This is a genomic window from Bradyrhizobium sp. USDA 376 (genome assembly GCF_054063675.1).
The window spans coordinates 403,701-519,043 of sequence record NZ_JBSSGN010000001.1 but is presented as its reverse complement, the minus strand read 5'-3'; the positions used below and the strand labels follow the sequence as shown (position 1 = coordinate 519,043).

General features: G+C 59.7%; 84 protein-coding genes, 1 tRNA gene and 25 pseudogenes (2 of these 110 cut by a window edge). 74 read left to right on the top strand and 36 right to left on the bottom strand.

Annotated features, from left to right (window positions below; genetic code table 11):
* Both ACVJ19_RS02265 and ACVJ19_RS02260 read left to right on the top strand, forming a co-directional pair.
* Window positions 1–606 carry the 3' portion of a metallophosphoesterase gene (locus tag ACVJ19_RS02265; RefSeq protein WP_453947832.1) on the top strand. The gene continues 315 nt to the left of window position 1, outside the view, so the window shows 606 of its 921 coding nt (coding positions 316–921); its start codon lies beyond the left edge, outside the window; its stop codon occupies window positions 604–606.
* Between the two features lie 202 nt (window positions 607–808).
* Window positions 809–898: pseudogene (locus ACVJ19_RS02260) on the top strand (acyl-CoA thioester hydrolase); the annotation flags it as partial.
* On the opposite strand, the gene ACVJ19_RS02255 reads toward ACVJ19_RS02260, so the two are convergent.
* From ACVJ19_RS02255 to ACVJ19_RS02225, 7 genes are all read right to left on the bottom strand, one after another.
* A complete protein-coding gene (locus ACVJ19_RS02255) occupies window positions 871–2,574 on the bottom strand; it encodes a recombinase family protein (protein WP_340672037.1) in 1,704 nt (567 codons plus the stop codon). The pseudogene ACVJ19_RS02260 and the gene ACVJ19_RS02255 sit on opposite strands and share 28 nt — an antisense overlap.
* A gap of 1,429 nt (window positions 2,575–4,003) precedes the next feature.
* Window positions 4,004–4,318 carry a hypothetical protein gene (locus ACVJ19_RS02250; RefSeq protein WP_014498135.1) on the bottom strand — a complete coding sequence of 105 codons (315 nt, stop codon included), beginning with the start codon at window positions 4,316–4,318 and terminating at the stop codon, window positions 4,004–4,006.
* Between the two features lie 13 nt (window positions 4,319–4,331).
* Window positions 4,332–4,745 (bottom strand): hypothetical protein, encoded by a 414-nt coding sequence (locus ACVJ19_RS02245; protein ID WP_014498134.1) that lies wholly within the window; start codon window positions 4,743–4,745, stop codon window positions 4,332–4,334.
* Window positions 4,746–5,170: 425 nt separating this feature from the next.
* A complete protein-coding gene (locus ACVJ19_RS02240; protein WP_453947831.1) occupies window positions 5,171–6,280 on the bottom strand; it encodes an IS630 family transposase in 1,110 nt (369 codons plus the stop codon).
* Between the two features lie 103 nt (window positions 6,281–6,383).
* The gene (locus ACVJ19_RS02235) at window positions 6,384–7,733 is read right to left on the bottom strand and encodes an IS701-like element ISBj6 family transposase (RefSeq protein ID WP_038951335.1); all 1,350 of its coding nucleotides are present in this window, start codon (window positions 7,731–7,733) and stop codon (window positions 6,384–6,386) included.
* A 74-nt stretch (window positions 7,734–7,807) separates the two neighbouring features.
* Window positions 7,808–8,568 (bottom strand): IS5-like element ISBj2 family transposase gene (locus ACVJ19_RS02230; RefSeq protein ID WP_110115815.1). Its coding sequence is split into 2 segments (ribosomal slippage): window positions 7,808–8,229 and window positions 8,229–8,568, totalling 762 coding nucleotides; the frame shifts between segments, so codons are not numbered across the junction.
* 415 nt (window positions 8,569–8,983) lie between these two features.
* Window positions 8,984–9,187, bottom strand: coding sequence for a DUF6894 family protein (locus tag ACVJ19_RS02225; RefSeq protein ID WP_014498131.1), 204 nt, complete (start codon window positions 9,185–9,187; stop codon window positions 8,984–8,986).
* Window positions 9,188–9,662: 475 nt separating this feature from the next.
* Between ACVJ19_RS02225 and ACVJ19_RS02220 the strand changes: the two genes are divergently transcribed.
* The 3 genes from ACVJ19_RS02220 (at window position 9,663) to ACVJ19_RS02210 (ending at window position 10,929) form a co-directional block, all read left to right on the top strand.
* Window positions 9,663–9,896 carry a hypothetical protein gene (locus tag ACVJ19_RS02220; RefSeq protein WP_011084363.1) on the top strand — a complete coding sequence of 78 codons (234 nt, stop codon included), beginning with the start codon at window positions 9,663–9,665 and terminating at the stop codon, window positions 9,894–9,896.
* Between the two features lie 246 nt (window positions 9,897–10,142).
* Window positions 10,143–10,268: a hypothetical protein gene (locus ACVJ19_RS02215; protein WP_018646717.1), complete on the top strand. Its 126-nt coding sequence runs from the start codon at window positions 10,143–10,145 to the stop codon at window positions 10,266–10,268.
* A gap of 64 nt (window positions 10,269–10,332) precedes the next feature.
* Window positions 10,333–10,929 carry a hypothetical protein gene (locus ACVJ19_RS02210; RefSeq protein ID WP_028170498.1) on the top strand — a complete coding sequence of 199 codons (597 nt, stop codon included), beginning with the start codon at window positions 10,333–10,335 and terminating at the stop codon, window positions 10,927–10,929.
* 617 nt (window positions 10,930–11,546) lie between these two features.
* On the opposite strand, the gene ACVJ19_RS02205 is transcribed toward ACVJ19_RS02210, so the two are convergent.
* Entirely contained in the window at window positions 11,547–11,726 is a 180-nt protein-coding gene (locus tag ACVJ19_RS02205) for a hypothetical protein (protein ID WP_074077659.1), read from the bottom strand.
* Between the two features lie 1,844 nt (window positions 11,727–13,570).
* On the opposite strand from ACVJ19_RS02205, the gene ACVJ19_RS02200 reads away from it, so the two are divergent.
* Both ACVJ19_RS02200 and ACVJ19_RS02195 read left to right on the top strand, forming a co-directional pair.
* Window positions 13,571–13,732, top strand: coding sequence for a Flp family type IVb pilin (locus tag ACVJ19_RS02200; RefSeq protein WP_011084366.1), 162 nt, complete (start codon window positions 13,571–13,573; stop codon window positions 13,730–13,732).
* 135 nt (window positions 13,733–13,867) lie between these two features.
* Window positions 13,868–14,197 carry a hypothetical protein gene (locus tag ACVJ19_RS02195; RefSeq protein ID WP_453947830.1) on the top strand — a complete coding sequence of 110 codons (330 nt, stop codon included), beginning with the start codon at window positions 13,868–13,870 and terminating at the stop codon, window positions 14,195–14,197.
* 86 nt (window positions 14,198–14,283) lie between these two features.
* Here the strand turns inward: ACVJ19_RS02195 and ACVJ19_RS02190 are convergent, their stop codons facing one another.
* From ACVJ19_RS02190 to ACVJ19_RS02180, 3 genes are all read right to left on the bottom strand, one after another.
* Window positions 14,284–14,520, bottom strand: coding sequence for a hypothetical protein (locus ACVJ19_RS02190; protein ID WP_453947829.1), 237 nt, complete (start codon window positions 14,518–14,520; stop codon window positions 14,284–14,286).
* A gap of 1,949 nt (window positions 14,521–16,469) precedes the next feature.
* Window positions 16,470–16,790, bottom strand: a complete 321-nt coding sequence (locus ACVJ19_RS02185; protein ID WP_342291661.1) for a hypothetical protein — start codon at window positions 16,788–16,790, stop codon at window positions 16,470–16,472.
* 903 nt (window positions 16,791–17,693) lie between these two features.
* A complete protein-coding gene (locus ACVJ19_RS02180) occupies window positions 17,694–17,849 on the bottom strand; it encodes a hypothetical protein (protein WP_340672019.1) in 156 nt (51 codons plus the stop codon).
* A gap of 188 nt (window positions 17,850–18,037) precedes the next feature.
* Here ACVJ19_RS02180 and ACVJ19_RS02175 point away from each other — a divergent pair, with 188 nt between their 5' ends.
* The 22 genes and pseudogenes from ACVJ19_RS02175 to ACVJ19_RS02070 all read left to right on the top strand — a co-directional run bounded on the left by ACVJ19_RS02175 (window position 18,038) and on the right by ACVJ19_RS02070 (window position 43,489).
* On the top strand, window positions 18,038–18,328 hold the full coding sequence (locus ACVJ19_RS02175) for a hypothetical protein (protein WP_340672018.1): 291 nt from the start codon (window positions 18,038–18,040) through the stop codon (window positions 18,326–18,328).
* A gap of 297 nt (window positions 18,329–18,625) precedes the next feature.
* Window positions 18,626–18,844 carry a hypothetical protein gene (locus ACVJ19_RS02170; protein ID WP_340672017.1) on the top strand — a complete coding sequence of 73 codons (219 nt, stop codon included), beginning with the start codon at window positions 18,626–18,628 and terminating at the stop codon, window positions 18,842–18,844.
* Between the two features lie 851 nt (window positions 18,845–19,695).
* Complete coding sequence (locus ACVJ19_RS02165; RefSeq protein ID WP_453947828.1) at window positions 19,696–21,030, top strand: NtaA/DmoA family FMN-dependent monooxygenase; 1,335 nt, start codon at window positions 19,696–19,698, stop codon at window positions 21,028–21,030.
* A gap of 32 nt (window positions 21,031–21,062) precedes the next feature.
* Window positions 21,063–22,751 (top strand): ABC transporter substrate-binding protein, encoded by a 1,689-nt coding sequence (locus ACVJ19_RS02160; RefSeq protein ID WP_453947827.1) that lies wholly within the window; start codon window positions 21,063–21,065, stop codon window positions 22,749–22,751.
* Window positions 22,748–23,710, top strand: coding sequence for an ABC transporter permease (locus ACVJ19_RS02155; RefSeq protein WP_340672014.1), 963 nt, complete (start codon window positions 22,748–22,750; stop codon window positions 23,708–23,710). The genes ACVJ19_RS02160 and ACVJ19_RS02155 overlap by 4 nt, the downstream gene beginning before the upstream one ends.
* Window positions 23,707–24,588: an ABC transporter permease gene (locus tag ACVJ19_RS02150; protein WP_340672013.1), complete on the top strand. Its 882-nt coding sequence runs from the start codon at window positions 23,707–23,709 to the stop codon at window positions 24,586–24,588. Before ACVJ19_RS02155 ends, ACVJ19_RS02150 begins: the two co-directional genes overlap by 4 nt.
* The gene (locus tag ACVJ19_RS02145) at window positions 24,585–26,312 is read left to right on the top strand and encodes a dipeptide ABC transporter ATP-binding protein (RefSeq protein ID WP_453947826.1); all 1,728 of its coding nucleotides are present in this window, start codon (window positions 24,585–24,587) and stop codon (window positions 26,310–26,312) included. Before ACVJ19_RS02150 ends, ACVJ19_RS02145 begins: the two co-directional genes overlap by 4 nt.
* Before the next feature lie 288 nt (window positions 26,313–26,600).
* On the top strand, window positions 26,601–26,783 hold the full coding sequence (locus tag ACVJ19_RS02140; RefSeq protein ID WP_014498065.1) for a hypothetical protein: 183 nt from the start codon (window positions 26,601–26,603) through the stop codon (window positions 26,781–26,783).
* 140 nt (window positions 26,784–26,923) lie between these two features.
* Window positions 26,924–27,169, top strand: a pseudogene (locus tag ACVJ19_RS02135) (IS110 family transposase); the annotation flags it as partial.
* Window positions 27,170–27,668: 499 nt separating this feature from the next.
* A complete protein-coding gene (ltrA, locus tag ACVJ19_RS02130; protein ID WP_453947825.1) occupies window positions 27,669–28,982 on the top strand; it encodes a group II intron reverse transcriptase/maturase in 1,314 nt (437 codons plus the stop codon).
* On the top strand, window positions 28,979–29,887 hold the full coding sequence (locus ACVJ19_RS02125; RefSeq protein ID WP_453947824.1) for an IS110 family RNA-guided transposase: 909 nt from the start codon (window positions 28,979–28,981) through the stop codon (window positions 29,885–29,887). The genes ltrA and ACVJ19_RS02125 overlap by 4 nt, the downstream gene beginning before the upstream one ends.
* Before the next feature lie 971 nt (window positions 29,888–30,858).
* A pseudogene (locus ACVJ19_RS02120) lies at window positions 30,859–31,008 on the top strand (TrbI/VirB10 family protein); the annotation flags it as partial.
* Window positions 31,009–31,830: 822 nt separating this feature from the next.
* A complete protein-coding gene (locus ACVJ19_RS02115) occupies window positions 31,831–33,327 on the top strand; it encodes a PAS-domain containing protein (protein WP_453947823.1) in 1,497 nt (498 codons plus the stop codon).
* A complete protein-coding gene (locus ACVJ19_RS02110) occupies window positions 33,324–33,515 on the top strand; it encodes a hypothetical protein (RefSeq protein ID WP_223153756.1) in 192 nt (63 codons plus the stop codon). Before ACVJ19_RS02115 ends, ACVJ19_RS02110 begins: the two co-directional genes overlap by 4 nt.
* 1,071 nt (window positions 33,516–34,586) lie before the next feature.
* Window positions 34,587–35,549, top strand: a complete 963-nt coding sequence (locus ACVJ19_RS02105; protein WP_014498063.1) for an ArdC family protein — start codon at window positions 34,587–34,589, stop codon at window positions 35,547–35,549.
* A 105-nt stretch (window positions 35,550–35,654) separates the two neighbouring features.
* Window positions 35,655–37,768: pseudogene (locus tag ACVJ19_RS02100) on the top strand (ParB/RepB/Spo0J family partition protein).
* A gap of 184 nt (window positions 37,769–37,952) precedes the next feature.
* Window positions 37,953–39,230 (top strand): annotated as a pseudogene (locus ACVJ19_RS02095) (SAM-dependent methyltransferase); the annotation flags it as partial.
* On the top strand, window positions 39,185–40,240 hold the full coding sequence (trbL, locus tag ACVJ19_RS02090; protein ID WP_085974107.1) for a P-type conjugative transfer protein TrbL: 1,056 nt from the start codon (window positions 39,185–39,187) through the stop codon (window positions 40,238–40,240). The pseudogene ACVJ19_RS02095 and the gene trbL, both read left to right, overlap by 46 nt.
* A 93-nt stretch (window positions 40,241–40,333) precedes the next feature.
* Window positions 40,334–41,017, top strand: a complete 684-nt coding sequence (gene trbF / locus ACVJ19_RS02085; protein ID WP_028144224.1) for a conjugal transfer protein TrbF — start codon at window positions 40,334–40,336, stop codon at window positions 41,015–41,017.
* Window positions 41,014–42,048: a P-type conjugative transfer protein TrbG gene (trbG, locus tag ACVJ19_RS02080; protein WP_028144223.1), complete on the top strand. Its 1,035-nt coding sequence runs from the start codon at window positions 41,014–41,016 to the stop codon at window positions 42,046–42,048. The genes trbF and trbG overlap by 4 nt, the downstream gene beginning before the upstream one ends.
* Window positions 42,045–43,247 (top strand): TrbI/VirB10 family protein, encoded by a 1,203-nt coding sequence (locus ACVJ19_RS02075; RefSeq protein WP_011084435.1) that lies wholly within the window; start codon window positions 42,045–42,047, stop codon window positions 43,245–43,247. Before trbG ends, ACVJ19_RS02075 begins: the two co-directional genes overlap by 4 nt.
* A 5-nt stretch (window positions 43,248–43,252) precedes the next feature.
* Window positions 43,253–43,489 carry a DUF2274 domain-containing protein gene (locus ACVJ19_RS02070; RefSeq protein ID WP_011084436.1) on the top strand — a complete coding sequence of 79 codons (237 nt, stop codon included), beginning with the start codon at window positions 43,253–43,255 and terminating at the stop codon, window positions 43,487–43,489.
* 112 nt (window positions 43,490–43,601) lie between these two features.
* Here the strand turns inward: ACVJ19_RS02070 and ACVJ19_RS02065 are convergent, their stop codons facing one another.
* Entirely contained in the window at window positions 43,602–43,796 is a 195-nt protein-coding gene (locus ACVJ19_RS02065; RefSeq protein ID WP_162131539.1) for a hypothetical protein, read from the bottom strand.
* A gap of 4,242 nt (window positions 43,797–48,038) precedes the next feature.
* On the opposite strand from ACVJ19_RS02065, the pseudogene panB reads away from it, so the two are divergent.
* The 3 genes and pseudogenes from panB to ACVJ19_RS02050 all read left to right on the top strand — a co-directional run bounded on the left by panB (window position 48,039) and on the right by ACVJ19_RS02050 (window position 53,371).
* A pseudogene (gene panB / locus ACVJ19_RS02060) lies at window positions 48,039–48,925 on the top strand (3-methyl-2-oxobutanoate hydroxymethyltransferase).
* Window positions 48,879–49,744: pseudogene (gene panC, locus ACVJ19_RS02055) on the top strand (pantoate--beta-alanine ligase). Before panB ends, panC begins: the two co-directional pseudogenes overlap by 47 nt.
* A gap of 510 nt (window positions 49,745–50,254) precedes the next feature.
* Window positions 50,255–53,371 (top strand): efflux RND transporter permease subunit, encoded by a 3,117-nt coding sequence (locus ACVJ19_RS02050; RefSeq protein WP_453947822.1) that lies wholly within the window; start codon window positions 50,255–50,257, stop codon window positions 53,369–53,371.
* A gap of 274 nt (window positions 53,372–53,645) precedes the next feature.
* Here ACVJ19_RS02050 and fcl read toward each other — a convergent pair whose 3' ends face one another.
* On the bottom strand, window positions 53,646–54,653 hold the full coding sequence (gene fcl, locus ACVJ19_RS02045; RefSeq protein ID WP_011084445.1) for a GDP-L-fucose synthase: 1,008 nt from the start codon (window positions 54,651–54,653) through the stop codon (window positions 53,646–53,648).
* Window positions 54,625–55,710 carry a GDP-mannose 4,6-dehydratase gene (gmd, locus tag ACVJ19_RS02040; protein WP_014498053.1) on the bottom strand — a complete coding sequence of 362 codons (1,086 nt, stop codon included), beginning with the start codon at window positions 55,708–55,710 and terminating at the stop codon, window positions 54,625–54,627. Before gmd ends, fcl begins: the two co-directional genes overlap by 29 nt.
* Window positions 55,711–57,042: 1,332 nt before the next feature.
* Between gmd and glmS the strand changes: the two genes are divergently transcribed.
* Complete coding sequence (gene glmS, locus ACVJ19_RS02035) at window positions 57,043–58,869, top strand: glutamine--fructose-6-phosphate transaminase (isomerizing) (RefSeq protein WP_453947820.1); 1,827 nt, start codon at window positions 57,043–57,045, stop codon at window positions 58,867–58,869.
* A gap of 320 nt (window positions 58,870–59,189) precedes the next feature.
* Here glmS and ACVJ19_RS02030 read toward each other — a convergent pair whose 3' ends face one another.
* Entirely contained in the window at window positions 59,190–59,423 is a 234-nt protein-coding gene (locus ACVJ19_RS02030; protein WP_038967990.1) for a cold-shock protein, read from the bottom strand.
* A gap of 839 nt (window positions 59,424–60,262) precedes the next feature.
* Window positions 60,263–60,619, bottom strand: a complete 357-nt coding sequence (locus ACVJ19_RS02025) for a hypothetical protein (RefSeq protein WP_014498051.1) — start codon at window positions 60,617–60,619, stop codon at window positions 60,263–60,265.
* 340 nt (window positions 60,620–60,959) lie between these two features.
* Here ACVJ19_RS02025 and ACVJ19_RS02020 point away from each other — a divergent pair, with 340 nt between their 5' ends.
* The 4 genes and pseudogenes from ACVJ19_RS02020 (at window position 60,960) to ACVJ19_RS02005 (ending at window position 63,655) form a co-directional block, all read left to right on the top strand.
* A complete protein-coding gene (locus ACVJ19_RS02020) occupies window positions 60,960–61,406 on the top strand; it encodes a tyrosine-type recombinase/integrase (RefSeq protein WP_018647864.1) in 447 nt (148 codons plus the stop codon).
* Between the two features lie 787 nt (window positions 61,407–62,193).
* On the top strand, window positions 62,194–62,493 hold the full coding sequence (locus ACVJ19_RS02015; RefSeq protein WP_014498049.1) for a type II toxin-antitoxin system RelE/ParE family toxin: 300 nt from the start codon (window positions 62,194–62,196) through the stop codon (window positions 62,491–62,493).
* 51 nt (window positions 62,494–62,544) lie between these two features.
* Window positions 62,545–62,850: pseudogene (locus tag ACVJ19_RS02010) on the top strand (HigA family addiction module antitoxin).
* 592 nt (window positions 62,851–63,442) lie between these two features.
* Window positions 63,443–63,655, top strand: a complete 213-nt coding sequence (locus ACVJ19_RS02005; protein WP_014498047.1) for a hypothetical protein — start codon at window positions 63,443–63,445, stop codon at window positions 63,653–63,655.
* A gap of 954 nt (window positions 63,656–64,609) precedes the next feature.
* Here ACVJ19_RS02005 and ACVJ19_RS02000 read toward each other — a convergent pair.
* Window positions 64,610–64,807 (bottom strand): annotated as a pseudogene (locus ACVJ19_RS02000) (transposase); the annotation flags it as partial.
* Between the two features lie 505 nt (window positions 64,808–65,312).
* On the opposite strand from ACVJ19_RS02000, the gene ACVJ19_RS01995 reads away from it, so the two are divergent.
* Both ACVJ19_RS01995 and tnpC read left to right on the top strand, forming a co-directional pair.
* A complete protein-coding gene (locus ACVJ19_RS01995; RefSeq protein ID WP_026312792.1) occupies window positions 65,313–65,801 on the top strand; it encodes a hypothetical protein in 489 nt (162 codons plus the stop codon).
* An 85-nt stretch (window positions 65,802–65,886) separates the two neighbouring features.
* A pseudogene (gene tnpC / locus ACVJ19_RS01990) lies at window positions 65,887–66,449 on the top strand (IS66 family transposase); the annotation flags it as partial.
* A 93-nt stretch (window positions 66,450–66,542) separates the two neighbouring features.
* Here tnpC and istB (ACVJ19_RS01985) read toward each other — a convergent pair.
* From istB (ACVJ19_RS01985) to ACVJ19_RS01975, 3 genes and pseudogenes are all read right to left on the bottom strand, one after another.
* Window positions 66,543–67,237: pseudogene (gene istB / locus ACVJ19_RS01985) on the bottom strand (IS21-like element ISFK1 family helper ATPase IstB).
* Between the two features lie 8 nt (window positions 67,238–67,245).
* A pseudogene (istA, locus tag ACVJ19_RS01980) lies at window positions 67,246–68,622 on the bottom strand (IS21-like element ISFK1 family transposase); the annotation flags it as partial.
* 128 nt (window positions 68,623–68,750) lie between these two features.
* The gene (locus ACVJ19_RS01975) at window positions 68,751–69,539 is read right to left on the bottom strand and encodes a hypothetical protein (protein WP_231166594.1); all 789 of its coding nucleotides are present in this window, start codon (window positions 69,537–69,539) and stop codon (window positions 68,751–68,753) included.
* A 322-nt stretch (window positions 69,540–69,861) separates the two neighbouring features.
* On the opposite strand from ACVJ19_RS01975, the gene ACVJ19_RS01970 reads away from it, so the two are divergent.
* The gene (locus ACVJ19_RS01970; RefSeq protein WP_014498043.1) at window positions 69,862–70,638 is read left to right on the top strand and encodes an EAL domain-containing protein; all 777 of its coding nucleotides are present in this window, start codon (window positions 69,862–69,864) and stop codon (window positions 70,636–70,638) included.
* A gap of 336 nt (window positions 70,639–70,974) precedes the next feature.
* On the opposite strand, the gene ACVJ19_RS01965 is transcribed toward ACVJ19_RS01970, so the two are convergent.
* Window positions 70,975–71,166: a hypothetical protein gene (locus tag ACVJ19_RS01965; RefSeq protein ID WP_014498042.1), complete on the bottom strand. Its 192-nt coding sequence runs from the start codon at window positions 71,164–71,166 to the stop codon at window positions 70,975–70,977.
* 501 nt (window positions 71,167–71,667) lie between these two features.
* Between ACVJ19_RS01965 and ACVJ19_RS01960 the strand changes: the two are divergent.
* A pseudogene (locus ACVJ19_RS01960) lies at window positions 71,668–72,358 on the top strand (IS5 family transposase).
* A 49-nt stretch (window positions 72,359–72,407) separates the two neighbouring features.
* Here ACVJ19_RS01960 and ACVJ19_RS01955 read toward each other — a convergent pair.
* Window positions 72,408–73,757, bottom strand: coding sequence for an IS701-like element ISBj6 family transposase (locus tag ACVJ19_RS01955; RefSeq protein WP_038951335.1), 1,350 nt, complete (start codon window positions 73,755–73,757; stop codon window positions 72,408–72,410).
* A gap of 899 nt (window positions 73,758–74,656) precedes the next feature.
* Between ACVJ19_RS01955 and ACVJ19_RS01950 the strand changes: the two genes are divergently transcribed.
* Window positions 74,657–76,195 (top strand): DUF1521 domain-containing protein, encoded by a 1,539-nt coding sequence (locus ACVJ19_RS01950; RefSeq protein WP_011084464.1) that lies wholly within the window; start codon window positions 74,657–74,659, stop codon window positions 76,193–76,195.
* Window positions 76,196–76,909: 714 nt separating this feature from the next.
* Here ACVJ19_RS01950 and ACVJ19_RS01945 read toward each other — a convergent pair.
* Both ACVJ19_RS01945 and ACVJ19_RS01940 read right to left on the bottom strand, forming a co-directional pair.
* Window positions 76,910–77,113 carry a hypothetical protein gene (locus ACVJ19_RS01945; RefSeq protein WP_011084467.1) on the bottom strand — a complete coding sequence of 68 codons (204 nt, stop codon included), beginning with the start codon at window positions 77,111–77,113 and terminating at the stop codon, window positions 76,910–76,912.
* A 628-nt stretch (window positions 77,114–77,741) separates the two neighbouring features.
* Window positions 77,742–77,984 (bottom strand): annotated as a pseudogene (locus tag ACVJ19_RS01940) (hypothetical protein); the annotation flags it as partial.
* A 398-nt stretch (window positions 77,985–78,382) separates the two neighbouring features.
* Here ACVJ19_RS01940 and ACVJ19_RS01935 point away from each other — a divergent pair.
* From ACVJ19_RS01935 to ACVJ19_RS01915, 5 genes and pseudogenes are all read left to right on the top strand, one after another.
* Window positions 78,383–79,190, top strand: a pseudogene (locus tag ACVJ19_RS01935) (IS6 family transposase).
* A gap of 288 nt (window positions 79,191–79,478) precedes the next feature.
* Window positions 79,479–80,285 carry a glycoside hydrolase family 12 protein gene (locus ACVJ19_RS01930; protein WP_011084471.1) on the top strand — a complete coding sequence of 269 codons (807 nt, stop codon included), beginning with the start codon at window positions 79,479–79,481 and terminating at the stop codon, window positions 80,283–80,285.
* A gap of 81 nt (window positions 80,286–80,366) precedes the next feature.
* Window positions 80,367–80,545, top strand: a pseudogene (locus tag ACVJ19_RS01925) (IS21 family transposase); the annotation flags it as partial.
* A gap of 63 nt (window positions 80,546–80,608) precedes the next feature.
* A complete protein-coding gene (locus ACVJ19_RS01920) occupies window positions 80,609–81,604 on the top strand; it encodes an IS110 family RNA-guided transposase (protein WP_011084472.1) in 996 nt (331 codons plus the stop codon).
* Window positions 81,605–81,989: 385 nt separating this feature from the next.
* A complete protein-coding gene (locus ACVJ19_RS01915; protein ID WP_035668701.1) occupies window positions 81,990–82,190 on the top strand; it encodes a hypothetical protein in 201 nt (66 codons plus the stop codon).
* A 59-nt stretch (window positions 82,191–82,249) separates the two neighbouring features.
* Here the strand turns inward: ACVJ19_RS01915 and ACVJ19_RS01910 are convergent, their stop codons facing one another.
* Window positions 82,250–82,384, bottom strand: a complete 135-nt coding sequence (locus ACVJ19_RS01910) for a hypothetical protein (protein WP_257784499.1) — start codon at window positions 82,382–82,384, stop codon at window positions 82,250–82,252.
* Window positions 82,385–82,709: 325 nt separating this feature from the next.
* Between ACVJ19_RS01910 and ACVJ19_RS01905 the strand changes: the two genes are divergently transcribed.
* A complete protein-coding gene (locus ACVJ19_RS01905; protein ID WP_236842180.1) occupies window positions 82,710–83,777 on the top strand; it encodes a hypothetical protein in 1,068 nt (355 codons plus the stop codon).
* Here ACVJ19_RS01905 and ACVJ19_RS01900 read toward each other — a convergent pair.
* A complete protein-coding gene (locus ACVJ19_RS01900) occupies window positions 83,774–84,481 on the bottom strand; it encodes a hypothetical protein (protein WP_244442029.1) in 708 nt (235 codons plus the stop codon). The two genes, ACVJ19_RS01905 and ACVJ19_RS01900, sit on opposite strands and share 4 nt — an antisense overlap.
* Before the next feature lie 38 nt (window positions 84,482–84,519).
* Window positions 84,520–84,966: a hypothetical protein gene (locus tag ACVJ19_RS01895; protein WP_018648886.1), complete on the bottom strand. Its 447-nt coding sequence runs from the start codon at window positions 84,964–84,966 to the stop codon at window positions 84,520–84,522.
* 103 nt (window positions 84,967–85,069) lie between these two features.
* Between ACVJ19_RS01895 and ACVJ19_RS01890 the strand changes: the two are divergent.
* From ACVJ19_RS01890 to ACVJ19_RS01865, 6 genes and pseudogenes are all read left to right on the top strand, one after another.
* Window positions 85,070–85,677 (top strand): annotated as a pseudogene (locus ACVJ19_RS01890) (IS5-like element ISBj2 family transposase); the annotation flags it as partial.
* Between the two features lie 426 nt (window positions 85,678–86,103).
* A complete protein-coding gene (locus ACVJ19_RS01885) occupies window positions 86,104–86,931 on the top strand; it encodes a Wadjet anti-phage system protein JetA family protein (protein ID WP_011084477.1) in 828 nt (275 codons plus the stop codon).
* Window positions 86,855–87,520, top strand: a complete 666-nt coding sequence (locus tag ACVJ19_RS01880) for a Wadjet anti-phage system protein JetA family protein (RefSeq protein ID WP_038968076.1) — start codon at window positions 86,855–86,857, stop codon at window positions 87,518–87,520. Before ACVJ19_RS01885 ends, ACVJ19_RS01880 begins: the two co-directional genes overlap by 77 nt.
* Window positions 87,510–88,097, top strand: a complete 588-nt coding sequence (locus ACVJ19_RS01875) for a DUF4194 domain-containing protein (protein WP_453947818.1) — start codon at window positions 87,510–87,512, stop codon at window positions 88,095–88,097. The genes ACVJ19_RS01880 and ACVJ19_RS01875 overlap by 11 nt, the downstream gene beginning before the upstream one ends.
* A gap of 50 nt (window positions 88,098–88,147) precedes the next feature.
* Window positions 88,148–91,648, top strand: a complete 3,501-nt coding sequence (locus ACVJ19_RS01870; RefSeq protein WP_018647893.1) for an SbcC/MukB-like Walker B domain-containing protein — start codon at window positions 88,148–88,150, stop codon at window positions 91,646–91,648.
* Window positions 91,645–92,850 (top strand): Wadjet anti-phage system protein JetD domain-containing protein, encoded by a 1,206-nt coding sequence (locus ACVJ19_RS01865; protein ID WP_011084481.1) that lies wholly within the window; start codon window positions 91,645–91,647, stop codon window positions 92,848–92,850. Before ACVJ19_RS01870 ends, ACVJ19_RS01865 begins: the two co-directional genes overlap by 4 nt.
* Here the strand turns inward: ACVJ19_RS01865 and ACVJ19_RS01860 are convergent.
* Both ACVJ19_RS01860 and ACVJ19_RS01855 read right to left on the bottom strand, forming a co-directional pair.
* Complete coding sequence (locus ACVJ19_RS01860; protein ID WP_011084482.1) at window positions 92,837–93,712, bottom strand: ImmA/IrrE family metallo-endopeptidase; 876 nt, start codon at window positions 93,710–93,712, stop codon at window positions 92,837–92,839. The genes ACVJ19_RS01865 and ACVJ19_RS01860 overlap by 14 nt on opposite strands.
* 2 nt (window positions 93,713–93,714) lie before the next feature.
* Window positions 93,715–94,041: a helix-turn-helix domain-containing protein gene (locus ACVJ19_RS01855; RefSeq protein WP_011084483.1), complete on the bottom strand. Its 327-nt coding sequence runs from the start codon at window positions 94,039–94,041 to the stop codon at window positions 93,715–93,717.
* Between the two features lie 144 nt (window positions 94,042–94,185).
* Here ACVJ19_RS01855 and ACVJ19_RS01850 point away from each other — a divergent pair, with 144 nt between their 5' ends.
* The 4 genes from ACVJ19_RS01850 to ACVJ19_RS01835 all read left to right on the top strand — a co-directional run bounded on the left by ACVJ19_RS01850 (window position 94,186) and on the right by ACVJ19_RS01835 (window position 98,739).
* Complete coding sequence (locus tag ACVJ19_RS01850; protein WP_340671997.1) at window positions 94,186–95,322, top strand: adenylate/guanylate cyclase domain-containing protein; 1,137 nt, start codon at window positions 94,186–94,188, stop codon at window positions 95,320–95,322.
* A complete protein-coding gene (locus ACVJ19_RS01845) occupies window positions 95,309–96,790 on the top strand; it encodes an adenylate/guanylate cyclase domain-containing protein (protein ID WP_453947816.1) in 1,482 nt (493 codons plus the stop codon). The genes ACVJ19_RS01850 and ACVJ19_RS01845 overlap by 14 nt, the downstream gene beginning before the upstream one ends.
* 87 nt (window positions 96,791–96,877) lie before the next feature.
* Window positions 96,878–97,564, top strand: coding sequence for an E2 domain-containing protein (locus ACVJ19_RS01840; protein ID WP_223153752.1), 687 nt, complete (start codon window positions 96,878–96,880; stop codon window positions 97,562–97,564).
* The gene (locus ACVJ19_RS01835) at window positions 97,561–98,739 is read left to right on the top strand and encodes a DUF1488 family protein (protein WP_011084487.1); all 1,179 of its coding nucleotides are present in this window, start codon (window positions 97,561–97,563) and stop codon (window positions 98,737–98,739) included. The genes ACVJ19_RS01840 and ACVJ19_RS01835 overlap by 4 nt, the downstream gene beginning before the upstream one ends.
* 283 nt (window positions 98,740–99,022) lie before the next feature.
* On the opposite strand, the gene ACVJ19_RS01830 is transcribed toward ACVJ19_RS01835, so the two are convergent.
* A tRNA-Ile gene (locus ACVJ19_RS01830) sits at window positions 99,023–99,098 on the bottom strand.
* 524 nt (window positions 99,099–99,622) lie between these two features.
* Between ACVJ19_RS01830 and ACVJ19_RS01825 the strand changes: the two genes are divergently transcribed.
* Window positions 99,623–99,784, top strand: a complete 162-nt coding sequence (locus tag ACVJ19_RS01825) for a hypothetical protein (RefSeq protein WP_162131541.1) — start codon at window positions 99,623–99,625, stop codon at window positions 99,782–99,784.
* Between the two features lie 115 nt (window positions 99,785–99,899).
* Here the strand turns inward: ACVJ19_RS01825 and ACVJ19_RS01820 are convergent.
* Window positions 99,900–100,659: pseudogene (locus tag ACVJ19_RS01820) on the bottom strand (IS6 family transposase).
* Between the two features lie 243 nt (window positions 100,660–100,902).
* On the opposite strand from ACVJ19_RS01820, the gene ACVJ19_RS01815 reads away from it, so the two are divergent.
* Window positions 100,903–102,765 carry an NEL-type E3 ubiquitin ligase domain-containing protein gene (locus ACVJ19_RS01815; RefSeq protein ID WP_011084490.1) on the top strand — a complete coding sequence of 621 codons (1,863 nt, stop codon included), beginning with the start codon at window positions 100,903–100,905 and terminating at the stop codon, window positions 102,763–102,765.
* A gap of 149 nt (window positions 102,766–102,914) precedes the next feature.
* Window positions 102,915–103,127 (top strand): annotated as a pseudogene (locus ACVJ19_RS01810) (IS110 family transposase); the annotation flags it as partial.
* 2 nt (window positions 103,128–103,129) lie between these two features.
* Here the strand turns inward: ACVJ19_RS01810 and ACVJ19_RS01805 are convergent.
* Window positions 103,130–103,397: pseudogene (locus tag ACVJ19_RS01805) on the bottom strand (transposase); the annotation flags it as partial.
* A 26-nt stretch (window positions 103,398–103,423) separates the two neighbouring features.
* Here ACVJ19_RS01805 and ACVJ19_RS01800 point away from each other — a divergent pair.
* The 5 genes and pseudogenes from ACVJ19_RS01800 (at window position 103,424) to ACVJ19_RS01780 (ending at window position 106,287) form a co-directional block, all read left to right on the top strand.
* Window positions 103,424–103,939 (top strand): ABC transporter permease subunit, encoded by a 516-nt coding sequence (locus tag ACVJ19_RS01800; protein WP_028176066.1) that lies wholly within the window; start codon window positions 103,424–103,426, stop codon window positions 103,937–103,939.
* The gene (locus ACVJ19_RS01795) at window positions 103,936–104,598 is read left to right on the top strand and encodes an amino acid ABC transporter permease (RefSeq protein WP_011084494.1); all 663 of its coding nucleotides are present in this window, start codon (window positions 103,936–103,938) and stop codon (window positions 104,596–104,598) included. Before ACVJ19_RS01800 ends, ACVJ19_RS01795 begins: the two co-directional genes overlap by 4 nt.
* Before the next feature lie 165 nt (window positions 104,599–104,763).
* A protein-coding gene (locus ACVJ19_RS01790) for an IS5-like element ISBj2 family transposase (protein WP_110115815.1) occupies window positions 104,764–105,524 on the top strand; the annotation gives its coding sequence in 2 pieces (ribosomal slippage) (window positions 104,764–105,103 and window positions 105,103–105,524; 762 coding nt in all).
* A gap of 74 nt (window positions 105,525–105,598) precedes the next feature.
* Window positions 105,599–106,000: pseudogene (locus ACVJ19_RS01785) on the top strand (TrbI/VirB10 family protein); the annotation flags it as partial.
* Window positions 105,997–106,287, top strand: coding sequence for a DUF2274 domain-containing protein (locus tag ACVJ19_RS01780; protein WP_011084496.1), 291 nt, complete (start codon window positions 105,997–105,999; stop codon window positions 106,285–106,287). The pseudogene ACVJ19_RS01785 and the gene ACVJ19_RS01780, both read left to right, overlap by 4 nt.
* Here the strand turns inward: ACVJ19_RS01780 and ACVJ19_RS01775 are convergent.
* The gene (locus tag ACVJ19_RS01775) at window positions 106,284–106,598 is read right to left on the bottom strand and encodes a hypothetical protein (protein ID WP_011084497.1); all 315 of its coding nucleotides are present in this window, start codon (window positions 106,596–106,598) and stop codon (window positions 106,284–106,286) included. The genes ACVJ19_RS01780 and ACVJ19_RS01775 overlap by 4 nt on opposite strands.
* A 7-nt stretch (window positions 106,599–106,605) precedes the next feature.
* Window positions 106,606–107,359, bottom strand: a pseudogene (locus ACVJ19_RS01770) (IS6 family transposase).
* A gap of 174 nt (window positions 107,360–107,533) precedes the next feature.
* Between ACVJ19_RS01770 and ACVJ19_RS01765 the strand changes: the two are divergent.
* The 4 genes from ACVJ19_RS01765 (at window position 107,534) to ACVJ19_RS01750 (ending at window position 109,820) form a co-directional block, all read left to right on the top strand.
* Complete coding sequence (locus ACVJ19_RS01765) at window positions 107,534–107,722, top strand: hypothetical protein (RefSeq protein WP_014498007.1); 189 nt, start codon at window positions 107,534–107,536, stop codon at window positions 107,720–107,722.
* 325 nt (window positions 107,723–108,047) lie between these two features.
* Window positions 108,048–109,427, top strand: a complete 1,380-nt coding sequence (locus ACVJ19_RS01760) for an aspartate aminotransferase family protein (protein WP_035668747.1) — start codon at window positions 108,048–108,050, stop codon at window positions 109,425–109,427.
* A 55-nt stretch (window positions 109,428–109,482) separates the two neighbouring features.
* Window positions 109,483–109,713: a dTDP-4-dehydrorhamnose 3,5-epimerase family protein gene (locus ACVJ19_RS01755; protein ID WP_244651854.1), complete on the top strand. Its 231-nt coding sequence runs from the start codon at window positions 109,483–109,485 to the stop codon at window positions 109,711–109,713.
* On the top strand, window positions 109,623–109,820 hold the full coding sequence (locus ACVJ19_RS01750; RefSeq protein ID WP_018648901.1) for a dTDP-4-dehydrorhamnose 3,5-epimerase family protein: 198 nt from the start codon (window positions 109,623–109,625) through the stop codon (window positions 109,818–109,820). The genes ACVJ19_RS01755 and ACVJ19_RS01750 overlap by 91 nt, the downstream gene beginning before the upstream one ends.
* Window positions 109,821–110,151: 331 nt before the next feature.
* Here the strand turns inward: ACVJ19_RS01750 and ACVJ19_RS01745 are convergent, their stop codons facing one another.
* Both ACVJ19_RS01745 and ACVJ19_RS01740 read right to left on the bottom strand, forming a co-directional pair.
* Window positions 110,152–110,655 carry a type II toxin-antitoxin system YhaV family toxin gene (locus tag ACVJ19_RS01745; protein ID WP_011084500.1) on the bottom strand — a complete coding sequence of 168 codons (504 nt, stop codon included), beginning with the start codon at window positions 110,653–110,655 and terminating at the stop codon, window positions 110,152–110,154.
* The gene (locus tag ACVJ19_RS01740) at window positions 110,652–110,993 is read right to left on the bottom strand and encodes a type II toxin-antitoxin system PrlF family antitoxin (protein WP_014498004.1); all 342 of its coding nucleotides are present in this window, start codon (window positions 110,991–110,993) and stop codon (window positions 110,652–110,654) included. Before ACVJ19_RS01740 ends, ACVJ19_RS01745 begins: the two co-directional genes overlap by 4 nt.
* Before the next feature lie 300 nt (window positions 110,994–111,293).
* Between ACVJ19_RS01740 and ACVJ19_RS01735 the strand changes: the two are divergent.
* The 4 genes and pseudogenes from ACVJ19_RS01735 to ACVJ19_RS01720 all read left to right on the top strand — a co-directional run.
* A pseudogene (locus ACVJ19_RS01735) lies at window positions 111,294–111,706 on the top strand (transposase); the annotation flags it as partial.
* Between the two features lie 98 nt (window positions 111,707–111,804).
* Window positions 111,805–113,181 (top strand): annotated as a pseudogene (gene istA / locus ACVJ19_RS01730) (IS21-like element ISFK1 family transposase); the annotation flags it as partial.
* Between the two features lie 8 nt (window positions 113,182–113,189).
* Window positions 113,190–113,894 carry an IS21-like element ISFK1 family helper ATPase IstB gene (gene istB / locus ACVJ19_RS01725; RefSeq protein WP_038952402.1) on the top strand — a complete coding sequence of 235 codons (705 nt, stop codon included), beginning with the start codon at window positions 113,190–113,192 and terminating at the stop codon, window positions 113,892–113,894.
* Between the two features lie 201 nt (window positions 113,895–114,095).
* A pseudogene (locus ACVJ19_RS01720) lies at window positions 114,096–115,343 on the top strand (Ulp1 family isopeptidase); it runs 3,887 nt beyond the window's last position.

Below are 115,343 nucleotides of genomic sequence, written 5' to 3'. Positions count from 1 at the left end.
TCGAGCGAATGGGCGAGGGTGCTCGCCGGCCTGAAAGCGCCGCTCGGCGTTCACGCCGTCATGGGTAATCACGACTATTGGGTCGACAGGGCCGTGCAGCAGGCCGGGCAAGGACCGACGGTCGCGCACCGCGCGCTGGAGGCGGCCGGCATTCCCGTCTACGAGAACGACGCCGTGCGCCTCAGCAAGGACGGCCGCTCCTTCTGGCTCGCCGGGCTCGGCGATCAGCTCGCCTTCCTGCCGGCGCGGCGCTTCCGCAGCACGGGGCGCTTCGGCGCCGACGATCTCACGGCAACGCTCGCCAAGGTCACCGACGATGCGCCCGTCATCCTGCTCGCACACGAGCCCAACATCGCACCGCGCGTGCCCGCACGCGTCGCGCTGCAACTGTCCGGCCACACCCATGGCGGCCAGGTCCGCCTGCTCGGCTGGTCGCCGGCCGTTCCGAAGCAGCAGGGGCTGCGGCTCGCCTATGGTCACGTCAGGCTGAAATGCGACGTCATCATCTCCGGCGGGCTCGGCTGCAGCATCATGCCGGTCCGCGTCGGGGTGCCGCCGGAGATCGTCGAGGTGACGCTGGGGCGGGCCGCGCCGGTGGTGTCTTAGTATTGTTGTCTGTGATTGTGCGGCGGCGACCGAAGCGCTAGCATCGCACGATGGAGCGAACCTCCGAAAACATTGAGCAACTGCGCGCGCTTAGATCTGCCATTGATGAAGGAATGGCCGATGTAGCGGCGGATCGTGTTGTGCCCTGGAATCTGGAAGAGTTTCTCGATGAAGCTCGCAGACAGAGAAGCTCTAAGCCAAAATGACTGCCCATCTCGACGGCGAGATCCGCGACGGCCGCCACCACATGCAGGTCCGCGTCTACTACGAGGACACGGATTTCTCTGACTTGACGTTATCATAGTAGACGAACGCACTGATCTCTCTCGTCTTGCGTCGATTTTCGGGGAAAAGATTCATGCTAGAAAGGGAAGCGCTGTTCAGGTACGGAGTATATTCGTAGGGCATCCGCTTGCGAACCGGATGCACTACGATGCTGTCGATCAAGTTGCGAAAGGCGACGCGGGTTTCGATAGCCTTCGGATTAATCTTCAGCGCGGTGACCAGTCTCTTGGCCTCCGAATGATATCGGTCACCGAACTTTGGATGGTCGAACGGGATCACGTTTTCGCTGCCACTACCCAGCAGCCGCAAGCGCTCCTTAACGGTTTCCCGCTCCACATCGCACTCATCGATCCGCTTGAGCAACTCATCCGGCTTGCGACGGCTGTTTGCGATGGCATATGACAAGCGTTCGATCTCAGTGGTCAACGTACGGAGTCTACGCTCTAAATTTGCGTGTTCGCTGTTCTTTTTCCGATCGTTCTTACGCTCCTCCTTCCAAGCACGCATCGCCTCTTCAATCGCTTTGGGCGAAAGCAATTTTAATTCCATTTTGCTTGAGACATCCTCAAGTAGCACGTCCATGTCAAAGCTCCGGGTGTGCTCACACGTGCCTCGTTGATGCGCATTGGCGCATGCGGCGCGCGGAGCGCCATTCCTGGAGGATTGAGCGATTCGCATATTCCCGTTGCAGACACCACACCGGAGGACCCCAGCAAGTGGGTGCTCATTATTGCGCGGGATCACAGGACGGCGCCGCGGCTTGCCCGTCGGTCCGAACATATGGATGGCGCGGCCGCTGCGAACCTTCTGCGCCCTCTCCCAAAGCACTTGCGGAACAATCCGCAGCTCGGGCTTCTTGACAATGATGTGCCGGTCGTCCGGATTGCGGCGTTTCTGTTTCTTCTGCGTTTCCGGGTTCAGAATTGTTGATCGAACGTTCCAATGTATTTCGCCGATATACAGCTCGTTGCCGATAATGCCGCGACCGTGGCGACCGCCAGTTATGCACTGATGATTCCAGGTCGTGCGACCAGCCTTGTTCTTGTGACGGGTGGCGCCAGGCGAGGGCAAGCCTTGGCGCGTGAGATCGGCCGCAATATCTCGGGTTGAACGCCCCGATACATATTCGGTGAAGATGCGGACCACGATTTTCGCTTCGTTCTCATCGATCACGCGCTCACCGGGCGCGCCCGGCCTTGGCCGGTAACCGTAAGCGTATGAGCCAGGAATTCTTCCACTAGCGACAGCATTATCATGGCCACGCCGAACCTTGTCGGCGAGCTGCGGCTTATAAATCGTGTTGTAGAGACTTGCGATGCTGATGTCGGTGGCAGTCGCGTAAACGCCTTTCTGATCCATCAGCTCAACGCCATTGAACTCGAAAACTTGCTTGAGACGCTGGATGGTTGCGGGATCGCGCGACAGGCGATCGAAATGCTCAACGATCACAACATCAAAATCATGGTTTCGCACGCCATTGAGCAATTGCTGATAGCCATCCCTCGCATTTTCGGTTAGGCCAGACTTCGCGGCATCAGCAAATGCACCGATGACATCTAGGTCGTTGCGTGCCGCGATCTTCCGGCAGAGCAATAGCTGACCGTCAATCGAGGTCGCCTTTTGCATGTCGCTCGAATAGCGGGCGTATAACACGGCCCTCTTTTTTATTGGCCTCGTCATCATGCCCTTCCTCCTTTCGGCTGCTCCAAACCGTCGTTTTCGTCTCGCGCAATCTGCCGTCCGATGGCGCGCGCCAGCTCAAGCCAAACTTCCTCATTGTCAGGATTATCCCAACCCTGAGGGTGGGAAGGATCAAGCGGTCGGATGATCGCCTTCTGCCTCCGAGGCGATCGGATTCGAGTACGCATATGGACCGACCGGCAAACGTTAACGTAAATTGTCGCCCAGCGCGATAGCTGGGCTGTGATCACTTGCGGTGCCTGCTTCTGTTATTCGGAGCGTCGATCGCGCCGGCAGAGACCCCTCGCTGATTTCACAATTTTCGTCGGCGTGGTGTTCAGGTTCAGATCGTCCTTCAACCACATCTTTCGTCAGCCTTGGCCGTGCGCCGACAGAAATCACAGAAGGTCCACACTTGACGTTTGCCTCTGGAGTGCTCACGGAAGTCTCGATCTGAGTAATTGTGGGTCCAATCATGTTGACCGCTGCAGCGGTCAATGAAAATGAGAGTTTTCTGGTGTCGCGGTGCTCCACATCGGGCGTTAGCGCATTCCTGCGATAGCGGTCGTAGGCGAGAGAATTCTTGCCAAACAAGGCGGAGTAAAAAAACTTGCGCCTGACGGCGACGAAAGTCCGTGCCCGTGTCCATATTTAGCGGTGCAGTTATCCGCTCCGTCTGATGCCAGCGGTTGCCGCAGACGAGACGGCTTCATTGATCAGTGAAATCCGGCGGTCGGCCGACAAATCGTGGCGCACGACGCTAGATGCGGTTGTCCTGATCTGAGTATACGCACGGAGGAATTGCTGAGACGCCGCCTGTTTTAGCCACTACCTTCGTCGCTTGGGGAGATATGGAAGACCACAAGGGAGGCCTTCTTCGGCCGGTGCCGCAAAATGCGGTGGAGTCTGAAAAGACAATCTTTTTGCAGGAGCCCATCCAATCGCGAAAATTTTCCACGAACCGGCCTCGCAAGCGCTGATCTTCACCGTGGAAACGCGTCTGATGGGCCGATGCGGCGGCTTGTTGCTCCCGGTGGATTGCGTTGCTTCAATCCTTGTCGTCTCCGAGGAAGCGCAGGTCAGCAGATAATCGTTCGCCGCCTTCTGATCGTCGCCCGAACCAAGGAGCCGATTGGCCGCCGGCAGGGCACTCACAGCGGTGAGCGAGTAAGCAGTACCTGCTCTCCATTGTCCCCCCGCCCTCTATACAAGCCTTATTGCCGGCCTGGTCGGCGTGTTCTACTGGGGTCTTCCCGGACTCTGACACCATTGATTGGTGTGCTGTTCGCGGAAGTGGTGCGAGTCACTGTCTTCGTCGCCTCCGCAATCACGGGCGTCCTGACGCTGCGAGTTGAACCGACTAACGGGTAGTGTCTCAGTTCGAAATTTAGCGAGACTTTGTCGGGGGCGCGGATGAAAAAGAGGAACTTTCTCAGTGACCGTCAATCTCGCGCATGAGCAGGTAGCGCCGCAGCACTGCCGCCGCCTCCTGCTCTGAGACTCCGCTCGTTTGCTTGCTGGGCTGGCCGTCGATGATCGGCGAGTAGGCTGCCGCCTGCCGTATGACCGCGTGAAGGTGCCGCATCTCGTCATCGGTCATGCGCCGGTTGAAGTAGAAGCAAAGCGTCTTCTCGCTTTCGGCATCGCGGCCAGCGGCGGGGCAGCGCAGCGGCTCCTGTTTCGCGCCGCTGACAAGCCGCAGCGCGGGCCCGGGGTGCGGTGTTCCGGTCTTGGGGGTGTCGGACACGGGACGATCTCTCTCAACGTGTGGGTGAGGCTACGGGCGGAGTTTTGGGCAGGCGGCAGGCGCGCTTCTCCGCATCCACGGCGATCGCCGAGAGCGTTTCGTTCTGATCAATGAGAAGAGAGATCGCCTTCGTCGCCCAGTCCTCGTAGGTCAGGGTGCCGGTTTCCCACAAGAAGACAAGCGCGCGGGCGACCGCGTTATGGCGGGATAGTTCCTGCAGCTTGCAGAAAAGCTCGGCGTTCATTTGTACGGGCATGATCTTCTCTTCGTCAGTGTCGGGGTTTTCAGTCGACACTAGTCCAAGCAATGCCGGCTCGAGTCTGTCGGCGCGATCTTTCGTGATCTCACGTTCGGCACGCAACACGCGCTCACCGAGTTCGCCGAGGGCTTTTCGCTGCCTAGCGAGCTGCTTCTGCAGATACGCCATGCTGATCTATGCTCGCTCTGTTTTGTCATCGCGGGCGATCCTGCGTCAGTCGTCGGTGTGTGAGCCGAGTATGCGGAGCCGGAGCATCCCCTTCGTTTCTGCCATCGTTTCGGGGCATTTAACACCACAACCGGTTCCATAATCGGCGCCGATGGGCCACCTTTTGCCGTCTTTCTGCATGATCGGCGGAGGGTTAATAAACCCGGGTGGCGCTCACCCCTCATCTGGCGGTCCTTGCAGTTTTTCCAGTTGCGCCGGGTCCCAACGAAATCCCTTCAGGCGATAGGGCGGCGCGCGCGGGATTTCGGAGGCACAATGGTGGACCCAGTAGCTGCAACTCTCTGGTGCTTTTCGTGGTCTGTTTCAAAAACCGCTTGCATCTCGCGGGGCGTCCACAGATGGGTTCAGGGCCTAGTCACGTGAATCTAAAGTTCGCCACATAAAGTCTGCTGGGCTTTGTGGCAGAAGCGTTTGACGGAAGCCAAAATCTGGTCTGCGGACTTGGTCCATTTGAAGGGCTTCGGGTTTTGGTTGTGCAGGTCGATGAAGGTGCGGATGTCGGCCTCGAGCTGCCTGACGGAGGTGTGAACACCTCGCTGGATCTGCTTTCTGGTGAGTTCAGCGAACCAGCGCTCGACCTGATTGATCCATGAGGCGGAAGTCGGCGTGAAGTGGACATGATAGTGCGGCCGTCGGGCGAGCCACGCTTTGATCTGGGGGGTCTTGTGGGTGGCGTAGTTGTCCATGACGATATGGACATCGAGCCCCTCAGGGATTTGAGCGTCGATCTCTTTGAGGAACTTCAAGAACTCGACCGCCCGATGGCGCTTGTAGCATTTGCCAATGACAAACCCGGAAGCGATATCGAGCGCGGCAAAAAGTGTGGTCGTACCATGCCGCACGTAGCTGTGCGTGCGACGTTCCGGCACGCCAGGCATCATCGGCAAGACCGGTTGCTCGCGATCGAGTGCCTGAATCTGGCTCTTCTCATCGATGCTGAGGACAACGGCTCGGTTCGGTGGGGACAGGTAAAGCCCGACAATATCGCGCACTTTGTCGACGAACAGCGGATCGCTCGACAGCTTGAATGTCTGGCTGCGGTGCGGCTGCAAGCCGAACGCCGTCCACATTCGGCGGATCGTGGTGTGAGAAAAGCCAGTTTCCGCAGCCATCGAGCGGATCGACCAGTGCGTCGCGTCGGGCGGCGTTGTACGCAACGTCCGCTCGATTACCTCAGCAACCTGATCGTCGTTGATGGTGCGAGGGCGGCCAGGGCGGGCTTCGTCAAGCAGGCCATCACAGCGATCCTTCAAAAATCGGCGGCGCCACTTGCCAACGGTGTGTTCATGGAGGCCAAGTTCGGCAGCCACAGACTTGCTTGGCAAGCCATCTGCACACCGCAGGATCGCGCGGCACCGCTCAGATAGCGACCGGGCCACACGATGACGACGAACCTGCCTCTCCAAGTACGCCCGCTCCTGCGGACTCAGCACCAACGGCGCGATCGGCCGGCCTTTCCCACCTGCATTCGCCACAAGCGCTCTCCTCTCTCGAGATTCGAGCTATCAACTAATGTGACGAACTTGCGTTCCGGATGACTAGCACTACTTTGGCAGAATGTGTTTTGGCCGCTGTTTTTCAAGGATTTGCTTTCGGCAATATGGGCATTGCTGAGGCGGCGGCCGAAGGATGAGATCGACGATGGCATGGCGTACGGCGGGCATGGTTGGTTGAGGCGGAGGCCCGTTGATTCTTTTTTTTCCGCCCCGCGTATGCGAGGCGACGATGTTGCAGGAAGGCGTAGGCAATCATTGTCATAAGGGCGTGGCGATGAAGACCTTGCCATGATCGCCCTTCGAAGTGATCAAGTCCAAGCTCCTCCTTCAACTGTTGATGCGCCTGCTCACAAATCCACCGTGCCTTGATGGTGGCGGCCAGCGTGCGCAGATCCGTCGTCGCCGGAAGATTGGCGAGATAGTATTTGCTCTCCCCGGAGGCACGTTGCTCGCCAATGAGCCAGACTTCGTCGCCTGGGAGATGCTGCTGACCTTTATCCCATATCCGCTGCGGAGGGCCGTCGGCGGTGCGGACACGGAGGGCAGCAAATCGGGCTTTGAGCCGACCTTTCGTCCCGCTACGCCAACTCACGGTTTTCCATTTGGCGCTGGCCAGCATTTGTTCTGCCGCAATCGATAAGATATCGGGCACGTGGTGCTTTCGTGGTTTGCCACGGACTTTGGTGATCGGCCAAATGAGCTTCACATCGACGGGATACACTTTCTGGTGCCGAGGGATACCGACCGCCCAGGCCAGCCCGCGCTCTGTTAGCCCTTGTCGAAACGGTGCGCTGAGGCCGTATCCTGCATCCGCCAGCACACATCCAAAGCGCATGTTGGCTGCCATCGCGCGGTCAATCTCGGCCAAAGCGATCTCCGGCTTGGACCGTGGCGTTCGGTGTTCGATTGGCACGCGAGCGCGCTTCAAACGGGGCATGTCGCTTGTCCAGCTGTCAGGCAGAAAGAGACGTAACGCGACCATCACTGGCACTTCGCCGCGCGCAAGCGTTAAAGACACCAGCGTTTGGCAATTTGCAGTTTTACCGAGAGCCGATGCGTATTGCGCCGCAACACCGACCGATCGCTCACCCTTCTTCGGCAGTGAGGTGTCATCAATAACCAGCACCGCATCCCTGCCGCCGACGAGTCGGTCCGCCTGGTTGAGCAGCTCTGTCTCCAGCGGCGTCGCGTCCCAGACACCGTCGGCAATGAAATGGTGCAACTGGTCGTAGTTGCTCGTGACAAGGCGTTCCGCCATCGGCTGAACGCTCTTGCGATCGCCAGGACCGATCAATCCCGCAACATACAGAGGACACATCCGCTGCCGGGTCTTATGACCCAGCCGGTCCAAGAACGGCATCAGCCAGCGTTCGAGTTCGTCTTCCCATCCCGGCATGGTCAGCCCTCCAAGAGCCGACCACCCATGAATCATTGAAAAATTGATTCGGGAATCCTATAAAACGCGGCAAAATCAACAATCTGCCAAAGTAGTGCTAGGGTCCAGACTCAATTGAGCCAATATGCGACGAGAGCGGCGAGATGAACAGCGGCCAAAAAATTACGGGCGAGCTTGTCATATCGCGTGGCGATGCGCCGGAAGTCCTTGAGCCTGCAAAAGCAGCGTTCGATGACATTTCGTCCTTTGTAGGCGCGTTTGTTGAAGCGATGGATGACGACACGGTTAGATTTATTGGGGATTACGGGCTTGGCGCCACGACGAATGATTGCGCCGCGAAGCTTGTCGCCATCATACCCTTTGTCGGCGAGGAGCACGCTCATGGGTGGCGCGAGCGCCAGGACATCGGGAGCCGCAGCGATATCGGCATCCTGGCCTGGAGTCAGATGCAGGACGACCGGCCGGCAGAGCGGATCGCTCAGCGCATGGATTTTTGTCGTGCGGCCTCCGCGCGAGCGGCCGATTGCTTGATTGTGCTCCCCCCTTTTCCGCCGGAGGCACACCGGTGAGCTTTAATCGAGGTCGAGTCGAGCGACAGTACGACGCCGTCTTCGCCAGGCTTGGCCAGCGCTTCGAAGATTGCGCACCATCGTCCTCGCTTGGCCCAGCGATTGAAGCGATTGTAGATCGTCGTGTAAGGGCCGTATTCACGTGGACAATCACGCCATCGTGCACCCGATTGCAGCATGTGAATGATGCCGCTGACGATGCGTCGGTCGTCGTCCCGATCCGGCCCCGTCAGTCCCCTCGGCAGATGCGGTTCGATACGCGCCCATTGCCTGTCGTTCAGCCAAAACAAACCAGCGCGCATTCTCTCGCCCCCGAATCAACACGTAGGCAAGAGAATCACGTGGCGCTATTTAGGTACAGACCCTAGTTCTACTTGGTGGGAAACAGGCTCTCCACGATTCGAAAGTCAGAAAGTTATTCGTCACGCAATCGCGCGAGACATCGGCACGACCACGCCGTCCGCAGCGCGCTTGCCATCGGAGAACGCGGCCCAATCAGCCATCATCGTGCGCCGCTTCGACCGCGCCGATATAGGTCTTGATGGACATGGTGCAATCGGGGTTCTTCGAAATCGTGCCTGACGGTGGCGTTGCAGGCAAGTCTAACTAGGGAAAACGAGCCCTCCCTCAATCGGCTCGGTGGTCCCACAACTCGGGGCGGCTGCCCCGGCAGATGATACGTCAGTAGTGGCCGAGACGTCTGATTTGGAAGCGCTGTCACACGCCTACGTAATAGGCCTCACCTCGGTCCCTGCGTGTAACGACCACGCAGGTTGTACCCCGCAGCAGAGGTTGAGCACTCGCCAGATCTTTTGCTAAGCGTTCTGCCGCACGGAAGGCCTGCAGCTCGTCTTCGAATGCTAACCCGCCGGGGTCGTCGACATTCTGCTTGCCTGCCAGATTAAAGTAGAAACGGGCCATTCGTTCGCTCGCTTCGTTGCCCCACGGGAATAATGATAGTATTGGGCAATTAAGCAGAAGTTCTCTGATGTAGGGCCTCATGATGCCGAAATTCTGCGAATGATTGGCGAAATGCGAAGCGCTTTCGTGCGTGGGCTTTGGAACGGATTGAGCCCGCACGAATTGCTGCCGACGCCGAGAACGCCTCGTTCTATGGTCCAGAGATGCAGTGCTATTTGTTCTGCTCGGCTGCGCTGGCCGAAACCGCTGCAAAGCGGATGCTGCGTCCTATCGGCTGGCGAAGGCTGTCTGCCAAATCATCACCACGTTTCATGGCACAGAGCGAGATACGTTATCGATCGGATTCCACGGGGCGCGACAACACGGCCGGACCCAAGCTGATTGAGCAGAAAGACGGCGGATCACAACCATCAAACGCTGCTAAGCGTCATGGTTGCAATGCTAAAGTGCCTCGCCGACCGGCTGGGGGAACAACGTGGTTAAGGCAATTCGCAACACCGTCATGGCACTTACTTTTGTCGGCGTCGCCGGCAGCAACATGTTTTGGAATTTCATGAATGATTATATCGCCTGCGGCCTTGCGCTGGCGGCTTCAGTCACCGCCGGCTTTTGCGTTGAGCGCGTCTTCATCGAGCGGTCCCGTCGCGAGATGATCCGCCTCCACGGCGCGGACTGGCATTCGGCGGAGGACCGACAGCCCGGCGCATGAACGCCACTCCGCGCACGCTCGTCATCTTCATCATTGGATTCTTCGCATTCGATCCGAGGGGCCTGCCCTGATGACAAAGCCGTCCCAACCATTCCGGATCGCTCGCATCGAGCGGCTAGTGGAGCTGCTTGAGGCAGACTACAGAATGGCAGTTGATCCGAATACCAGTGAGAGCAACACGAAATCGGGGGCGTCCGATCCGGAGGTGCTTGATTGCCAAGTGCTACCCGGTCCTGATCCAGGAGGATGCGAGCAGGCGCCTTCGTTGCGAGCGAACCCTACGGCATGGAGGTCTCGACCAAGGCGGTCGGCACGCCCGAGGAAGCGATAACGATCTGGAACGGCGACCGCCACAAGCTGACCCCGACGTAATCGAGCTACGCACTGACCAAGGGGCCGCGCTTGGCTAGAGCTGGTTTGTGCAGCAGCGCCAGGAGTGGATTCGGAAACCTTGCGCGTGTTCGGCTTCATCAACCGCGAGCACAAAGTCAAAATCTCGACGCCGCAGGGCTCGAGCGACGTGCAGTTGTTTCAGCGGCGGCGTTCGGGCGTGATATATTTCAGCGCTTCCGCCAAGCGCTACCAGCCGGTGATCGAGATTGCCTCCGGCATCGAGCCGGTGCAGCTGAGAAGGAGAGGCGACCGTCAAGGCGCCGCGTTCGTCGAGACAGTTGGCCGTCAGGTCGATGTGGACGGACTGCAAGTGATCCTTGGTCTTGGGCATGAGGAGCAGGCGGTATTGTTCAAAGGTGATAAGCGCTTCCTCCTTGGGCCACGTGACCTGGTTATCCACGCCGATCTGGAGAGGTGGGAGCCGTTGCGGGACGCAGAGTGTTTCCGGCAACACTCCTGCTCGGCTTCCTCGGGGGCGTACTCTGAGGCGTCGCCGTCAAGCAGCGCGAAAAAGCGCGCGGGCAGCTCACATTTCCCGAGCCAGCCGGCGAAAGTACTCTTGAGTAAACGACATTTCGCCCAATGCCGGCCCGCCCATCCGGTTGCGGTCAGGATCGAAATCCACTTCGCGCCCCATTGAGAGGAGCGAGACAGCTTCCCTTGGTACAAAATAGGCGCGCCGCTTTTCTCCGTTGCGCTGGTAGACTAGGCCTGCACCAATGGGCCTCACAACTCGCCGGCGCGGCGACGGCACTGCTTGCTGGCGTTGCCGTCGCAAATGCGAGCCACTGCTCTCGCAAGAATGTGCTCGGCACGTCGCGCGTGATCGCTGTCGATGCGAAGGAATATCCACGCGTCGGGCGAAGAGCGTTTCCCAGACGTTGCGCTTGGCCGACCGTGAAGTTGTGCTCACTTTCGAGACGGGCCCAGGCCGCCGAACACACAGAGGGTGCTCGTCGCCGGTTGGATGCACGCCGGCGTTCATTCGGCCCATATGCTTCTGCGATGGATCTTCGCAATCGTCTCCACCACCAGCATCCCAACCTCCCCGCGGCGCCTCAAGGCCGCGCGATACGCCAAGCTCGATGCCGGTCTGAACCCTCAAAGTTCCGGCTGTAAAATAGGAGCCTCGCCCCTATGGAGATAGGGGCGAGGCTGCTCCCTGCCCCCGGCGGGAGCCGCGCTGCAAAGAACAGCGCGCTACGGCGCAACGTTCGTTTCCCTCCGGGGCTGGTCGTTCGGTGGGCCGACAGAGACTCAGGCGCGTTCCGATTTTCGGTCCTCGGCGGCTCTTACGACGTTGCGCAACGCAATTTCAGAAAGGCGAATAACCAGCTGTTTGAGACGAGCAATCTGTTGCTTGCAGTGCTCCAGCTCGAGCTGTTCGTCCGTCATCACCGATACTTCATGGCGATTTCCGTTGTCGTCATGATTCATATCGAACCTTTTCCGAGCAAGTGAGTACGAACGAAGAGTTTCCCTGTGCTCGCCAACCATTAATAGCCAAATCAGGGCGGTGGCGACAAACACAGCACGGGACGTACGAACGATCCCGTTACTCGCCCGAGCGTGTTGCTTCGGCCACAGATTTGAACGTTATGTACAAAATATCGTCCGCTCGGCTATGACTCTCGTGCTTTACGCAGCGGTCGCATCGCATTCTCCCCCATTAGAAGCTCGGAATCCCGCCCTTGGCCCTTTTCAGGATATTGAATGAGACCTATTGCAAAATGCCTCGACACCGGAAATCTACTTTAACGCTGTACTGCGCCGAATTCGCATGCGGGATGCTAAGGCCTCTATCGCTTTGGTGCTTCCATCTCGGAGGGGGCGGACACTTCCAAGCCCGGCGCAGCAGAACCTTGAAAACGTATTGATCAAATCTAGAACCTTATTGGGCGTCAGTTGCGATCGCAAACGCGACCGTCATTAACGAGAGGTGTGTGGGGTGTGCATCGAGATTGTTTGTTCCTGAATAGTGGCGAAGCTCCGCTTGACGATTATTCTCGAGCTTTCGAGCGAGCAGTACCTAATTATTCTAACACTGTGAGCGCGCTCGCCGAGCTGCGCTCGATTGAAACCCGGAGGCGCCATTCAACCCAGCCCAGCGCTTAAGTATTCATTACATTGGCCTCGGATTCTTGCGCTTGCAGCTAGCTTGATCAGTGGGTCGGCATAGTTTGCTGATCGGGAGGCTTGTTTGACATTCGGCAGTTGGCGCGAGTGGCAGCGGGGCAAACGGTCGACTGTCAGGCAACATCGGCAACCGTTCAGACGGGCGCCTTCCTGCCGATAACAGAGACGCAACTGCGCAGCAGGCCGAAACCACAAAAATGGTCGATCGCTTAGCCCTTCTCGCGACGGTACTGATCACTCCATCAAAGCTGGTCTCGATCTGTAAAGACGGAGTGGCAGATTGGGGAAGCACTTGTCGGATCGATGTAGCCAAGCTGAGAAACGTTGTCGCGATTGCGGAAGCTGGCGATAAGAGAAGTTCACTTCCTCGATGAAGTCGACGCTTCGGCGACCAACATGTGCCATCATAAAGCGGATCGCCGGCCGGTTTGACCACCTGCAATCTGCTACGGGCCTGTTCGGCTGCCTATTGCAATTATCGCCTGATCCGGTCGTCCGGCCATGAATGCACGGTGGCGGCGTCTCTGATCCTAAGGAAGCCTAGCGATCTGGTGAAGACGAACCGCCGGGACGCTGTTTCTCGCCCGAGTGCTACTCGCCGGCGAGGAAGCGTCCGGTCCCTGCACGTCGCGCAGCTCTGACAAGATTTCCCCAGCTTTCCACGGCAGCAGTTCAACGAGGACGGTTGATCGAGTGTTCCGTCAACCATGCGGGGGTGACGGGTCATGCAGGTAGGCGGAGCCCAAACTCCCTAGCGTGCAGGTTTATGGCCACTGCCGAACTATCCCGAACCGTTCTCCAGGAGATATTGTGAGAGCACACGATGATCCCGATACTCTGCGGGAAATCCTTAGAAGGCCAGCAGGGGGCCTATCCTCGACCGGGCATCCGACCGCGCGGCCGTGTTCGGCGCGATACTCCTCGGGCGAGATGTCGATCGCCAACGCCGAGATCGCCACCTGCACCCGCCTGAGACTAGTAACTGGACGACGAGAGGTTCACCGCGACTTTGCAAAGTGTGCGCGTATTTGTACGTTCCGTACAAAGTTTTGGCGCCACACCAAACGGATTCTCGAATGAGATTCTGCCGGCTTTAACAAATTGCCGGTAAATCCCGAGCGTTAGATCTTAGAAGGGCACGCACCGTGAAAACGCTAGTACACTTTTTACGCGATGAGTCCGGGGCTACTGCCATAGAATATGGGCTGATAGCGGCGGGTATTTCGCTTGCAATCATCGCGGTCGTGAATGGGCTAGGCACTAAACTCAATACGAAATTCGCTTCGATCAGCAGCTCTCTGAAATAATCAAAAGCCGCCTCCCTTGGCGACCTCTTTTCTCCACCGCATGTGCAAGAACAGCTCTAGTCAGAGGCGAGCTAGTTCTCTGAATTCGGCGGAACTTGAGAATTGGTGCGGCGAGGGGGTGAACGGATCGTCTCGATGCTGCTGCTCGGAAATTCTTGTTTTATCGGAACGCATTCGGCACCGAGCAAGAACGTAGGATTGGTTGTTTCGTTGGTTGACGAAAGACGAGGCGCGAACGGGCGGGCCAAGCCCTCCTTGAAAATACTGGTGGGCCCGGCAGAAGTCCCACCCTTCAACGAAATCAATCATTTAATTTTGTCTCGGCGCCACAACGGACCGCAGATGGACCAAAGGTTTTTAACGGAGTGTCTAGCCATGTCGCGCCTGTGCGCTGGCGCGGCCCGCCCGGTGGCCGGGCCCTGCGCCCTTGGCGCGCTGTGCGGCCTTCCTGCGGCCTTGGCCTGACGCCTTGCGCCGCCGCTCCCGCTGCCCATCCGCGTTTCAGCGGCCGTCGCCCGCGCATTGTGAGGGGGCGCAGGATGACTTCTGCCTCACGATTGATGCGGCGCGCACGCCTGATGGCGTCTCGCCGAAGCGTCGGCGGAACGAGCGATTGAAATGAGAACATCACCAAAGCCGACTGCAAACGCGATATCGATGATGGCCAAATGCAGATGGTGCGGGTCAGTCAACATCGCGAAGGCACGCTCAAGCCGACACCCTGCAAGGTGCTCGGTGAAGGACTTTCCCGTCCCTTCGAGCAATTTTTGCGCGTATCGCCGCGACATACCGAGCGCTCCAGCAACATTGTCCAGATCGAAGTTGGGATCGCCGAAGCGTTGCGCGACCTCCGCCAGGATCGCCTGCTGCTTGGCTGCCGGGCAGCCGGCACGGTCACGAATTTGACGCTGGCGCCACGCGGCCCAAATACTCGCAGCAGCCTTCCCCGGTCAACCAAACAAGCGGCGCCGACATCATAGACATGTTCCTGGCCAGCATTTGCAAATTGGACCGGGCCAGCTTCGACGATGTTCAGTCCGAATTGGTCACGGCTATCCTTGAGGTGGCGTTTGTGACGGATAAACTCCACCGGCGTGGTGACAATGCTACAAACGCCAACCGGGCCGAGCGGCAAGTAGGTGACATTGATACGTGGTCGGCCACCGCTGTGATCTATCACGTCCAAGGCGAGGTTCAGCCGCGCAAACTCTTCACGGAACGTGGAGAACCGTGTGCGCTCCGGCAGCATCTCAGTCGACCATCGCACAAGGGGAAATGACGTTGGCATGCCGGCCTTCCGTTTCGGTGCCCAACCACACAAGAACGACTGAGCCGCCCGAAAGAAATCTGTAAATTCCTCGAATGACGCTAAGACGTCTCAATAGACTATATCGGACCGCGCTTGGGTGCGGGTGTGAGGTGGATTACAGGGTAGGACTTCAAGAAAATGACGAGGAATTTCCCGTCAGGCTTTCGATGCTGACACGGTTCGCATCGAGATTGCAATGATGCGCGAAATGCCGGAAGGGCACGAAGAATTTGCGTGTGCAATTTTCAGGATGCGCATGTGTAATCCACGGCCGATACGACTGTCGTCACTCCTCAAAAGGTGGAGAGAACACCGCGCCTAAAGGCCGCCAACCGAGACAGCTTTACTCACTCTTAAATTCTGTGATCTTTCGATCCTCAAACCATAGCTCTACGTCGTAGCCGTCAGCCAAGCATCTGGCGCGCTTCTTGGCTTCGGTTTCGTCCTCGCACATTAGAACGATGCGAAGCGCGATATGCCCGTCGAGGTCCATGATATGTGCGCGGTACTCTTGCATCTGCTCCCTACGCGCTCGGTCGGCCTGAGACGACCTTATTGCTCAGGGGGTTGCAGACCCGGCGACGTCAGCCATTTGTCTAGATTAGAAGCGGTTTCAAGCTGGCGCAGTTTGCGTTCTAGAAGATCACGTTGCGGTCCCGGCTGCGTGTTTTCCAGCTCCGCTATGATGCGGGCTCGTTCCGCATTCAGGTTGTTGTTAATGTGGGATTGCGGGTGTCGTCCCATGGCACTCTCCTTTCCCTGCGTGAATTGGGAGGGAGCGCAACCGGCGTTCTCGTCACCGATCCAAAGCACGGTGATAGAACCAATGTGCACCCGGAACCGGAGCGACGCCAGAACAAAAGTTGACCCAGCAAACGTCTACGGGGGGTCAAAACGCGACTTGCGTTCTGGGTCGGCTCTCGGGCCGGACCGAACGGCCTTCCCTGCCGTTTGATGCCCCCGGCCGGTACGCTTCCTTCTCGTAGGGGGCACCGCCGGTCGATGGGGGGATCGGCTTCGCCCGCCGCCCTCAGGATGACGGCAAGGTCGGCATCCGCAAACATCAAACGAGCCGGATCGAACGGCGGGGCGAGCGGCGGATTTTTTAGCCGCCGCCGAAGCCAAGCCCACAGCTCCATGGGATAACCTGATTTGAGAATATGGGGACGCGGTACGCACTAAATTTTTGTACCGGGTGTGTGAACTGGTTCACATTGGCCCACCCTCATCAAGCACAGGGTGACGCTGGAGGACGAAGCTATGTCCAGCATCCCTGAGTGGCTCACGGTCGACCTGGTGATCATCGGCTTTTCGATTGCGATCATCGGGACCGTAGTCTGGATTGTTCCCTGACGTAGCTCAGTTTCGCAGCCTGGCATCCTTGGGCGCAGCGAGCTGAACACGGGCGGAAGCGATTGCCTGCGGGTTCTAGCCGCCATCGGCCCCGTCCCTGTCCGGCCCGGCGGCAGCTTCGCCGCCCGGTGCATTGCCCGCCGTCCTCAGAAGGTGGGCAATATCGGCATCCGAAATCGTGGAGCGAGCCGGATCAATCGCGACCAGCGGCGGCTCTCGGAGCCGACGCCAGAGCCAAGCGCGCAGCTCCAGCTTGTCGAGCCGTACCGCCGCCGCAACGAACGCCTCGAAGAACCGCTGGCGCTGCGCTGCGTCGAGCCGCGCCCAGCCTTCCAACGTTGCCTCAGCCAGATCAGTGCGCCGCATCTCCGTAAACCTCAAAATCGAATTCAGCATACGAAACCCGAAAAATGGAAACTGTAAATATGCTGAAGTGGCGCGGTCGCGCGGTCCCCGCGTTTAGCCCTGGCCCCCGAGGGACCCGAAAAGCGAATAGGATGGCGCGTGGTGCGCGTCAGAGCGCTGCGCGCTGCGCGCTTCGCATCAGGCCCGCTGCACTTAACCTCTCCCTGCCTTTCCTGAGCGCGACGGCGACGACGATGGTCTCGCCCGCGACCTTGGCCATTGCGCTGATGTGATCGTCAAGCGTGATCGAGACATCAGTCTTTGCTCATCTAAATCGAATCGCCCGCTGTGCAGGTAAGGGTTGGGCTTCCGCCTGGTTGGACGTCCACATTCGAGTAAGCTCGCGTCCTCAGTTGCATTGGGACGCCAGGCAACAGCGAACCGGACACAATGCCTTATCGGCGTCACGTTCAATCGGGCATCCTTTCGCACCGCCCCGGCCTCAATCGCCGACGGCGCAACCGTCGGCACCGGTCGAAACTCCCTTGACTTCGTGCCATTGGCGGTCCCGGCGGATGATCTTGGTTAGGCGCCCGTTCGCTCGTTCAAAATGCTGCTGATCGTGCGACGAGCCGCGACCTCTTCGCTCTACGCCGCAGCCCGGGACCCTGTTCGTTGAGATCAAAATTTAGATCAAAAATCCCATTCACGTCCAAGCGCGCGGCGACGATCAACTCTAAGGGCCGCGAGTAATAGCGACCGTGCCATTGTCCACGCCGATATCTCCGCGGAGACAGGGAACGGCCGGATTTGTGATTTCGTATTCTGGCCTTTCCGCCTTGCAGCGGCCGCGCCCGGGTCGAGCTTGAGGGGAGGGCGGTAACCTCCTGGAGAGCGGGAGGAAACGAATTGGATATGCAAGCAACACACCGACTTTGCTTTGTTGGGTTTTCCTCAGCGTCGTTTTTTATTGTTGGCGTTGGCATCGTCCTGCCGGCGTGGATTGGCTTCCACGCCGGCGGATCCAGTCTGGTTGGCCTTGTGCTGCTGACCTCGAGCGTCGCTGGATTGTTTCTGGCGCCCCTCAGCGGGTACATCGTCGACCGACATAGTTGGCTCACAGTCAGCGCGACGGGGCAAGCAATCAGGGCCTGCGGCCTTTTTGTGTTGGCCCTCGTGCAGCTCCTCCCGAGGACCTCTCGCGACCACTCCTTCGGCCATTCTCGGCGCGTTCGGTTAGCGCTGCTGGCCGGCGCGATGAGTGGTTGCTCCAGTCAATCGTTCCCGAGACCGAGCGCATGGCATTCAACATCCGCCTCTCCTTCTTCAATCAGGCCGGTCTTGCCCTCGGGACAGGTATGGCGGGCTATGCCATCGATCGTCTCGGCGGCGCTACCACAGCCGGCCTATCGGCCGGTATGGCTGTGGCCATTCTGCCTTTGCTCGGGAGGCTGACGGGAACCGAAAGCGGTCGCAGTTCGATAAAGGGCCTTACTCCGCTCTCCGCTTCGCGTGAAGCGTTCTGCTATCTTCTGAACGAACCGCAAAGCCTGTCCGCCGCGGTCACGGTGGGACTGGCCTTGCGGTGATCCAGATTACAAACCTATTGTTGCCTGATTTCGCTATTCATTCGCTTGGCGGCGGGAGCGATCTCTTCGGCATGCTCGAGATGACCGCCGCGATCGCCGGCATGGCCGCTCTTGCTCTTGCCGGGATACCTGCGCTTCGCCAGGAAACTGGCCCGAGCAACCGCCGCGGTTCTTGCAGGGGCCGCGGCCTCATTGGTTGTGCTGTCTTTTGTGACCAGCCCGCTGATGGCGATCGCGCTCTATGCTATAGCTGGAATGCTGTGAAGCCTGTCACGGGCCGCGGCCAACGGACATCTTTTGACCGTTGTGGATTCGGCCCTGATTGGGCGCGTCCAGGCCTTCACGACCCTGCTGACGGGCGGGCTCGGTGCGCTGATCTTCCTCCTTCCGACCCTATTTCCAAACGCAATTGAGGCCGCGCTTTATATGGCATCCGGAGTGACGATCCTCATCACTATCGCGCTCGTCGGTCTATGGACCCGCAGCCTGAGATACGCGGGCTCTCTGAAGAGCTGAACATTCAGAGTGGCTCATATTGACGCGTCTCTGCCGAACCGCTTCTGGCGGTCAAAAAGAGGCAAGACATGTATTCTCGCATCCTCGTTCAGGTACGGACTATCTCATCGAAATCCACAAACTGCGATGACTGATCCCCGTACTTAGGCAGATGGCTCCAGCGTCCCATCATTGCCAACCACCCTACCGGTCGTCACTGCACTCGGACCCGCGTGCCCCTTCGGGGGGCGATGCTCACGCTCCTGCGGGTGCCATTTTGCGTTTAGGCGATGCGCCCCTGGCGCACGCCGCAGATGTTGGCGCGCAGGGTCGAGACAGGACGGCCTATCAGTGATCCATTGCAACTCATTACCTTGAGATGGCTCGGATTATGACGATGGGGCTATCAGTCCTGAAACATCAGAACGCGCAAGCTTGATTACGGCGCGATCGCCTTTCTGTTCCGAGCCGTGCACCCTGAGATTCAATCTTTGTGCGCGGGGCGCAGTATGATGCATAGGCGCAAGCAACGCTCTTGTCGCTGGCGCTGGAATGCCTTGTAGCGCATTCGTGTCTACGCGACTCTGAGTTGGTCGCTTCGTCGGTCCGTCGATGTGATGCAAACCAGATAGTGGGGCTTCTCAGTCACGGAGTTTATCGTTCCGTGCCATGAGGCATTCCCAACAGAAATTAATTATCCGGCGGCACGAATTGAAACAGGCATTCTTATTTTTCCTCCGCGGTTGACGCTGGTCGGCTACTCTACAATGTTGGAGTGCCATGACGCGTTCATGGCTACCGAAAATTGAGAAGAGTGCGATGCCGTTTTTGACCTTCCGGTGCACCTCTACACGAACCGCATGTGCCGCGTGATGACGTCAGTGCTTGAACGTGAGCTTCACCTTGGCTTGAACCTGCATGGCGCTGGGGGACATACCGCAGCGTGGCGGTGGCTCGGAAATTCTCCCGGCGCATTTTACGATATTGAGCATTACGTACGAGCCGCGAAGCACGCCGAGCGTGGAAAGCTCGACGCGGTTTTCCTCGCCGACACGCCAGCGCTCGATCCAGCAATCGACAAACACCCGCCGCTCAACGGCATCGAGCCGACGATTACACTTGCCTGCATTGCCCGAGAAACAAAATTTGTCGGCCTGATCGGCTCGGCATCCACCACCTACAACGAGCCATATAACCTCGCGCGCCGATTCCAGTCGCTTGACGTTGTCAGTGGCGGCCGTGCGGCCTGGAACGCAGTTACGACGTCCAATGTCTCTACGGCCAGGAGCTTTGGCGGCGACGAGCTGTCACGTGATGACCGCTATCGCCGCGCCGAAGAATTTGTGGAGGCGGTGCGAACCCTTTGGCATGGCTGGGGAGAAGGCGCTCTTATCCTGGATCAGGCCTCGGGGCGGTTTGGTGATCCGAGCAGGCTGCGGACGACGAGGCACGCCGGCGAGTTCTTCGACATCAGCGGGCCACTGACACATCCCGGCTCAAGACAGGGGAAGCCGGTTATTTTCCAGGCCGGCGGATCCGATCCAGGGCTCCGGTTCGCGGCCCGAAGCGCCGATGCCGTGTTCTCATCGACAGGCGATTTGGAAATCGCCCTGCGCGAGGCCGATCGCCTCAGGTCGTTTGCTTCTCAACATGGACGACGGGCGCCCCTTGTCCTGCCGGGTATCGTCACGTTCGTCGGCGGAACCGAAGAGGAAGCAATCAAGCGCAAGGCGGAGCTTGACGATCTAATTAACTTTGACGTTGCCCTTGATGCGCTGGCCAGTCGTTTCGGCTTTCCTGCCGAAAGGCTGAAGATCAACGAGCCAATCGACCTCAGCTTACTGCCGGGACATGCGGACGCTGCTTTTTCCATTGGCCAGCATCGCACTGTGGAAGCTCTCGTGCGCTCCGGCAAAACAGTCCGCCAGATCATCGTAGAGGCGCCTGCTTACGGCCACCGGGTGCTGGTCGGATCGCCGGAACAGATTGCCGCATCCTTCGAAGAATGGTTCCGGGCTGGCGCAGTCGACGGGTTCAACGTCATACCTGATGTTCTGTCCGACGGCACGCCTGCGTTCGTCGATCACGTTGTTCCCGTTCTTCAGCGGCGCGGCTTGTTCCGCTCGGATTATCGCGGCGAAACGCTGCGCGAGCACCTCGGCATCCCACTGCAGGGCGAGCGCACCGACCAGGTCTCCGCCGCCTGAGTGCTTCTCCTTTATCACATTCGGAGCTTATCATGTCCAAGCCGGCTGCCGTTCATGTGGTGTTTCTTCTCAAAAGTCTGAATCGTCGTGTGAAGTCTCGCGCCGCAATCATCGCCATCGCGATGTCTGGCCTTTCGATTGCGGATCCAGTGCACGCGGAGGACGTTTCGGCTGGCAAGCCGCAATCGGGTGGGACTATCCGGTACGGACACTTCCAGGAGCCGCCGTGCCTCTATGGTGGTTGGGTGCAGCAGTGGTACCTTCAGCGTCAATTCAGCGACAATCTGGTCGCCAGGGCTGAAGACGGAAGGATCCTGCCTTGGCTTGCGACCGCCTGGACCATCTCGGATGACCGCAAAACTTACACCTTCCAGATCAAGCCCGATGTCAAATTCACGGACGGGACGTCTCTGGACGCCCAGGCGGTCGTCGATAACATCAATGGATGGCTGAGCGACAGTCCGGAGCTCGAGAACCCCACAGCCGGTCCTTATCTCAGGGGCATCTTCGAGTCCGCGGCGGTTGCCGACCCGCTGACGCTCAAAATCACGTTGAAGACGCCGTTCGAGCCGCTGCTGAATGTCTTTGCGCAGTCCTCGCAAGGCATCTTGTCGCCGACGGCGCTTAAGCGTGGCAAGGCCGTGAACTGCGAAAGCCCAGTTGGTTCGGGTCCGTTCATCGTAGAGAAATGGAACCGCGGCAAGAACGTCATATTCCGTCGAAACCCAAACTATAATTCGGCGCCGGCCACTGCCAAGCATCAAGGCCCAGCCTATGTCGAAGGAATTGAGTGGCGTTTTCTCGCTGACCCCACGATACGCTACGGCTCACTTCTGACCGGCGAATCCGACGTTGTCTATCATATCCCTGCCGTCAACTGGCAGGACGCCAATTCCCGGTTCAAGATCGTGCGCCACCTCACGGGTGGAACGCCGCTTCGGCTTGCGTTGTTCTCCGAGAGACCGCCGTTCGACGACGTGCGTGTCCGGCAGGCTTTTGCTTACGCCTCGGACCGACGTGCTGCCGTGCAAGCGGCGTTTCTTGGCTCACTGCCCTATGAGGGCAATTTCGCTTTGAGCCAAAGTTCGCCGGAATATGTCGGCGAGCTCTCAAAATCATATTCCTATGACATCGAGAAGGCGAACAAACTGCTCGATGAGGCTGGGTGGACGGAGCGCGATTCAAACGGCATTCGCAGCAAGAATGGCAATGCGCTGATCATACGCATCACCTACACCAATGCTTTTTCGCCTCCCGACGGCGATCAGGTCCTGCAGATCATTCAGCAGCAAGCAAAGGCTGCAGGGTTCGACGTGCGGCTCCAGCCGACCAACCAGGCTGATTTCTGGGCAGGAAAGAATCTTGGTCCCAATGACTATGAAGCACTTCCACTATATTGGGTTGCGCCGGGCGCCGAGATCTATCGCATTTCGTACAAGCCTGACCTGAATGGCGTCCGCAATCCGTTCAATCCATCCCGCTATCAGGATTTGCCCCTGTGGGACATCATCCAGAAGGCCGAACAGGCGCCTGACAAGACGCAACGCACCGGTCTTTATCAGCAGGCGGAACGCCGGATCGTCGAGAACGCGCCATCCCTGAGCTACACGGTTTTGGATGTCACCCTCGCTTTAGCCGATAATGTGAAGGACATCTGGCTCGACAGCGGGTCGGTGGGCGAGCCCGTTTTCTCGGACGCATATGTCACCGACAAGAAATGAATGCGGTGAAGACGATAGGCCATCAAAGCCTTTGGCTAGCGCGCCGGCTCTTGTCCGGCCTGATCGTGGTTTGGGTCGCGGCGACATTCACCTTCTTTGTGCAGTTTCTGATGCCCGGGGAACGGGCCCAGATCATCTTCAATGCAAATAGCGGAAACGTGGGAGAGATTCCTCGGGACCAGCTACTCGCCATCAATGCCAAATATGGCTTCGATCAACCCGTCTTCGTGCAATACGGAAAGTATGTAAGGGATGTGATGCACGGAGACCTTGGGCAGTCCTACGTCCAATATCAACCTGTCACAGACCTGATCGCGCGCCAGATCGGACCAACGATCGCGCTCGCTTTTGCCGCCATGTTGACCGCCTGGATCATCACCATCACGACCACGGTTCTTTTCGCCGGGCGTAACAACATATTGTCCAAGGCGCTAGGCGGGTTTCAGGTCTTCCTGGCAACCCTGCCGCCCTATTGGCTGGGCACAATCCTGCTGGTCGTTTTCGCGATCCAGCTTCGCTTGTTTCCTGTCGTGGGCGGCAACACCCTCATGGGCCTCGTTCTGCCGACGATGGCCCTGGCCTTGGAAATCTACGGCTTCCTTGGTCAAGCGGTCTTGAGCGGATTTACGCGGGTTCTTGATCAGCCTTTCATCACCTCATCGAGAATGCGCGGCACAGGTGATCTCAGCGTCCGTCTACGTCACGCTCTGCGCCATGCGGCCTTGCCGGGGATCACCCTTTCCGGCTGGATCATAGGCAAGCTGCTGTCGGGCGCGGTATTGATCGAAGCGGTCTTCGGCCGTCAGGGGCTCGGCGGCGTCCTTGTCGCAGCATCGTCCACACGCGATGTCCCGGTCGTGTCAGGGGTGATCCTGGTTTCAGCTGCGCTGTTTGTCGCCGCGAGCTTGATCGTGGATCTCACGATACAGCTCGTCGACCCGAGGATGAAAGAGGCATGAGTTTCGCCAATGGCTCCGCGGGACATACAAAAGCGTTCATAACTGCAAGAGTGCTGACGGGCGCCCGTATGTTTCCGGTTCCGGTCTATGTCGCGACTGTCTTCACCGCCTTCTTCCTCATCGCGGCGATTGCGCCGAAACTGCTTCAGACGCATGATCCGTTGGCGCTGAGCTTGATGTCACCTCTCAAGGCCCCTTCATTGACGCATTGGCTGGGGACGGACCAGTCCGGACGGGATCTCTATTCCCGCATCGTGGCGGGGACAGGTCAGTCTCTCTCCATTGGGCTGGGTGCGACTGCGCTCAGCCTTGCCATCGCGCTCATACTCGGCGTGACGGCGGGCCTGTCTGGCGGCTGGATCGACAACGTGCTCAGCCGGCTCTTCGACGCCCTGTTCGCTCTCCCCACTCTGTTCCTTGCGCTTCTCTTCGTTTCGTTGTTGGGCACCTCGGTCTCGACACTGATTATCGCGGTCGGCCTTGGAACATCGCCAGGATATGCACGCATGGTGAGGGTGCAGGTTCTGAGGGTCAAAGCTACTGGTTATGTTGAGGCGGCAAAGGCGTTAGGCCACTCGCCCAGGGGCATCCTGTTCAAGCATATCCTCCCCAACGCAATCAGCCCGCTTGCGACAATGTTCACGCTCGGTATCGGGCAAGCCATCATTTGGGCATCCGGCCTTTCGTTTCTCGGCTTGGGAGTTGCGCCCCCGTCATCGGAATGGGGCGCACTGCTCAATGCCGGGCGCAACTACGTAATCTATGCATGGTGGCTCGAGGTCATGCCCGGGATCGCCATCGCTACCTTCGCGCTCTCAGTGACTGTCATCGGCCAGTACGTGCAGCAACGCCTGGAAGGAAGGATCGAGCTTCCATGAACGTGACCTATCCCGCAGCTTCCTTCCGGCAAAATGCCACAAAGCCCCCGGCTAGCGACCCGTTGCTCACCGTACAAAACCTCAACGTTTCATTCGGGCCGGCGCATTCGCGGCGAGCTGTGGTCAAGAGGGTCTCTTTCAGGGTTGAGGAAGGCCGGTGCGTCGCGATCGTCGGTGAATCTGGATCAGGCAAAAGCGTTACGGCCCGGACGCTGGTTGGTCTGACCGGGGCGCGATCTCATGTCCAAGCTGACCGCCTGACTTTTCAGGGGAAGAATATCGATCGACTCGGTGACAGGGAATGGAGAGCCTTGCGCGGCAAGCGCATTGGCTTTGTGTTACAGGACGCGCTGGTGTCGCTCGATCCGCTGAGACCGGTTGGCAAGGAGATCGGTGAAGCACTAAGTGTTCACCGTGCAATCAGGACACGCGCAGACTTGACGGAACGGGTAGTTGAGCTTCTGAATCTCGTGGGCGTGCCCGAGCCGGCGGTCAAGGCGCGGCAGCTTCCACATGAGCTTTCAGGCGGGCAACGGCAAAGAGCCTTGATTGCGACGGCAATCGCACTCGATCCAGCTCTTTTGATCGCAGATGAGCCCACGACGGCGCTGGACGTTACGATCCAGGCGCAAATCCTGGATCTGCTCAGCGAAACCCGCCAACGCGGCAAGGCCATGATTCTCATCAGCCACAATCTTGCTGTGGTATCGCAGATGGCCGACGAGGTTATTGTGATGCGACACGGCGAAATCATCGAGCATGGCTCATCAGAACAGATCTTTGGCGATCCGAGACATGATTATACGCGGGGCCTACTCAAGGCGATCCCATCCGTCCGGTCACGCGGGAGCCGTCTTTCGTCCTCGACGGCGCCGCGCTTCATCTCGGCTGAAGGAGAAGAGACCAGAGCGCTGACCCAATCGAGTATCGCACAGTGCGGTCGACCCCTGCTTGAGGCGGAACGGCTCGTCAAGCGCTTTCGTGGACCGGATGGCAAGCTGCGTACCGTCGTCAATGACGTCTCGTTTCGCCTCGGCCATGGAGAGACGCTAGGCATCGTCGGAGAGTCAGGGTCCGGGAAGACGACCGTGGCACGCATGGCGCTCGCGCTCGAAAGGCCGGACCAAGGAGAGGTGACACTCGAGGGTTCGCCGTGGACTGCAGCGACTGAGAAAGAGCGCCGCCAGCGGCGATCGGATATCTCGGTCATCTACCAGGACCCACTAAGTTCATTCGATCCGCGCTGGACCATCGAGTGCGTCATTGATGATGCCTTGACAAGAGGCCCCGGAGACCTCGACCGAGCCAATCGACGGTCCGAGGTCAGCGAGTTGCTCGATCTTGTGGGGCTGTCACCAAGCTTCAGGACCAGGCGCCCACTCGAACTGTCGGGCGGTCAACGTCAGCGGGTTGCGATCGCCCGCGCGATTGCTCCGCGCCCCAGGATCATCGTGTGTGACGAGCCGGTTGCGGCACTTGATGTATCCATCCAAGCGCAAATTCTCGATCTGCTTGGAGATCTCAAGTCGCATTTGCGTGTCAGCTATCTATTCATCTCGCATGATCTCGGCGTCGTGCACCACCTCAGCGACCGCGTTCTTGTCATGCACCATGGCGTGGCCGTCGAAGCCGGTGGAGCGGACGACGTATTTTTACGGCCTCGGCAACCCTATACGAGGAAGCTGGTCGCGGCCATTCCACAATTGCACTTCCAGGCGGCATAAATTTCAGAGGCCAGCCGCACATGTCGGCTCAGCGGGAGGGTGACTGCGCGGGCGAGTGCTGTGGAAGGCAGCAATGTCGGGCCGTGTCCATGCAGCATCCGCGCTGGCTGAAACCCCGTCCCCCTGTTCGGACCATGCAAATGCCCGTCCTCGAAGGGCTCCACTGCGAGACGTCAATCCACAAGATGCGACGAGCGATCAGCGCACCGGGGCAGGTGGGTCTGGCGTCGTTTGGGCGACTCACGTTACCCATCATTCCCGACCACCTCACTGCACAATGGGAATGAAATGTTTGCAGCAACCCGTGAACTGCCGGCCTCTGGTTACGCACTTGAAGTGGATGGCCGACTCAAGGCCGAATTTGCAACCAGAGACGGCGCCAGGGCAGGCGGAGAGGAACTCAAGAAGCGCTTTCCCATGCTTCAGATCAGGATCTATGACGCGCAGACGCAAGCGCGCGAGGACATCTAGATCCGCGGACTGGCGGATTTTTCCGATTCGCGTGTGCGGCTTCCGCCGCACCGGGCTCTCGTGTTGGGGTGGACGGCCCCCTTCCGCCGGTGTGCGTGGCAGGATGGGGTCGTCGATGACCTCAAACGAAGGAGCCGTCCGTGGCAATTGTTCGAATCGGTTTGGACACGTCAAAAAGCGTATTTCAGCTACACGGCGTTGACGGGATGGAGCAACCAGTCTTGCGGCGCAAGTTGAGGCGCGGCCAGGTTCTGGAATTCTTCCGTCGTTTGCCGCCAGCGTTTGTCGCAATGGAAGCTTGTGGCGCGTCGCATTATTGGGCGCGGGAGCTGCGATCGCTCGGACATGAGGTCGCGATGATCCCGCCACAATATGTCAAGCCGTATGGTGCGCCCCGACGGCGCGTATTACCAGTGGAGGAAGGATCCACCCAGAGAGTTGTCGATTGATCTGGTAGCTGACGAGCGGTTTGGACGAGCAATCGGACGGATCGAAGCCTCGTGACAAAGGTCGCTTTAGGCGGCCGAGCAATCCAGCGGGCCGTAACGTGAGTGAAGCCTGAGCACGCCTCGAAAGTTACGATGTGAATGCCGACCCGATCGTATGGCGGGGAAGGCCGTGCGGACAGGGAAGCAATTGACGCACGCACCTGTCTGGTTCACCGGGGTAATGGGCACGGCACGTTGGAAAGGTAGTACGGGTAATCGGGGGAGACCCGTCTTGGTCGAAGGTCGCGCCTTCAGCATTGAGTAGTCGATGGACCGGACGGGAGTCGGACAGGGTCAAAGGTACCGATGAAACCGGGTAATTCCGGCGGAGGAAAGGACCCTGACTTCAGGTGCGCTTTTGAAGATGGCGAGGGAAAGGGTAGATTGGCGATGAGCCTTGAAACGCCCGATAAGATCAGGAGCCTTCAGAGAAAGAAAGCTTTATTGTAAGGCGAAGGCGGAGCCTGCCTTCCGCTTCTACGTGCTGTACGACAAGATCTGCCGCGAGGACATTCTGAGCCATGCCTACAAGCTGGCCCGCGCCAACGCGGGTGCGCCGGGAGTGGACGGAATAACTTTCGAACAGATCGACGCGTCGGGACTCGAAGCATGGTTGGCTGGCCTGCGCGATGAACTCGTCACGAAGACCTATCGGCCCGATCCGGTGCGGCGGGTGATGATCCCGAAGCCCGGCGGCGGCGAACGTCCGCTCGGTATCCCAACAATCCGGGACCGGGTCGTCCAAGCTGCTGCAAAGATCGTGCTGGAACCGATCTTCGAGGCGGATTTTGAGGACGGAGCTTATGGATATCGCCCGCGCCGCAACGCGGTCGATGCCGTCAAGGAAGTGCACCGGCTTATGTGCCGGAGCTACACAGATGTTGTTGACGCCGATTTGTCGAAATACTTCGACACGATACCGCACTCGGACCTCCTCAAATCGGTGGCCCGACGCATCGTCGACCGGAATGTGCTGCGGCTGATTAAGTTATGGCTGCGAGTACCGGTCGAGGAGCGGGATAGCAACGGGAAACGGCGCATGAGCGGCGGTAAGAGCAACAAGTGTGGCACGCCACAGGGGGGTGTCATCAGTCCGCTGCTCTCCGTCATCTACATGAACCGGTTCCTGAAGCATTGGCGTCTCAGCGGTCGGCGTGAAGCATTCCATGGCCAGATTATCTCCTATGCCGACGACTTCGTCATTCTCAGCCGCGGCCACGCGGAAGACGCATTGACGTGGACGAAAGCGGTGATGACCAAGCTTGGGCTGACACTCAACGAGACTAAAACCTCGGTGAAGAATGCCCGATTGGAAAGCTTTGACTTCCTTGGGTACACGCTCGGACCCCGCCACTTCCGCAATGGGGGGCGGTGGTATCTTGGCGCGGCTCCGTCGAAGAAAAGCGTGCTGCGGATCAAGAGGAAGGTCAGCGAACTGCTGACGCCGGGCAACAAGGGCGCTTGGCTCGAAGTACAAGCACGACTGAACCGCCTTCTGCGCGGCTGGTCCGCTTACTTCAGCTATGGCTCGCTTGCTACGGCTCATCAGGCCGTTGATCGACACGTCTTTGACCGCGTGCTCGCCTTTCTGCGCAGACGACATAAGACGCCAGGACGTGGCGTCAGACGGTTCTCTGATCAGATCTATGGGAACCCTGGCGTACTTGTGCTGAACCGCGTGCGCAAAGTGTCGCCGACGTGCGCCTTGTGACGAAACCTGTCGGAAAGCCGGATGCGGGAAAACCGCACGTCCGGTTTGATGAGCGGGGAGAGGAAACGGAACGCGCAACAAGCGCATCACCGCGCCTCTCCTCGACTCTACTGCAGCGAGGGAAATCCGACGCTGCGGACGCGGAGGCGATTTGCGAGGCGGCAAGCCGACCAAAACTGCGCAAGAACTTCGTGCCGGTCAAAAGTCCTGAGCAGCAGGGCGCGCAGATGCTGACGCGCGTGCGGGCTCAGTTCATCAGTAGGCGCACCCAGCTCGCCAATTCGATCCGCGGCTACGCCGCTGAGTTCGGCTTTACCGCGCCCAAGGGGCTTTCGAGGCTTCCGCAATTGCTGATCGATATCAAGGCTGATGCGACAGTCCCGGACCTGGCGATAGAGTTGATAGAGGCGTTGGCTGCAGAACTGGCGCGCGTCGATGATCAGGTCGTTACTCTCGATAAGAAACTCGCGCAAATCCATCGGAGCAACGAGATGAGCCGAAGACTGGCAACCATTCCAGGAATTGGGCCAATCGGTGCGACGCTGCTGTCAATCAAGGTCGTGGATGCCCGCGGGTTCAAATCGGCAAGAAACTTTGCTGCTTGGCTTGGCCTGACGCCAAAAAATCATTCCACGGCCGGCAAGAATCGACTCGGTGTCATCACGCGCGCCGGTGATGGCATGTTGCGAACCGTCTTGGTAGCTGGCGCGACAGCCGTGATCGCGGATGTGCGACGACGCGGGAGCCGCTCTTGGCCCTGGCTGACAGACATCATCACGCGCAAGCCGCCGAAGCTGGTGGCGATAGCGTTAGCAAACAAGCTGGCGCGGATAGCTTGGAAGCTGATGGTTACCGGCGAGCGGTACCGGGCTGCGAGCGCGGTGCCGATCCCATCGCCGACATAGACTTTGAACGACAAGCAGAGCTTTGCGTCAGACGGCTAGATCTGACGCTGAGGCCGGAACTTGCAGGAAAGGACGAGGTGGTACGTTCGGCGCGAGCCGGTCATGTGAGACACTCCGCTCGGTTTACCGGCAGCAAATGCCGCTCTCGTGTTTGGAACTCACCGTCCGCGAAGCCCATCTTGGCCAAGGATCGTAAGATCCGAAAATAGGCCGGACATATGAGCGCAAGCGATCCGAATATGCTGACCGATCCAATCCTTGCAAGTCGGGGGCCGTCCACATATGGACCGAGCTGCCTTGCGTCTCGGCCGCCGTGCGGCGTCGATCCCTCGCGCTAGGAGATGCGGAGCTCCCCGCCGGGGGCACTCGGGAAAGGGGCTCGCCTCTCGGCGATCGCTATCACTGCCCCGTTCCCGGGTGCCGCTATTGAACCGGTCTCGTCGCTGCACTCGGACCCGCGTGCCCCTTCGGGTCGCTATGCTCACGCTCTCCGGGTGCCATTTTGCCTTGAGGCGATGCGCCCTTGGCGCACGCCTGGTAGGTTTGGGCCAAGGCACCTAAAGGCCAAGTCCCGAAGAATGAAATAGAAGGCCGAGCGCGTCGCAGATTTTGCATTCTGTCATCTGTGTGCGTGCAGCGCGCTCGCTAACCGAACCACGCGGCCGCTTGGTCAAGTGGCGTCGCTTCCGTCCGAAGAGGCTGAGAATAAGAGTTTTGGCCGGGTTTGCCGTGACGGGTCACAGGCCGCGAGAGAGGCTCGCGGCGCCCGCCGCGGAGATCCGCGATGCCCAGACACTACCTTCGGGCGTGCACTGGCGAGGACCAGACAAGCCTTTAAGGCAAAATCACCACAAAATTATCGGCGAGCTTGAAGCCGGCGACGTGCCGTGGGTGCAGTCTTGGGGGAGCCCAGAGGCGACGGCGTGCTTGGCCATGCCGAGAAGCGCCACGACTGGCCGTCAACATAGCGGCCTCAGGGAGCAAGGCTCATCGGCGGGTACGACAGCCAGGTCGCTTTTGGCCAGTCGCGCGTTCTGCTGGACTGGACGCGGCTGATCATGCCGAACGGACGTTCAATCGTCTTGGAGCGGCAGCCCGGCAAGGATGCAGCAGGCTATTCTGAACACAGCAGACTGTTCGAACCCATCGGAACCGCGGCATTGATACCGCACATGCTGGCTGGCGCAGTCGAAAACGGTCGGTGCGAGTACGAAGTGGTCAACGCAGAGCCGGTCGGGCCCGGGAAACCCCTGGCGTTGATTCGGAAAGCTCAAGCTGAGCAAGCGTCAAGATGAGCGGTGGCCAACGGGCCCGCGCGGAGCGCAGACCTGTTGACAGGGGCTATGGAGCCCCAGTTTGCCTTCGCCTTCACATTCGAAGGAACGAGCACACCGTCGACGCGAGGTGAAATTGCCTCCTGGTCGGAACTACCCGAGAGAGACAAGGTCGCGATTGGCGCCCTCAGTGCCGCGCAAAGAGCTCGCCGAGCGTTGCCTTGCGTCGACCAGGGAATCCTACGCGCTATTCATGCAAATCCTCGGAAAGAACGCGTTTTTCCAGCGTGATTGTCTGATAGTTCACCACCTTATCTCTCAGTCGTTGCCTGTCCCGCGCCATCGCGGCTGCTCTTTCAGGTGACGTCGCCCACTTGCGCGCCTGCAGCAGGCCGGCCACTTGCAAGCGGACCAGCAGCCGTTATCGCGCGCCGTTGGAGTGCCTTGTGCGTTCAGGCCATCATCCCTGCCTACGCCGGCTGCCCTTAGACTTTGATCGCGGGGGCGACATATCAACCGGTGCAGCCGCAGCGCAGCCTCCTCAGACCGTTTCGCGAAGAGATGCTCTGGCGCGTGGGACCTTCGAAAGATAAACCGAGGCGAGGCCGTGAAGTCTCCGCTAGCCCTGCGGGACCAATTCTCTGCCATTCTAGACCGGATAGGTGCATCATGAACGCAGTGACGGTGGGCTTTGGGGCGCAGACCGCGACCACGACGCTGCAAAGGTTTGTCCGCTTTGTGCGCGGCTCCGGTAGCCTGAGCGTGGCCGACAAAGTCTATTCCATCGCCGGATTTTTGACGATCGTCACAATGTTTCTGTTGGTGATGTCGGTCCAATGCGTGCGCCTGCAGACGAACTATCGGCACATGCAGATCGATTCGGCGTCGGCTGCCGTCAATATCGGGCGCGTCAACGCCCTGATCTACGCGATCGTGATGGAGTCGCGCGGGATCTACATGTCCACCGAACCGGCGAAAGTAAAGCAATTCGCGGACGAGTTGGTCAAGTGCAGCGGCGAGCTCACGGCGGTGATGATGCGCTGGGAGCAGACTGTCCATCCCGACGATCTCGAGCAATTCGAGGCGTTCAAAAAGCGAGTGATGCAGTTCATCGACTTTCGGCTGGAACTGGTGCGGCGGGGGCTCGAGATCAGTCCGGCCGCGGCTCGTGAATGGGGCGATAACCAGGCCAATCGCACCGTGCGCAGCAAGCTCAATGCTGACCTCGAGGCACTGCAGCGATCCTACGATAAGCGAGCCCGCGAAGCCGACCAGCTTGCTGACGAGAACCGCTATGCGGCCTGGTACCTATTCATGCTTGGACTCGCGGCGCTGGTCCTTGCCGCGATCAACGTCCTCGTCATGCGCGACTCCGTGGTCGGGCGGCTCTCCGATATCGCGCAAGCAACCGACCGGATCGCCGCAGGAGACATCAAGAGCGAGGTGCCGCATCTGATGCGGCACGACGAGATCGGGCATCTGGCCCGCAACATGCAGCACTTCCGTGATGCCATGCAAAAGATTCTAGAGCTGGAGCAGCTCGAGTTCAACACGGCGCAGCAACGCGACGCCGCTATAACCCAGCGCGACCAGTTCAACGACAAGTACCAGGCCAAGAAGTGGCAGTTATCGGCGGCGATCAACAGCATGCCGCAAGGCCTCATCATGCTTGACGGCAGGGCCAATGTCGTCGCGATGAACAATAACTATCGGCGGATCTACAATCTGCCAGAGACGATCAGGGCTGGCTCTACGCTGGAGAAAATCCTGCAGCATCGTATCAAGAGCGGGCTCTTCAGCGACGACATCGCGAAACATCTCGCGGCGATTCTCGATCGAATCGCCCGGCGCGAGCCGACCGCCTATGAGATCGCGCTAAATGACGGCCGCACCATCAATATCTACGAGCGTCCGATGGATGGCGGCGGGTGGGTGTCCGTGCATGAGGACGTCACCGACCTGCGACATGGCCAGCGGATGTTGGAGAGGACTGAGCGTCTGCTGGCCACCATTGTCGAGAACGTTCACGAAGGCATCATCGCCAAGGACGCGCGCAGCTTGCGTTACCTCTTCGTCAACAAGGCTGCGGAGAAGATGATCGGCATGTCGCGGGCCGAAATCGTCGGCAGGACCGCGAATTGTTCTCCCCGGAGGCGGCCGACTTGATCGAACGGCGCGACCGGCAGTTGCTTGCCCAGAAGCAACAGTTCGAACCCATTGTCGATACTATCGACAGCCCCGTTCGCGGACGGCGTGTGATCTGTGCGCGACGGCTGCAGATTGGCGGCGCCGGAGAGCAGCCGCACACCTTCGTGACTATGGTCGAGATGGGAGCGGATCGCGAACGTCAATAGGGCGATCACACGTCGCCCCTCCTGAGTCGACCGCGCCGGAACTGGACTCGCGGGTACAGTGGGATGCTGCTACCCCGAGGAGGTATCCGGCGAAAAACGCCGGCGTTGTATGCATCTGCGCAGGATTTTGTCTCTCCAGCGCTGCTCATTGCATCATTCGAGATCAAAACCTGGCTACAGTCGCCGATTAATCGGGCGACGCAACGCGATCGAGCGTATCGCTTCGCCACGAGGGCGCACAAAGAGCCGAGCTCGTGCGCCCGGTGCCCGAAAATGCAGCCACATTTAGCAGAAACGGTGCCGCTCTTTACGTGCGGGCACGATGTTGCCGCACGAGGGGCCGCCAAAGGAGGCGAAAATGCAGAATAGCTCTCATAGCTCCGAAAACCGAGGGTGCTGTGCGGTGTGTGGTGGAAGGTTCGGGCTGATCCGCCATTACTGGTGGCGAACGGCCCTTTGCTCCAGGAAATGCGTCGATCGCTTCAACGCCCGGCGGGAGGCAGACCAGAAGTGGCTGCGCCGGCTGTTGGCGGCTCCTGCAGAATGCGAGACAAGCCCGAACGGAGCGCATTGCGTGCCATGCACACAGCAACCAGTTGCTTAACTGCAGGAAGCTGCGGTGGACTTCCGAAATGAACGACTAAAGTCCATCAGCGATGCGAGAGTTGCAGGGGCTCCGGCTCATGCCTGCGTTTCTTCGGATAAACGATGCAGCCCTGCATTGTGTGGTTGAGCTGACGGAGCATCTCGCGCTAGGCTTTGGAGCTCCTCGCCGGGGGCACTCGGGAAAGGGGCTCGCCTGCGGCGATCGCTATCACTGCCCCGTTCCCGGGTGCCGCTATTGAACCGGTCTCGTCGCCGCACTCGGTCTCGCGTGCCGCCTTCGGCGTCGCTATGCTCACGCTCCTGCGGGTGCCATCTCTCGAAGGCGATGCGCCCCTGGCGCACGCCTGATCAGGCCTGCAGCCTGGCAGATTGCGAAGAGTCTGAGAGTAAGAGTGCAGGCTGGGTTTTTCGTGACGGGTTAGAAGCTGCGAGAGTGGCTCGCGGCGCCCGTCGCGGAGAACCGCGATGTCAAATCCTACTGTTCGCGCGCGCGCCGGCCAAGACCGGGCGAACCTCTATAACGAAATTACCGACAAGATCATTGTCGAGCTTGAGGCCGGACGCGTCCCCTGGGTTCAGCCGTGGGGTACGGCCGCGGCGAAAGCGCCGTTGGCCATCCCGAAAAATGCTTCGACCGATCGGTCCTACAGCGGGATCAACGTCCTTCTGCTCTGGGGAAGCACGATCGAGCATGGTTACAGCGGTCAAAGCTGGCTCACGTTCCGGCAGGCGCTGTCGCTTGGAGGCTATGTGCGCAAGGGGGAGCGTGGCACCGCGGTGGTCTACGCCGACCGTTTCGTGCCGCGCGATGAGAAACAGCGCGCCGCCGAGACCGGCGACGAAGCGCAGGCCATTCCATTTCTCAAGCGATTTACCGTTTTCAACACGGACCAATGCGACGGACTCCCCGGCGAGATCGCGACCGCGGCTCCGCCACCGCCGCCAGGTCTGATCGAGCCTACCGTGGAAACTTTGATCAGGGCCACCGGGATCACATTTCGGATTGGTGGCGATCGCGCATTCTACGCGCCGGCCGAAGACTTCGTGCAGGTCCCGCCGCCGCAGGCCTATTTCGAGCCGATCAATTGGCACCGCACCGCGCTGCATGAACTCGGCCACGCGACCGGACATCGCTCGCGCCTCAACCGCGATCTTAGCGGATCCTATGGCACCAAGAAATATGCCTTCGAAGAACTGGTCGCCGAGTTGAGCTCCGCGTTCAGCTGCGCGTCGCTCGGGATCGTCCCGACCGTGCGCCATGCCGACTATATTGGCTCCTGGCTCGAAGTCCTGCGCGAAGACAATCGGGCTATCGTGCGTGCCGCCTCACAGGCGAGCAAGGCCGCGGACTATTTGCTCGGCTTCATTCCCGAGCCCATTGAGCACGCGTCGCTGGATTCGGCTGTTGCCGATCACGAGACGGCTTGATGCTTGGCCTCCTGTCGCCGCGCAAGAGTGAGAGGAGGGGGCGCTATTCGCGACGGGTTGGAAGCCGAGAGAGAGTCTCACGGCCGCCCGTCGTGGAGAGCCAAAATGACGAAAGCCGTACAAAAGATCACGCTGTCGCCTTCAAGGGACATCCCCTTCAACAAGCTCGTGCTCAGCCAATCGAACGTTCGCCGCGTCAAGGCCGGCGTTTCGATCGAGCAGCTAGCCGAGAGCATCGCGCAGCGTACGCTTCTGCAAGTCTAAGTGTCCGGGCCGTCGTTGATCCTGATGGCAACGAGACCGGCATGTTCGAGGGACCAGCGGGAGGCAGGCGCTATCGCGCTCTCGAGCTCCTGGTGAAACAAAAGCGGATGTCGAGGACGCAGGCGGTGCCGTGCGTCGTTCGCGAAGGGCTTTGCCGAGGACGATTCGATGGCGGAGAACGATGAGCGGGTCGGCCTGCATCCGCTTGATCAGTTTCGGGCCTTCCAGACGCTCCGCGATCTCGGCATGAGTGAGGAAGTCATTGCCGCGCGCCATTTCGTGAACCCTGCGATCGTCAAGCAGCGCCTGCGCCTGGCGTCGGTCTCGCCGAAGTTGCATGACGTCTATGCCGAAGACGGCATGACGCTCGAGCAGCTCATGGCGTTCTCAGTTACTGCGGATCACGCCCGCCAGGAGCAAGTCTGGGAGAACCTCAGCCGTTCCGGTTATGACGAGCCATACCAGATCCGCCGCATGCTCACCGAGAACACAGTGCGCGGGTCCGATCGCCGGGCGCAATTCGTGGGCCTCGACGCCTATCAGCAGGCGGGTGGCGGCGTTCTGCGGGATCTGTTCGAGCACGACGACGGCGGTTGGCTTCAGGATATCGTGTTGCTCGACCGCCTCGTGATCGAAAAACTCAAAGCCGAAGCTGAGACGATTGCTGCCGAGGGCTGGAAGTGGATCTCAGTCGCCGTAGAGTTCTCCTACGGTCACACACAAGGCCTCCGGAAAATCGAAGGAAAATCTGTCGATCTCTCGCCTGGGGAGCGGGCCACCATCGATGCCCTGAACACCGAGCAAGCCAAGCTTGAAACCGAATACCAGGATGCCGACGAATTGCCCGAAGAAGTCGATCAGCGCCTCGGCGAAATCGAGTCGGCGCTGGCGGCGTTCGAGAACCGGCCGATGCTTTACGATCCGGCGGAGATCGCCCGGGCTGGTGTCTTCATCAGCATCGATTCCGAAGGACGGCTCTGCGTGTATCGTGGTTACGTCCGGCCTGAGGACGAAGTGCCGGCAACCGATCCTGATATCGCGCAGGCCGCCGATCCGTCGTCGAACGAAGGGAAGGAGCCCAGCACTTCAGTCCAGCGCACGGTCATCGCAGTCGCGGGTAGTGCGCCTTATGCCGAAGAACAAGATGACGACGCGGCCAGGCCTCTGCCGGATCGGTTGATCACCGAGCTGACGGCGCATCGCACGTTGGCATTGCGCGACGCGCTGGCAGAAAATCCTGCGATCGCGTTCCAGGCGGTGCTGCACAACTTCGTGCTGACGGCCTTTTACCGGTTCGCGTCATCCGGAAGCTGTCTAGAGATCGGCCTTCGCACGCCGAACTTTCCTGCCCAAGCTCCGGGGCTGAGGGAAAGCGCCTCCGCCAAGGCTGTCGAGGCGCGGCACGAGGCCTGGAAGGCGCGGTTGCCGAAGAGGGAGAACGATCTTTGGGATGCGCTAACGGCTCTCGATGGTGGTGCACAAGCATCGCTGTTCGCCCACTGTGCATCTTTTGCGGTCAATGCCGTCTATGAGCCGGCCAATCGCTACAATCAGGCTCGCGTCTCAGCACACGGCGTCCGCACGCGTCTCGACCGCGCTGATGTGCTGGCGCGGGCGGTCGGGCTAGACATGGTGCAGGCAGGGTGGAAGCCCTCCGTCGACAACTATCTCGGCCGGGTCACCAAGCCGCGCATTCTGGAGGCCGTACGGGAGGCTAAGGGCGAGTCGTCGGCTCAACTGATCGACCATCTTAAGAAGGCCGACATGGCCAAGGAGGCCGAGCGCCTTCTGGATGGCTCAGGCTGGTTGCCGGAGCCGCTGCGTCTCGTCGATCCCGATGCAGCGCCAGTGGGGCAGGAGGGCGAAGCGGGCCGGCTGCCCGAATTCCTCGCCGACGATGAGGATCAGGAAAACGCCAGCGACGATGATCCGCACAGCTCGACGCGGCTGAATGAAATTAAGGAGCGGGATGGCACGGCCGTCCCGCAGTAGCGCGGGGGACCGGCGTGCGGCGCCGGTCACTATTTTTATGCCCGAGGTCTGAGAGGGAGAGCGGGCCGGGAAGGGTTTGAGCCGTCCAGGTCAGAGGAGAGCGCCTGGCGGTTCGACCCCTTCCTGCTCTCCGAAAGAATTCCTGTCATGACCGAATCTCTTGCCGGCGGCGCTGCCGCCGCGCCGCTCTCGATGCGCGCCGCTGCTACTCTCACCTCCGCCGCGCTCAGGGCGGCCCGACAGCTGTTGACTGATCTCGAACGCGGCCGTCGCATCGATGCCGTCGTTCTGCGTAGCGCCATGGAGGCTGCGTTCGGCGCCTCCGACGCGGCCGGCGCCTGGAACTGGAAGACCGCCTATGACGTCTGCGAGGCGGCAACCGTTCTGTTCCTTCGTAAGTTCGGACCGGCCATACGGGCCAGGGCTGGCTCGACGGCCGCCATGCTGCCGATGCTGGCGAAAGTCGCGAACCGTCTGCCGACCCACACGCGGCGTTCCGAGGACAGTCAGGCGCTTCAGCAATTCTCGACGCCGATCCCGCTTGGGCTGATTGCATGCACCGCAGCCGCCATTACATCCGCCGATCGCGTTCTGGAGCCCTCTGCCGGGACCGGTTTGCTCGCCATCTTTGCCGAGCTCGCCGGCGGCGACTTGGTGTTGAACGAGTTGGCCGAGAGCCGGGCGGGATTGCTCGAGCATCTATTCGCGGATGTTAACGTCACGCGGTTCGATGCTGCTCAGATCGATGACCACCTCGACGCGAGCGTTGTGCCGAGCGTCGTTCTGATGAACCCGCCGTTCTCCGCGGTGGCGAATGTCGATCGACGAATGGCGGACGCCGCCTTCCGGCACATCGCTTCGGCGCTCGCGCGTCTTCGCGATGGCGGACGCCTCGTCGCCATCGCTGGCGCGGGCCTTGCGCCGGATAACCCGGCGTGGCTAGAGGCCTTTGTTCGCCTCCAGGAGCGCGGACGGGTCGTGTTTTCTGCCGCGATCGACGGCGCCGTCTACGCCAAGCACGGCACTCAGACGGACACGAGGCTGCTCGTCATCGACAAGTTACCCGCTGCCGATCCGAAGGCATTTCCCACCTCGCAAGGCATGGCCGGCGATGTCCCCGCCTTGCTCGAGTGGGTCACCCAGCATGCGCCCCCGAGGTTGCCCGTCACTGCGCCGGTCGTAGCCGACGTCATTAGGCGCCCTGCAATCTCCCGATCGGCCGGCGCCATTGCACCCAGCCCCTCATCCACTTCGGGGAGCGCGCCAGAAGGTGTGCAGCTTGCGTACAAGATCGTCGAATGGTCGCCGCCGGAAAGCGCCCGCCTCACCGATGCGCTCTATGAGGAGTTCGGATTGCAGTCGATCCGTATTCCCGGATCGTGTGCACATCCGACCAAGCTCGTGCAGTCGGCGGCGATGGCTACCTCATCGGTAACTGGAACAGTCTGGCGCGCATCGTCTTCGAGAGCTTTGCCGGTCTTGGCCTGAAAGCATCAGGCGCAAGCCTCTCCGCATCGGATTTCTTGAGACCTGGAAAGATCGCTCAAGTCGGACTTGATGCCGGCCGACCGCTCCTCGATTCGATCTCCAACCTGATGGGCTACATCAGCTTTTTCGAAAATTTCGTCCAGATCGTCGTTCTCCTGTTCGCGTGGGTCGTGGTGCTGCTCGCCTTCTTCATTTTGGCGATCCAGCTCTTCGTCACCCTGATCGAGTTCAAGCTCACGACACTGGCCGGCTTCGTGCTCATTCCCTTTGGCTTGTTTGGCAAGACCACCTTCGCGGCGGAGCGCGTTCTGGGCAACGTCATATCTTCCGGCATTAAGATCCTGGTCCTGGCCGTCATCGTCGGCATCGGCTCCACCCTGTTTTCGCAGTTCACCGCAGGTTTCGGCGGTGTACAGCCAACCATCGAAAACGCGATGACGCTGGTGCTCGCGGCGCTTTCCTTGCTGGGCCTCGGTATCTTCGGTCCGGGTATCGCAAACGGCCTGGTGTCGGGCGGCCCCCAACTCGGCGCCGGAGCCACGATTGGAACAGGCCTTGCTGCTGGCGGCATTGTTGCGGCTGGCGCGGGACTTGCCGCTGGCGGTGCCGGTCTCGCTGGTGGTGCGATTGCAGGCGGCGCGCGCGGTGGCGGCGCTGTCATCAGCGGAGCAACAGCCGCCTATCGAAGCGGCGGCCTTGCCGGCGTCGCGGAGGCTGGCGCTTCGGCTGCGACGAGTCCTTTGCGTCGAGCAGCGGCTGCCTTCGGAGGTAGCCAAGCGGGCGAGCAGGGCACGAGCGCGCCGGCTGAAGGGCAGCCTGATTGGGCTCGCCGCATGAAGCGTGCTCAGACCATCCGGCATGGTGCCTCGGCCGCTGGCCACGCCGTCCGCTCGGGCGATCATGGTGGTAGCGGTTCCTCCGTCGATTTGTCCGAGGGAGAACGTTGAGACGCACCCTGCATCTCCGCCGCACACACAGCGCCTCAAACCATTCCATCGCACGACTTGAAACCGATCACTTGATATCAGGGGCAACCATCGATGTTCAAACGGCCATCAGTTCACTACGGGCGCATGCCCGAGCCGATTACGCCTTATCAAAAGGCCGCGCAGGTTTGGGACGAACGCATTGGATCAGCGCGCGTGCAAGCCAAGAGCTGGCGCCTGATGGCTTTTGGCTGCCTGACGCTGTCAGCCGGTCTCGCAGGTGGCCTTGTCTGGCAATCGAGTCAGGGCTCGATCACGCCGTGGGTGGTCGAAGTCGATCATCTCGGTCAGGCTCAGCGGATTGCGCCGGCCAACATTGAATATCAGCCCACTGATGCGCAGATCGCCTATCATCTGGCACGCTTTATCGAGGATGTCAGAGGCCTACCGGCAGACGGGATCGTTCTGCGCCAAAACTGGCTGCGGGCCTATGATTTTACGACTGATCGCGGCGCCGCTGCGCTCAACGACTACGCGCGCAGCAACGACCCCTTTGCCAAGCTGGGTAAGGCGCAAATCTCTGTCGAGGTCTCGAGCGTCATTCGTGCGTCGTCGGAAAGCTTTCGGGTCGCATGGACCCAGCGCATCTACGACAATGGCGCGTTGAACTCGACCGAGCGCTGGACTGCAATTCTTACAATCGTGATCGAGACGCCGCGCGAAGCCGAGCGCCTACGCAAGAATCCTCTTGGCGTCTATGTCCGCGCCATCAACTGGTCAAAGGAGTTGGGTCAGTGACCAAGACGCCGTCTGACATTCATTCGAAATGTTCCATTCAGCAAAACAGGCTCAATTCGACTTGGCCCGGGTTCGTGAGCGCGAAGCGTGCACTTCTGTCCGCTCTTATGCTTTGCTCGTCCGTGCTCGGTGGGTGCGCGACATACATTCCGCCGGAGATCAGCTATGACACTGAAGTTCCTCCGCTGCCGGCGACGCCCGTGGCTCTCGACGACAGATTGCGACCGCTTCACGTTCCGCCGCTCTGGAAGCCGGCTCTCGGAGGCAAGTCGGCCGGGAAGGAAGAGGTCGAACCGGTGAGCCGGGTTGAGATGGCAAACAATGCGGCCAGGGTCGAACCGCGCAAGCGGGGGTATTTCAATGCTGCGCAAATCTACGCCTACAGTCCCGGGGCGCTCTATCAGATTTACGCCGCGCCGGGGCAGATCACAGATATCGCGCTCGAGGAGGGAGAACAGTTGACGGGATCAGGGCCGATCGCGGCCGGAGATACTGTACGCTGGGTCGTGGGCGATACCGAGAGCGGCAGCGGCGATACACGGCGCGTCCATGTCTTGGTCAAGCCGACCCGAGCTTCGATCGAAACCAACCTAGTGGTCAACACTGACCGGCGCACCTACCTGATCGAACTCCGATCCCGCGAACGGCCATACATGCCGTCTGTTGCCTGGTACTATCCTGAAACCGCACGGGAACGATGGCGTTCGGTCGCTCTGAAACCCGCTCTTCCGAACCCGGCGCAGCGCATCTCCCGCTATGCCATCGAAGGGGACAGTCCTCCCTGGCGACCGCTCGCCGCATATGACGATGGCCGCAAGGTCTATGTCGAATTCCCGCAAGGCATCGTGCAGGGCGAGATGCCTCCGCTCTTTGTCATCGGTCCAGACGGCAAGACCGAACTCGTCAACTATCGCGCTGACGGCAATGTATTGATCGTCGATCGGCTGTTTGCTGCCGCCGAACTGCGGCTTGGTGGTGAGCACCAGAAGAAGGTCAGGATTGTCAGAACCGGCGGGAGGCCGTCGTCATGAACTCTCGGAATGTAAACGAGCAAGCTATTCCGCCGGAGACACAAGTGGAGCCATCCGAGAGCTTCCGCTTGAGAGCAGAGCACACGCGCGTGACGCGGTTGTCGCGGAAGGTCTTGGCCGGCGGGAGCGCGGTTGCCCTGCTTGTCATCGGCGGAGCGGTGCTGTGGTCGCTGCAGAACAATCGCTCCCGCAATCAAGCGGCCGATGAGCTTTACAGTACCGACCACCACAATGTTGCCGACGGTATTACGACGCTGCCGAAGGACTATGCTGGCGTTCCGCGCCAGCCAATCCCGCAGCTTGGTCCGCCGCTTCCCGGCGACCTCGGTCGACCAATACTTGCTGCTCAAGGCCAGTCGCCGACGATCGGCACTGATCCAGACCAGCAGCGCCGGGATCAAGAGACTGAGGCAGCCCGCATCAGCCATTTGTTCGCTGCGACCAATGAAGGAGCGCGTCCGCCCACCGCTGCGGCGGTTGGAGGCGACCGCCTCGCATCACCAAGCGCAACGAGCACTGGCGAGGATAGATCTGCGCAAAACGGCCAGGACCGCAAGCTTGCCTTCGTGAATGCCTCCGTGGACCGTCGCATGGTAAGCCCTGACCGTGTCATCAGGCCCGCTTCACCATACATCGTGCAGGCCGGGACGGTGATTCCAGGGGCGCTGATCACCGGGATCCGATCGGACCTGCCAGGCCAAATTACCGCGCAGGTAACCGAGAATGTTTTTGACACGCCGACCGGTCGCTTTCTGCTCGTGCCTCAGGGAGCGCGTCTAATCGGCATCTACGACAGCCAGGTCACTTTCGGCCAGTCTCGCGTTCTGCTCGTCTGGACCCGGCTAATCATGCCGAATGGACGTTCTATAGTTCTCGAGCGGCAGCCTGGCGCTGACACCGCTGGCTATGCTGGCCTAGAAGACCAGGTGGACAATCACTGGGGCGAACTCTTCAAGGCTGCGGCACTATCGACGTTTCTCGCCGTCGGAACGGAACTGGGTGCCGGCTCGGACACTAACAGCAACGACAGCGCAATTATCCAGGCGTTGCGTCACGGCGCCTCGGACTCTCTAAACCAAACTGGACAGCAGGTAGTTCGGCGCGGTCTCAATATCCAGCCCACGCTGACGGTACGTCCTGGCTTCCCGATCCGCGTGATCGTGAATCGCGATCTGATCCTTCAGCCTTACGCGAGGTAGATGTTGTGTCGAAGTTGAAAATTGCTGCCGTTCCAGATGACAAACCGGTAAAGATCACTGCGGAGCTACCCGCAAGCGTACATCGCGATCTGCTTGCTTATGCGGATTTACTATCCGCCCAAAGTGGACAGATGGTTGACCCAGCGAAGCTTATCTCGCCCATGCTCTTCAAGTTCATGGCAACCGACCGCGGCTTCCTGAAGTCGCGGCGGCAGACTCGGCGGCTCGTAGAGAACGGATAGAGCTTCGCTAGATGACGTCATGGTCCCGGTCGCATCATCGTATGGCCAGTGTTGAAAAATGAGCTTCAGGCGACTGGCGGTAGTCGGGCCCTCTTCGTCGCGGCTCTATCATTCATGGCACAAAAACGGTCATATTCGTTGGATCAGATGAAAGACGAAACGCGTAGCTTAATCGCCAACGCCGCTGTAACAGCTCGGATCTTAGACTGGCCACCCGCAACAAGGTCTGGTACGGCGCATCGGCGCCGACGAAGTCGATAAGCGATTGGAGCGTCTCGCCGACATCCTCGTCGACTGCGTTGCCCACGGCGCCTCAGTCAGCTTTTTTGCCAGCGCTATCTCGACGACGTGCGTTGGCGTATTTGCGTAGCTTCGCAGCTCTTGGGCCGTCAGCGGGCAGCCGGCCGGGGCGACTTGCCGCTGAGCTAGGGCAACGGCTGTTCCTTCAGGTCGCCGTCGATCATGCGTTCGATGGTGGCTTCGTCGCAGCGCCGGTAATGTGGGTAGGCGCGCAGCATGTCGCTTCAGCGCGCCAGCGAACCGGCCGCGTACAAACCCGTGGCTTTCGATGCGGGTCACGGTGGTCTTGCCGCCCCGATAAGGCCCTTGAGGCCGATAACGATCATGGATAGAGGCTCCGATTGGGAGCCATACGGTCTCAATTGGTATAGATGCTTTCGAGCGTGTTTCGGTCGCACTTGGCGCCGCCCGATGACGAACGGACGAAGACATCAATTTCAGGCTCAAAAATAGCCGACCGGATTTTTTTCCTGAGCAGGCCCACCCCTGGGTTCCACGCCGATCCGAGAACAGAAAGTGCCTTTTGAAATTTTATATCTAGCAAAGTCGAGTGGTCGCGGGTCACCCGCGTAGGGGGGCCCGGAAGGACCCGCCGCTGCAAGAAGTTCGAGACCCGCGAAGGGGTAGAGATGCACTTCGTCGGACCGAGGGGGGACGCCATCTTTCCCAATGAAGACGCCATCGTGCACCTCAACTGCGGATCATGCTCGAACAGAACGAGGAATGCGCCGTCCAGCACGCCCGTTTCACGACGCTGGAAACAATCGCACCGTTCAGCGATGATCCAAGAGTCAGCCTTGCGGCTAACGCCCTCCGCTTGATCGGCGAGCTGCCCAAAGTCTTGTTGCCGTTCTTAACTCGGGCGGCTTCATGACGGCAGGACATCCCTGCTCGCCATCCGCGTTGTGACGAAATGCTGCGGCTGGCCAACGCTGTAGGGTGCGCTCGGTCTTTTTTCCTTGCGGCAGCTGAAACAGAAATATGGGGAGAAAGCGGCGCCCCTGGCGCCGCCTGATCGTTCTGGAGCACTAGGCACTGAACTCGCTTGGTCTTCAAGTTTGACCAACAGTTTCTCGATTAAGTGTGTATGACCACCAATGCTGGTAGGTCTCCCGAGGCCGCCTTGTCGCTAAAGTCCCGCTGTACCCTGAGGCGACGGGCCTCACGGGAAAGCCGGGTGGCTAGCCTTGTGCTCCCCGAGGCTGACTACTGTGCCAGCGGCGCTTGATAGGGACAGCGCCTTCCTTCCTCCATGGGAGGTGCCGAGTCATGTCGCTCCTGGCTCGCCGGCGAAGCGGATGCGGCAGAGATAGCGCATTTGTCCACCCTCCCCGGATGGATATGGGCGCCGAGCCGCATCCGCTGCTTTCCGTTCGCTTTGCGCCTCGCTGATGGGCCTGATGGAGCTTGGTAACGCATTTTGAGAAACGGGCACAATCGTCTTCAATACGACAAACCAACGTGGAGCTTGACCAACTGAACGCCACGGGCGTTTAGCGCGGAGCGGTTGCCGCTGATCGCAAGCGCGCCGAATGGCTATTGTCTGAGGCGTAAACGTCGTAATTGCTCTCAACTGCCAGCGGCCACATAGGCCGCCTTTCGTTGTAAATTGCTGCGCAGGTCTGTCAGCTTTCGGTAAGCCAGGCTCGATAAAGAATCGTTGGGTTTAACGGGAGCGTGGCAGGGACAGCGCATGAGCTGAAGGACCACCATGTGCTGAGTTACGCTTCCGTTAAGCTCATTGCAGTGCGGATGCGGCAGGGTTAGTGCCTCATGATGCCCCAGGCCGTCAGGCGCCGAACCGCGTTCGCACTGCTTCCAACTCACGAGTTAGTTCTCGTTTTTTGGCGGTTTCACTCGGTCCGCTGGCGATAAGCTCCCGATCAGCTTCTTGCCGCCGCTTGAAGCTGAGTTTGGAGCAGGTTAGCTGCAGGGACAGAGCGCTGCCCCTGTGTGTCCGCGGGGAGATAAGCGCCGAGCCAAGTTCTGCTAAGTTCAACTGGCGGGCGGGTAGGGACAGCGCCTGCTCCAGCGCAACCAAACGGCACCGGGTCGCGCCCGCACTGCTTCCGATCAATCATCAGCAATACTTTGGAAGGGAAGAAGACTGCGTGGCTGAATCCCCTCCACCCTTATCTTCGTGCCATTCTCTCCGCCAGGCGTGCCGACGAGCGACGCCGGCAGCGTCGCCCATTTTTCAACGAGGTACTCCTCATCGCGGTCTACGAGGGTCTCGGATAACTTTCCAGCGGCTTTCTATCGTGCTCCGCCTCGATTGACTCTGCCCACATACTTGCGTCGCTCATGTGCGATTGGCATGTTTTCTTGTTCATGCAACGTGCATGTGTCTGGTCGTGCTGGTGTCTCCAATTCAAGGCAAAAACTAGCTTAGAGAGTCGCCGACGAGGAGGGGAGCCACCGATTTTGGTAGGTGCCCCTTGGTACTTCTCGAAGATACAACTTTGTAGCCCTTGAGAATTGGAGCCTCTTGGGAGCAAAGGTGGCCAGCCCCAGTCTTTGCGACCGGGTTGGCCACCAGCGCTCGCGACATCATGCCCACAGGGCAGCTACAGGCCAACGAATGCATATATTCGAGCGGCATATTACGTCCTTGCGGCCGCAAGCGCTTGCGGTGCTTGCAGCCAATCGGGTCCGCGCCCCCCATCGGTCTCTGGGACTATCAGATCGCAGGGCGGCCACATTTAACGTCGACGAAGTTCTGGCGATGCTGGCCATACTCGATTGCGTGGAACCCAACCTGCGGCCGAAAAGCGCGACAGATCGCTGCGCGCATACGCGCGCCTCTAGAGGGGCCGCATGGGGGGGCAACCAGTTCGGGTAGGATGTCTGTGAGACCATGAGGTGTGAGCTTTCAGTAGGTTGTCCATCCGGTCCTGAACGAGGAAGCAACCTGCCGAAGCTTTAGCCTACCCCTTAAGGATCGGATGAACGCCCCCAAGAATGCGCCATTGACGCCGAAAGGCCATGGCGCCAATCTTGATCGAGGCTGGCCTAACGAAGGCTGCAGTGCGCTGCAACTCGCCGTTTTCGGCGAGGACGGTCGCCAAGTTTAAGCGTTCGGCGAGGAAGGAGTGGATGGACCGTGATCGCTCCACAAGACCTCTTTTATCCAAGCCAAATCCTGCCTTCCCATGCGCAGAAGCCGGAACGTTGGGACGACAGCGCCACAGGTCAAACAGATCTCAATCGAGGCCGGTAGTGTCGCCGGCGACCTTCAGCCCTATCCGGCGCCGGCTGGGATTAAACCGATTGCGCAACCTGGGCCCGGCTGAGCCGGAGCGACGCTATGAACGTGAGCATTCCGGCGGACCCGATCCGGGTCGGTATCAAAAAGCTCGGCAAGGTGACCATATAGGCCAGCGGTTAATGGACCGGACAGGACAGAGCAGCCTGCGGGGGAGGACTGCCGAGACGGACGCCTCGGTCTCAAGCACATCGGTACAAAACTCTATAGGAGCTCTTTACCGATCAATCGGCTCAGAAATACAATCTGTTGCATGCCGCCTTATGCTCACCTCGGTGGATTTAACACTGGAAAAAATCGATGCATCAAAAGTGCGCTGTAGAAGTAAACCCGATCGGTCCGACGCGACAGCCGGCCCGCGAATCGGCCGAAGCCGAACACGCCCGCAAGACCTACAGCAAGCGAAGGAAGCCTTCTGGCGTTGATGACGCAACCAAAAGGAATTTTCACCATCTGCGGGTGATTTCCGAGAGGGTCTTTCCTTTCTTCTTGGCGGGTCGACAGATTTCTTCCGCTCTCACAGGGAAGTCGCGGGTGCGCAAAACACTTGGCGAGAAAAGTAGTCGCTGCGAAGGATGTGCTGGAGGCCAATCTTCATTGTCGCGGTTCCGCCACCCTCGATCCACATCCTTATTTCGAAGTGGCCATTCCACCGATGGGCTTGTGGAGATATGGAACAAGAACTCCTATGGGCGACTTCGACCTATGTCATTCTCGCGCACGTGCCTCGCGATGGTGTGTTCTCAACGGCGCTGGTGCGCGGATCCACCAAGCCCATACGCAACTCACTTTTTGCCCTTTGTCCTTCTTGGACAGCGACGAAGAGCGGATTGACGCTGAAGAATTGTAGCAACCAGACTGCTGATCGCGTGGGATACTCGATCAACTCGAGCGCTGGGGATCGCTATAACTTTGCAATAGGCGGCGAGTTGGTTGAAGTTCAAAGCTTTGTCAGTTCGCAGCTAAAAATCGAACTGAGTTCAAATGAGTCGCGTTTCGGAGCAACCGGTCGACCGCATCACAATTCCCCTCCTGCAGCGGTGGAAGCAGGACGGCCGGCGTCTAGTCATGACGACTGCCTACGACGCGGTTGCGGCGCCTATCCCGGATCCTTCCATCGATATCAGTCTCGTCGGTGACAGCGGGGGTAACGTCTGCCTTGGATTCGAAAACACGCCTCCAGTAAGTGTTGCGATGATGAACCATCACCTCGAAGCCGCCGTACGCAGCAAACCGCGTGCCTTGCTCGTCGCCGATATGTCCTTTCTTAGCTTCCACGTCAGCGTTGAGGAGACCATACGAAATGCTGGCGGATTTCTGCAGCGAGGAGCAGCTGCGGCGAGACTCGAGGGCGGTGGCAAAAGAATCGAGATGGTGCGTGCCATTGTCGATTGCGAGATTCCCGTGATGGGTCATCTCGGTCTTATTCCGCAGAGCGTTAATGTCATGGGCGGCTTCAAAGTGCAGGGCCGCAAAGTGGATGAAGCGCTGCGTTTGCTCGATGATGCTCATCGTCTGCAGGAGGCCAGCTGTTTCGCTTTGGTATTGGAGGGCACTCCGGCTGAGCTTACTGCTCGAGTAAGCGATTCCTTGACAATACCGACGATCGGAATCGGCTCGGGCCCAGACTGTTCAGAGCAGGTGCTCTGTTTCATGACGTGCTGGGCCAAACCGAAGGTCATCGCCCCAAATTCGTTCCCGCCTATACGGAAGGCTTTCAGCAGTTCCATGATGCGCTTTCGCGCGGGGCAGCGGATGTCCGCCGTGGCGCGTTCCCCGGCCCGCAAGAGTCCTATCGGCTTCCCGAAGGCGTTGGGGAGGCAATTGCCAACTGGGCGCCATCCACCTCAAATTATCACGAGCGTCGCTGAACTTCGCCGCACTCTCGCAAAATCCCGCAGTGCCAATCAAAGGGCCGGATTGTGCCGACGGTGGGCTATCTCCACGATGGCCACCTGGCGCTGATCGCAGCGAGCCAAGCAAAATGCGATGTGACCGTCGTCAGCATCTTCGTTAACCCCACTCAGTTCGGAGCAAATGAAGATCTCAGCACCTATCTGCGCGACTTCTTGCGCGATGAAGAACTGTGCCGGGATCTGGTGTTGCGATCCTCTTCGCGCCCGATGCACAGGAAGTCTATCCGAGCAATTTCGAAACCTTTGTTGGACCTGGCGACCTCGCGAAACCTCTATGCGGCGCTTTCAGGCCCGGACATTTTCGCGGTGTGGCGACTGTCGTCTGCAAGTTGTTCAACATGGTGCAGCCCCACGTCGCTTTTTTGGCCAGAAGGATGTTCAGCAATGCGTAGTCGTGTGTCGCATGGTGGTTGATCTCAATGTCCCGATCGAGATCGTCACCGTACCGACGGTTCGTGAAAAGGATGGGCCCGCCATGAGTAGTCGCAATCGCTATCTCAGCTAGGAAGCGCGCAGCAGGCCCTTGCAATCAACCAGGGGCTGCCCGCGGCGCTCGATGATTTTCGGTCTGGAGAGTGCAACGTACAAAAGCTGATTGCGGCTGCCAAGGCATTTGGAGGCGGTTGACACATTGCAGTATCTTGACTTATCGACGGTGACACGCCCAAAACCGCCGATAGTCCACTGCGACTCCCCGCGGCGCTATGTACGGCCGCCTACGTTGGCTCAACGCGTCGGATCGACAAAGTGGTATTGGCGTTGCCAACTCGGTAGCGCAAGGCGTGGACAAGCCAGAGCGCAGCTTATTGAGCTGACAGAAACGCTCAAAGCACTGTTCCGAGAGGCATATCGAACTGGCAGCAGAGGGCAAGCCCCGAGACGGCTTTGTTCGGCGAGTTAGCGAAGCGATAGCGGGCGCGCACTGAATATGCGGGGCTAAAAATTTGTGTTTAGCAACTCCGCAAGTCTTGCGACGGTGATCAGCGGCGAACTCGATAAACCTTGGTATAGTGCTTTGCAGCCGATGCTATATCACTCACTTACCTTTGTAGAGTTGAGTACCGGTCAGGTCGTTTGTAATTCCGATGTCGAAGTGCGAAGCCTGAACTAATGCCCGGCTAGAAGTCGTTGCGTTCTAATCAACTATTCTTGTCGGGCCTTTCGCCGATAAACGCAAAAAGGGCACGAGCTCTACAGCGGGGGCTCTAGCACAGTCGCCGCATTGCTGACCATTGCCTTAAAGTTGGTGGCAGATTTACATCCCAATCCCGAATACGAGTTGACATGACATTTACCGCGCTTTTCATCAAACGTCCGGTATTGTCAATCGTCGTGAGTTTCCTGATCTTGCTGATCGGCTTGCGCGCCGCGGTCCTACTGCCGATCCGGCAATATCCGAAGCTAACCAATACGGTCATCAATATCACGACTGCCTATCCTGGCGCCTCGGCCGACATGATCCAGGGGTTCATCACCACTCCCCTGGAGCAAGCAGTCGCGTCCGCCGAAGGCGTCGACTACATCAGTTCCTCGTCTATGCTTGGTGTCTCGACTATTCTAGTTTACATCAAGCTGAACTTCAATCCAAACGAAGCGCTCACGGAGGTGCTCTCCAAGGTCAACTCAGTCAAATACCTGATCCCGAAGGAATCAAACGATCCAGTCGTCACGAAGTCGAGCGGTCAGACGAATGCTGTCATGTATATCGCTTTCTCCAGCGATGAGCTAGCGGCCAACGCGATCACCGACTACCTCACGCGCGTCGTGCAACCGGTTATCTCAACCGTCGACGGCGTTTCAGCGGCTGACATCCTAGGCGGCCAGAGTTTTGCGATGCGGCTATGGCTAGACCCTGCGAAAATGGCTGGGCATGGCATATCGCCGGCTGAAGTTTCGGCTGCAATCGCAGCTAACAACTTCCAGGCTGCGGCAGGCCAGACCAAGGGCTATTTCACTATCTCCGATGTCACAGCAAATACGGATTTGCGGAGTGTTGACGATTTCAAGCGTATGATTGTCAAGGCGAATGACGGTGGCTTTGTGCGCATGGAAGACATTGCGGTAGTCGAACTTGCCGCGCAGATGACGGACACTACCGTCACGATGAACGGCGACCACGCGGTCTTTGTCGGCGTGCAAGCGAGCCCGGAAGGCAATCCGCTAAACATAGTGCGAGGCGTTCGGGCGCTGTTTCCTGAAATGGAGCGTAACCTGCCGCCGCCGCTGAAGATGAAAGTGGCCTACGACTCATCCAAGTTTATTCAATCATCGATCGACGAAGTGAAGAAGACGCTCATTGAGGCCGTCGTGGTTGTGGTCGTCGTGATCTTTCTTTTCCTGGCCTCGCTGCGGTCCGTCATCATTCCTGTGGTTACTATTCCGTTGTCTCTCGTTGGTGTCTGCAGCATGATGCTGGCGCTGGGGTTCTCATTCAACCTCCTGACGCTCCTTGCGATGGTTCTCGCGATCGGCCTCGTGGTCGACGACGCAATCGTGGTGGTGGAGAATATTCATCGCCATTTAGAAGAAGGAGCGGCTCCGCTACAGGCTGCTACAAGGGGCGCGCGCGAGATCGTCGGTCCGGTTATCTCCATGACGATTACCTTGGCTGCGGTATATGCCCCGATCGGATTCCTTGGCGGCCTCACCGGTGGCCTGTTCCGCGAATTCGCGTTCACGCTGGCAGGAGCGGTGATCGTGTCCGGTGTGGTCGCTTTGACGCTGTCGCCCATGATGTGCTCTCTCTTCCTGAGGCGCGCCAAGGGGGGACGATTTGCAAGGCTTGTGAACCGCGGGTTCAGTGCCGTAACACGATGGTACGGCCGCAAGCTCGACCGTTCGCTCGACTATCGCCCAATTACCGGCCTATTTGCGCTGACCATGTTGGGACTTGTCGGCTTTCTCTATATGCATATTTCCAAGGAACTAGCGCCGGAGGAGGATCAAGGTATCATATTCGCGCTAACTAAGGCGCCGAAATACGCCAATATCGACTACCTCGACTATTATGGCACCAAGCTTGAAAGCGCGTTGAAAAAAGTTCCAGAGACTGACTTGAGCTTCGTGTTCAATGGCATTGGCGGCCAGCAGAGTGGCATGGCCGGCATGTTGCTCAAGCCTTGGGACGAACGCAAGCGATCATCGATTGTACTAAAGTCGCTTGTTCAGGCCGAGCTATCCAAAATCGAAGGCATCAACGCGTTTGCCTTTAGCTTGCCTCCGCTGCCGGGCGGTTCTGGTGGCCTACCAGTCCAGATGGTGATCAATTCGACTCTTGGCTTTCAATCCATCCACGAGCAGATGTCAAAGTTGAAGGATGCCGCGCAGAAGAGCGGCCTCTTCATGGTGAGCGACTCCGACCTCGAGTTCAACCAGCCGGTGGTACGAATCAAGGTTGATCGATCGAAGGCTAACGAGCTTGGCATCACCATGCAGATCGTCGGTAACGCGCTCGCCACCTTACTTGGGGGAAATTACGTCAACCGCTTCAATCTGCAGGGCCGCTCCTACGAGGTGATCCCGCAGGTGCCGCGAGAGGAACGGCTAGTGCCGCAATCAATCGGAAGCTATTATGTGAAGACTGCGACGGGATCGATGCTTCCGCTGTCTACCGTAGTCTCCACCGAGACTGCGACCGATCCGAATGCGCTCACCCACTACAACCAGCTCAACTGCGCGACCTTTCAGGCCGTGCCGATGCCCGGCGTCACGATCGAACAGGCCGTGGATTTCCTAGAAGCCGAGGCGAAGAAACTGCCCCCAGGCTTCAGTTACGACTTCCTGGCCGACGCCCGCCAGTACGTGCACGAGGGTAATCAATTGGCGATTACCTTCGCATTTGCCCTCATCATCATATTCTTAGTGCTTTCGGCGCAGTTCGAAAGTCTGCGCGATCCGCTCATCATCATGATCAGCGTGCCGATGGCAATGGTCGGCGCCTTGATTCCGCCGTTCCTCGGCTGGGCGACCATGAACATCTACACCCAGGTTGGACTGTTGACACTGGTCGGGTTGATTTCAAAGCACGGCATCCTAATGGTTGAGTTCGCCAATGAGCTGCAGTTCAAGGAGAGATTTGACCGTCGCTCGGCTATAGAGATGGCGGCGCGTGTCCGACTGCGCCCAATCTTGATGACCACGGCGGCAATGGTCACGGGCTTCATACCCTTGTTGACGGCAACCGGAGCTGGCGCCGCGAGCCGGTTCTCGATCGGACTCGTTCTCGCCGCTGGCATGTCTGCGGGCACGCTGATCACGCTATTCGTGCTCCCGGCGGTCTATGTCGCGATCGCGTCCGATCACCGTGGTAATGGGGGTGTCGTCCGCGCGAACCTCGCCGAGCGCGACTTCACCAGCGCTGCTGATGCCGAGGTAACAAAGCATGACCATCAAATCATCTAGGTTTGCTAGTGTGACGCGCGAAGGAGCTTAGGACCACTTCACGGTTCTTTACACATCGAGAACTTCGCGTGCTTGGTGCCAAACTGGGCGCATCTTTTCGGCGGTTAACAGTCGGAGATCCGCTGCTGCCGCCCCAGGTTAAAGCGGCGCCGGGTATTCACGGAGACCTGACGCCCAAGCTCGACCAAAGGAGAATCGGTGCTCTCTTGATCAAAAAGGAGGGCTGACAGATCATCGCAAGGCTCAGCCCCTTCGGAACATTGCTCGATATGATCTAGCCGGTGATGCAGGCTGCCTTGTCGAGAACGAGCAGATCACTCTGGAGCCGTCCGTCTCTCTCAGCGCAAAACACCCGGTATGCCAGCTGAATGCCTTCCGTGAGCGAGGTGGTGGCTCGCCAGCCGAGTCTGGACAGCCGACTAACATCCAGCAGCTTGCGCGGCGTTCCGTCCGGGCGCGACGTATCCAAGCTGATTTCACCGCGAAAGCCGACGGCGGCCGCGACCATCAGTGCTAAATCGGCGATGGTGATGTCCTCGCCGGTGCCGATATTGACCGGTTCCGGCGACGAATAGGTCTTCATCAGGTGCACGCAGGCATCCGCCATGTCGTCGACATAGAGGAACTCGCGCCGGGGCGTGCCGGTGCCCCACACGATGACGCGCTTCGCTCCCGAAACCTTCGCCTCGTGGAAGCGGCGGATCAGCGCGGCGACGACGTGGCTCAGCTCGGGGTGATAATTGTCGCCGGGGCCGTACAGATTGGTCGGCATCACGCTGATGAAGTCGCTGCCATACTGGCTGCGATAGGCCTCCGCCATCTTGATGCCGGCGATCTTGGCGATCGCATAGGGCTCGTTGGTCGGCTCCAGCGGACCGGTGAGCACGGAATCCTCGCGCAGCGGCTGCGGCGCCAGCTTCGGATAGATGCAGGACGAGCCCAGAAACATTAGCTTCTCGGCGCCGTTCTGATGCGCGGCCTGGATCACGTTCGCCGCAATCGCGATGTTGTCGTAGATGAACTCGGCGCGCAGCGTGTTGTTGGCGACGATGCCGCCGACCTTGGCCGCGGCGAGGAAGATCACTTGCGGCCGCGTCCTGGCGAACCAGTCGAACACGGCGGCCTGGTTGCAGAGATCGACCTCGCGCCGGTCGACCGTGACGAGCCGCACCTCCTCCCGTGCCAGCCGGCGCACCAGCGCGGCTCCGACCATGCCGCGATGGCCGGCGACGTAGACGCTCTTGCCCCTCAGCTCAAACGGTGCGTTTGCCACTGGCCGCATCCCGTTTTGTCTCCGCCAGATCGCTCGTCATCATCTCCTCGACGAGCTGGGCAAAGCTGCGCTTCGGCGTCCAGCCGAGCACCTCGCGCGCCTTGCTGGCGTCGCCGACGAGAAGATCGACCTCGGTCGGACGGAAATAGGTCGGATCGATCTTCACTACAATCTTGCCGCTCGTCTCGTCGACGCCGGTCTCCTCGACGCCCTTGCCGCGCCAGGCGATGCGACGGCCGACATGGGCAAAGGACAGCTCGACCATCTCGCGCACCGAGCGCATCTCGCCGGTGGCGAGCACGAAGTCGTCGGGTTTGTCGGCCTGCAGGATCTTGTGCATGCCCTCGACATAGTCCCTGGCATGGCCCCAGTCGCGCTTGGCTTCGAGATTGCCGAGATAGAGCGTCTGTTCCAGCCCGACCTCGATACGCGCGACGCCGCGGGTGATCTTGCGGGTCACGAAGGTCTCGCCGCGGATCGGGCTCTCATGGTTGAACAGGATGCCGTTCGACGCGAACATGCCGTAGGCTTCGCGGTAGTTCACCGTGATCCAGTAGCCGTAGAGCTTGGCAACGCCGTAGGGCGAGCGCGGATAGAACGGCGTCGTCTCCTTCTGCGGGATCTCCTGCACCAGGCCGTAGAGCTCGGAGGTCGAGGCCTGGTAGAACCGCGTCTCCTTCTCCATGCCGAGGATGCGGATCGCTTCCAACAGGCGCAGCACGCCGATGGCGTCGGCATTGGCGGTGTATTCCGGGCTCTCGAAGCTGACGGCGACGTGGCTTTGAGCTGCGAGATTGTAGATCTCGGTCGGCCGGATCTGCTGCACCAGGCGGATCAGATTGGTCGAATCCGTCATGTCGCCATAGTGCATCAGGAACGGAACGTTGCCGACATGCGGGTCCTGATAGAGGTGATCGACGCGCGCGGTGTTGAACGAGGACGAGCGCCGCTTGATGCCGTGCACGACATAGCCGAGCGACAGCAAATATTCGGCGAGATAGGCGCCGTCCTGACCGGTCACGCCGGTGATGAGAGCGACACGCCCCTTTGAGTTGCGAACCGTCATGGTCTTCCTTAGTTGCACCGGAAAGAGCTGCACTCTGAGAAATCATTGCGAAGCCGCTTCTCGAAAAGATCGATATGCGGATGCGCGCTCCATCGCAATTAAAGGATACGCTCGGCAAGCCAAGTCATACACCGGACTCAGGAAAACACACCATATACATTGATTTAGGTGGACTGAATGATGCCGGCGCATGAGCTTCAAAGATGAAAGTCGAGCGAACCCTCGCAACGGCGACGATCCCAAGCAGGCGGGATGGATGGTAGGCCCTGTTAGACGCGCTCGGGGGCGCTTTGCCTCCTCGCGATATTTCTGGGGTCCTTATCTTTCCACGCGCGCAGGTATGTTTTCCGTTTGGTCCCTCATGGCGCGGAAGAGTGACGTGGTGAGACTTCCGACTAGAAGACGTAGCCTTCGCGGCTCATAATCAGCGCCGCTTTGCTAATTGCGGGTAGGCAATGGACGGCCTGATGCAAAACAGAATGAGAAAGAAAGGCAAACGTTGGTATAGACTTTGTAACGTTTCGATATCGAAATCTTACGTTCGTACAATGGAGCTTTGATGCCAGTCCTCTAACTTGACCGGGCATAAGTTGCCTCTGTCCAATCATGAAAAGTCTCTTAAACCCTCATCGCAAGTGTGTTTCCAGCAAGTCGGGAGCAGCTGCGCAAAGAGATGAGCAGGGACTATGCGGAACGTGGGCAGATCTCATCTTTCTGTCTGAAATGGAGCGAAGCCCAGACGAAGCGTCACTCGCCCGGGAGAATGATTAGTGAGACGCGAGGACTCAGTTGTTGCCATATTGACCGTGCCCGGCAAGCTGGCATCGCTTCTCGCTTCTTCTGAGAACACAAACTGCGTCCTGAAATGGCTCCTCGGTGAGAGTGAGCCAAGCAAGATAACCTGCTTCACCGTAGGATAATTGGCTTTCCGTTCTGTTCGAATGCCCTCAATCTATGGAGCGAGACTATTTGATACATCTTGGCAGCGGCTTGTTGCGCCGGCGACAGTTAGTGAGGCCGTCGAGCGAGCCTGTTTGGGCGGACTTGGATGCGCCGTGCAGGCGCACTAGCGCATCTGATTCTGCTTCAGGCAGTCACGCCAATGGCGATGGCATCGCAGTGTTTCTTCGATCGGCCAGCCAAAAGCGGAATCTAGCTGGGCGAAGCGATGATGGCCGGGAGATCTAAATGAGGCCAGAGAATGCGGCGGTGATAAAGGCGCCCGCTGAAAATCCCGAACCTAAACCTGTTACCTTTGGGCAAACGAAGTTTGCGACGGTGCTCCTGTTGGAGGAACGTCAGACTTCTTGAAGCTGGGCTGCATGGATTGATATGTGTGGAATTGTTGGCATTTTGGGCCGTGGTCCGGTCGTTGATAAGTTGGTCGCGTCGCTCAGGCGATTGGAATATCGTGGCTACGATTCCGCGGGCCTCGCAACTCTCGAAGGAGTCCGGATCGAGCGCCGCCGCGCCGAAGGTAAGCTGAGGAACCTTGAGGAGCAGCTGCGCTATTGTCCGCCGTCGGGGCATGCTGGCATCGGTCACACCCGCTGGGCGACTCATGGAAAGCCGACCGAAAGCAATGCTCATCCGCATGCGACGGAGAATGTCGCGGTCGTTCATAACGGGATCATTGAGAATTTCCGCGAGCTGCGAGCCGAGTTGGAGCGGAATGGAGCCGGCTTTAACTCGGAGACGGACACCGAGGTAGTGGCGCATCTCGTCGATTCCTATCTCAAGAATGGCTACTCGCCCCAGGATGCGGTACAGGCGTCACTGCCGCGACTGCGTGGTGCCTTCGCGTTGGCATTCCTTTTCAAAGCGAACGACGATCTTTTGATCGGTGCTTGCAAGGGCTCGCCGCTCGCGATCGGACATGGTCGCGGCGAAGTGTATCTAGGCTCGGACGCAATTGCGCTCGCACCTTTGACCGACACCGTCACCTACCTTGAAGACGGCGACTGGGCCGTGCTTACGCGCGCAACGTGCGTGATTTATGGTGCAGACGGCTCTATCGTCCAGCGGGAAACATCAAAATCTGGCGTATCAGCGCTCCTTGTGGACAAAGCGAATTACCGCCACTTCATGGCCAAAGAAATTCACGAGCAGCCGACAGTGGCCGGCAAGACATTGGCGCATTATCTCGATGTTGCGGCCAAACGCGTCGCCCTGCCGCTCGCGTTGCCCTTCGACTTTAATTGCATTCAGCGCATTTCAATTACTGCGTGCGGCACGGCTAGCTACGCTGGGCACATCGCCAAATACTGGTTCGAGAGGCTCGCGCGTTTGCCTTGCGACGTCGATGTAGCCTCTGAATTCCGCTACAGGGAGGCGCCTTTGCGCCGAGGCGATCTCGCAATAGTCATCTCGCAATCGGGCGAAACCGCTGACACATTAGCTGCCTTGCGATACGCCAAGGGCAAGGGCTTGCATACGATATCTGTGGTTAATGTACCGACGTCGACGATTGCGCGCGAGAGCGAATCCGTTTTGCCTACCCTGGCAGGGCCAGAAATCGGCGTCGCTTCCACCAAGGCATTTATCTGCCAGCTGATGGTATTGGGGGTGCTTGCCGTCAGAGCAGCTAAGGAGCGGGGTAAGCTGTCTGAAATCGATGAATCGCAGCTCGTGCGCGAGCTCATTGAGGTGCCGCGATTGATTGCTGCGGCCCTGTTGGTCGAGCCCCAGCTTGAGAAGCTCGCGCGTTATATCGCCGGCGCGAGGACAGTACTCTATCTCGGTCGTGGCACATCGGCCCCCTTGGCCTTGGAGGGCGCGCTCAAGTTGAAGGAAATTTCCTATATCCACTCAGAGGGCTACGCCGCCGGCGAGCTCAAGCACGGCCCGATCGCACTGATCGATGAGGCTGTGCCTGTGGTGGTGATCGCGCCTTACGACGAGGTCTTCGAGAAGACCGTCTCTAACATGCAAGAGGTGGCCGCTCGGGGCGGCAAGATCATCCTGATCACCGATGCGAAGGGTGCGTCTGAAGCGATGGTAGACACGCTCCTGACCATCGTGCTGCCGGCAATGGTCGCAAGCTTTACGCCGCTGGTCTATGCCATTCCGGTCCAGCTCTTGGCTTACCATACCGCGGTCGCAAGGGGGGCGGACGTGGATCAGCCGCGTAATCTTGCAAAATCGGTCACGGTGGAATGAGGCTGGAGAAGTTAGTATCAAAGCATTGAGGTCTCGGCCTCGAGCCATTCGGCGCGGGTTTGGTGGCCTAGGTTCTGCGGGGACGGAATCCGACAAGTTCCCAATCCGGGTCGCTCGTAGCTGTCGTGCGGTTTTGGTGAACTTAGCTGATGCTGCCATCAGCCTCGTATAGCAGAATCGACTAGCCTAGGGGCGATCCGGGATGTTGCACGACTGGGACGGCGTTCATCACGCCCGTCCACAGCCCTGTTGCCCTGGTCGCCATCGACCGGAACAGGTGGTCGTCATCGATCGGAAATGGTGGTCGCCATCAATCGGATTCACTGGTCGCCGTGCCCCGGAGCGCGCAGCCTGACTTCGACGGCTCTGTACTTCGAGCGCTGTTTATTGAAACGAATACCGAAAGTCACGCGCGTGCCGGACACCAGATCAGCCCCTGCGCAGCCGCGAAGGTCCGATATGTGCACGAACAAATCCTTGCCGTCGCCATAGTCAGGCCGAATGAACTCCCAGCCCTTTTCAACGCTGTACGACACTACTGTTCCGGTGCGCATGTTTGTTCCACGGTCTTGCGGCTCGATATCGCCGCCTACTACTCCGGAGCTGCGGGTGCACTTTCCGTTCCTAACTCGGCGGCGACGAGCGCGAGCGAAGATGAGCGCCACCACTTGAACATCCTGACTCACCTCGCCTCACAGCAAACCGGCGGGGCGGACCAGGCGCTAGAAGCGACGAGCCCGCCCCTAACATTACCGCATCTGGAGACTCGGTGATGCTGCCCAGGACCGAGCAAGGGTCGTGCCGAATCGAGAATCGGAGATTCTGCAGGCGCTTCGTGGCGGGCTACAGGGTCAAGGTGTTCGCTTTGGTCTGAAAACTGATGGCCGACGGGGGCACTGTCCGTCCCAGTTGGTCCCGCCGAACTTCGGACTGCAGGCTCACGCTCGCGCCGCCAAATTGCCCCGACAACGTGCTGCCCATCACGGCCCAGCGCATTCTCTTGCACGCCCGGCCTGTACGCGATGGCGGCATTCATCCGACCTGCTAAGCACACAGAAATTTCGCTGGCGTATTGAACAGCAGGCAAGCGGGCCTTTTAATCGATCGTCTCCCTTCGGACGCGCACCCGTTCTCCAACACGCTGTGCGCGATTGAGGCTCGAAAACTACGCAATCACGAGCTCGACCATCTCCATCTCAGAATCACTGAGCCTCACGAGGAGGAGCATTCGCATGGGTAGTCGAGCAAGTAGCGAAGCTGGACTGGGGTGATTGTCAGGCTTGCCAAAGGTGCGTTCACCTCGGAGGTAATAGAGCGCCATCGACCCTATTTCACGCTTGGCGAATTGCTCAGCTAGCCGCAGATGGTGGCCCGCTCTAAATGATCTTATCTCTCAGCCTTTGCTGAACGATTTCGACCAGAACTGCTCCGCGAAATCCAGATGGCACTTCATCACGTCCGAGGGAGTTTTGGAATTGGCAAGATTCTTCAGAAGATTGACCTGAGCGTGCAGAGAGGAAGCAGCCAGCTTTGACCCGTCCTTCAACGCCGCAGCGAACAGGTCTGTTGTCTCTTCGAGGGATTTTTTCCATTCCGGAGACGCAAATGAATGGCTTGATGCAGCCCTCGCTGATTCTCCAACATCGTGCGTGGTGCCTCCCGCTTCAGAGGCTGAAGCCTGGGCGGCCCGTTCGGGCTCTGGATGGGTCTTCCGTTCGCGTTTCTCGTATTCGGGACCTCTCGCGGTCATTCAACGTCTCTCCGTCTAAACAGGATCGCAGCTCGCTGCGTGGTCTAGATCCGACCAAGAGCTTCGGAAAGTACCACAACCGGCAACATGTCGAACCTATCTCATTTGGTAGCACTTGCTCATCGGGATTGCTTAAGCGGATATCCGCACCATTTGCGGGGTATGCGAACGACCGCGAGATTTGACTGAGAATTTCCTGCACGGCATGAAGAAAGTTGGTGGCAAGGAAGTCGAGAAGGACCGCGTTCTAACACTCGACGAACTGAAGCCTTCTTTGCGATCCTCAACGATGAGGAAGCGGGCATCACGGATGGAACGCGCTTGGCGCTGAAAGTCCGTATTGCTGACAGCCCAGCGCCGGGGCGAAGTCGCGAGCATGATGCGTTCCGAGCTTCACGGCCTACACGGGGAAAAGCCCCACTGGATCATTCCCGCTGTACGGACGAAGAACAAGAAAGCGGAGCACACAGTCCCGCTCTTCCCGACTGCCGTCAAGTTGATCGAGGCGGCCTTGGAGATCGGCAAGCCAGAGAAGGGAGAGGACCAAGGCAACAGACCCGTCGTTGCCAGTCGCTTCGAAAGCGTTGGGGTGCTTGCGAGCCACTGTATGAGCCAGGCTGTGCGGCGCTTGTTGGAAGACAATGAGCTGGTAGCCTTTACGCCCCATGACCTCAGGCGTACAGCCGCGACCATCGTTCATGCGTCTATGCGCGATGGCATATGTTCGAAGAGAAGCGAGAAGCGATTCCAGCGGATTGAAAAGCATTTAATCACAATCACCGGTTAGCAAACTTCTGCGACACTTCAGCTCCCCTCTCGTCTGTATCGAGCCAGTGCTGTCCGCTCCTCTGCGCTAATGCCCATGAATGTTACGCCGTTGTACCCGCCGTTTGAAAGGGCAGATCGCACGTCATCCGTCGAAGCGCCGATATCGTAAGCGATGTTAGCGAACATATATTGCTGGGTGTCGCTCTCATTGTTCGCGATCTGGGTATTAAGGTGATTGGCGGCGCGATGCGCAACCGCGTTATAAACCCGCTTTTTTGCGCTGCAACTTTCGGTTCACGCCACTGTAGTATCTGAGTTTTGGTTTGACGGGGAACCGAATCATGATCAGGCACCAAACACGCCAGCGCCCACGAGACGCCCTCTAGAAGAGCGCGTATGCGTGCAGCGATCTTGCCTGCCTCCTTCGGCCCAGGTTGAGTTTCACGCTATCGAGTATGCCCAACACTGCCTGAGCCTCCTCGGCATCAAACGTCGCGACTTGGCGATCTGCCGGGCTCAAAGACTGATCGGCGGCCCGGGCCTGATTGGCTGCAAGCACCTCAAGCGCTTGCGACCGCAGGGCTGTGATCTGCCGAAGATTTCGAGTGTTGATTGTCACCGCCCATTCGGACCCACAGTAGATAGCTGCACGTGACTCGGCGCTTTGACGTGAACCGAGGAAGCGCTGTCCCTACCACTCACCGCTAACTTCACCATGGTCAGCCCAAGCAGCGGAAGAAGCTAACCGGGATGCATATTCGGCGAACGCCCCTATCACAACTACCAGGATTGGTCGTAGCCAGCGCTTGGCGATCAGTTGTGATCTTAGGCAGTATGGCCGCGCCACTAGCGGCGAACCGGCTGCGTCGACAAGAGAATGCACAAGCGCATCGCGCTCTCATCCTGATTGTCGCGCTATAGGAGTTCGTCTCGATACGCTCAACGAAGCCGTCAACAGTTCCGAACTGAAGCTGACAGGCAACGATTTCCACAAGCTGGCCGGAAAGTCCGTGCGCTACACGATTCACATCAATGGCCCGTGGTGCATCACATTCGAGTTTGAAGGAGGCGATGCATTCAAGGTTGACTTTGAACAGTACCACTGAACGCAGAATACCGAATAAGCCATGAGGGCTCCGACATGCTGGAGAGCATCAATGGCAGAGCAGAAGGCTAAGCGCGATCCTAACCGCTGCCCGTCTCATCCGGGCGCCGTCCTTGATGAAATTCTACAGTACATCAGGAAGTCTAAGACCGAGATTGCAGAAGCGCTGGGATTCCAGGCAGCATCTGCACGACATCCTCGCGGAGAAGAAGCCGGTCAGTCCGAACGTGGCCGCCCGGATTGGAAAGCCGGTCGGCAACGGCCCGGCCATCTAGCTTCGTTTGCAGGCAGCCCCCGATGCGTGGCACGCCGACGCGAAGTTGATGTCAGCGAGATCAAGATGCTGGAACCGGCTTAGGGCGACGAGTCCGGGTGCGGGGTCGCCCAAACGGTGCCGCAAGCGATGGTAGCCAGCCCGTCCTCGAAGACAGGGGCTGGCCACCTTTACGCCCGAGAGGTTCAAATTCCCCAAGGTGCTACCATTGTATGGTGGAGAAGAACTGGAGAGCACCTACCAGTACCGGTGGAGTGCCGCGCCCCGCGTGCATGTCATATTGAAGCGCTCGGCCCGCAACTGTTCGAGCTGGCTCCGCTCATAGGAGTAACCGCCGTGCCTAGGACCGATGTGGGGGCGGCAATCCAAGCATTCACGGACTACGCCCGTAGGCCAAGCCATACCCCGGCAGAAGACACCTACGGGCCACAGCGAACTGAAGAGCAGCTGGCCGCTCGGCGATTCCGGGTTGAAGTTATCTGCTCAAAAATGGACGCGGTGGCGGAGTGCCCTCTTTCGACCTTAGCCGAATTCGAGGCGCTCAGACGCGAGATGGGAAAAGATTTTCCCCCAACGCCACCCGCTTTACTCAACCATGTAGTGGACGCATTTTTACGTTGTGGGTCCTACCCGCGCGGCCGGATGACCGACCCTTAATCGTGGACGGAGCCAAATGATGCTTGGCACGTTCTCGCTGCACAAGATCGACCACGCTATACGCGACCTGGAACAAAAAGTCGCCCACGGCGCGGAAATCAGCCGCGAGGAGCTTGCGAGCGGACTGCGGATTACGAAGCATCTTCGAGATGAACTCGAAGTGGCGCTCAAGGTGATCGATGGCCTAAAGGATCATACCGGTCCCGGGTCGACAGGCCGCACAAGGTGGTAGCCGCGACCTAAACAGCGGGAACGTTAGCGGCCACGTGGCTCGGCGCCCGCTTGGAGAAAAAGCGCTCTCCCTACCACGCGCCAGCCTCAAACAGCGGAAGAAGCTGACGGTGGGATACATTCATCGCAAAAAGCCGTGGCACAACTACCAGAACCGGGGTTGCAGCCTCGCGGGGCTCGGGGATCAGCCTCAGATCGCAGGCAGTGCGGGTGAGACTCGGCGCCGTTCGGTTGCGCCGGAGCGGACGCTGTCCCTGCCCCGCCCGCACTGCCGATAGTTAGCGGTCACGTGACTCGGCGCTCAAGTAACCCCCACGCATACACAGGGGAAGCGCTGTCCCTGCCACGCGCCGCTAACCCCCACACGGCCAGCCTCAAAGCAGCGGAAGAAGCTGACCGGGAGGTCATCGCTCGCAGAACGAGCGTAACTTACAGAACCGGGAATGGCCCGTGATTTAGAAGCAGTGGGCGCGACACGGTGCCGACCGACCAGGGGGGCTGAGTTGAAGCACCTGCCGCATCCGCACTGCTGGTGAGTTTAGCGGAAGGTGACACTCCACCCCACTGCTCTGGAAACCCCAGCAATGTCCGTGCCACCCCCGCTAAACCCAACAACCAATTATTGGGACTAGCTTACTGAAAGCTGACGAGACTGCGCGCCCATTCACAAAACGAAAAGCGGCCCACGGGGCCGCTTGCCGTGGAGACAATAAAGACGTTCAGGCCGCAGACGAAAGGCGTTCGGCTCGCTTACGATCAGCGGCAGCCGCACCACGACGACGGCCCGGATCGGCAGTTCTGTGCGTCAAGTTCAGCAAAATCGATTATGGGATCCGGCCGAGCCATCCCCTCGGAGCCGCCGTCGCTCGCTTGCGCAAAAGCGTAGCCCTGGCGAGCGACGGCGGCGGAGAGGGGGGCGTGCATCCCCTTGGTGGGCCTGAGCATCGTCAGGCCGCCGGCGTAGCGCCTCCTTGTGCTCCTTCGGCAGATCCATGTTTAGATGGCGATGGTCCTCGAGCCAGGCCTCATGGCGCTCGACGGTCAGCGCCCGTACCAGCCTTAAACAGCTCTCGGCATTGGGGAGGATTCGCACGACATAGGTTCGCCGCCTGATCTCCTCGTTGAGGCGATCGAGCAAATTGGTGAGATGTCTCGGTGCCAACGTTCCCGCTGCGGTGTTCTACATCGTGGAGTATGGTGCGACCATCGGGACAGCGGCACCGGGAGCACGAAGTGCGGGCAGGCCGATGTTATTCCAGAGCCGAGAGCTCGAGTTAGTAGCTGGCGGCCGCCTCCGTGATGGGCTCGAGTATCCCGAGGTCACGCGGGTCGAACTCGATCGAGCGGCGCCCCCTCCACCGGCGTATCGGCGCGGCCCGCGCCCATCTGCGCCATGTGCATCGCGATTCTCCGCGCGCGCTCACCTGCTGCGGACCTCACCATCGAGATCGAGCTCGGAGGGGGATGGCATCCGCTGCGAGACTCATGCCCAGGGCACGGCCGTCGAGAGGTGTCCGGGGCTGGAGAACATCTGCATTCTGCAGCGCGTCGTCGGTCATAAGGTCACCTGCAGGCGGTACGATCGCGCGAACGATGTTCTTGTCGATATCGCCCCTCCAGCCTGGAGGTCGGGAGTAATGAGATGGGGAAGTAATGACATGGATTGGCGCCGCGACCTCATGCTGTGGCACCCGCGTCTGTTCCTCACGACGGCCGAGGAGCCTAGTCGCTCGTTCGGCTACCCGCACTGCGAGCGAGGGTGGCAGGATATCCTGGTCCGGCTCTGTCGCAGGATCGAAGTCGCGCTCCGCGACGGCGAGACCTTCGAATTCGTCCGCATCAAGCAGAAGATGGGCATCCTGCTCGTCGACTGGGACACCGAAGCCTCGAAGTCCACCGAGTCCGCGATCGGCCATGCAGTTGACCTGGCCGTCGCCCGCTCCGCCTGCACCTGCGAGATTTGCGGCGCGGAAGGCCGGCTGCATGCCAACAAAGGGTGGCTCGAAACCCGCTGCGCAGAGCACGCGGCCGGCGATCCAGTGCCGCCCCACTTGGGGCAGGGCTTCGACAACGTCCGCCGGCTGCGCCGCCGGCGAGGCCAGGCCAGCGTTTACTACGCGCTTACGACCGCGACGCCGACACTTTGACCGAGGTGCCGCCGCCCTCGCCGCAGCAGGAGCGCTAAGATGGCCAGATTTCGCTGTAGCGCCTAGGACCAGCAAGGCGAGTTCACCTAGCCGCGCCGGCGAATGCGCCGTCCGGCATCTCAATGGCTATCGCGGCATCCTCCAAGTGGATGGCTACGCCGCCTATAACAAGCTCGCGCGATCCGATCGCGGCGATGATGGCATCACGTTGGCCGGCTGCTGGTCACACAGCCGGCGCAAGTTCTATGAGCTGCATGTTGCAGGGAGCTCGGAAGTGGCAACGGCGACGCTCGAGCGGATGGCGAAGCTCTGGCAGGTCGAGAAGACCGTGCGCGGTCAAAGCCCCGACGCCCGCGTTGCCGCGCGCCAGCAAGCCTCCGCGGCTGTCGTCGCAGATCTCTTCGATCTCTGGCAGCAGACCTTGCGGCGGATCTCCGGCAAATCAAACTGGCCGAGGCGATCCGCTATGCTGTCTCGCGCCGTGCCATCTTCGAACGCTTCCTGCTCGACGGCCGCATCGAGCTCGACTCCAACATCGTCGAGCGCGCCATCAGACCGCAGACAATTACAAGAAAGAATAGCCTGTTCGCGGGCAGCGACGGCGGCGGACGAACCTGGGCGACCATCGCAACACTGCTGCAGACTGCGGATTTCACGGATCGTGAGCATCGATTTCGCGCGATCGTGAGCACTGAATTCAGACGATCGTGAGCAGCCCGCTACGGCCGATGGGAGATAGAGTCAGTGTTCTGGTTGGCCGTCAAGGGTGATGGTTTTGGCGCTGCGTTTTCGCATGCTTTCTCCGGTGAGCTGGAGGCGGTGGGCGTTGTGGACGAGGCGATCGAGAATGGCGTCGGCGACCGTGGGGTCCCCAATGGCTCCATGCCAGGTGTCCACGGGGAGCTGACTTGTGACGATGGTGGATGCGCGGCCATGTCGGTCCCGAGCAGATCGCGGCGTTCCGCGGCGGTGAGCACCGATAGTCCCCAATCATCCAAAATCAGAAGCTGAGCGCGGCCGAGGCTTTTGAGGAGCCGGGCGTAGCGTCCGTCTCCGCGCGCGAGCGCCTCGAACAGCCTTGGAACGCGATGATAGAGGACTGATCGGTTGTCGCGGCAGGCCTTGTGGCCGAGCGCGCAGGCTAACCAACTTTTGCCCAGGCCGGTTGCCCCGGTGACGAGCAAATTCTCGTGGCGATCGATCCAGCGACCTTCGACGAGTTTGGCGAAAACGGCGCGGTCGATGCCCCGCGGGGTGCGCAGATCGACGTCCTCGACGCAAGCAGTCTGGCGCAGTGCGGCGATCTTGAGGCGCGTGGTGAGCCGCCTGGTGTCGCGTTCGGCGGCTTCGCGGTCGACCAACAGGCCGATGCGATCTTCGAACGGCAGGGCTTCGAGATCGGGCGATCGGCGCTGCTCCTCGAAGGCCTTGGCCATTCCGGTCAGTCGGCGCCGTAGCTTTTGACGAGCGCCAGAATGCCAAGGCAGGTTCGAAAGCCTTGTTCTGGATGGGGCCGGGCGTCGATCACGGCCTGGAAAAACGCTGCTGTCGAAGGACCGATCCGCTCGCCGGCGGCGATCACCGCGGCGGGGGTCTATTCGCCGTAGCGGCGATGGGCGCTGGGCATGTGGTCGGCGATGGTGGTGTGTCCGCGTCGGTTGGGCGCGCGGGCATGGCTGGCGATCCGCTGGCCCTTGTGGAAGATCTCGACCGTCCGATCGTCGATACGGGCATCGACCAGCTCGCCAATCAGACGATACGGCGCGGAGTACCAATGGCCGTCGACCTCGACATGATAATCGGGAGCGAGGCGGCAGCGCTTCCAGCGTGCGAAGGCATAAGGCTGATCTGGCAGCGGGGTTAGCTTGGGTTTGTCGAGTTCGGCAAACAGTTCGGCGCGGCTTGAGCCGAAGCCACGCATTTGACGAGCATTGAGTTCGTCGACGAGTGTCTTGATGGCGGCGTTGAGCTCGGCCCGGGAAAAGAAGCGCTGATTGCGCAGCCGGGCCAGAATCCAGCGCTGGGCGATTTGCACCGCGACCTCGACCTTCGCCTTGTCTTTTGGGCGCCGCGGCCGTGCGGCGAGAATGGCGGTGCCGTAATGGCTCGCCATCTCGGCATAAGTGCGATTGAGGCCGGGATCGTAGCGGTCGGGGTTGCTGACGGCGGCTTTGAGGTTGTCGCAGACCACGAACGTCGGCGTTCCGCTCAAAAACGTGAACAAGTTGACGTGGGCCCGGATCCAGTCGGCCAAGCTCTCGCTGGGGCAGGCCTCGGCGTAGGTGTAGTTCGAAGCGCCCATCGCCGCGACGAACAGCTTCATCGGCTGCACTTCCCCGGTCAGGGGATCGACGATGTCGATGGTGTCGCCGGCGAAATCCACGAACACCTTCTCGCCGCCCAGATGAATCTGCCGCATCGAAGGTCGGACCCGCCCCTTCCAGGCCTCGTAGGTAGTGCAGAACCACGTGTACCCGAAACCGTCGGGATTAACGGCGCGATACTCCTCCCAGAGCAGGCGACGGGTTACGTTGCGCCGGCGGAGCTCTTTATCGATGTAGCTCCAGTCGGGCACCGGCCGCTGCGGGCTCTGAGACGCTGGTCGTGGGGCCGGGAAAAGCAAAAGCTCCAGGTCTTCATCGGTCATTCCCTCCGGAAGCGGCCAGCTCAACCCAGCAGAGCGGGCGCGGCTCAGGTAGCTGTGCACAACGCCGTTGCTGACGCCCACGCTCCGCGCGATGGCCCGCTCTGGCAGGCCTTGAAAATGTTTTAACCGAAGGACTTCCTTGATCCGGCGCATCGACAATCTCTGGGTAGGCATTGGACTTCCTCGTTAACCACGAGGTCATCCCTAAGCCGGTTGAGTTGTCGGCCGAAGCGCTGCAAGGCTCCGAAAGCCTTGCTCACGATCCCGCGAAATCGTTGCTCACGATCCCCTGAAATCCGCGCTCACGATCCCGCGAAACGCGCATGAAACTGACGAGAACCGCTTTGCTGGGCGATTTCCCGCCTGTTGCGTTGCGTAGCTTCGGCATTCACAACGAATTCGCCATTGGAAAGCATTGCGGGAATGCTGTCCGAGACGCTTGTCCCAGCGCCGGAGACGAAGCCGCCGGTGCTAAAGCTAGGTATCGACATAGAGCTGATCGCGGCGACCTTGGCCATACCGGCAGCGAGCACGCCCGCAGCCAACGCATCATTGAATGGCGGCACGGCCGATGCCAACGCCTTCGTGAAGGCGGTGTAAGTGTTGATCCTTGCCTCGACAATGCCGAACGCTTTAGCCGCCGTCGCCATAGCCATGCTGTGCTTGCCGAATTCCTGCGAGAGTTGTGCAAATTCGCCCGCCATGGAGGCGCCGGCGGTGTTCCACGTCGATTGGGCGTTCTCCGCTAGCCTTTGTTGCGCATCCAGGAATTGCTGCGCACTGATCGTATTGGCGTTGAATTGCGCTTGGATCTTAGGCTCCTGTAGGTAACTCTCAGAGGGAGTCAAGTTCGCTTGGATCGTCTGGAGCCCGGCCAGCGTCATGGCGTATTCCGAAGTCTTCTGCTTCAGCAGGTCGAGCTGCACCTGCTGCGCGGCGGTGATCGCGGTGTTGTTCGCCCGCGCGATCGACTCCGTTTGCAATTGCAGCTTCATCGCCTCCATTGCGCCGGGAAGCAGTCCATAGGTTGCCACCTCGGCCTTCATTCCCTCCGGCGACTTGCTTTGCGATGCAATGAACTGATCGACCACGTTTTTTCCGCCCATCACCGAAAAGTTGAAATCCTTCTGAGTCTTCGATGCCTTGTCCGTCGATGCAGCCGCGGCTTCCTGGGGACCGCGCTCACCGCAGTATCGACCGCGATGAAGGCGCTCGTCACCAGTGGGGTGATTGTTTCACGGCCGCCTTCGAGAAGGTGAAGGGCGGCATCGCTGGGATTGAGGAGATGGCAAGGCGCCGTGTTCAAAGTCGCTCGCCAAATACATCTCAACCGTCTCCGGTTGCGAGCCCTTCCACAAATTGTCGACGATTCTTGCGTCATTGATGCCGCTCGAGCCCGCACCGAGCCCGCCAGTGGATGTGCCCGAAGCGCTGAAAGCCAGCTCGCTCGAGCTGTGGTATCAGCAGAAACTTCATCTCCGGACATTGGTTCCGAGCGGCGCCGAGGCGCTGATCCGGATGCGCCATCCCGCATGGGGCGTCGTGCCGCCTGCCTACTTCATCCCCGACGAAAGCGATCCGCATTTTCATGCGCTGTCCGAGTTCGTGATCGCGCGCGCGATCGAGGACTGGCGCTATCTGCTCGGGCAGATCGGACCGGTCGATCTCTCGATCAACCTGCCGATCTCGTTTCTGGCCGACGATGCTGCGGTGCGCGAGCTTTGCTACCGGATTCCGGATCATGCGGCGTTCGCCGGCCTGCTGATCGAGATCGACAGCGCCGAGGTGATCGACAATCTCGACCTGGCGATCGATGTCGCCCGGCGCGTTCGCCTGCACAATATCGGCATCTCGATCGACAATGTCGGCGCGAAGTGGCCATCCTTGCTGGGATTGCCGAACTTTCCGTTCGTCCAGCTGAAGGTCGACCATCAATACGTCACCGGTTGCGCGGATCAGCGCCTCAAGCAGACGGTGTGCCGGCGTATCGTCGAGCTCGCACACGACTCCGGCGCGCAGGTTATTGCGCAGGGGGGCGAGACGCGCGCGGACTTTCTTGCCGCACATGAGATGGATTTCGATCAGGTCCAGGGTTACCTGTTCGGCAAGCCGATGGGCGTCAAGAAGTTCGCCCGCTCGCGCACGCACTTCTCGGAGAAAGAGCCGATCGTCCTGACGCATGGCGCCTAGTCAGGCGCGAGTGTCGCCATCGATCGCGCGCAGCGCTTCGCCGCGGGCGATCAGGCGCTTTGTGTGAATCGGCGGATGGAATGACCCTGCCCAGATTAATGAATTCAACGGCTTAACGTGCCGATCGGCGCCGGGCCCCGCGCCAACTCACATGCTGACGGCGGTCGTCTTCCCCTCGGCTTTGCTATGCACTTCAAACTCGAGAGATCGATTCGTTCAGGATAATGTCCTGAATAACGAGATAAGCCGTACGGCAGTTGCCGCACGGCTCTTCCGGAGTTCGTCATTCACTGCGCGGATCCGGTAGCGACGCGCTGAGCCGCCGTCTTGGCAGACTTATTGGACGCGCTCGTCGGCGACCTTCTTCTCAGAAGAGAGCTCGGTCGTAATTCTGCGCATTGCCACGGCCTGGGCCTGAACTTTTTGGCTAACACGCTCGAACTCAGCCATCTGGTTCTGGAAACCGGCATCCTGGGTCTGCTGGGTAGCAGGAGCGGCGCCGTTACCGCCAACACTATTAACCGCCATGTCTATTCACCTTTCTTTATGATAGTCGTTAGTTGTGGCCTGCTACGTCGGGCGGGCCGACGATACGAGGGGCAGGAATAGAAAGAAAGACGGTGCTCGCCCCCCAGACTTCTCAGGCTCAGTTCGGCGCTCTTGCCGAGACCAACGGTCTTGGGCTGTACGTTGTCCGTTTTGCCGGCGTTCTTGTTTTCGGCGGCCATCGCTTTCTCCTATGCTCGTCTTGTTACGTCTCAATAGACGTGCTCGCCTAGAGTTCAGCAGCCTCACGCTAGGCGCGCTACCTTTCGAGAAGCTGACGAGTCTCGGTCGGGGTGATTAGGTCGATCCTTTGCAGCAGCCCATCACCTGCCGGCAGCTGCAACCTCACCTAGGGTCTGTACCTAAATAGCGCCACGTGATTCTCTTGCCTACGTGTTGATTCGGGGGCGAGAGAATGCGCGCTGGTTTTTTTGGCTGAACGACAGGCAATGGGCGCGTATCGAACCGCATCTGCCGAGGGGACTGACGGGGCCGGATCGGGACGACGACCGACGCATCGTCAGCGGCATCATTCACATGCTGCAATCGGGTGCACGATGGCGTGATTGTCCACGTGAATACGGCCCTTACACGACGATCTACAATCGCTTCAATCGCTGGGCCAAGCGAGGACGATGGTGCGCAATCTTCGAAGCGCTGGCCAAGCCTGGCGAAGACGGCGTCGTACTGTCGCTCGACTCGACCTCGATTAAAGCTCACCGGTGTGCCTCCGGCGGAAAAGGGGAAGCACAATCAAGCAATCGGCCGCTCGCGCGGAGGCCGCACGACAAAAATCCATGCGCTGAGCGATCCGCTCTGCCGGCCGGTCGTCCTGCATCTGACTCCAGGCCAGGATGCCGATATCGCTGCGGCTCCCGATGTCCTGGCGCTCGCGCCACCCATGAGCGTGCTCCTCGCCGACAAAGGGTATGATGGCGACAAGCTTCGCGGCGCAATCATTCGTCGTGGCGCCAAGCCCGTAATCCCCAATAAATCTAACCGTGTCGTCATCCATCGCTTCAACAAACGCGCCTACAAAGGACGAAATGTCATCGAACGCTGCTTTTGCAGGCTCAAGGACTTCCGGCGCATCGCCACGCGATATGACAAGCTCGCCCGTAATTTTTTGGCCGCTGTTCATCTCGCCGCTCTCGTCGCATATTGGCTCAATTGAGTCTGGACCCTAGCACTACTTTGGCAGAATGTGTTTTGGCCGCTGTTTTTCAAGGATTTGCTTTCGGCAATATGGGCATTGCTGAGGCGGCGGCCGAAGGATGAGATCGACGATGGCATGGCGTACGGCGGGCATGGTTGGTTGAGGCGGAGGCCCGTTGATTCTTTTTTTTCCGCCCCGCGTATGCGAGGCGACGATGTTGCAGGAAGGCGTAGGCAATCATTGTCATAAGGGCGTGGCGATGAAGACCTTGCCATGATCGCCCTTCGAAGTGATCAAGTCCAAGCTCCTCCTTCAACTGTTGATGCGCCTGCTCACAAATCCACCGTGCCTTGATGGTGGCGGCCAGCGTGCGCAGATCCGTCGTCGCCGGAAGATTGGCGAGATAGTATTTGCTCTCCCCGGAGGCACGTTGCTCGCCAATGAGCCAGACTTCGTCGCCTGGGAGATGCTGCTGACCTTTATCCCATATCCGCTGCGGAGGGCCGTCGGCGGTGCGGACACGGAGGGCAGCAAATCGGGCTTTGAGCCGACCTTTCGTCCCGCTACGCCAACTCACGGTTTTCCATTTGGCGCTGGCCAGCATTTGTTCTGCCGCAATCGATAAGATATCGGGCACGTGGTGCTTTCGTGGTTTGCCACGGACTTTGGTGATCGGCCAAATGAGCTTCACATCGACGGGATACACTTTCTGGTGCCGAGGGATACCGACCGCCCAGGCCAGCCCGCGCTCTGTTAGCCCTTGTCGAAACGGTGCGCTGAGGCCGTATCCTGCATCCGCCAGCACACATCCAAAGCGCATGTTGGCTGCCATCGCGCGGTCAATCTCGGCCAAAGCGATCTCCGGCTTGGACCGTGGCGTTCGGTGTTCGATTGGCACGCGAGCGCGCTTCAAACGGGGCATGTCGCTTGTCCAGCTGTCAGGCAGAAAGAGACGTAACGCGACCATCACTGGCACTTCGCCGCGCGCAAGCGTTAAAGACACCAGCGTTTGGCAATTTGCAGTTTTACCGAGAGCCGATGCGTATTGCGCCGCAACACCGACCGATCGCTCACCCTTCTTCGGCAGTGAGGTGTCATCAATAACCAGCACCGCATCCCTGCCGCCGACGAGTCGGTCCGCCTGGTTGAGCAGCTCTGTCTCCAGCGGCGTCGCGTCCCAGACACCGTCGGCAATGAAATGGTGCAACTGGTCGTAGTTGCTCGTGACAAGGCGTTCCGCCATCGGCTGAACGCTCTTGCGATCGCCAGGACCGATCAATCCCGCAACATACAGAGGACACATCCGCTGCCGGGTCTTATGACCCAGCCGGTCCAAGAACGGCATCAGCCAGCGTTCGAGTTCGTCTTCCCATCCCGGCATGGTCAGCCCTCCAAGAGCCGACCACCCATGAATCATTGAAAAATTGATTCGGGAATCCTATAAAACGCGGCAAAATCAACAATCTGCCAAAGTAGTGCTAGTGAGGCTAGCAGCGAAATTCTGACCTACGTGCGCGGTCAGGCGCGCACTTGGATCGATCGGCCAACAGGTTGGCTGTGGCGTTTGTCGATCAGCGCTGAGTCATCCAATCTGAAGTCTTTGGAGACTCATGGCGTGGGGCGGTAGCCTGGTTAGGGCCGCGCGCTGATGCTGTAGAGGCTGTTGGTGTGATCGCCCGTATCCCCACAGATCGCGTCCGGAATCTTCGGATCGCCGCTGGCGGCAATAGCGGCGTGGCCGGAGCGGTTGGAATGCTGCTTCCCAGATCCGCTGGAGTGACTGGCGGAATTGCGGCGACCGCGTCACTTATCGACAGAATGATGTGCCTCTCGGTCCCGATGATTGTTGCATCAAGAGCAAGCGGCGTGAATCTCGCATGCAACAGGACCGATCGGCGCAGCCGACATCGGACAGTCGATCGATGTTAACGAAGCGACGTATCACATGTGATCGGCGGGCGTCGATAGTTGCCTGAGATGGTCCGTCGTGACGGCCGGCCGCCGCGAGCAACCATGCGATCCGCACCCCTCGGATGCTACGAGGGTTGCGATGCTCAGTCGGTGGTTCATTGTCGTCAGCTTTTCGACAGGTGCTGCAGGTAGAGTCCCTGCGAGTTCGATGGGCGCGATATGCTCGCGCCGAGCCGCTGCGAAGGTGATGAGAGAGGGGGCTCATCGAGGCTGCCGGGGCTGGTGGCGAGAGGCATTCATTCGCTCACCATCGGGCCAAGGGTGCGGCCTGAAATGCTTCCTGTTGATGCGCGCATAACGCTCGCAGTTTTACCGCTTTCTTCGATGCAATCAGGAGTGAACTAAATGGCGTATCTTCCCGTGGCCGGTCTCCCCGTGGTCGGCGCACTCGATTCGACGGTGAATGGGGTGGGGTCAGAGGGGGTGGTTGCCAGCCCAGCTTTCAGCACACTGTTGGGACAGTATGTCACGCCGGGTGCCTACCAGTACCTGCCGGCAGGCGCTGCCGTCGTTGTCGCTCCGGTGGTCGTTCCTGCAGGTGGCGTCACAACCGCTGTCGTGGCTCCGGCGGTCGTCACTCCAGTCGTGGCTGCTCCCGTGTACATGATGGCTCCGCCTCCTCCTTTCATGCTGTTGAGCCAGCAAAGTTCGGGTTCGGAGCCTTCCGTCGATCCGGTATGGACGCATGAGGTCAAGGATGGCAAGGCCACGATCAACCTCGGCGACAAATATACGATCACAGCCAATGAGAAGGATGGCACCTGGACCGTCCGCAACAACCAGACCGGCCATGTCACGAAGATCCATGGCGATCCCCATGTTGACGCTAACGGGGACGGCAAGGATGACTTCGACTTCAAGAAAGATATGACCTTCCAGCTCGACGATGGGACCAAGATTACCGTCAATAATGTCGACTACGGTAATGGTGAGACCATCTCCTCAAGGCTGACCATTACGAACGGCCACAACGCGATGGTTGTGGAGGGGCTCGGCGACGACAAGGATGGCAAAAACAATCTGAGGGTGACTCAGTCCAACGCTGGCATGACTCTTGATGAGCTGACACCCGATGGTGCCCAGACGATCCATGAGAGCGGCCAAGGCTGGGTCGATGGCGCCGGCGGCGTGGTGAATCAGGCGAGTATCGATGCCGGCGAACAGGGTCGCGCGCCGGGCAACTACCAGTCTGCAAGCGCAACGCCTGCCAGTGCAACACCCGTGTTCTTCGTTCCTCCTCCACCGCCGCCTCTTGCGATGGTTCCGTTTGCCGTCGCTCAGACGCCAGCGCCGTCATCTCAGCCAGCGCCAGTGTGGTCGCACGAGGTCAAGGACGGCAAGGCGACGATCAACCTTGGTGATAAGTATACGATCACGGCCGATGAGAAGGACGGCACCTGGACCGTTAGGAACAACCAGACCGGCCATGTCTCGAGGATCCACGGCGATCCTCACGTCGATGCTAATGGCGACGGCAAGGACGATTTCGACTTCAAGAAAGGTATGACCTTCCAGCTCGACGACGGCACGAAGATTACGGTGGACACGGTCAATTATGGCAAGGGAAAAACCATCTCCTCGAAGCTCACCATCACCAACGGCGACAATGCCATGGTTGTGGAGGGACTCGGCGACGACAAGGATGGGAAAAACAATCTGAAGGTCACGCAGTCTAATGCTGGGCGAACGCTTGATCAGCTGACGTCCGATGGAGCTCAGACAATCCATGAGACAAATCAGGGGTGGGTTGACAACTCCGGACGCAAGGTGACGCAGTCGGTGATCAACCACAATGAGAACCCGGATGCGCCGCCGGATTTCAAGACGATGATGCGCGAGGCCATGTTCCGGCGCATTTTCGGTCGCGATGCACAGCCGGCATGAGGCCTGATCCCGGGGATGTCGGAAACTCGTGGAAGCGGGCGCTAGCGCCCGCCTTTCATTTTCGCCAAACGGCCGCGAGAAGGGCAGCTTGGCGATCTATCGATTTAGGATCGACGGTAACAGCCAGATTGTCTTGGCAATCGCAGCCTTGGCGCCGACAAACGGGCGGAGGGCCTCCAGGCCCGGCTACCCGGCTAGAATTGCTGCGGCGCGTTGCCGGCGATGGAGGCGCTGCACGGGAACGGTGCTCTCAGGTCTGTCTGCACGTCAACGTCCTGCAGATGCAGGCGTCGCAGCGAAAATCCCGGCCAAGATCGTAGATTGGATTGGGGACGGCCTCGGCGGCGCGATCTACCCTCGGCTCAGAAGCATAAGCCACTGTTTCGCGTTGAGCCCTGCCTGTCTTTAGCCTACGAAGCCGGGCGTGAACCCTTGCGCTCCCAGAACATCCATCATCCTCTCACGAAGCCGGAGGCGCCATGGCTTTGAGCATCACCATTTCCGTCAAAGTCTGCTGTTGGGGACGCCAAAGGGACGTCGCAGCAGCCCGCTGCCAAAAAGATCCAGGTGCATTCGGATTCGCGGAGCAGTTCGCAGCGGACCTGAAAGATCATAGAATGCGCATCTAACTGCTGGCGTGTGCCAAGTCTCACTTGGCACGTCTTCGATTCAATCACCAGGCGGCCGTATCGCTATCTGGCGCCGACCATCGGCTCATCCATCATCAAGCTCGCTCATGGCCTCATCCATATCCGACTGCGAATCGCTTATGACTTGCGTCGCGACGGAAACGAGAGCCTTTTCGAATGCTCGGCGCAGTAGCGCTGCACGCGTGTCATCGCCGCCGTTCTCGGCGGTGTCGGAGGGGGCGCCAACCTGCGACGCTGTTGCATTGATATCGGCTGCGTCTGCGTTCATGTCGTAACACCCGGATAGCGGCGTCGCCTAGATGACCTATCCTCTTCATGCTAGCAGGAGCAGCTTGCGAAAAGCTGACTAAGATCGAGCTTCCTTGGCGGCTTCATCCATGATCGAGAAGGATCATGAGCACGCGCCAGCGGAAGTGATGACATTCAAAGCGGCGCGCGATGCTGCTGTCGAGCTGGCTGCACGCAAGCGGGCCAATCTCGTCAAGGTGCTGCCTTAAAGCATTGCGGACTCAGGGCTTTACCTCCGACGGTTCAATCACGAAGTAGCATGTACCGGGGCGAAGGCCGCATACGTTATCGCAGGTGCACGGGCCGCCATCACATTCGTCTCCTTTTCCGCCAGTTAGCAATTCGTGGAACAGAAACGCGCCCTCTGCAAATTCCTTTGCGTTGCCTTGGCGAACTCCTCGGATACCGTTTTTCGATTGAGCGATTGCTTTCGTATACAGATGAAGTTTCGGGCAGTTCGCAGCAATGCCGAACGCCGCGCCCTGCAGAAATGCAACGCTTCGGCCATCGGCGTGCGCTGATGATGAGCACGGCCGTTGTTGGCGATTTGAACAACATCAGACCTCTTGTCCCCATAACACCATACCGATTGCGGCGCTAAAGCATCGCTACCCTGCTGTTGGCTGATCTTCCTTATCCGCGCCGCGCATCACGATCTTCAGCGCATCATCCGGCAACGGCCGCTGCAGTGCCTTTGCTTCATCCCGCGGCGCGCGCATCCATACGTCGCGCTCCTCATCGGTCGTCAGGAAGCCATAAACGAGGTGAGGGCCGGGGGCCGGCTTGGACTTGGTGCCCCGGTCGCCCTTGAACCCGGTCCAGATGCCCGCGATCAGATGGGCATGGCGGCTACCGGCCGGTTGTACACGCCGCTCGCGGGAGAGATCGACAGGCGCGCAGCCAGCCAAGGAGCAAGGTTGTGTTCCAGCCAGCCATGGCAATCGCTGATGAGCGATCCTCATCAGTGGTCGCGTTGTCGACCGTGGTGAGGCATCCGGGCGAAACTTTGCGCCGCAATGCTGCTCGAAGAACAGGGAGTCGTCCAGAAACCTGACGGCGTTTGCCAATGAGGTTGGTGAGCGTGATTTTGGTTTGATGAGCGCTCATCCATGCGAATAAGTTGCTGAGAAACACGATGCCAGCAGGTCGGACAAAGCCGAGATTGCCGAAATCGTTGATGACCTCCGGCGGCCAGCCGTTGACGGCGTGCGCCGCAAGATCGGCCGCAACCTTCGACAGGGACAGTCCATTGAACGGTACCGTCAAATTAACGAATTGGAGCGGCGGAGGGGTAGACGACCGGCAGACCGCCCGGGACCCTCTTTATCGCCGCCATCGCACCGGAAGTGATCAGTTATCCCGTTTGGTTATATTTCCGGCTTCCCTTAAGCTTGCGGATGGTCGAGGAAATGCTGGCGGCGCGTGGCATTGGCGTGACCTATGAAACCGTGCGCCAGTGGGGACGGAAATTCGGCAAGCCGTTCTCCGATCGGAACCGCCAGCGCACTCCCCCTCGCGGTGACAAATGGCATCTGGACGAAGTCGTTATCTCGATCGCGGGCGAACAACATTGGCTCTGGCGCGCTGTCGACCAGAGTGGCTTCGTTCCTGACGTCTTGATCCAGCGCCGAAGAAACTCGCGCGTTGCGCAGCGGCTCATGAAGAAGCTCTTGAAATCCGCCGGCACGCCGCCGCGCGTTATGATCACGGATAAGCTGCGTTCGTACGGCGCTGCGAGGGCGAAGATGGGCTTACACGTCGAACATCGCCAGCACAAAGCTCTCAACAATCGGGCCGAGAATTCTCATCAGCCGACGCGGCGACGCGAGCGGATCATGACGCGCTTCAAATCGTCCCGTCAGGCTCAACGGTTTCTGTCCGTTCACGATCAGGTCGCGAACCTTTTCCACATCCCCTATCCCGGAGCCGCCACCGCCGACTTCCGTCGTGCTTCGCGCGAGCGAGCCTTTGCGACTTGGCGCGAGATCTCCATGACAAGCGCTATCGCCGACTCTCGACCTCTGAGAATCGCCTCCTTCGGCTCGGCGGTCGATTAAGTTGACGATGCCCCCTGATGAGCCAGAGCCTCCCTTCTCGAAAAGCCTGATCAGTCTCAAATTGTCTGACGACGGACAATCGTTGCCACTGTCTCAGCCAGGCTGCTGTCATCCGAAAGACGGCAAATCCGGGCGCGGGTCCACCCTTCTTCCCGAGCTCGTCAGCTTCTCGAAAGCCAACCTTCCTAGCATTCAAGCCCGGTCTCTAGATGCCGATGCCGCCCATGCTGAACTAGGGGGCCCGCTAGTGGATCTGCAGGAGATTTTGTTATCAGAAAGGAGAGCTTTATGGATTCCAATCGGATAAGCGGTGCCGGCGCGCAAGGGTCTCCAACGGGTTACGTCCGGACACAGGAGGATCATGATCTATTTAGGCAGGCCGCGAATGAAGCCCGGTCATTATCATCTGCCGGGCCTGTGTCGGCACAGACGCCGATTTGGCGTTCGAGCGCTCCATACGGAAGCTTTTCACGCGATGGCTACTCTTGGAACAACGACGTATGGGGCCCGCACCCTGGGCCTCAGACGATTTCGGTGAGTGCAGCCAACCGGTGGAGCGTGTGGTCGAACCAGCCCAATACTCCTGGCATCAAGAGCTATCCGCACGTGGCTTTCAATATCGGGAAACCGCTCAGCTCAATCAACACTCTGAGCTCGAGCTTCAATCAGGAAGTTCCCACTGGCGGCGCCTGGGATGTCGCCTACGATATCTGGGACAGCTCAGACCGACATGAGATAATGCTCTGGACAAACTACACCGGAAACTCGGACGGGAGCGGCAACGTTAAGCCCATTTCATATCATTATGCCCCTTCCGGTGCGGCGATTCCGGTCTACAGCAATGTCAATGTAGGCGGGGCGACTTGGAACGTGTTTGAAGGCGAAGGCTCCGATGGTCACAAGGTCATCTCATTGCTGCGCACTTCGAAGACCAACAGCGGGACAGTGGACATCAAGAGTATCCTGCAGTGGATCAAGTCGAAGGGGTACTTTGGCGACATAAACGTCGGTAGCGTCCAATACGGCGTCGAGATTACCTCGTCCCCGGGGGGAAAGAACTTCAATTTCAACAACTGGTCCGTGACTTCGAAGTGAAGTCCGCGCGGGCGGTAAGGTGAGCTGCGCTATGCCAATGAGCCACGCTGACTGACGGCCTTGGCTTGCCGCTCACATCCCGACCGCCACGATCCCGGCCTCAACCGAACCTATGCCGAGATGGCAAGCCATTACGGCACGGCCATCTCGCAGCCCGGCCGCGGCGCCCAAAAGATAAGGCAAAGGTCGAAGTTGCGGTGCAAGTCGCGCAGCGATGGATTTTGGCGCGGCTGCGCAACCAACGCTTCTTTTCGTTGGCGTGACCTGCCACTGAGCATTTCCTCCAGAAGGATTCAGAGTCCGCCCCGAAGAAGGACGGACAGATGAAGCGAGCAAGGTTCACGGAAGAGCAGATTATCGCAGTGTCGAAGGCGCATGAGGCCGGGGCGAAGACGGCCGACCTAGCTCGCAAGCACGGGGTCTCCGAAGCGACGATCTACAATTGGAAGGCCAGCTCGCAATGGTTGGCACGCAAGATCGCCGCGATGGGGCATACCGTCCGCATTATTCCGGCTCAATTCGTCAAGCCTTATGTAAAGTCCAACAAAAGTGACATCATCGATGCCGCAGCGATCGCGGAAGCAGTGACGCGACCAACAATGCGCTTCGTCGAAATACGGTCGCCCGAACACATTGACCTGCAAGCGCTGCATCGTGTTCGCGATAGGATGATTTCGCAACGGACGTGCCTCATAAATCAGATGCGCGCTTTTTGCCTTGAATATGGGATCGCTATTCACCAGGGCGCCGGCAAGTTCAAGGCAGATCTGCCGAGGGTTTTGGCAGATGAATCGAATGATCTAACGTCGGCCATGCGTCGCATTCTTGCATCTACATTCGACGAGCTGCGGCAGCTGGAGCTGCGGATTGCTGAAGTCAACCGCGAGATTGAGGCGATTGCCTCTCAAAGCGATACTGCACGTCGATTAATGACTATCCCGGGCATTGGGCCACTCGCGGCGACAGCGCTTTTGGCAGCAGCTGGATCTGCCCCACAGTTCAAAAAGGCCCGCGATATGGCAGCTTGGCTGGGTCTTGTTCCTAGAGAATACTCTACGGGAGGCAAAACGAAGCTCCTGGGGATAAGCAAGCGCGGCAACCGATATCTGCGCCGGATGATCATCCACGGCGCCCGCTCCTGCGTGACACATCTTGATCGCTCGCGATATCACCTTGGCGCCTGGCTTGATGGACTTCAGGCACGCATGCACACTAACAAGGTCACCGTCGCCTTGGCGGCAAAGATTGCGCGGATCGCATGGGTAGTGATGACTAAGCCCGGCGCAAGCTACGAACGGCGGGATCCGGCCTTTAGCTGATCCCGTTTGTTCCAGACTGCGACCCTACCGTACGGTCTGGGAGTAAAAGGGGTGCAAAAAAGGATTTCAATATCAACTAGATGTACAATCGAATCGGTCTTGAAGCGGAAGTCGGGTCATCGAGTCGTTCTTAAAGTCGCAATCGAGTCGTTCTCAAAACGCGAGCTCCAGGAATATCAACGGGATAGCCGAGTCGTTTTCAAAGTGGCCTCACACAAATATGTGCGAACACTTTGAAAACGACTCGATTTCGTTTTCGAATCGACTCGATCTCAGAACTCCCTGATCAGCCTGCCGAATGGGGTCCGAAAAAGTGAGGGGGTCTAATCAGCTTCGTCGCGTCTGCAACGCCTGCACCTCCCATCCAATCGCCATCGAGGACGACATGAAGCAGCCAGCATCGACGTTCGTGTTCCATGAACAGGAAGTCGCCGGCGTCGCGTTTCGCGCCATGGTCGAGACCGGACGCGTGGTGCTGCAGATGCAGAACTCGAGCGGTCGCGAGTCCAGTGTTGACCTCATCGCGAGGCATTCGCCCTGCCGTGTCTCTGCTACGCCGAAGATGGCTGGCAGCGTCGCGGCATGATTTCAGGCCCGCGGGGCTGGGCCGTTTGTCACGACACCGCGCGCGAGCCACGTATGTTTCTAGGATACCTTCACTCCGACGACGTGCGCCTTCTGAACCACGAATTCGGCCTCCATCGAAGGAACTTCCTTGGTCATCAACTTCAGTTCAAGGATTCGATAGCTGGCCGGGCGCTGAAGCAGATCATGCTGCATGATCCGGTTCGCGCGGCCCTTTTCCGCAAGGCCGACGCGTCGCTGGATAACTGGGCCGAGCAAGTCGCTTCCGAAAAGCCGGCGTGCCCCACACGACTGGCGATCCAAAGACGCGAGCTTACTCGACTCGGGAAGCGTCCGAGGGAGGGTGTTTCCTCCCTTCGGCCATCACCTTATCCGTTGACCGTCGGCTACTTTTCTGACTCAATCAAGCCGTTTATGGACCGGTCTTAACAACCTCGGGGGCGGCATGGATTCGATCCTTCGCGTTCTGATGCCCTTCTTCGGGCCGAAGAACTATTCTGAGATGCTCTAGAAGAACGCTTTGGCGGATTTCTGGCTGACCTTAGCCTGCTCGTTCCTGGTGAGGTACGATCCTTGGATTAACGGTCTTTTCTTGCGAGTTGAGCATCTGCCCGGCGTCAAGGAATTCGCCACGGCTATTAAAGCTCCTGAGGTGAACGTGGGCGGCTTCGCGCTTGCTTTGCTGGTGCTCATCTTCAGCAGGGTCACCCGATTCCATGATCGGATTTCGGACATATTTAAGATCAGGGCGAGGTTCGACCGCGCTAACATCCTTCTCCCTCTGGCTGTCATGTCGGGTGCGCAGATGTCGGCCCGTCAGGTGGCAAATCTCAAACGCGACCGCCATCCCCTCGTGAGAGCGACGTTCTACAAATACGCGTCCAGCCGAAGCGAACATCCGCTCGTCGACAAGCACGACATCGAAAGCGCATTGGAGGCTTGGCACATATTGGGTTGCCTTGGAGTGGCTCTTCATACTCACAGGCTTCGCGGTCTTATCCGCCTTCGCCAGGGCAGCTTGGTTTCTGATCATTTTTTGGACCGCCTCGATGGCCGCGCTTCTATTTATACATCTTCGGTATGGATTGCTGGAACGAAGGGCGGATCCCCAGATCCAACAGATAGCCGGGAATGCCGAGGCAAGTGCAGGCAACCGCCAAGCATTCACAGAGGCGGCCATCTGATGTGGTACAAGATCGGGAAGGATATCATCGTCCGGAGCGAAAACGCAGCCAAGCCGGAAACACAGAGTTCGGCCTATCTTAAGAAGCTGATCTCGCGTCTCGAGCCAATTCATTCCAGCTTCGACTTTGGCTGCGGCAAACTGCGTTACGAACGGGCAATAGCCAAAACCACCGGCGAACTTGCGTTGGTGGATTCGGAAGTGCAGCTTTCAAGGGGTCAAATGATCCGCGGTCGTTCGACCACCATCCGCGATTACGTCGGCAAATCAAATCACGTCCACGCCCTCACCGTGGGTCAGTTTGCCTCCCATGACCGGAGATACGACCGCGGCTTCTGCATAAACGTTCTTTCTGTGATCCCATCGGCAAGCGTGAGACTTGGCATCGTTCAAAAGCTAAGCTAAAGCCAAACGGCACTTGCTTGTTTGTGACGCTCTATCGCAATTCTGATTTTACAAGGATGCAGAATCTCCCGAATTGTCAACCATACGGCAACGGCTTCCTCATGGACTCGCTTAGGGGCCATTCCTTCTACGGCCTCATCCCGCCGGACGATCTCGCCGGATTGGTTAAGCGTGCAGGCTTCTCGGTCGAGTCGATCGTGCTGGATGAAGGCTCCGCATACCTGTGGGCCCGAACTCCGGACGGGCGACCTGGACCGATCAATTTCGAAATCCGTGAAACTGCGGAGAACTTTCAGATTCGATCTCAGCCAAGCGTGAGCAACCGCAGCTCGGCAAGGTAGACCAGGCCGGCAGAGACGGCGCTTGGATCCTGAGCAGCAGCCGCGGGGGCTCAAGTCACATCGACGACCTGTCCCGCTTAGGTTCGTCTGCTTCCGATAGTCGGCGATCTGCTGTCTGTAGTGGCCGATGCTCGGCGCATCCGGAGCCACGTCGCTCTTCCAATCGACGACCGCGTCGATGGCGCCGGCCTCGTCGAACGCGATCGCGTCAACCTGTCCGGAGAGCAGGACCTTGCCGCCTTCGTGAGTCTGGCTTCCGAACAACGGGAGCTCGGGGGCGAGACGCGGTCGCGGCGTCACGACGTCCGGAAGAGCGAGCGTCCGCAGCACCGTGGCGGTCAGTTCGACGGCGCTGATGCCCATCTTCGGATCCTCCGCCGGTTCGTGCCCCATCTGCCGGATCAGTTCCGCAGCCCGCGTTTCAAGCCCGCCCTGGCGTCGCAGGCTTCTCCGGTCAGCACCTCCTCGATTAGCTTGTGAAGGATGGTGCCACGCGTCGAACTTCTGAGAACGGCAGCAGGCTCCGCAGCGCCGGTTTCCGGAATTTCCCCGCTTTCGATCTTCGCTTCTGGCTCGTCCACCTGATCAAGTTCGCTCCGGCTCGGGCGACGCCAGATCACGGTCTTGCGCACATCGAAGATAGCGGTCGCCTCGGCGGCGAAGGTCTCGCGGGTCTGCCCGTTCTCTAGCGGCGTGACGTTCCTTTCCTTCGCGGTGCCGACGTCGTTCGGGTTGATCGCCGGGAGACCAGCCAGGCCCAAATCGACGAGCTTCGCCCAGCACTTGTCCGACAGGTCGGCGGAGTGCCTAGGCAGGATCAGCAGGTCGCGCGCCCGGGTCGCGGCCACGTACCAGAGGCGTACGCGCTCGCGCCGCTGCTGCTGCCGCGGTGACGGTGTTGCCCCACGGATTGGCCGAGGAGACAATCACGGATTGAGCAGTTGCGGAGGCTGTCCACGTGAATACGGCCCTTACACGACGATCTACAATCGCTTCAATCGCTGGGCCAAGCGAGGACGATGGTGCGCAATCTTCGAAGCGCTGGCCAAGCCTGGCGAAGACGGCGTCGTACTGTCGCTCGACTCGACCTCGATTAAAGCTCACCGGTGTGCCTCCGGCGGAAAAGGGGGGAGCACAATCAAGCAATCGGCCGCTCGCGCGGAGGCCGCACGACAAAAATCCATGCGCTGAGCGATCCGCTCTGCCGGCCGGTCGTCCTGCATCTGACTCCAGGCCAGGATGCCGATATCGCTGCGGCTCCCGATGTCCTGGCGCTCGCGCCACCCATGAGCGTGCTCCTCGCCGACAAAGGGTATGATGGCGACAAGCTTCGCGGCGAAATCATTCGTCGTGGCGCCAAGCCCGTAATCCCCAATAAATCTAACCGTGTCGTCATCCATCGCTTCAACAAACGCGCCTACAAAGGACGAAATGTCATCGAACGCTGCTTTTGCAGGCTCAAGGACTTCCGGCGCATCGCCACGCGATATGACAAGCTCGCCCGTAATTTTTTGGCCGCTGTTCATCTCGCCGCTCTCGTCGCATATTGGCTCAATTGAGTCTGGACCCTAGTTCTCCCGCTGCCTACGATGTGAGAAGGTCGAACGGAGAGTATGGCGCAACGGTCAGAGACGGGATCGGGAAAACCAGATTATGGACACGCGCCTCGAGCGCGCATCACTGAATTGGACCCGCTCCGCGAACTCCCATACAGGCCGGCGGCATGTAACGGCCGCTTCAGAGGCCGGACACATGTCAGCACCCGATCGCGCGCTCCAGACTCATTCGAAAAGATTCTTCTTGCATCAACGGGGGAGGTTAAACCGGTCGTGGTCGAGGAGCATGCGGCCGGCTAGGATGTCATGGACCGGGCGGCCCGGAGTCTCCTCGTGGAGGAAAACGAACAGAACGCTCTGAAAATCCTCAGTTTTTCCTTGCGGTTGCGCAGTCGCCGCGGTTCAATCCGCGAGCCGAGGGCTGCTTAGATGAAGCTGTTTGGTTATCTTCCGGAGACCCTTTTCAAGCCCTTGTCCGGGCCGAAGAAGCACGTCTATTCGCGCCTGCTAATGCGCCTTTATGAGCGGGTCTATTCCGCGCGCATTCTCGAGACGCCGCTTAGGGAAGAGATCGTTAAGCAGATCGAGATCGGGCTCTCCGAGTTCGGCATCGGATCGATGGGCGACCTCTCGGAAGGCGATCCTGAAGAGGATCAGACCACAAGCCAAGCCCATTACCTAGCCTATTATCGATTGCGCGATACCGGTTGGCTCACGGAGGAAACCGAAAAATGGCGAACCTACGTGGACATGAACCCGGACGCGTTCATGGTCCTCGGGGCGATCTCCGACTTCGGCAACAGCCGCGTCCGCGTCGCAGGCGCGGTGGTCGACGTCAAGAACAACCTGGAGGCCGCGCACCGTGAACCGGAAACGATGGCCCAAGGCTTGGCCAATGCACACGACACGGCATTGCGGTTTGCCCGCAGCATGCGTCGCATCTTGGCCGGAATGCGCGAGATCGAGGACCGCATTTTGGGGAATCCGAACGCGGCGGCCATCCTCCGTACGTTCTTCCAGGACTTCGTCGACGGCCTCCTGATAGCCGACTACAAGCAGCTCAAGACGTCCAACAATCCGTACCGTCATCGCCGCACGATCGCGACGCTCGCCGGCGACATGCTCGCGGATGCCAATCAGCTTGGCAAAATCGCGCGCGCCTTACATCGAGCAGGGTGTCATGGGCGCAGGCTCCACGGTTGCCACGGCAGAGGAACGCGTCGTCGCCGAGCTCGAGAAGATCAAGAGCGTCTTTGAGGACGTCGGCCCCTTCATGGACAAGATCGAAGATTTCCGCGACCGTCTCGAACGCCGCATCCGCACCACCGTCCACTACATGGACGTCATGGGAGAGGGATCCGCTGAGCGGATCGTCCGGCTGATCGAGCAACTCTCGAAGATCGGGCGCGATGAAGTGGAGATCCGTCTTGGGTCGCCGGATGTGGGCCTGCCGATCACATCGCTTGCGCTGTACACGCCACCGCCTCCGAAGGCACCACCGGAGCGGACGCGCTTCAAGGTGCCGAAGCAGGATCCATATCTGCGCGCCTATGTCGAGGCCACGACCGAATTCGACCGGATGGTGCGCGTGTCCGACCAGAGGCTGCTCGAGTTCGCCCGGCGGCAGATGCAGGGCCGCGATGCCGTGTCGTCCGCGGAGATCGAGATCGAGAGCATTCCGGACCTCTTCGCCTACCGGGCGCTCCCGAACCTGGCTGCGGTCGGCCGCTCTGTGCGACTTGGCGAATTCACGATCAGGCTCGACGAGGGGCGCACCGCCAACGACTGGATCGACGTGACCGCCTTCCGGATCGAAAGAACGAGGACCACGGCCGATGCTGCGTGATCTTTCTAAACTCATCGACGACGCGGACTCCGAGGGACACGACGGCGACCAGTTGCAGAAGGAACTGCGGCAGGCGGCACAGTCGCTTTGGCGCGCGCAGTTCATCTATGAGAACGACTGGGGCATGAAGACCTCCTACGAAGTGCTCCGTCGCCACATGGGGTATTTCGAGAATCTGTTCGATGCGCTCGGGTACCGGGTCGTGGGCAGGCCGAACGACGGCTACGTCGGCCTGGTGGCGAACGAGCTGCCCCCTCGTCAGAGCATGAAGCTCGATGAGAGCCTTCTGCTTCTGGTGCTGCGGCTCCACTACGAAGAGGCGTTCACGCGGTTCGAGGCCAAGGAATTCGGCGAGGTTGAGGTCGAGAGCGAGCAGATCCTGCAGATCTACGAAGATCGCACGCATCGCGAGCGTCCGAATTTCGGAAGGGTGAAGGAAATCCTGGCCGGCTTCCGCCAGCGCGGCCTTGTCCGAATCGAGGATCGGGACGACAGGAACTTCACTCTGTTCCTGCGGCCCGCCCTGCCGATCGTGGTCTCCAAGGATACGCTAGGATCCCTCGAAGAGTTCGTGTAGCGCTCCATCCCGGCGACGGCAAAGACCGACGCCGCGAGCGAGGTGCAGGCGTGATCGAACTTCGTCGCATCATCCTGATCGATTGGTACTTGTTCCGGGCGCAGCAGGTCGATTTGCGCGGCATGACCGCCATCATCGGTCCGAACGGTGCGGGTAAATCGGCGATCATCGACGCCGTCCAGACAGTGCTCTCGGGCGCAAGTATGGCCAGCATCCGCTTCAATCCGAGCGCCCAGAGCAATGTCAGGAGCAAGCGGACTCTCCGCGACTACTGCCTCGGCGTTGTCTCGCTCGACGAGAAGGGCGAGCGTTCGGAGCCGACGCGACAGCATGCCTACACCTACATCATCCTGGTCTTCGAGGATCTGGCCGATGGCTCGGCGGTGAGCCTGGGCGTGGCTTTTTCGGCTTCGGCTTCGAGAAGCGACGAGTCCTGCGAGGCGCGCTTCATCGCCAAGGGCGCCATGGCAAAGGACGACATACTCGCGGCGGTCGGCGACGACGAGGTCGAGACACTGCAGTGGCACGCCGTACGCACCGCGTTGCGAGCGCGACATATCGAGGTCGACGATGCGTTCTCAAGCGCTACCGACTTCGTGGCGGAATCGCTCAGAGCTCTATCGCCGGCAGGGTTTCCGCTCGATCCACGGCGCTTCCAGAAGGCATTCCGGAACGCGCTGCTGCTGAAGCCGGTGGACAATCCTACGGATTTCGTCCGGAACTACGTCCTCGACGTTCAGCCTCTCCAGGTCGACAGACTTCGGCTCGGAATCGAACACTGGCGGTCATTGACCCGTCGCATCGAGGAGTTGAGGGCCCAGAGCGCCAGCCTAGCCGGAATCCTTCGCATCGTCGGCCGTGCCGTGGAAAACGAGAAGGTTATCGCAACCAATAGCTGGCAGATCGCGCGCCTGGAATGGGAGAAGTTCTGCCGGGAAGCCAGGCGGCAGGAAGAGGTCATCGCGCAGTTTCGGAGCGTGGCAGGTAAGGCAGAGGTCGAGGCGGCCGCGGCCGCGGCCCGACATGCCGCGCTCGAGGCCGAGCATAAGACCGTCGAGCTGTCGATCAGGACCAGCGACGCCGAACAGCTTGCCCAGATGTACGAGTCGGACAAGGCCGCAGCGCTGAGCCAGCGTGCCAACGCCATGGCGCCGCTCAAGGACATCGAAGGCCTTATCGCGTCGATCAAGAAGGCCGTCGAACTCAATCTGCTGGTTCGTCGTGACGATCTCCTGCATGCGCTGCTGAGCGCGGTCGTAGTCGCTCGGGGAAGGGCGCCACTTTCCGAATGGGACAAGACACTGCCGGGCGACTGGAAAGATAGCGCTTCGCATCTCGACGCGGCGCTGGGCGCCGTGGACCAGGAGAGACTTGCGGCGGTCCGGAAGTCGTTCTCGGACGCTCATTTCACGGCCCGCGTCGCGACCAAGGACCTTCAGGATCGCATCGACCAGATCGACAGCAATCTGAAACGGATGGACCAAGGGCTCAGCCCTATCGAGCGTGGCACCCGGAATCTGATAGATCAGCTTCGTTCGCATGGCATCGAGGCCGAGCCGCTGTGCGATCTGGTGGAAATCCGCGACGACAAATGGCGGATGGCGGCCGAGGCCGTCCTGGGGCGCTCCCGTGAGGCGCTGATCGTCGAGCCCAGTCGGGCCGTCCGAGCCCTGGAGATCTACCGGCAAGGCGGCGAATATTCGTTCCAACACGCCGAAGTCATCAACACGACGAAGACCGACGGTACGCGCCCCGCCGAGAAGGGGTCGTTGGCGCAGATCATCAGCACGGAAAACCGGCATGCCCGGGCTTTCCTCAATTATAGGCTGGGCCGGCTGATGATGGTAGAGACCATGGACAGGATGGTCGCCGCCGAGAACGCCATCACGCCTGACCGGATGATGCAAGGTGGCCGTACGGTTCGAAGGCTTCCCAAACCTGAACACCTCAAGCTCGGGCGTGCCACACAGGGGCAAATGCGTCAGCAGCTCGAGACCGAGCGAAAAGACCTCACGATGCAGCTCGCTGAGCGGGCGCGCGAGGTTGGCCTACTGGAAGAAGAAGCACGGCTGTTCGAGGACATGTTTGCCCGCTTCCAGAAGACGATCGAAGCTGGCCTGACCTGCTCCGAATGCGGAGCCGACTTGGCTGCTTTCGACCGCAAGCTCGCCGAGATCGGCAAAAACATCGAGGATGCCAAGCGGAATCGCGACCCCAAGCTCGTTGCCGATCTGGAGCGTCTCGCGGGTGAAGTGGTGACGGCGGGCCGTAGGAAATTGGAGACGCAGAAGGCCTTTGACGCCGCGAAGAGCGCGCGAGATAAGGCCGAGGGCGCGTACGATGACTACATGCAAAAGAATAGCACCACCGCGCGTGGAGCTCGACGGGACCGTGCACGTCAGATGCGTCAAGATTTCCCGCAATCGACGGCGATGCGTGACTACCGTCCGGAAGTCGCCAGAATGGCGACGGAAGCGATACCGAACCTCATCGACGGGCTGACCGCGGACAGAGAGACTCGCTCTACGACAAGGCGATCCAGCCTGATGCGCGAAATGACCAACGCGATGAACAAGCACGGTCAGGATTTCCATGTCGTGCCGTCGTTCACCGCTGAAGAGGCAACGCCGACGGCAGTAGAGCAGTGGGCGGCGACCGAAAAGGAGCGGCTCGATGGGCACGAGCTAGTCCAGTATGAGGAGCAGTGCCGGAACGCCGCGACCGAGATGACCTCGGCCTTCCGAGACGATCTCCTTCATCGGCTGGATGACGCCTTCATGGGCATTCGAAACACCCTGAAGGAGCTCAATCGCCATCTGGAAGATCGCCAGTTCCACGGGCGGGACTACTACTCGTTCAAAGCGCTCGATGCGCCAACTCATGTCGACATGATCGAGCTCGTCGAAGAATCCCGAAAGCCTGAATTCAACCTGCCGCTCTTCGGCGACCGGAGCGGGGACGCGAATTCCCCGATGATGCGCGCGGTCCGCCAGATCGAGGAGATACTGTCGAATCCAGAGGCGCGGACGGAGGATATCGAGGACCCGCGCAAGTATTTCAATTTCGAGCTCTACATCAAGGATGCCCAGGGTACGATCCGGTCGTCTCTGACGAGCCGCGCGGGCACTGGATCCGGAGGCGAAGGCCAGTTGCCGTTCTACATCGCCATCGGTGCCTCGTTGGCCGCCACATACCAGAACCGGCGAACCGGGGAGAGCGGACTGTCTCTCGCGATCTTCGACGAAGCATTTAATCGGCTGGATACGAAGGCGATCGGCCAGTGCTCGGACTTCATGCGGGCCCTGGGACTCCAAGTCGTGTTGGCCACACCCGACGAAAAGCGTCACGTGTTCATGGAAGTGGTCGACACCGTCGTAAACGTGAATCGGCTGGGCAACCAGGTGATGATCGACACCGAATTCTTGACCGAGAAGGCTCGCGACGCGATCGTTGCTATCGACCCCTACCGCAAGGGCTTCGACGTGTTCAAGTCCGAGCGGATCGCGGCCGAGAAGGCCGAGGCTATCCCGCGGGACCAGGCCGCTGAATGACCGACGTTCGGATGACAGATGCCGGCGTCGAACTGCTCGAACGGCTGCTGGAGCGGAGCGAGCGCAACCCTTATCGCTCGTGGTCAGCTTCTGCAGCTCCAGACTATGACCGGCTTTCGACCGCGCAGCAAATGAGCCGCTTCCATGATCAGATCACCGCGGCCGAAAGGTTCGGTTCTGTCGAGGTGAAATGGGGCAAGAGGGACCAGGGCCATCTGATCGAGCGCGTCGTCGTCCGCGACGCTGAGCTGCTCGCCAGGCATCTCGGCCGCCCGACTGCTCCGGCGACCGCGCAGCGCGTCAGGGACGAATTGCTTCCGGTCGCGGCGACCGGAGAACCGTGGGTCATCACCTTGTTGGACGACATGACGGCTAGGTGGGCCCGCAGCGAGGCGGCTTATCGCCTGACGGCCGGCCAAGTCGATGCAGCCAAGGAGTTCTTCAGCTTGCTGGCGTCCATCTCGCGAGAGGAGGCCAGAGGGCTGGACGCGCGCACCTTCTCTAAAAAGGCGACGAACGACACCAAGGCCTTCGATAGGCACGCTTCGCGGCTTGCCGCGGTTCTCGGTGTCCGGATCGGGCAGCCGGGCGCGGCTGCCGATGTTGTCTGGACGCACATCGGACTCGAGCGGTTCAGCCATCCCATTCATTTGAGGGGGCCTGTCGCCGTTGGGGAGGCTGACGGTCGCCTGGTCGATGGCCGGGCAAGGCCGTTCGCGTCCATTCATCCGGAGATGCTGCAGCAACTCTCGGTCTTGGAGCGTCCGACGACGATCCTAACGATCGAGAACTATGCGAGCTTCAATCGGCAAGTCCGGGAGATCGAGGACGGCAGCCTGATCGTGTATACCGGCGGCTTCCCGGCGGCTGGAGTCGTCGAATTTCTGGCAAAGGTTCTTACGGCAGTGGCGGCCGAGGTGCCGTTCCTTCATTGGGGCGACGTAGACGCCGGCGGCGTGCGAATTTTCAGGTACCTTGAGGAAAACCTGCCGCGTGGGCCGCGACCGCACCTGATGACTAAGGATCTGGCCGAGAAATCGGGCCAGCCGGCGGATGCGGATCCGAGCTTGGCCTCGATCGCAAGGTCCGACAGCGCGCTGCGCGAGTTGGCGGATTGGCTTGCGTTCGGATCGGATGTGCGCCACTTGGAGCAGGAGGCGCTGGATCCGGAGCGCCCATGGGCCGACGTCACCGCCTCATGAATCGTTCGTACGTGTCCTCAAGGGGCGTTCCTTCAGACCACGATTTTGGCTCCGCATCTGCCAGATGGAGCAACGTGTAGGCGGTGTCGTACTTCTCGCTCCGGAACGAATGCTCTTTGACGCGTTGATTGAACCACACTCCGGCAGCGTGATCGACGCCGCTCCGGACTTCCGGCGTGAACTGCTGCTGCGCGACGGCGGATCCGGCTGGAAGCTCCACAGGGCCCCGGCTTGTGCGGATGAAGTTGCCGCTCTTGAAGGCCGCGTCGCTAGACCACGCCCAATTGACGTACCCGTCGATGGAGTTGACAAATACCGCTCGCCTCTCCGTGTACCTGAGCCATCGCAGGACCGCGGCGACCAATGAAACTTCGTAGCGCGTCGCGCAGTTGCCGATCGCGTCGAAGTCTGGCTTGTCTCTCGGCGCGATCTGCTTGCGGAAATCGTCCAACGGCATCAACAGCCATGAGGCGAACTCGTTCGCCTCGCGCTCGACTTCGATCTTCGTTCGGCCATCCACATCGGCTTCGCTTGAATGGATGCCGTTCGGATATTTCTTCCTGTGGAGCAGGAAATGGCCGAATTCATGGGCGATAGTGAACCTTCGCCTTCCCGGCGACTGTCCCTTGCCGTAAGCGATGCCCCAGCGAGTTCTGGATTCGGCTGGGACGAGAGCGCCAGCGAATCCCTCGAGGTCTTCTTCTTCTACCTTCACGATAGGATCGCCGGGAAACATCTGGGCGGTCGTTTCCATGGCGAGCCGGCCGACGTCGAAGCGGTAACGGTTGGGCGGGTTGGCCAGGTTCAACATCTGGTTGAAGTGGTTCGCCCACCTCTGCAGTCCCCAGCCCTCGGAGTTCATGGCTATTTATCCAATGCCTTTGCCAATCGGCGGAGCTGAGCGCGGGCCTCTGGCGACATGGCTTCGTATTCCCGAAAGAATGCCTTGTCCTCGGCCGTTTCCAAATTCTCGGTGGGATCCCCGCCAAGAAGATAGTCGACGGTGACGTTCAAAGCTTTCGCCAAGCCTGCAAGTTTCTCCCCGGAGGGGCGGGGGAGGTCGCGGTTCTCCAGTTCCCAAAGGTAAGATTTGCTCAGACCTGCCTGAGGCGCGAGCTGATCTAACGTCAGTTTTGCCTTCTTCCTCAATGTCTTAATGCGATCTCTGAGCGTCTCAGCCACGCGGTGCACCTTCGCTTTCGCATGTTCGGAGTAGCACCATATCCTGTCCTTGACTGGCAGCAAAGAGTTTTGTATGTTCGGAGTAGACGTACTTAATGTGGCGCGAAAGCAAATCAGATTTTTAGCCTTCCCGCCCAACCTGGAACCTGGACGATGGGCTTCGCCGCCAATGTCACGCGAGAGATCGACCGGTTTCTCCAGCAGTCCTGCCCGCAGCCGGATTTGATCCTGAGCGCGCTGGAGCGCACGGGCCTTTGCTCGGTCCGAGATTACGTGCCGGAGGAGCGTGTATGCGGACGCGGCGATCGGGTCGGCGGGTGCTGGCTGGTGCTCTCCGGGCGTGTCGAGGTCCGTTCTGACGAGCAGAACGTCGCTTTCAGGGATGCCGGAGAACTCATCGGCGAGCAGGGGCTCCTTCATTTCCTCTCCGGGAGGGCTGCCAGCCGCACCGCCGCCATCAAGGCCGTCGGGCCCGTGCGGCTGCTGTGCATCGACGCGTCATTTCAGGAAAAGCTGCGGGACGACGAGAAGGTCGCGTGGATGCAGACGTTGGCGGTGGTCATCAACGACAAGCTCGAGCAGGCCACGCGTGCTCGCTCCGAGCTTCGCGGCTTGGCGACGGAACGAGAGCTGCTGCTTCGCCGGTTCGCCGACGGTGACGCGCTCGGTCTCGTCAAGATGGCCGCTGGCGGGGAGGCGCCGCCGGTGCAGAGCCGTCGGGCCATCGTCTATTTCAGCGATCTCGCCAACTTCAGCACCTGGGCCGCAGATAAGCAGCCGATCCAGGTGGCGCGACATCTGCGCGAGCTCGCCAAGATTCAGATCGATGCAATCCGCGATGCCGGTGGCCAGATCGACAAGTTGATGGGTGACGGATTGATGGGCTTCTGGTTCATCGACACGACCGATCGCGAGCGCGCCGAACCGTTGGCTGTGATGCGGTGCTCGACCCTCATCGCCGAGAAGTGCAGCAGCTACTTCGCCGAACATGAACTCGACCTTGCGATCCGCATCGGGCTGCACTGCGGAGACGTGGCGTTCGGCGATTTCGGCGCCGACAACAGGATCGCGGTTACGCTGTTGGGAGCCGCCGTGAACATCGCCGCGCGCTATGAGCAGGCCAAGTCCGCTGAGCTCGGTGGCATCCGCGTGAGCCCTGAATTGCGCGAGCTCATGATCGGATCAGGCGCGAAGCCCGACGGTTTCCGCAAGCCGGTACAGGTGGAAGTGAAGCACGGCGTCTCGCTCGACGTCTATTCGATCAAGGAGTCAGCAGATGTCATGGAATGAAGATCGCGCGAAATCCCGCATTCGCGAGCACGTCAAAACGGTGCCAGCAGTCGACCGCCATGTGGTCCTCGACAGCGCTATTGTGGAGAAGCGCGGGATGCTGAGCCGCATGCCGCTGAGCCAAGCGTTCCTTGTCGAAGGCGCGCATGTGTACGGCGAGCTTTTGAATTTCGAGACTCTGGTCGCCGATCGGGGCCGGGAAACCGAAGCGGCACACCGCCGGCTCCTGGCCTTCTTGCACATGCACTACCGCGTGTGGGATTCGCTTGTCGATGGGGACGATGGCGATCGGGTGGATTACCACGGCGCTCGACTGCACGCCGTCATCACGTCGCCGGCTGGCGACCCGGCCGCTCAGATAGAGCGTGCTGTAGCGCTCGCTCGGAAGCTCACCGAGGCCGCGCAACGGGTTGGTCAAGCCCATGGTTTCCCGTCGCGCATTCGTTTAGGCATCGACCATGGAAAGTGCCTGGCGATGACCACCGGCCGTGGGGCCCATGAGAAGGACACGCTGTTTCTCGGGCGTCCCGCAAATCATGCAGCTAAGCTCGTGGCGGCGGGAACCGAGCAGGGCATCTTTCTGACCGAGACGGCTCAGAAGCGGGTCGCGGCGGGAGCCGTGCGAAAGTCTGCTGGCGTGATGACGCTGGACGAGGCCTACGTTCAGGGGGCGGTGAGGAAGTACGGCTTCGACAGCCTCGACCGGACTGCGTCTGCGGTCGCTCTCGATTCCGCGGAGCCGATGTTTCGGTTCAAGCGTCCGGCGTTGCCGCTGTCCACAGTCAAGTTCAGCGAACTCGCGCCGGCGAATTCGGTCCGCATGGGCATGGCGTCGATCTTTGCGGACATCGATGGGTTCACCAATTTCGTCGACCAGGCAATCCACGGCGGATCCGACAAGATCCGTGAAGCTGTAAAGGTGGTGCACGTGATCAGGGAAGAGCTCAACGCCGTGCTCAAGGAGGACTTCGGCGGCAAGCGCGTGCGCTTCATCGGCGACTGCATTCACGGCTGCGTGGCGGAAGGCGAGCGCGCTGATGACCCGGCAAAGACAGTGCGGCGGGCCGCGTTGTGTGCCGCTGCGATGAGATCGTCCTTCGACCTCTGCTTGGGGATCGTCGGATCGGGAGCTGCAATCGATCTCGCGGTCGGCATCGAGTACGGGCAGACGCCAATGACGCGCCTAGGATCTCGAGGTGACGAGAGCGTGCGCTGCGCAGCGAGCAAGGCGACGATCGAGGCGGAGCGGACGCAGCAGGCCATTGAACACGGCGGAGTTCGCCTCGGCACGGTCGCGTCGAGCGTGGCGGATCAGGCAGTCCGCAAGCACTTCTCGTCCGGCCGGTTGATGTCGTTCGATTCGGCGTCCGATCTGCTTTGGACCGCGCAGGCGCCGGCCGTGCAGATCTTGCGGAATGAACCTGCAGCACGCCCGCATGCGGCACCGAAGAAGCCTTTTCGGGGCTGATTGGCGCAGAGCATGTCCCTGGTCGCGCTCGCTCGCTGCTGTCCGACGTGGGCGGATTTCCGCCCCGTCCATGCGTTTGAGGCGCAGGTGGACGTCGTCGCAACGCGTAGCAGTGGTGCGTTTACCAGGGTCTTCGAGCTAAGGGTCGTGCAGGTTGCAGACCAGATCGCGGTATTTGAGCGGCCAGTGGGCGGCACTTTGCCGGCCTGCTGCCCGGAGCGTCATATCAATCCCGACGGCTCCTTTTGCATCGGACTACGTGCGGGAGACGGCATAACGGGGGCCAGCGCCACTGCTTGGTGGGAAAAGCTGCACGTGTTCATTCTGTGCCAGGAGACCGCAGCAGAAGCCGGATTCTGGCCTGGCGAAGCGCAGCTATCTCACGGTGAAGCCGCCGAGATAGAACTCGCCGCCGAGCGTGCCGCCGACCAGCTCGGGCTACAGTCAGTCTACCGCGAAGCTGTCGCGTTCGGATCGGGACCAATCGCGTCCGGGCTCGCCAAGATCAACCAGAAGACCGGAATGCTGCGGAACGGACGAAGCGCATGTATCTGCGGTCGTACCGATCGGCACCGGCGACCTCTTCTTCGAAGAGAGTGCCATCGTTGTGGTCAGGGCTGTCCGGTCGTGCTCGAGCACTGGAGGCGCATCAAGGTCGCCGAATATTGGCGCGGGCTTCGCGGCCAAGCGTGCTGTGGTACCATGCGCGAATGTCCGTTGAAAAAGGCCGGACCGACTGATGGTACTGCGATCAGCCGAGGAACGGGAGCGTGATCAAGTTCGCCGAACTGACCACGACGGAAGCGGTGAGCACCGCAGAAGCTATTGAGACCCTTCGGCCGTTGCCTTGGGCGAGATTGCTCCTCAACCGGATCGAAGATGGCGGTGGTTTAACCACGGAAAATATGTCCGCGCTGTTCGAGGCGCGCTTCGGACAGGCGCTGCATGACTGCGGCATCACTCCGGTATACGAATATGCGGCGGGGGTCGGTGAGACTAGCGTTGATTTCGCCTGCGGAGTTTGGAACGTCGAACTTCTCTCGTTCGACGAGACAGACGCGGCGAAGGCCGCCTCCTGGGAGGAAGGATCGACCTTCGGCAAGTCGCTCTCTTCGCCTGCGCCGCCAACGGCTGACGAGGCTCAGCTCGACGAGGCGGAGCGGCAGCGCCGAAGTGATCTGCGGAAGCAAAGTCCCGAAGGAGAGACACTGAAGGGGATCGAGAGGATCGTCGGCAAAGCGCAGAATGACGGGCAGCCGTCCAAGTTCCCCGCGCCAGACGGCGCGAGGCGATCAATGCTGGTCGTTGATGCTCGGACTTTCGGACAGATTGATCGTTGGGATTGCCGGCAGATAGCCTATGGTGCGGACGCCGTGCCTGAATGGGCGAGGTATCGATGGATCGCCGATGACGGGCGAGAATTTCCAATTGCCGGCGCGTTTGATGCGCGCAACCGGATGCGGGGTGCGCGGCTCTTTCGAGAGCGAGTCCACTTCCTTGGTATCGTTTCCGAGGAAACCTACGAACGCGAAGAGCTGCAGTATTTCATTCGCTTCTATCACAACCCCGCGCTGTTCGCATCGAAGGAGGATGCGCTCGCAGCATTGCGAACTTTTCCGCTATTCCAGCCGGAAAAGACACGTGCTCGTCGTCCGGATCTGTTTGTCCACGAAGCCTTCGAGGCGCAGGGAGCGACGGTTCAGTTTGGCGTTGTGACCGACGGGAGGATTGTCATCTGCAGAGTCCACGGCGACACTCTTGAAGATATCGAAGAGCGCGGTCTTCGGCCTGGCTCCGAGGAGATGGTTCAAGCATTTGATCGACACAAGGACCTGCTTCGCCGGCTTGCGCTGGAGAAGGCTAAGCGAGATCTGGTCGAACGCGATGGCACCATTTTTCTGGTACCCAGGGATTTGAGCTTGCTTCCGGTCCGGGCGCCGCGCGCTTAAAATCGAGTCACTCCTAAAGCTTAAAGCTAGGGATCGAGTCACTCTTACCGGGGACTTGAGCTACGCGCACAGCGACCGCCAGGCGCATTTGACGCTGCGCAAAGTCAAAAAGACCCCCCTTGACTCCTTCGCGCTCGCGCCTGGTCGTCAGAAAAAATCAGTCGAAATAACCGTGCAGCATCAGCGGCCTATGAAATCGAGTCACTCTTAAAGGAGGCGATCGAGTCACTCTTATAGAGGAATCGAGTCGCTCTTTCGGTGTCCGCGCACAATTTGAACTCACTGGTGGGCCCGGCAGGACTCGAACCTGCAACCAGACCGTTATGAGCGGCCGGCTCTAACCATTGAGCTACAGGCCCCGCTGCGGGCGACCGCTCAAAGACGGCCGGCAACGGTGCGCGGCCCGTTTACAGGATAGCCGGCATTCCGGCAATGCCAATTGAAAGAGGCGATTGGGTCCCGCTTTGGCGCTCGCGTCGCTTTATCGGAGCAAAGCTGGAGGGGCCCTTAAGACGTACGGGCTGTCAAGCATGGAAGCGCTGAGCTGACCGAGACAGCCCAGCCTTGCGAAACGGAGTTGACACGGCTCAAAGAGATGCAGGCCAAAACTCGCGAGAGCGATCTTCAAATCTAAGGTCGTAAGGTTGTAAGAAAACGGCGCATTGAAAACTACCATACGCGCGTGAATGTAACCGACCATCTCTCGGACCACGGCTCCGTTCTTCTGTTCGACAAACGCCTGGTCGTTCTTGCGGTAAGGCCGGCATTCTAGGCCGGTCATTCCGACAAGATCGATCTCCTCCACGAGGCGTTCGGCCACGGAAGGTCCGATTGTCAGACGTAGACCATCGTCGGTTCGGGCAACGCGGAGTCTGAGGCCTTCGTGCCTATCCATGACATGGGCAAGGCCATGCTCGAGCACTCGGATATTCAGGATTCCGCCGGGCAAGAAGAACAGATCGCCGATGCACGTGGAGGCGAGCAGGCCAAGGGCTACATGGTGGCCTGGGTCATCGATCGCGCCGATGCAGGCGCCACCAGATGACATTGGTGATTCAAACTCATCGGTTCGACGCTGATCGTAAGCGCAGCTCTGCGGCGCTTTAATTGGCGCTTGACGTCTGTTTGATCACGGTGTGTCCTGGCACGGCATCGTCAACTTAATCGACCGCCGAGCCGAAGGAGGCGATTCTCAGAGGTCGAGAGTCGGCGATAGCGCTTGTCATGGAGATCTCGCGCCAAGTCGCAAAGGCTCGCTCGCGCGAAGCACGACGGAAGTCGGCGGTGGCGGCTCCGGGATAGGGGATGTGGAAAAGGTTCGCGACCTGATCGTGAACGGACAGAAACCGTTGAGCCTGACGGGACGATTTGAAGCGCGTCATGATCCGCTCGCGTCGCCGCGTCGGCTGATGAGAATTCTCGGCCCGATTGTTGAGAGCTTTGTGCTGGCGATGTTCGACGTGTAAGCCCATCTTCGCCCTCGCAGCGCCGTACGAACGCAGCTTATCCGTGATCATAACGCGCGGCGGCGTGCCGGCGGATTTCAAGAGCTTCTTCATGAGCCGCTGCGCAGCGCGCGTCTCTTCGACGCTGGATCAAGACGTCGAGAACGAAACCATTCTGGTCGACAGCGCGCCAGAGCCAATGTTGTTCGCCCGCGATCGAGATAACGACCTCGTCCAGATGCCATTTGTCACCGCGGGCGGGAGCGCGCTGGCGGATCCGATCGGAGAACGGCTTGCCGAATTTCCGTCCCCACTGGGGCACGGTTTCATAGGTCACGCCAATGCCACGCGCCGCCAGCATTTCCTCGACCATGCGCAAGCTTAAGGGAAACCGGAAATACAACCAAACGGCATAGCTGATCACTTCCGGTGGGAAGCGATGGCGGCGATAAAGAGGGTCCTTGGCAGTCCGCATGCCGCTCGTCTACCCCCTCCGCCGCTCCAATTCGTTAACTTGACGGTACCCTCTGACCTCATCTGGCTCAAGCCGAAAGGCTGCACCGAATCGAAGCCGAACTCCTTCACAAATTGCGCAGATCGCTTCCTCAACATGGTTCAACGCTCGTCAGCTCGACGTAAGCTAAATGTCTTAGAGGCTGCAACGTTCGATGTGGGCCGAGAGGTCGCATAATTTGCTCAGTCCGACAAGGAGCAGGAAATGGATCCCTTTGATGCAGGGCAGGCTCAGCGCGGTAATGGCAGCACCGAATCTTCCGGCCGCGAGGACCGGGAAGGTGAGGAGGCGCAGTGGGTTGGAGTCTTGACCCACGCGGTGCTCGCCGCTGACGATCCGGCAAATCTCGGGGATTCTGCTCCTGCGGAGGGGGGGCACGACCAGATGCTGGAGGAGTGGGCTGCCGAAGAGGGGCAGAACCCGCTCGAGGATCGACAAGAGGCTGTAAGGCGAGTGAATGCTTGGAATCAGGGCGAGCTGAATCTTGCAATGCTGCGCCTCACCAGCCTGCCTCCACTTCCAGCCGGGCTCCACTCGCTCGACGCGTCCTTCAACCGGCTGACCAGTCTGCCCGAGACTCTCCCTGACGCGCTCAATTCGCTCAATGTTAATGGGAATCAGTTGGTCAGCTTGCCCGCGCTTCCGGCCGGGCTCGCCTTGCTGGACGTGTGGAGCAATCGGCTCACCAGCCTGCCTGAGACCCTCCCGGCCGCGCTCGAGGGCCTCAACGTCGGCAACAACCAATTGACGAGCCTGCCCGAGGCCCTCCCGGCCAGGCTCGAAAGCCTTGACGTTAGTGTAAACCAATTGACGAGCCTGCCCGAGACTCTCCCGGCCAGTCTCGGAAGCCTTGACGTTGGTGTAAACCAATTGACGAGCCTGCCCGAGACTCTCCCGACCAGTCTCGGAAGACTTTACCTTAACGATAACCAGCTAACCAGCCTACCCACGGGCTTGCTAACGCAGTTGGGGGCTGCTGCGGAGGTGGTTGTGTCTGGCAATCCGCTGCCCCAGGAGATGCTGATGAACCTGGACACAATCCAAAGTACCGATGGGTATGCCGGCCCGAGGGTCGTCTTTGATTTGTCTGAGACGCACGAAGATCAGTGGGAGGACGCCGCCGTTGCGCCGTTTCCTCTCGAGACAGTAGCTGCGGAGTCTCTTCCCGAGGCAGTAGCGGACTGGCTCAACGGGGATCCGAAGGAGGGCGATCCCGAGGTGGTGGCCAAGTGGCAGAGCTTTGCAGAAGAACCCGGTGCCCAGCAATACGCAGACTTCCTCAACGGGCTGCGGAATACCGTGAACTCTGGGAACGAAGGATTCCAGCAGGGGGTGGCCAATGATCTGCGGCAGGCAGCGGCCAACCCGCAATTGCGCGCGCAGTACTTCCAGCTTGCTCTTGACGCCAACGAGAGCTGCGCGGATCGCAGAACTTTGACCTGGAACGGCATGCAAACCGCGCGCCTGATCGCCAACGTCGAGAACGGGCTCTATGACAATAACGAGGGGGTAGCGGCCCTCGTTGATCTAGGCCGTGTCATGTTCCGCTTGGAGGCACTGGGGGGGATCGCGCGCGAGAAGGTCCAATCGCTCCGCACAGGCGGCACCATCAACAACGTCGACGAAATCGAGGTCTACCTTGCCTATCAGGCCACGCTGCGCGAGCGGCTGGGGCTGCAGCACATCGCCCCGGACATGAACTACTTCTACGACTCTCACCTCACCGAGGAAGACATTGACAGGGCTGAGACGTCTGTGCGGAGCAAGGAGGCGACGGGGTTCGCCGACTATTTGGCGACGGACTGGAAACCTTGGGACGATGTGGTGCTCCGCATTGAACCGGAACACCATGCCACGATGGAGGAAAAGCTCGCCGATGCCTTGGAGGAGGAGTTCCCGGGCCGACTGAAGCAAAAGCTCGTTGAAGCGGGACTGATCGGCGCTGAGGCCGATGTCGTTGCGGATGCCGAGCGGGAGTTCGGACCCCAGGTCAGCAAGGACATCGCTCGCGAGATCAAGGGTGCTCTGAGGGACACGGTGCTCAACAAACGCGGCCTCAGTCTGTGAAGCGGCGTCTGCTGCTTGACCACGCGGTCCTTCATCCAGATCGAAGGATCAAGCAACTGCCTGAGCGAGGTATTGGTTCAACCGCAGCGGCGGAAACTGAACTGCGACGGCTGATCAGCCATTATGCTGTGAAGCGGCAGTAGTGCTTTGGCAAGACCAAGGCCGTGACCGCCACGGCCCGGAAGATCGCAGTTCTGTTCTACAATGCTGTGCGATACGGAATGGTCTATGTCGATCCCGGGGCCTCGTCCTACGAGACGCGCTACCGGACGCGAGTGGTCAACAATTTGCAGCGGCGTGCCAAGGCATTCGGCTTTGTTCACCTGCCCTTGGAGCCGAAAGTAGATGCTGCCGTTTCTTAGGAATCGTTCTCAAGCGTCAGCTCCCCGATCTTGGCGTGCAGCGTTTTCACGTCCCCCGCGGGCTCGCTCGTTCTGTTGCCACCGCGAGGACCAAAGACCTCGGCCGCCGCTTCCTGAAGCTGGGACTTCCACTGCGTGATCCGGTTCGGATGCATGTCGAAATGCTCAGCCAGCTCGGCCAGCGTCATCTCGCCCTTGATCCTTGATCGCCGCTAACGCCACCTTGGCCTTGAATGCGAGTGCGTGCTGCCGGCGGGCTCGTCTGCTCATCGTCTCTCCTGATTCGCGGGACAATCTTGCCCGCCGTCAGGCAGAAACTCCACTCATCGCCCTGTCCAGATTTCCGGAGCCAGCTCTTTCTGTTCTACGCGCTACCCGACATAGGCATCCGTCTGACGCCGTTCGAGACTTCCTGGCTAGCGCTCGCATTGTGGGGCGGTGCTTATCAAACGGAGGTCTTCAGGGCCGCATTCGAAGCTGTGCCGAAAGGCGAAGTGACGGCAGCTCGCGCTCTCGGCTTGCCGGCGTTCCAGACCTTTCTTGACATCACACTCCCGATCGCGTTGCGCATCGCGATCACCGGAACAACAACCACGGCGATCACGCAGTTCAGGTCGTCCTCCTTCATGATCGTCGTCGGCTATCAGGAATTGACCTATGTCGCCAACCGGATCGTGTCAGATACGTTTAAAGTGTTTGAGACCTTCGGAATCGCTTGTCTCATGTACCTGCTGGTGTGCAGCATCCTAAGCGCTTTGTCTCGTACGTTCGAGCGCAGGCTCGCGGTTCCGGGGCTGGGAGTAGTTAAATGACCAACTGGGTTTGGCCTGTCACCCTTTACCTTGGTAAGAGCCTTTTGGTTACTTTGTGGATCTCGCTGCTCACCGTCATTTTGGCGACAATCCTTGGTCTCCTGATCGCGGCGCTGTCGCAAAGCACGCTCACGTTCGCGCGCTTTGTCGGACGGCTTTACGTTGAGTTGTTCCGCGGCGTGCCGTCGCTTATGATACTCCTCTTCGTGTTCTTTGCCCTTCCGCAAATTGGTCTCCGCACGGGCCCACTCACGGCCGCAATAATCGGATTGGGGCTCTGGGGCGGGGCGAACATCGGTGAGGTCTTTCGAGGCGCCTTGGATTCAATTCCACATCGCCAAGAGCAGGGCGCCCGAGCGCTTGGCTTGAGCGCAACGGAAGCGCTTGTGTTCGTCATTTTGCCACAAGCATTTCGGCGTGCGTTGCCGCCCTACGTCGGGCAGCTCACCGTTCTCGTCCAGGCGAGTGCACTGACGTCCGTTGTTGGGGTGTCGGATCTCTTGGGATCGGCGCGTCAAATGATAGAAAGACTAGCGTATGTCGGAACCGGAGACTCACACGCCATCGAGATCTATCTGGGCGTGCTGAGCATATTCTTTGTGATCTGCTACGCGTTGAGCGGGCTGGCCAGTATGATCGAACGCTGTCTTCGAGTCTGAAAACAATTCCTAGTCGATCGAAACCTTCTAGGGAAAGGCAATTGCGCCGTTTGAGCGAACCCGCTCGACTCCATCGAGCGCTTTGCGCGGAGACATGTTCTAGGGTCTGTACCTAAATAGCGCCACGTGATTCTCTTGCCTACGTGTTGATTCGGGGGCGAGAGAATGCGCGCTGGTTTGTTTTGGCTGAACGACAGGCAATGGGCGCGTATCGAACCGCATCTGCCGAGGGGACTGACGGGGCCGGATCGGGACGACGACCGACGCATCGTCAGCGGCATCATTCACATGCTGCAATCGGGTGCACGATGGCGTGATTGTCCACGTGAATACGGCCCTTACACGACGATCTACAATCGCTTCAATCGCTGGGCCAAGCGAGGACGATGGTGCGCAATCTTCGAAGCGCTGGCCAAGCCTGGCGAAGACGGCGTCGTACTGTCGCTCGACTCGACCTCGATTAAAGCTCACCGGTGTGCCTCCGGCGGAAAAGGGGGGAGCACAATCAAGCAATCGGCCGCTCGCGCGGAGGCCGCACGACAAAAATCCATGCGCTGAGCGATCCGCTCTGCCGGCCGGTCGTCCTGCATCTGACTCCAGGCCAGGATGCCGATATCGCTGCGGCTCCCGATGTCCTGGCGCTCGCGCCACCCATGAGCGTGCTCCTCGCCGACAAAGGGTATGATGGCGACAAGCTTCGCGGCGCAATCATTCGTCGCGGCGCCAAGCCCGTAATCCCCAATAAATCTAACCGTGTCGTCATCCATCGCTTCAACAAACGCGCCTACAAAGGACGAAATGTCATCGAACGCTGCTTTTGCAGGCTCAAGGACTTCCGGCGCATCGCCACGCGATATGACAAGCTCGCCCGTAATTTTTTGGCCGCTGTTCATCTCGCCGCTCTCGTCGCATATTGGCTCAATTGAGTCTGGACCCTAGTTCAAGCAAAGCCCAAACTGCACCGAGAGCGCGCCCACGCCAGTCAGATCATCGCCTAAAAAGCGGCCGTGCGGACGGCCAGAGTCGAATCCTCTTGGTCTGGACTCGCATCATCATACCGGACGGCAACTCGATCGTGCTGGAGCGCCAGCCGGGCGCCGACAGTGGTGGTTATGCCGGACTCGAGGACGATGTCGACAACCACTGGGGCATGCTATTCAAGGCCGCCGTTCTCTCGACCATGCTCAGCGTCGGAGCAGAGGCGGCACGAGCCAAATGAGAACAACCTCGTTCAAGCGATCCGTAGCGGTGCGTCCATCAGCATCAGCCAGACCGGCCAATTGGTCGTGCAGCGTCAGCTCAACATCCAGCCGACGCTGACCATCCGGCCAGGTTTCCGGTCCGCGTGATCGGTACGCGCGATTTGGTGCTGGCGCCCTACAGCAATGGAGGAGCGCCATGACGAAGCTCAAGCTTGGGCCGCTTGAAGACGACAAGCCAGTCAAGCTCACGACCGAGCTGCCGGCGGCGGTCTTTAGGGATCTCAGAAGCTACGCCGAGATCCTGACGCATAGCGTAGGTCTGATGACGCGGACCGAGCCTGCTAAACTGATTGCGCCGATGATCGAGCGTCGCATGGCGACCGACCGCGCCTTCGCGAAAGCACGGCGAAATACACTCAGCTCGCACCTCGGTCATAGCGTTCACGACGCAGGTCAAGAAACGGACGCAACGATGGATTGCCGTTAGCTTGCCGCCAGTAAGCGCGAAAGCTGAGCACAGGGTTTGCCGGTTCGGGAAGGCAAGGCGTCCAGCCATAAGATGTATTGGCCGAACAATTCGGTCGTCAAATCGGCCGGCGCCTGAACCCTGCCGCTATCGGCGAGAAAGCGGGCAAAGAACTTCAGTGCTTTCCAGCATTGGTGACGCGTGCTAGGTGACGACGATGCATGATGCCCCCGGAACGCCTCGGCATAGGGAGCAACAAATTCGGCTGGAAGATTGGGTTGCCCGAGGTCGAACCGCTGCGCCGGTTCGCCCCACGCATCCCGGAACGGCATCGTCAACTTAATCGACCGCCGAGCCGAAGGCGGCGATTCTCAGAGGTCGAGATTCGGCGATAGCGCTTGTCATGGAGATCTCGCGCCAAGTCGCAAAGGCTCGCTCGCGCGAAGCACGACGGAAGTCGGCGGTGGCGGCTCCGGCATAGGGGATGTGGAAAAGGTTCGCGACCTGATCGTGAACTGACAGAAAGCGTTGAGCCTGATGGGACGATTTGAAACGCTTCATGATCCGCTCGCGTCGGCTGATGAGAATTTTCGGCCCGATTGTTGAGAGCTTTGTGCTGGCGATGTTCGACGTGAAAGCCCATCTTCGCCCTCGCAGCGCCGTACGAACGCAGCTTATCCGTGATCATCACGCGCGGCGGCGTGCCGGCGGATTTCAAGAGCTTCTTCATGAGAAGCTGCGCAGCGCGCGAGTCTCTTCGGCGCTGGATCAAGACGTCGAGAACGAAGCCATCCTGGTCGACAGCGCGCCAGAGCCAATGTTGTTCGCCCGCGATCGAGATAACGACCTCGTCCAGATGCCATTTGTCACCGCGGGCGGGAGCGCGCTGGCGGATCCGATCGGAGAACGGCTTGCCGAATTTCCGTCCCCACTGGCGCACGGTTTCATAGGTCACGCCAATGCCACGCGCCGCCAGCATTTCCTCGACCATGCGCAAGCTTAAGGGAAACCGGAAATACAACCAAACGGCATAGCTGATCACTTCCGGTGGGAAGCGATGGCGGCGATAAAGAGGGGCCCGGGCGGTCGGCATGCCGGTCGTCTACCCCATCGGCCACCCCTATTCGTTAACTTGACGGTGCCGGTTGGGAGTGAGCCTACAAGCTTTGGCAGGCGACCAACTCAACGAGTTAAGGTATTCTGGGGCAAACTCGGTCGCAGATCACCGCGCAAAGCCGGGACACCGACCAGATCAAGGAGATCACTGATGGCCCACAAGAAACTGGTCAATCAGAGCGGGTTGTTGCTTACAGTGTTACTCATCACGCGTGTTGGCTCGGAGCCCAACCAGTCCGTGACGACGCGCGGCAGCAGCTGGGATAACGTGCTAAACACACATGACACGCTGGCCTTTAGCGGAGCGGACGGCCTGAACGTGGTGGGCTCGAATACGTAACCGCGGTCCACGGCGCTACGACCACCGACTCTCTACGGCCTGAACGCCGCCGGCAGTTTGATGGAAGCTCCCGTCGGCGACTAACGCGTCCCGGAAATCCGACGCTTTGTCGTGCTGAACATCGTCACCTTTCTGTGATCACTTCCAGACAGTGCGTCGCGCCGCCAGTTAAGCCTGTGGTCAGGCATAGGCAAAAGCGAATCCCTTTAAAGCGATCGTCAACGACGACTATCGCAAGGCCCAGAGAAGCCGGAAACGGACCGGCGCTTCCCCACATGATGCTCCGGTCCCTATCCAATTCTGAACCGATGATGTGACGCCGACCATGCTGCCCAGTTCTCAACAGGCCCGAGATGTGGCCTATCAGCTTCACGCCTATACCAACGCGCGGTCGCACCAACGGGCCGGGCCGCTCATAATTGAACGCGGCGAGGGCCCCTACGTCTTCGACACGGCAGGAAAACGCTACCTCGATGCGATGGCCGGTCTCTGGAGTGCGGGTCTTGGCTTCAGCGAAAAGCGGCTTATCGAAGCCGCGCATCGCCAGATGCAAATCCTGCCATTCTATCATACCTTCGCATCACGATCGAATGGGCCTTCCATCGCGCTTGCCGAGAAGCTGGTGAAGATGTCTCCGGTGCCAATGAGTAAGGTGTTCTTCACAAATTCCGGCTCGGAAGCGAACGATACGGTGTTGAAGCTGATCGCCTATCGATCGAATGCAGCGGGCCAGCCTCAGCGCAAGAAGGTCATCAGCCGGTTGCGCGGCTATCACGGCGTCACGATCGGTGCGGCAAGCCTGACCGGATTTCCAGACAACCACCGCTCTTTCGATCTGCCGCTCCCCAACATTATGCACACGGGCTCCCCCCATTTCTACAAGGACAGCCGTGCGGGCGAATCGGAGGAGACCTTTGCTACGCGTCGGGCCGAGGAGCTCGAGTCGCTGATTCAGCGCGAAGGTGCCGATACCATTGCAGCATTCTTCGGTGAGCCTGTCATGGGCGCGGGCGGCGTCATCGTTCCGCCGCCGACTTACTGGGACAAAATTCAAAGTGTGCTAAAAAAGCATAGCATCCTTTTGGTCGCTGATGAGGTGATTTGCGGCTTTGGCCGGACAGGAAAAATGTTCGGTTGCGAAACCTACAACATCGCGCCCGATGTAATCGTGGTGTCGAAGCAGCTCACGTCCAGTTATTTTCCGTTATCTGCGATCATAATGAATGACTACATGTTCGAACCAATCGCGGACGAGAGCAATAAGGTTGGACTGCTGGCTCATGGCTTCACGGGCGGTGGTCACCCGGTCGGAGCCGCCGTAGCGCTCGAAAACCTCAAACTCATCGAGGAGCGGGGTCTGATTGCGAACGTTGGCCGCATCGGGGCCTACATGCAGGAACGGCTGCGCACGCTCGTTGACCATCCACTCGTTGGGGAGGTCCGTGGCGTTGGCCTTATTGCGGCAATCGAGCTGGTGCTGGACAAGAAACGGAAAGTCGCCGCTACTACTCCGGGCGATGTTGGCAGCATTGCGAGCCGGTTGCTGCACGAGCGAGGGATCATCGTGCGGAATGTAGACGATGCATTGTCGATATGCCCACCTCTGATCGTCAACAAGGATCAAATCGACGAGCTCATCGACGGGATCACGGGCATGCTCCACGATCTTAAGGCGACTGTAGTTAATTGTCGCGAGCCTCACTAGCGTTCACTCAACTCCGCTTAGTGCGCCGCGAGTCCGATTGTCTGGACATCCATCAATGAGGGGCAAGGTGCTCGACCTCGCGGTCGACGTCCGCGTCCGGAGCCCGAATTTCGGACGCTACGTTGCCGTCGAATTAAGCGAGCATAACCGGCGGCAACTATGGGTTCCGCGCGGATTCGCGCACGGTTTCGTTGTGTGCTCTCAGAGACCGCGGACTTTTTCTACAAATGCGATGATTTCTATAATCCGGAGAACGAGGTTTCGATCCGCTGGGACGACCCGGTGATCGGTATAAACTGGGGTATCAAAAAGCCGTCGCTCTCGGCCAAGGACGCGGCCGCGCCGCTGCTTGCCGACATCCAAAACTTCCATTGTACGGGCGGATACTGGTGACGGGAACCCGCGGGCAGGTCGGAGGTGCATTGATGCCCGCAGGTAAAGGGGATCGAGGCTGAAGTATTGGAAGGTTGAGGAACACGAACCGGTTCACCCGCATCGGAGGGCTGAAATGTCGCCTCCGTCTACACGGCTTAACAGGTGGAATGCTGATGATGATGTCGCCGGACAGTCGGCGCATTCGCCGCTGCCTTTGGGCGTAGCCGACAGCTGGATGGTGGGCATTTCACGGACTCTTCCTGGCCGAATCGTGTCTCTCGCTGCAGACCGGTGCCGGCGGCGCGGGCCGGATCAGCGGGCGGTCGCGGCCGAACGAGGCCAGCTGGGGTCATCTCCCGCGCGTCGAGCGCGATAGACGCGTCTTGGATTCGCCAGTCGAGGCCGCGGCTACGAGTTCGTTCCACGAGTCCGGCGGGTTCCCGCGGTCCAGCATCTTCCTGAACACGGCGTAGGCGTCGTTCGCGCTCTCGTAGGCGCGCAGCGTCGAGTCGTCGTTCACCCAGGCGAGAACGATGATCTTGGCGTCCGCCGATTGCTGATAGCGGAAGAACAGGCGGAACTGCTGCAGCAATTTCGCGCGGAACCAGTGCTTGTACTCGTCGCCGAGAGTGCCGCCCTGCCGATAGACGTCACGCGTTGGGTCACTCGGAATGTCGTCGAACGCCACCTTCAAGACAGCCGACAGGAGCTTCGCGGCGCGCTTCTTCTTGTATCCCTTCGGATCCTTCTTGCGCGCCTTCTCGACCGCCGCGATCATAGTCTCGAACTGGTCGAGAAATAGCGGATGGGCGTAGACCGTCCAACCGTTAACCCCGAAGGTGTCGTCGCTCACGTATCGTCTTCCGGCAGCGCCGCGTCGAGATCGACCTTAACACCCTTGACCAAGCCCTTGCCGCGCGCGACCAGCGACTTCGGCACCGGCCGGATCCGGGCTGGCTCGCTCCCCATGTCGCGGGCCAGGAACGCGAGGAACGTGCCGATCACCGGATCGCCGTGGTCGGCGCTCAACTGCTTCTTCGCGATCACAACGGTGCCGTCAGCGAGCCCCCGAAACACGACCTGGTCGCGCTTTCCCAGGGCCAGCATTTTGCGGATGGCGGCGGGCACGGTCGTCTGGCCGCGGTCTGTGATGGTCGCGGGGATCTCGAGGATTTCGGCGGTCTTGGCCATAGCGGCTCCTTGCGTCGTCACGACATCCCAATGTAATGCATCTGCATTGTAAGTCAAGTCTGCCTGGGTGCCTCGAGATGGCCGCAAACTGGCGATTCCGCCGTCTGGTGGAGTTGGCGCTGAAGCTCAACGAGAATGATGCACAATTGCCCGCCTCCAATGCCGCTGCTACAGCTGTGGCTCGGGGGTCTGCGCGAATGAATGGAAACTATAGAGCTGGCCCCGCAAATTCGGACAGTAGCTTGAGTGGATTTTCTGCCTGACAGCGGCGAGGATTCTTGCTGCGAATCAGGAGCGAAGATGACGAAGAAGAGCCGCCGGACGCATTCTCCGGCATTCAAGGCGAAGGTTGCTTTGGCTGCGGTCAAAGGAGACAAGACACTGGCGGAGCTGGCGCAACTGTTTGATGTTCATCCGAACCAGATCACGATCTGGAAAAACCAGCTCCTGGAAGGCGCCGCCGGCGTGTTTGGGCATGACAAGACATCGGCCGAGACGCCGGTCGATTTGAAGGCGTTACATGCCAAGATCGGCGAGCTGGCGTTGGAAAACGATTTTTTGTCCGGCGCGCTCACCAAGGCGGGCCTGCTGAGCGCAAAGCGATGATCGACCGCGGTCATGATCTTTCTATCGTGCGCCAGGCGAAGGTCCTGAAGCTGGCTCGCAGCACGGTCTACTATGAACCTCGGCCAGTTTCGGCCGAGGACTGCGCGTTTCGCGGGATCGTGAGCAAGGCTTTCGGAGCCTTGCAGCGCTTCGGCCGACAACTCAACCGGCTTAGGGATGACCTCGTGGTTAACGAGGGAGTCCAATGCCTACCCAGAGATTGTCGATGCGCCGGATCAAGGAAGTCCTTCGGTTAAAACATTTTCAAGGCCTGCCAGAGCGGGCCATCGCGCGGAGCGTGGGCGTCAGCAACGGCGTTGTGCACAGCTACCTGAGCCGCGCCCGCTCTGCTGGGTTGAGCTGGCCGCTTCCGGAGGGAATGACCGATGAAGACCTGGAGCTTTTGCTTTTCCCGGCCCCACGACCAGCGTCTCAGAGCCCGCAGCGGCCGGTGCCCGACTGGAGCTACATCGATAAAGAGCTCCGCCGGCGCAACGTAACCCGTCGCCTGCTCTGGGAGGAGTATCGCGCCGTTAATCCCGACGGTTTCGGGTACACGTGGTTCTGCACTACCTACGAGGCCTGGAAGGGGCGGGTCCGACCTTCGATGCGGCAGATTCATCTGGGCGGCGAGAAGGTGTTCGTGGATTTCGCCGGCGACACCATCGACATCGTCGATCCCCTGACCGGGGAAGTGCAGCCGATGAAGCTGTTCGTCGCGGCGATGGGCGCTTCGAACTACACCTACGCCGAGGCCTGCCCCAGCGAGAGCTTGGCCGACTGGATCCGGGCCCACGTCAACTTGTTCACGTTTTTGAGCGGAACGCCGACGTTCGTGGTCTGCGACAACCTCAAAGCCGCCGTCAGCAACCCCGACCGCTACGATCCCGGCCTCAATCGCACTTATGCCGAGATGGCGAGCCATTACGGCACCGCCATTCTCGCCGCACGGCCGCGGCGCCCAAAAGACAAGGCGAAGGTCGAGGTCGCGGTGCAAATCGCCCAGCGCTGGATTCTGGCCCGGCTGCGCAATCAGCGCTTCTTTTCCCGGGCCGAGCTCAACGCCGCCATCAAGACACTCGTCGACGAACTCAATGCTCGTCAAATGCGTGGCTTCGGCTCAAGCCGCGCCGAACTGTTTGCCGAACTCGACAAACCCAAGCTAACCCCGCTGCCAGATCAGCCTTATGCCTTCGCACGCTGGAAGCGCTGCCGCCTCGCTCCCGATTATCATGTCGAGGTCGACGGCCATTGGTACTCCGCGCCGTATCGTCTGATTGGCGAGCTGGTCGATGCCCGTATCGACGATCGGACGGTCGAGATCTTCCACAAGGGCCAGCGGATCGCCAGCCATGCCCGCGCGCCCAACCGACGCGGACACACCACCATCGCCGACCACATGCCCAGCGCCCATCGCCGCTACGGCGAATAGACCCCCGCCGCGGTGATCGCCGCCGGCGAGCGGATCGGTCCTTCGACAGCAGCGTTTTTCCAGGCCGTGATCGACGCCCGGCCCCATCCAGAACAAGGCTTTCGAACCTGCCTTGGCATTCTGGCGCTCGTCAAAAGCTACGGCGCCGACTGACCGGAATGGCCAAGGCCTTCGAGGAGCAGCGCCGATCGCCCGATCTCGAAGCCCTGCCGTTCGAAGATCGCATCGGCCTGTTGGTCGACCGCGAAGCCGCCGAACGCGACACCAGGCGGCTCACCACGCGCCTCAAGATCGCCGCACTGCGCCAGACTGCTTGCGTCGAGGACGTCGATCTGCGCACCCCGCGGGGCATCGACCGCGCCGTTTTCGCCAAACTCGTCGAAGGTCGCTGGATCGATCGCCACGAGAATTTGCTCGTCACCGGGGCAACCGGCCTGGGCAAAAGTTGGTTAGCCTGCGCGCTCGGCCACAAGGCCTGCCGCGACAACCGATCAGTCCTCTATCATCGCGTTCCAAGGCTGTTCGAGGCGCTCGCGCGCGGAGACGGACGCTACGCCCGGCTCCTCAAAAGCCTCGGCCGCGCTCAGCTTCTGATTTTGGATGATTGGGGACTATCGGTGCTCACCGCCGCGGAACGCCGCGATCTGCTCGAAATCCTCGAGGACCGACATGGCCGCGCATCCACCATCGTCACAAGTCAGCTCCCCGTGGACACCTGGCATGGAGCCATTGGGGACCCCACGGTCGCCGACGCCATTCTCGATCGCCTCGTCCACAACGCCCACCGCCTCCAGCTCACCGGAGAAAGCATGCGAAAACGCAGCGCCAAAACCATCACCCTTGACGGCCAACCAGAACACTGACTCTATCTCCCATTGGCCGTAGCGGGCTGCTCACGATCGTCTGAATTCAGTGCTCACGATCGCGCGAAATCGATGCTCACGATCCGTGAAATCCGCAGATGCTCCCGGTGCGGGTCTATCGAGGGCTGTAAAGGGTGGTTTGTTGCTGATCGCCAGCATGCCAGATCGAAGCCCTGGTTCATATTTTGAAAGTGAGAACGGATGGATTTCCCCTCGACCAAGCGGGTGCGTGAACAATCGGACAGCACGGGCCCGCAAGAGAGCTCACCCGCGGCTCCGTCCGCAGCCGCGGCGACCTTTGAGCGGCAATTGAGCGAGATCGGCAGTTCAGGTGAAGGAGCAATGCCGGCCGCCTCGACGCCGCAGCCGGCTCAGTCAAAAGGGATTCTGAGAAGGCTCAGCAAAAGCCCCCTTTATTCCCAGGATGCTCCCCTTATTTTGGGGCTTGAGAAGGCCCTCATCAAGGGCGGGGCCGCCAAAGGCACCGCACGAAATAATCTATATTCTCTTCGCAGCTTTGGCCAGTGGCTCTTCGCAAATAACAAAGATCCCATTGCTGCTCGGCTCGACGACGAAGAGTCGCTGACCGTTGATGCGCGCGTGTTCGAAAAGCGTCCCGCGACACTCCTTAGGGCAATAGACCATCTCAGGACCTCGCGGTCGACGGGCGGAATCGTGCCGATCGCAGGCCGCACTGAGTTGCATCCTTATCCCCAGGACGCAGCTCTGATCGAAGGGTACAAAAACGACGCAGCGACAGATACCGGCAAGAAGGATGCAAGCAAGAATGCAACTGCTCTTCGCAGTTTCAGCGACTACCTGCGTGAAAACAGCAAGAAGGGCATTGCTGCTCGTCTTTCAGACGAGGCGTTGGATGGAGATGTCAAGAGCTATAAGAGGGCCCCCGGTGCTGATTCAAGGATCGGTGCCGCTCTGGCTCATCTCCGAAAATCGCAGGCGGGCGCTAAGGCGATGGAGCTCGAGCGCCATATTGATTCCGAAGACGCGGCCCTGAAGGAGTCGAGGCAGGTCGGCGACGCTGCTGCGCAGCACAGTTCGTTGCAGAAAGCTGGCAGTTGGCCAGAGGAATTGCTTCCTGCGGAAGGCCATGATCAGAATTTGCTTTTGGGTCCGATGGACGAACCCGGCCCGCCGTCCTCGGCGCCGCAACCGGCTCAGTCAACTGGGGTTGCGATAGGGCACAAGAAGCGGCCTCTTCATTCCGAGGATGTTCCCCTTATTGCGGGGTTTGAGGAGGCCCTCCGGAATGGGAGCGCCGCCGAACGCACCGTCCGAAACTATCTATCTTCTCTTCGCAGCTTTGGCCAGAGGCTCTACGCAAATAACAAAAAGAGCATTTTTGCTCGGTCGACGACGAAGAGTCACTGACCGCTGATGCGCGCGAGTTGTTCGAAAAGCGTCCCGCGACACTCCTTAGGGCAATAGACC

Bases quoted from the DNA above. Each gene is read 5' to 3' on its own strand.
- ACVJ19_RS02255 (WP_340672037.1), bottom strand. From the start codon at position 2,574: ATGATGACGAGGCCAATAAAAAAGAGGGCCGTGTTATACGCCCGCTAT.
- ACVJ19_RS02245 (WP_014498134.1), bottom strand. From the start codon at position 4,745: ATGGCGTATCTGCAGAAGCAGCTCGCTAGGCAGCGAAAAGCCCTCGGC.
- ACVJ19_RS02235 (WP_038951335.1), bottom strand. From the start codon at position 7,733: ATGATTCATGGGTGGTCGGCTCTTGGAGGGCTGACCATGCCGGGATGG.
- ACVJ19_RS02225 (WP_014498131.1), bottom strand. From the start codon at position 9,187: ATGGCCCGTTTCTACTTTAATCTGGCAGGCAAGCAGAATGTCGACGAC.
- ACVJ19_RS02215 (WP_018646717.1), top strand. From the start codon at position 10,143: ATGCGAGCAGGCGCCTTCGTTGCGAGCGAACCCTACGGCATGGAGGTC.
- ACVJ19_RS02205 (WP_074077659.1), bottom strand. From the start codon at position 11,726: ATGAATCATGACGACAACGGAAATCGCCATGAAGTATCGGTGATGACG.
- ACVJ19_RS02195 (WP_453947830.1), top strand. From the start codon at position 13,868: ATGCTGCTGCTCGGAAATTCTTGTTTTATCGGAACGCATTCGGCACCG.
- ACVJ19_RS02190 (WP_453947829.1), bottom strand. From the start codon at position 14,520: ATGTCGCGGCGATACGCGCAAAAATTGCTCGAAGGGACGGGAAAGTCC.
- ACVJ19_RS02185 (WP_342291661.1), bottom strand. From the start codon at position 16,790: ATGCTGAATTCGATTTTGAGGTTTACGGAGATGCGGCGCACTGATCTG.
- ACVJ19_RS02180 (WP_340672019.1), bottom strand. From the start codon at position 17,849: ATGTCGGTCGACGATGTACCCGCTGAGGGGCGCCAGAAACAATCCAGC.
- ACVJ19_RS02175 (WP_340672018.1), top strand. From the start codon at position 18,038: ATGGCATTCAACATCCGCCTCTCCTTCTTCAATCAGGCCGGTCTTGCC.
- ACVJ19_RS02165 (WP_453947828.1), top strand. From the start codon at position 19,696: ATGACGTCAGTGCTTGAACGTGAGCTTCACCTTGGCTTGAACCTGCAT.
- ACVJ19_RS02160 (WP_453947827.1), top strand. From the start codon at position 21,063: ATGTCCAAGCCGGCTGCCGTTCATGTGGTGTTTCTTCTCAAAAGTCTG.
- ACVJ19_RS02155 (WP_340672014.1), top strand. From the start codon at position 22,748: ATGAATGCGGTGAAGACGATAGGCCATCAAAGCCTTTGGCTAGCGCGC.
- ACVJ19_RS02150 (WP_340672013.1), top strand. From the start codon at position 23,707: ATGAGTTTCGCCAATGGCTCCGCGGGACATACAAAAGCGTTCATAACT.
- ACVJ19_RS02145 (WP_453947826.1), top strand. From the start codon at position 24,585: ATGAACGTGACCTATCCCGCAGCTTCCTTCCGGCAAAATGCCACAAAG.
- ACVJ19_RS02140 (WP_014498065.1), top strand. From the start codon at position 26,601: ATGTTTGCAGCAACCCGTGAACTGCCGGCCTCTGGTTACGCACTTGAA.
- ACVJ19_RS02115 (WP_453947823.1), top strand. From the start codon at position 31,831: ATGAACGCAGTGACGGTGGGCTTTGGGGCGCAGACCGCGACCACGACG.
- ACVJ19_RS02105 (WP_014498063.1), top strand. From the start codon at position 34,587: ATGTCAAATCCTACTGTTCGCGCGCGCGCCGGCCAAGACCGGGCGAAC.
- trbF (WP_028144224.1), top strand. From the start codon at position 40,334: ATGTTCAAACGGCCATCAGTTCACTACGGGCGCATGCCCGAGCCGATT.
- ACVJ19_RS02075 (WP_011084435.1), top strand. From the start codon at position 42,045: ATGAACTCTCGGAATGTAAACGAGCAAGCTATTCCGCCGGAGACACAA.
- ACVJ19_RS02050 (WP_453947822.1), top strand. From the start codon at position 50,255: ATGACATTTACCGCGCTTTTCATCAAACGTCCGGTATTGTCAATCGTC.
- fcl (WP_011084445.1), bottom strand. From the start codon at position 54,653: ATGCGGCCAGTGGCAAACGCACCGTTTGAGCTGAGGGGCAAGAGCGTC.
- gmd (WP_014498053.1), bottom strand. From the start codon at position 55,710: ATGACGGTTCGCAACTCAAAGGGGCGTGTCGCTCTCATCACCGGCGTG.
- glmS (WP_453947820.1), top strand. From the start codon at position 57,043: ATGTGTGGAATTGTTGGCATTTTGGGCCGTGGTCCGGTCGTTGATAAG.
- ACVJ19_RS02030 (WP_038967990.1), bottom strand. From the start codon at position 59,423: ATGCGCACCGGAACAGTAGTGTCGTACAGCGTTGAAAAGGGCTGGGAG.
- ACVJ19_RS02025 (WP_014498051.1), bottom strand. From the start codon at position 60,619: ATGACCGCGAGAGGTCCCGAATACGAGAAACGCGAACGGAAGACCCAT.
- ACVJ19_RS02005 (WP_014498047.1), top strand. From the start codon at position 63,443: ATGCTTGGCACGTTCTCGCTGCACAAGATCGACCACGCTATACGCGAC.
- ACVJ19_RS01995 (WP_026312792.1), top strand. From the start codon at position 65,313: ATGGATTGGCGCCGCGACCTCATGCTGTGGCACCCGCGTCTGTTCCTC.
- ACVJ19_RS01965 (WP_014498042.1), bottom strand. From the start codon at position 71,166: ATGGCGGTTAATAGTGTTGGCGGTAACGGCGCCGCTCCTGCTACCCAG.
- ACVJ19_RS01955 (WP_038951335.1), bottom strand. From the start codon at position 73,757: ATGATTCATGGGTGGTCGGCTCTTGGAGGGCTGACCATGCCGGGATGG.
- ACVJ19_RS01950 (WP_011084464.1), top strand. From the start codon at position 74,657: ATGGCGTATCTTCCCGTGGCCGGTCTCCCCGTGGTCGGCGCACTCGAT.
- ACVJ19_RS01945 (WP_011084467.1), bottom strand. From the start codon at position 77,113: ATGAACGCAGACGCAGCCGATATCAATGCAACAGCGTCGCAGGTTGGC.
- ACVJ19_RS01930 (WP_011084471.1), top strand. From the start codon at position 79,479: ATGGATTCCAATCGGATAAGCGGTGCCGGCGCGCAAGGGTCTCCAACG.
- ACVJ19_RS01920 (WP_011084472.1), top strand. From the start codon at position 80,609: ATGAAGCGAGCAAGGTTCACGGAAGAGCAGATTATCGCAGTGTCGAAG.
- ACVJ19_RS01915 (WP_035668701.1), top strand. From the start codon at position 81,990: ATGAAGCAGCCAGCATCGACGTTCGTGTTCCATGAACAGGAAGTCGCC.
- ACVJ19_RS01910 (WP_257784499.1), bottom strand. From the start codon at position 82,384: ATGCAGCATGATCTGCTTCAGCGCCCGGCCAGCTATCGAATCCTTGAA.
- ACVJ19_RS01900 (WP_244442029.1), bottom strand. From the start codon at position 84,481: ATGGGCATCAGCGCCGTCGAACTGACCGCCACGGTGCTGCGGACGCTC.
- ACVJ19_RS01885 (WP_011084477.1), top strand. From the start codon at position 86,104: ATGAAGCTGTTTGGTTATCTTCCGGAGACCCTTTTCAAGCCCTTGTCC.
- ACVJ19_RS01880 (WP_038968076.1), top strand. From the start codon at position 86,855: ATGGGCGCAGGCTCCACGGTTGCCACGGCAGAGGAACGCGTCGTCGCC.
- ACVJ19_RS01875 (WP_453947818.1), top strand. From the start codon at position 87,510: ATGCTGCGTGATCTTTCTAAACTCATCGACGACGCGGACTCCGAGGGA.
- ACVJ19_RS01865 (WP_011084481.1), top strand. From the start codon at position 91,645: ATGACCGACGTTCGGATGACAGATGCCGGCGTCGAACTGCTCGAACGG.
- ACVJ19_RS01860 (WP_011084482.1), bottom strand. From the start codon at position 93,712: ATGAACTCCGAGGGCTGGGGACTGCAGAGGTGGGCGAACCACTTCAAC.
- ACVJ19_RS01850 (WP_340671997.1), top strand. From the start codon at position 94,186: ATGGGCTTCGCCGCCAATGTCACGCGAGAGATCGACCGGTTTCTCCAG.
- ACVJ19_RS01845 (WP_453947816.1), top strand. From the start codon at position 95,309: ATGTCATGGAATGAAGATCGCGCGAAATCCCGCATTCGCGAGCACGTC.
- ACVJ19_RS01815 (WP_011084490.1), top strand. From the start codon at position 100,903: ATGGATCCCTTTGATGCAGGGCAGGCTCAGCGCGGTAATGGCAGCACC.
- ACVJ19_RS01795 (WP_011084494.1), top strand. From the start codon at position 103,936: ATGACCAACTGGGTTTGGCCTGTCACCCTTTACCTTGGTAAGAGCCTT.
- ACVJ19_RS01780 (WP_011084496.1), top strand. From the start codon at position 105,997: ATGACGAAGCTCAAGCTTGGGCCGCTTGAAGACGACAAGCCAGTCAAG.
- ACVJ19_RS01775 (WP_011084497.1), bottom strand. From the start codon at position 106,598: ATGCCGTTCCGGGATGCGTGGGGCGAACCGGCGCAGCGGTTCGACCTC.
- ACVJ19_RS01765 (WP_014498007.1), top strand. From the start codon at position 107,534: ATGGCCCACAAGAAACTGGTCAATCAGAGCGGGTTGTTGCTTACAGTG.
- ACVJ19_RS01760 (WP_035668747.1), top strand. From the start codon at position 108,048: ATGCTGCCCAGTTCTCAACAGGCCCGAGATGTGGCCTATCAGCTTCAC.
- ACVJ19_RS01755 (WP_244651854.1), top strand. From the start codon at position 109,483: ATGAGGGGCAAGGTGCTCGACCTCGCGGTCGACGTCCGCGTCCGGAGC.
- ACVJ19_RS01740 (WP_014498004.1), bottom strand. From the start codon at position 110,993: ATGGCCAAGACCGCCGAAATCCTCGAGATCCCCGCGACCATCACAGAC.
- istB (WP_038952402.1), top strand. From the start codon at position 113,190: ATGGCCAAGGCCTTCGAGGAGCAGCGCCGATCGCCCGATCTCGAAGCC.